Source organism: Nostoc sp. JL23 (assembly GCF_017115065.1).
Lineage (GTDB): Bacteria > Cyanobacteriota > Cyanobacteriia > Cyanobacteriales > Nostocaceae > Nostoc > Nostoc punctiforme_A.
In genome coordinates this window covers 1-115,343 of the sequence record NZ_JABXKN010000135.1, presented here as the reverse complement: position 1 = coordinate 115,343, position 115,343 = coordinate 1, and the positions used below count along the sequence as shown (strand labels likewise).

90 protein-coding genes, 1 tRNA gene and 6 pseudogenes (1 of these 97 running past the window's edge) are annotated in these 115,343 nt (G+C 43.4%); 56 read left to right on the top strand and 41 right to left on the bottom strand.

Going from position 1 to position 115,343, the window contains the following annotated elements; translation table 11 throughout:
- On the bottom strand, window positions 1-2,070 hold the 5' portion of the coding sequence (locus tag HWQ42_RS29155) for a PAS domain S-box protein (RefSeq protein ID WP_292818037.1). Its footprint begins 561 nt before the window's first position; 2,070 of the gene's 2,631 nt are visible here — the first part of the coding sequence; its start codon is at window positions 2,068-2,070; the stop codon falls past the left edge of the window.
- A gap of 502 nt (window positions 2,071-2,572) precedes the next feature.
- Here HWQ42_RS29155 and HWQ42_RS29150 point away from each other — a divergent pair.
- Both HWQ42_RS29150 and HWQ42_RS29145 read left to right on the top strand, forming a co-directional pair.
- Window positions 2,573-8,407 (top strand): AAA family ATPase, encoded by a 5,835-nt coding sequence (locus tag HWQ42_RS29150; RefSeq protein ID WP_292818035.1) that lies wholly within the window; start codon window positions 2,573-2,575, stop codon window positions 8,405-8,407.
- Between the two features lie 253 nt (window positions 8,408-8,660).
- Window positions 8,661-8,771, top strand: a pseudogene (locus HWQ42_RS29145) (Uma2 family endonuclease); the annotation flags it as partial.
- Between the two features lie 259 nt (window positions 8,772-9,030).
- Here HWQ42_RS29145 and HWQ42_RS29140 read toward each other — a convergent pair.
- Window positions 9,031-9,651 (bottom strand): GNAT family protein, encoded by a 621-nt coding sequence (locus HWQ42_RS29140; protein ID WP_292818033.1) that lies wholly within the window; start codon window positions 9,649-9,651, stop codon window positions 9,031-9,033.
- A gap of 73 nt (window positions 9,652-9,724) precedes the next feature.
- Here HWQ42_RS29140 and ada point away from each other — a divergent pair, with 73 nt between their 5' ends.
- From ada to HWQ42_RS29125, 3 genes are all read left to right on the top strand, one after another.
- On the top strand, window positions 9,725-10,804 hold the full coding sequence (gene ada / locus HWQ42_RS29135; protein WP_292818031.1) for a bifunctional DNA-binding transcriptional regulator/O6-methylguanine-DNA methyltransferase Ada: 1,080 nt from the start codon (window positions 9,725-9,727) through the stop codon (window positions 10,802-10,804).
- Window positions 10,788-11,426, top strand: coding sequence for a DNA-3-methyladenine glycosylase 2 family protein (locus tag HWQ42_RS29130; protein WP_292818029.1), 639 nt, complete (start codon window positions 10,788-10,790; stop codon window positions 11,424-11,426). The genes ada and HWQ42_RS29130 overlap by 17 nt, the downstream gene beginning before the upstream one ends.
- Window positions 11,427-11,488: 62 nt before the next feature.
- Complete coding sequence (locus tag HWQ42_RS29125) at window positions 11,489-12,502, top strand: DMT family transporter (RefSeq protein ID WP_292818027.1); 1,014 nt, start codon at window positions 11,489-11,491, stop codon at window positions 12,500-12,502.
- 177 nt (window positions 12,503-12,679) lie between these two features.
- On the opposite strand, the gene dapF is transcribed toward HWQ42_RS29125, so the two are convergent.
- Window positions 12,680-13,519, bottom strand: a complete 840-nt coding sequence (dapF, locus tag HWQ42_RS29120; RefSeq protein WP_292818025.1) for a diaminopimelate epimerase — start codon at window positions 13,517-13,519, stop codon at window positions 12,680-12,682.
- A 69-nt stretch (window positions 13,520-13,588) separates the two neighbouring features.
- Between dapF and HWQ42_RS29115 the strand changes: the two genes are divergently transcribed.
- Window positions 13,589-13,807 carry an RNA chaperone Hfq gene (locus HWQ42_RS29115; RefSeq protein WP_292741129.1) on the top strand — a complete coding sequence of 73 codons (219 nt, stop codon included), beginning with the start codon at window positions 13,589-13,591 and terminating at the stop codon, window positions 13,805-13,807.
- 143 nt (window positions 13,808-13,950) lie between these two features.
- On the opposite strand, the gene HWQ42_RS29110 is transcribed toward HWQ42_RS29115, so the two are convergent.
- The 5 genes from HWQ42_RS29110 to HWQ42_RS29090 all read right to left on the bottom strand — a co-directional run bounded on the left by HWQ42_RS29110 (window position 13,951) and on the right by HWQ42_RS29090 (window position 22,188).
- Window positions 13,951-15,654: a diguanylate cyclase gene (locus tag HWQ42_RS29110; protein WP_292818023.1), complete on the bottom strand. Its 1,704-nt coding sequence runs from the start codon at window positions 15,652-15,654 to the stop codon at window positions 13,951-13,953.
- A gap of 684 nt (window positions 15,655-16,338) precedes the next feature.
- Complete coding sequence (locus HWQ42_RS29105; protein WP_292818021.1) at window positions 16,339-18,678, bottom strand: cation:proton antiporter; 2,340 nt, start codon at window positions 18,676-18,678, stop codon at window positions 16,339-16,341.
- A 432-nt stretch (window positions 18,679-19,110) separates the two neighbouring features.
- Window positions 19,111-20,088: an SDR family NAD(P)-dependent oxidoreductase gene (locus HWQ42_RS29100; protein ID WP_292818019.1), complete on the bottom strand. Its 978-nt coding sequence runs from the start codon at window positions 20,086-20,088 to the stop codon at window positions 19,111-19,113.
- Between the two features lie 174 nt (window positions 20,089-20,262).
- Window positions 20,263-21,374 (bottom strand): IS630 family transposase gene (locus HWQ42_RS29095; protein ID WP_292818017.1). Its coding sequence is split into 2 segments (ribosomal slippage): window positions 20,263-20,870 and window positions 20,870-21,374, totalling 1,113 coding nucleotides; the frame shifts between segments, so codons are not numbered across the junction.
- A 49-nt stretch (window positions 21,375-21,423) separates the two neighbouring features.
- Window positions 21,424-22,188, bottom strand: coding sequence for a hypothetical protein (locus tag HWQ42_RS29090; protein ID WP_292818014.1), 765 nt, complete (start codon window positions 22,186-22,188; stop codon window positions 21,424-21,426).
- An 809-nt stretch (window positions 22,189-22,997) separates the two neighbouring features.
- Here HWQ42_RS29090 and HWQ42_RS29085 point away from each other — a divergent pair.
- Window positions 22,998-25,583, top strand: a complete 2,586-nt coding sequence (locus HWQ42_RS29085) for an adenylate/guanylate cyclase domain-containing protein (protein WP_292818012.1) — start codon at window positions 22,998-23,000, stop codon at window positions 25,581-25,583.
- Between the two features lie 359 nt (window positions 25,584-25,942).
- Here the strand turns inward: HWQ42_RS29085 and HWQ42_RS29080 are convergent, their stop codons facing one another.
- The 3 genes from HWQ42_RS29080 to HWQ42_RS29070 form a co-directional block, all read right to left on the bottom strand.
- Complete coding sequence (locus HWQ42_RS29080) at window positions 25,943-27,025, bottom strand: response regulator (RefSeq protein ID WP_292818010.1); 1,083 nt, start codon at window positions 27,023-27,025, stop codon at window positions 25,943-25,945.
- A gap of 1,379 nt (window positions 27,026-28,404) precedes the next feature.
- Window positions 28,405-28,896 carry a hypothetical protein gene (locus tag HWQ42_RS29075; protein ID WP_292741144.1) on the bottom strand — a complete coding sequence of 164 codons (492 nt, stop codon included), beginning with the start codon at window positions 28,894-28,896 and terminating at the stop codon, window positions 28,405-28,407.
- Window positions 28,897-29,296: 400 nt separating this feature from the next.
- Window positions 29,297-29,608, bottom strand: coding sequence for a pentapeptide repeat-containing protein (locus HWQ42_RS29070; RefSeq protein WP_292818008.1), 312 nt, complete (start codon window positions 29,606-29,608; stop codon window positions 29,297-29,299).
- 437 nt (window positions 29,609-30,045) lie between these two features.
- On the opposite strand from HWQ42_RS29070, the gene HWQ42_RS29065 reads away from it, so the two are divergent.
- The 5 genes from HWQ42_RS29065 to HWQ42_RS29045 all read left to right on the top strand — a co-directional run bounded on the left by HWQ42_RS29065 (window position 30,046) and on the right by HWQ42_RS29045 (window position 37,202).
- Window positions 30,046-30,696, top strand: coding sequence for a hypothetical protein (locus HWQ42_RS29065; RefSeq protein WP_292818006.1), 651 nt, complete (start codon window positions 30,046-30,048; stop codon window positions 30,694-30,696).
- Between the two features lie 1,644 nt (window positions 30,697-32,340).
- Window positions 32,341-33,570 carry a sedoheptulose 7-phosphate cyclase gene (locus tag HWQ42_RS29060; RefSeq protein ID WP_292818004.1) on the top strand — a complete coding sequence of 410 codons (1,230 nt, stop codon included), beginning with the start codon at window positions 32,341-32,343 and terminating at the stop codon, window positions 33,568-33,570.
- A gap of 4 nt (window positions 33,571-33,574) precedes the next feature.
- Window positions 33,575-34,408, top strand: a complete 834-nt coding sequence (locus tag HWQ42_RS29055) for an O-methyltransferase (RefSeq protein WP_292818003.1) — start codon at window positions 33,575-33,577, stop codon at window positions 34,406-34,408.
- A 59-nt stretch (window positions 34,409-34,467) separates the two neighbouring features.
- Entirely contained in the window at window positions 34,468-35,865 is a 1,398-nt protein-coding gene (locus HWQ42_RS29050) for an ATP-grasp domain-containing protein (RefSeq protein ID WP_292818002.1), read from the top strand.
- A gap of 290 nt (window positions 35,866-36,155) precedes the next feature.
- Window positions 36,156-37,202, top strand: coding sequence for a D-alanine--D-alanine ligase (locus tag HWQ42_RS29045; protein ID WP_292818000.1), 1,047 nt, complete (start codon window positions 36,156-36,158; stop codon window positions 37,200-37,202).
- Between the two features lie 321 nt (window positions 37,203-37,523).
- On the opposite strand, the gene HWQ42_RS29040 is transcribed toward HWQ42_RS29045, so the two are convergent.
- The gene (locus tag HWQ42_RS29040) at window positions 37,524-38,000 is read right to left on the bottom strand and encodes a hypothetical protein (protein ID WP_292817998.1); all 477 of its coding nucleotides are present in this window, start codon (window positions 37,998-38,000) and stop codon (window positions 37,524-37,526) included.
- Window positions 38,001-38,414: 414 nt separating this feature from the next.
- Window positions 38,415-40,250 (bottom strand): threonine--tRNA ligase, encoded by a 1,836-nt coding sequence (thrS, locus tag HWQ42_RS29035; RefSeq protein WP_292818096.1) that lies wholly within the window; start codon window positions 40,248-40,250, stop codon window positions 38,415-38,417.
- Between the two features lie 607 nt (window positions 40,251-40,857).
- On the opposite strand from thrS, the gene HWQ42_RS29030 reads away from it, so the two are divergent.
- The 5 genes and pseudogenes from HWQ42_RS29030 (at window position 40,858) to HWQ42_RS29010 (ending at window position 43,442) form a co-directional block, all read left to right on the top strand.
- Complete coding sequence (locus HWQ42_RS29030) at window positions 40,858-41,175, top strand: DUF2605 domain-containing protein (protein WP_292817996.1); 318 nt, start codon at window positions 40,858-40,860, stop codon at window positions 41,173-41,175.
- A 310-nt stretch (window positions 41,176-41,485) separates the two neighbouring features.
- Entirely contained in the window at window positions 41,486-41,815 is a 330-nt protein-coding gene (locus tag HWQ42_RS29025; protein ID WP_104905415.1) for a DUF2973 domain-containing protein, read from the top strand.
- A 205-nt stretch (window positions 41,816-42,020) separates the two neighbouring features.
- Window positions 42,021-42,264 (top strand): annotated as a pseudogene (locus HWQ42_RS29020) (hypothetical protein).
- A gap of 84 nt (window positions 42,265-42,348) precedes the next feature.
- Window positions 42,349-42,762: a RusA family crossover junction endodeoxyribonuclease gene (locus HWQ42_RS29015; RefSeq protein WP_292817994.1), complete on the top strand. Its 414-nt coding sequence runs from the start codon at window positions 42,349-42,351 to the stop codon at window positions 42,760-42,762.
- Window positions 42,762-43,442: a hypothetical protein gene (locus HWQ42_RS29010; RefSeq protein WP_292817992.1), complete on the top strand. Its 681-nt coding sequence runs from the start codon at window positions 42,762-42,764 to the stop codon at window positions 43,440-43,442. Before HWQ42_RS29015 ends, HWQ42_RS29010 begins: the two co-directional genes overlap by 1 nt.
- Before the next feature lie 142 nt (window positions 43,443-43,584).
- Here the strand turns inward: HWQ42_RS29010 and HWQ42_RS29005 are convergent, their stop codons facing one another.
- On the bottom strand, window positions 43,585-45,876 hold the full coding sequence (locus HWQ42_RS29005) for an amylo-alpha-1,6-glucosidase (RefSeq protein WP_292817991.1): 2,292 nt from the start codon (window positions 45,874-45,876) through the stop codon (window positions 43,585-43,587).
- A gap of 1,307 nt (window positions 45,877-47,183) precedes the next feature.
- On the opposite strand from HWQ42_RS29005, the gene HWQ42_RS29000 reads away from it, so the two are divergent.
- The 3 genes from HWQ42_RS29000 (at window position 47,184) to trpE (ending at window position 51,544) form a co-directional block, all read left to right on the top strand.
- Window positions 47,184-49,193 carry a DICT sensory domain-containing protein gene (locus HWQ42_RS29000; RefSeq protein WP_292817988.1) on the top strand — a complete coding sequence of 670 codons (2,010 nt, stop codon included), beginning with the start codon at window positions 47,184-47,186 and terminating at the stop codon, window positions 49,191-49,193.
- A gap of 254 nt (window positions 49,194-49,447) precedes the next feature.
- A complete protein-coding gene (locus HWQ42_RS28995; protein WP_292740001.1) occupies window positions 49,448-49,870 on the top strand; it encodes a photosystem I reaction center subunit II PsaD in 423 nt (140 codons plus the stop codon).
- A gap of 144 nt (window positions 49,871-50,014) precedes the next feature.
- Entirely contained in the window at window positions 50,015-51,544 is a 1,530-nt protein-coding gene (trpE, locus tag HWQ42_RS28990; RefSeq protein ID WP_292817986.1) for an anthranilate synthase component I, read from the top strand.
- 105 nt (window positions 51,545-51,649) lie between these two features.
- On the opposite strand, the gene HWQ42_RS28985 is transcribed toward trpE, so the two are convergent.
- The 3 genes from HWQ42_RS28985 to HWQ42_RS28975 all read right to left on the bottom strand — a co-directional run bounded on the left by HWQ42_RS28985 (window position 51,650) and on the right by HWQ42_RS28975 (window position 52,555).
- Complete coding sequence (locus tag HWQ42_RS28985) at window positions 51,650-51,913, bottom strand: hypothetical protein (protein WP_292817984.1); 264 nt, start codon at window positions 51,911-51,913, stop codon at window positions 51,650-51,652.
- A 120-nt stretch (window positions 51,914-52,033) separates the two neighbouring features.
- On the bottom strand, window positions 52,034-52,273 hold the full coding sequence (locus HWQ42_RS28980; RefSeq protein ID WP_292817982.1) for a hypothetical protein: 240 nt from the start codon (window positions 52,271-52,273) through the stop codon (window positions 52,034-52,036).
- A gap of 69 nt (window positions 52,274-52,342) precedes the next feature.
- The gene (locus tag HWQ42_RS28975) at window positions 52,343-52,555 is read right to left on the bottom strand and encodes a chlorophyll a/b-binding protein (protein WP_292739995.1); all 213 of its coding nucleotides are present in this window, start codon (window positions 52,553-52,555) and stop codon (window positions 52,343-52,345) included.
- Window positions 52,556-53,160: 605 nt separating this feature from the next.
- Here HWQ42_RS28975 and HWQ42_RS28970 point away from each other — a divergent pair.
- Entirely contained in the window at window positions 53,161-54,123 is a 963-nt protein-coding gene (locus HWQ42_RS28970; protein WP_292739993.1) for an orange carotenoid protein N-terminal domain-containing protein, read from the top strand.
- A 323-nt stretch (window positions 54,124-54,446) separates the two neighbouring features.
- On the top strand, window positions 54,447-55,139 hold the full coding sequence (locus tag HWQ42_RS28965; protein ID WP_292817980.1) for a hypothetical protein: 693 nt from the start codon (window positions 54,447-54,449) through the stop codon (window positions 55,137-55,139).
- Window positions 55,140-55,555: 416 nt separating this feature from the next.
- Here HWQ42_RS28965 and HWQ42_RS28960 read toward each other — a convergent pair whose 3' ends face one another.
- From HWQ42_RS28960 to HWQ42_RS28945, 4 genes are all read right to left on the bottom strand, one after another.
- Window positions 55,556-56,011: a nuclear transport factor 2 family protein gene (locus HWQ42_RS28960; protein ID WP_292817978.1), complete on the bottom strand. Its 456-nt coding sequence runs from the start codon at window positions 56,009-56,011 to the stop codon at window positions 55,556-55,558.
- Window positions 56,012-56,149: 138 nt separating this feature from the next.
- Entirely contained in the window at window positions 56,150-58,186 is a 2,037-nt protein-coding gene (locus HWQ42_RS28955; protein ID WP_292817976.1) for a Piwi domain-containing protein, read from the bottom strand.
- 230 nt (window positions 58,187-58,416) lie between these two features.
- Window positions 58,417-59,238 carry a PD-(D/E)XK nuclease family protein gene (locus HWQ42_RS28950; RefSeq protein ID WP_292817973.1) on the bottom strand — a complete coding sequence of 274 codons (822 nt, stop codon included), beginning with the start codon at window positions 59,236-59,238 and terminating at the stop codon, window positions 58,417-58,419.
- 37 nt (window positions 59,239-59,275) lie between these two features.
- Window positions 59,276-59,479, bottom strand: coding sequence for a hypothetical protein (locus tag HWQ42_RS28945; RefSeq protein ID WP_292817971.1), 204 nt, complete (start codon window positions 59,477-59,479; stop codon window positions 59,276-59,278).
- Between the two features lie 80 nt (window positions 59,480-59,559).
- On the opposite strand from HWQ42_RS28945, the gene HWQ42_RS28940 reads away from it, so the two are divergent.
- The 4 genes from HWQ42_RS28940 to HWQ42_RS28925 all read left to right on the top strand — a co-directional run bounded on the left by HWQ42_RS28940 (window position 59,560) and on the right by HWQ42_RS28925 (window position 62,082).
- Entirely contained in the window at window positions 59,560-60,012 is a 453-nt protein-coding gene (locus HWQ42_RS28940; RefSeq protein ID WP_292817969.1) for a helix-turn-helix transcriptional regulator, read from the top strand.
- 8 nt (window positions 60,013-60,020) lie between these two features.
- Complete coding sequence (locus HWQ42_RS28935; protein ID WP_292817967.1) at window positions 60,021-60,704, top strand: ImmA/IrrE family metallo-endopeptidase; 684 nt, start codon at window positions 60,021-60,023, stop codon at window positions 60,702-60,704.
- 121 nt (window positions 60,705-60,825) lie between these two features.
- The gene (locus HWQ42_RS28930; RefSeq protein ID WP_292817965.1) at window positions 60,826-61,413 is read left to right on the top strand and encodes a Uma2 family endonuclease; all 588 of its coding nucleotides are present in this window, start codon (window positions 60,826-60,828) and stop codon (window positions 61,411-61,413) included.
- Window positions 61,414-61,494: 81 nt separating this feature from the next.
- Window positions 61,495-62,082 carry a Uma2 family endonuclease gene (locus tag HWQ42_RS28925; protein ID WP_292817963.1) on the top strand — a complete coding sequence of 196 codons (588 nt, stop codon included), beginning with the start codon at window positions 61,495-61,497 and terminating at the stop codon, window positions 62,080-62,082.
- A gap of 2 nt (window positions 62,083-62,084) precedes the next feature.
- Here the strand turns inward: HWQ42_RS28925 and HWQ42_RS28920 are convergent, their stop codons facing one another.
- The 3 genes from HWQ42_RS28920 to HWQ42_RS28910 all read right to left on the bottom strand — a co-directional run bounded on the left by HWQ42_RS28920 (window position 62,085) and on the right by HWQ42_RS28910 (window position 65,615).
- Complete coding sequence (locus HWQ42_RS28920) at window positions 62,085-64,019, bottom strand: type I restriction enzyme HsdR N-terminal domain-containing protein (RefSeq protein WP_292817961.1); 1,935 nt, start codon at window positions 64,017-64,019, stop codon at window positions 62,085-62,087.
- Window positions 64,020-64,573: 554 nt separating this feature from the next.
- Window positions 64,574-64,978 (bottom strand): biopolymer transporter ExbD, encoded by a 405-nt coding sequence (locus tag HWQ42_RS28915; protein WP_094352241.1) that lies wholly within the window; start codon window positions 64,976-64,978, stop codon window positions 64,574-64,576.
- Window positions 64,962-65,615 carry a MotA/TolQ/ExbB proton channel family protein gene (locus HWQ42_RS28910; RefSeq protein ID WP_292817959.1) on the bottom strand — a complete coding sequence of 218 codons (654 nt, stop codon included), beginning with the start codon at window positions 65,613-65,615 and terminating at the stop codon, window positions 64,962-64,964. Before HWQ42_RS28910 ends, HWQ42_RS28915 begins: the two co-directional genes overlap by 17 nt.
- 342 nt (window positions 65,616-65,957) lie before the next feature.
- Between HWQ42_RS28910 and HWQ42_RS28905 the strand changes: the two genes are divergently transcribed.
- The 3 genes from HWQ42_RS28905 to HWQ42_RS28895 all read left to right on the top strand — a co-directional run bounded on the left by HWQ42_RS28905 (window position 65,958) and on the right by HWQ42_RS28895 (window position 69,323).
- Window positions 65,958-67,424 (top strand): energy transducer TonB, encoded by a 1,467-nt coding sequence (locus tag HWQ42_RS28905; protein WP_292817957.1) that lies wholly within the window; start codon window positions 65,958-65,960, stop codon window positions 67,422-67,424.
- Between the two features lie 602 nt (window positions 67,425-68,026).
- Window positions 68,027-68,272: a hypothetical protein gene (locus HWQ42_RS28900; RefSeq protein ID WP_094352238.1), complete on the top strand. Its 246-nt coding sequence runs from the start codon at window positions 68,027-68,029 to the stop codon at window positions 68,270-68,272.
- 10 nt (window positions 68,273-68,282) lie between these two features.
- A complete protein-coding gene (locus HWQ42_RS28895; protein WP_292817955.1) occupies window positions 68,283-69,323 on the top strand; it encodes a hypothetical protein in 1,041 nt (346 codons plus the stop codon).
- 121 nt (window positions 69,324-69,444) lie between these two features.
- Here the strand turns inward: HWQ42_RS28895 and ilvA are convergent, their stop codons facing one another.
- Window positions 69,445-70,956 (bottom strand): threonine ammonia-lyase, biosynthetic, encoded by a 1,512-nt coding sequence (gene ilvA / locus HWQ42_RS28890; protein WP_292817953.1) that lies wholly within the window; start codon window positions 70,954-70,956, stop codon window positions 69,445-69,447.
- Between the two features lie 392 nt (window positions 70,957-71,348).
- On the opposite strand from ilvA, the gene HWQ42_RS28885 reads away from it, so the two are divergent.
- From HWQ42_RS28885 to HWQ42_RS28850, 8 genes are all read left to right on the top strand, one after another.
- Window positions 71,349-71,660 carry an RNA-binding protein gene (locus HWQ42_RS28885; protein WP_094352235.1) on the top strand — a complete coding sequence of 104 codons (312 nt, stop codon included), beginning with the start codon at window positions 71,349-71,351 and terminating at the stop codon, window positions 71,658-71,660.
- A 335-nt stretch (window positions 71,661-71,995) separates the two neighbouring features.
- The gene (locus HWQ42_RS28880; RefSeq protein ID WP_292739965.1) at window positions 71,996-72,514 is read left to right on the top strand and encodes a hypothetical protein; all 519 of its coding nucleotides are present in this window, start codon (window positions 71,996-71,998) and stop codon (window positions 72,512-72,514) included.
- A 160-nt stretch (window positions 72,515-72,674) separates the two neighbouring features.
- Window positions 72,675-73,682, top strand: coding sequence for an aldo/keto reductase (locus HWQ42_RS28875; protein ID WP_292817949.1), 1,008 nt, complete (start codon window positions 72,675-72,677; stop codon window positions 73,680-73,682).
- 521 nt (window positions 73,683-74,203) lie between these two features.
- A complete protein-coding gene (locus HWQ42_RS28870) occupies window positions 74,204-74,341 on the top strand; it encodes a hypothetical protein (RefSeq protein WP_292817947.1) in 138 nt (45 codons plus the stop codon).
- Window positions 74,334-74,588 (top strand): type II toxin-antitoxin system ParD family antitoxin, encoded by a 255-nt coding sequence (locus HWQ42_RS28865; protein WP_292817945.1) that lies wholly within the window; start codon window positions 74,334-74,336, stop codon window positions 74,586-74,588. The genes HWQ42_RS28870 and HWQ42_RS28865 overlap by 8 nt, the downstream gene beginning before the upstream one ends.
- On the top strand, window positions 74,588-74,881 hold the full coding sequence (locus HWQ42_RS28860; RefSeq protein WP_292739960.1) for a type II toxin-antitoxin system RelE/ParE family toxin: 294 nt from the start codon (window positions 74,588-74,590) through the stop codon (window positions 74,879-74,881). The genes HWQ42_RS28865 and HWQ42_RS28860 overlap by 1 nt, the downstream gene beginning before the upstream one ends.
- A 175-nt stretch (window positions 74,882-75,056) precedes the next feature.
- A complete protein-coding gene (locus HWQ42_RS28855) occupies window positions 75,057-75,356 on the top strand; it encodes a hypothetical protein (RefSeq protein WP_094352227.1) in 300 nt (99 codons plus the stop codon).
- Window positions 75,356-75,790 (top strand): PIN domain-containing protein, encoded by a 435-nt coding sequence (locus HWQ42_RS28850; RefSeq protein WP_292817942.1) that lies wholly within the window; start codon window positions 75,356-75,358, stop codon window positions 75,788-75,790. The genes HWQ42_RS28855 and HWQ42_RS28850 overlap by 1 nt, the downstream gene beginning before the upstream one ends.
- Before the next feature lie 73 nt (window positions 75,791-75,863).
- On the opposite strand, the gene HWQ42_RS28845 is transcribed toward HWQ42_RS28850, so the two are convergent.
- Both HWQ42_RS28845 and HWQ42_RS28840 read right to left on the bottom strand, forming a co-directional pair.
- Window positions 75,864-76,610 carry a Uma2 family endonuclease gene (locus tag HWQ42_RS28845; RefSeq protein WP_292817940.1) on the bottom strand — a complete coding sequence of 249 codons (747 nt, stop codon included), beginning with the start codon at window positions 76,608-76,610 and terminating at the stop codon, window positions 75,864-75,866.
- Between the two features lie 64 nt (window positions 76,611-76,674).
- Entirely contained in the window at window positions 76,675-77,901 is a 1,227-nt protein-coding gene (locus HWQ42_RS28840) for a hypothetical protein (RefSeq protein ID WP_292817938.1), read from the bottom strand.
- A 359-nt stretch (window positions 77,902-78,260) separates the two neighbouring features.
- Here HWQ42_RS28840 and HWQ42_RS28835 point away from each other — a divergent pair, with 359 nt between their 5' ends.
- The 3 genes from HWQ42_RS28835 (at window position 78,261) to HWQ42_RS28825 (ending at window position 80,636) form a co-directional block, all read left to right on the top strand.
- The gene (locus HWQ42_RS28835; protein WP_292817936.1) at window positions 78,261-78,851 is read left to right on the top strand and encodes a chromophore lyase CpcT/CpeT; all 591 of its coding nucleotides are present in this window, start codon (window positions 78,261-78,263) and stop codon (window positions 78,849-78,851) included.
- A gap of 242 nt (window positions 78,852-79,093) precedes the next feature.
- Window positions 79,094-79,164, top strand: a tRNA-Cys gene (locus tag HWQ42_RS28830).
- Between the two features lie 233 nt (window positions 79,165-79,397).
- The gene (locus tag HWQ42_RS28825; protein ID WP_292817934.1) at window positions 79,398-80,636 is read left to right on the top strand and encodes a tyrosine-type recombinase/integrase; all 1,239 of its coding nucleotides are present in this window, start codon (window positions 79,398-79,400) and stop codon (window positions 80,634-80,636) included.
- A gap of 44 nt (window positions 80,637-80,680) precedes the next feature.
- Here the strand turns inward: HWQ42_RS28825 and HWQ42_RS28820 are convergent, their stop codons facing one another.
- The 14 genes and pseudogenes from HWQ42_RS28820 to HWQ42_RS28755 form a co-directional block, all read right to left on the bottom strand.
- Complete coding sequence (locus tag HWQ42_RS28820) at window positions 80,681-81,346, bottom strand: IS4 family transposase (RefSeq protein ID WP_292817932.1); 666 nt, start codon at window positions 81,344-81,346, stop codon at window positions 80,681-80,683.
- Window positions 81,347-81,720: 374 nt separating this feature from the next.
- Complete coding sequence (locus HWQ42_RS28815; protein WP_292817930.1) at window positions 81,721-82,716, bottom strand: zinc-dependent alcohol dehydrogenase family protein; 996 nt, start codon at window positions 82,714-82,716, stop codon at window positions 81,721-81,723.
- The gene (locus tag HWQ42_RS28810) at window positions 82,713-83,420 is read right to left on the bottom strand and encodes a type 1 glutamine amidotransferase domain-containing protein (protein ID WP_292817928.1); all 708 of its coding nucleotides are present in this window, start codon (window positions 83,418-83,420) and stop codon (window positions 82,713-82,715) included. The genes HWQ42_RS28815 and HWQ42_RS28810 overlap by 4 nt, the downstream gene beginning before the upstream one ends.
- Before the next feature lie 14 nt (window positions 83,421-83,434).
- Window positions 83,435-84,280 carry an aldo/keto reductase gene (locus HWQ42_RS28805; RefSeq protein WP_292817926.1) on the bottom strand — a complete coding sequence of 282 codons (846 nt, stop codon included), beginning with the start codon at window positions 84,278-84,280 and terminating at the stop codon, window positions 83,435-83,437.
- Window positions 84,281-84,293: 13 nt separating this feature from the next.
- Window positions 84,294-84,857: pseudogene (locus HWQ42_RS28800) on the bottom strand (type 1 glutamine amidotransferase domain-containing protein).
- Window positions 84,858-85,158: 301 nt separating this feature from the next.
- A complete protein-coding gene (locus tag HWQ42_RS28795) occupies window positions 85,159-85,830 on the bottom strand; it encodes a BON domain-containing protein (protein WP_292817923.1) in 672 nt (223 codons plus the stop codon).
- A gap of 74 nt (window positions 85,831-85,904) precedes the next feature.
- On the bottom strand, window positions 85,905-87,104 hold the full coding sequence (locus HWQ42_RS28790) for an alcohol dehydrogenase catalytic domain-containing protein (protein WP_292817921.1): 1,200 nt from the start codon (window positions 87,102-87,104) through the stop codon (window positions 85,905-85,907).
- Window positions 87,105-87,149: 45 nt separating this feature from the next.
- On the bottom strand, window positions 87,150-87,731 hold the full coding sequence (gene dps, locus HWQ42_RS28785) for a DNA starvation/stationary phase protection protein Dps (protein WP_292817918.1): 582 nt from the start codon (window positions 87,729-87,731) through the stop codon (window positions 87,150-87,152).
- Between the two features lie 271 nt (window positions 87,732-88,002).
- Window positions 88,003-89,640, bottom strand: coding sequence for a cyclic nucleotide-binding domain-containing thioredoxin-disulfide reductase (locus tag HWQ42_RS28780; protein WP_292817916.1), 1,638 nt, complete (start codon window positions 89,638-89,640; stop codon window positions 88,003-88,005).
- 230 nt (window positions 89,641-89,870) lie between these two features.
- Window positions 89,871-90,266 carry a response regulator gene (locus tag HWQ42_RS28775; protein ID WP_292817914.1) on the bottom strand — a complete coding sequence of 132 codons (396 nt, stop codon included), beginning with the start codon at window positions 90,264-90,266 and terminating at the stop codon, window positions 89,871-89,873.
- 29 nt (window positions 90,267-90,295) lie between these two features.
- A complete protein-coding gene (gene fdhA, locus HWQ42_RS28770) occupies window positions 90,296-91,492 on the bottom strand; it encodes a formaldehyde dehydrogenase, glutathione-independent (protein ID WP_292817912.1) in 1,197 nt (398 codons plus the stop codon).
- Between the two features lie 98 nt (window positions 91,493-91,590).
- Window positions 91,591-91,839: pseudogene (locus tag HWQ42_RS28765) on the bottom strand (LuxR C-terminal-related transcriptional regulator); the annotation flags it as partial.
- 124 nt (window positions 91,840-91,963) lie between these two features.
- Window positions 91,964-92,170, bottom strand: a complete 207-nt coding sequence (locus HWQ42_RS28760) for a hypothetical protein (RefSeq protein ID WP_292817910.1) — start codon at window positions 92,168-92,170, stop codon at window positions 91,964-91,966.
- 81 nt (window positions 92,171-92,251) lie between these two features.
- Window positions 92,252-92,455, bottom strand: a complete 204-nt coding sequence (locus HWQ42_RS28755; RefSeq protein ID WP_292817908.1) for a hypothetical protein — start codon at window positions 92,453-92,455, stop codon at window positions 92,252-92,254.
- A gap of 215 nt (window positions 92,456-92,670) precedes the next feature.
- Between HWQ42_RS28755 and HWQ42_RS28750 the strand changes: the two genes are divergently transcribed.
- The 16 genes and pseudogenes from HWQ42_RS28750 (at window position 92,671) to clpB (ending at window position 115,191) form a co-directional block, all read left to right on the top strand.
- The gene (locus HWQ42_RS28750; RefSeq protein ID WP_292817906.1) at window positions 92,671-94,617 is read left to right on the top strand and encodes a response regulator; all 1,947 of its coding nucleotides are present in this window, start codon (window positions 92,671-92,673) and stop codon (window positions 94,615-94,617) included.
- A 75-nt stretch (window positions 94,618-94,692) separates the two neighbouring features.
- The gene (locus HWQ42_RS28745; RefSeq protein WP_292817904.1) at window positions 94,693-97,935 is read left to right on the top strand and encodes a PAS domain S-box protein; all 3,243 of its coding nucleotides are present in this window, start codon (window positions 94,693-94,695) and stop codon (window positions 97,933-97,935) included.
- Between the two features lie 208 nt (window positions 97,936-98,143).
- Complete coding sequence (locus tag HWQ42_RS28740; protein ID WP_292739929.1) at window positions 98,144-98,527, top strand: response regulator; 384 nt, start codon at window positions 98,144-98,146, stop codon at window positions 98,525-98,527.
- 710 nt (window positions 98,528-99,237) lie between these two features.
- Window positions 99,238-99,639 carry a response regulator gene (locus tag HWQ42_RS28735; protein WP_292817902.1) on the top strand — a complete coding sequence of 134 codons (402 nt, stop codon included), beginning with the start codon at window positions 99,238-99,240 and terminating at the stop codon, window positions 99,637-99,639.
- Window positions 99,640-99,821: 182 nt separating this feature from the next.
- Window positions 99,822-99,941: pseudogene (locus HWQ42_RS35660) on the top strand (ATP-binding protein); the annotation flags it as partial.
- A gap of 484 nt (window positions 99,942-100,425) precedes the next feature.
- Window positions 100,426-100,701: a hypothetical protein gene (locus HWQ42_RS28730; protein WP_292817900.1), complete on the top strand. Its 276-nt coding sequence runs from the start codon at window positions 100,426-100,428 to the stop codon at window positions 100,699-100,701.
- A gap of 754 nt (window positions 100,702-101,455) precedes the next feature.
- On the top strand, window positions 101,456-104,065 hold the full coding sequence (locus HWQ42_RS28725; RefSeq protein ID WP_292817898.1) for a PAS domain-containing hybrid sensor histidine kinase/response regulator: 2,610 nt from the start codon (window positions 101,456-101,458) through the stop codon (window positions 104,063-104,065).
- Window positions 104,066-104,610: 545 nt separating this feature from the next.
- The gene (locus HWQ42_RS28720) at window positions 104,611-105,081 is read left to right on the top strand and encodes an Hsp20/alpha crystallin family protein (RefSeq protein ID WP_292817895.1); all 471 of its coding nucleotides are present in this window, start codon (window positions 104,611-104,613) and stop codon (window positions 105,079-105,081) included.
- 45 nt (window positions 105,082-105,126) lie between these two features.
- Window positions 105,127-105,669 carry a DsbA family protein gene (locus HWQ42_RS28715; RefSeq protein ID WP_292817893.1) on the top strand — a complete coding sequence of 181 codons (543 nt, stop codon included), beginning with the start codon at window positions 105,127-105,129 and terminating at the stop codon, window positions 105,667-105,669.
- Window positions 105,670-105,925: 256 nt separating this feature from the next.
- Window positions 105,926-107,815: a molecular chaperone DnaK gene (dnaK, locus tag HWQ42_RS28710; protein ID WP_292817891.1), complete on the top strand. Its 1,890-nt coding sequence runs from the start codon at window positions 105,926-105,928 to the stop codon at window positions 107,813-107,815.
- 184 nt (window positions 107,816-107,999) lie between these two features.
- Entirely contained in the window at window positions 108,000-108,773 is a 774-nt protein-coding gene (locus HWQ42_RS28705; protein ID WP_292817889.1) for a ChaB family protein, read from the top strand.
- A gap of 99 nt (window positions 108,774-108,872) precedes the next feature.
- Window positions 108,873-109,709, top strand: a complete 837-nt coding sequence (locus HWQ42_RS28700) for a YfdX family protein (RefSeq protein WP_292817887.1) — start codon at window positions 108,873-108,875, stop codon at window positions 109,707-109,709.
- Window positions 109,710-109,922: 213 nt separating this feature from the next.
- Window positions 109,923-110,897, top strand: coding sequence for a YfdX family protein (locus HWQ42_RS28695; protein ID WP_292817885.1), 975 nt, complete (start codon window positions 109,923-109,925; stop codon window positions 110,895-110,897).
- 92 nt (window positions 110,898-110,989) lie between these two features.
- Window positions 110,990-111,994, top strand: a complete 1,005-nt coding sequence (locus HWQ42_RS28690) for a J domain-containing protein (RefSeq protein WP_292817883.1) — start codon at window positions 110,990-110,992, stop codon at window positions 111,992-111,994.
- Complete coding sequence (locus HWQ42_RS28685) at window positions 111,991-112,299, top strand: chaperone modulator CbpM (RefSeq protein WP_292817881.1); 309 nt, start codon at window positions 111,991-111,993, stop codon at window positions 112,297-112,299. The genes HWQ42_RS28690 and HWQ42_RS28685 overlap by 4 nt, the downstream gene beginning before the upstream one ends.
- Before the next feature lie 270 nt (window positions 112,300-112,569).
- Window positions 112,570-115,191, top strand: a pseudogene (gene clpB, locus HWQ42_RS28680) (ATP-dependent chaperone ClpB).
- The last annotated feature ends 152 nt before the right edge of the window (window positions 115,192-115,343 follow it).

The following is a 115,343-nucleotide window of genomic DNA, read 5'->3' as shown; positions in this document are numbered from 1 at the left end:
CATCCGCTCGATGATTGAGCGAGATATTGGAATTGGGGATTGGGCATTGGGGATGGGGCATGGGGCATGGGAAAGAGGCAGGGTAGAGGGGATGGGGGGCAGAGGGGAAAGACTTGCTGTAATTGCTCCCCTGCCCCCCTGCACCTGCCCCTGATTTAACAAATTCTTTAACACCATCAAGTTACCCATCACCGAAGTTCGTAAATCGTGGGCAACTGTGTGCAAAACTACATCTTTGACACGATGCAATTTTTCAACTTCTTGCATTTTCTGCTGTAACTGTGCTGTCCGTTCTTGGACTTGATGTTCTAAATTAGTGTTGAGTTCTGCTAGCTTTTGGCATATCTGGCTTTGTTGAATCGCGATCGCTAGCTGTTCTGACATCTGCTGTAACAAATCAATTTCTATTGGCTGCCAATGACGCGCCCCTGAGCATTGATTGGCAATTAATGCACCAAATAATTCATTATTTAACATAATTGGTACAGCCAAAGTTGCCCTTGTTTGGAATTTTTGAAAGTGCGCTTTTACTTTAGGAGATAATGTTACTTGTGTTATATCATCAACGACACCCACAACATTATCTTTTAGTAAGTTTCTTAATTCTTGTAGATAAGCTTCATCATTAGTAGACCAACCGGAGACTGATGGATACTTAGGATCTCCTGATTCGGCAAGAGTTTTGACTCCTAAATTAGCATTATTTAAACCAATAAAAACCCGATCTGCTTGCAGAAAGTGCCTGACTTCCGTCACGGTGGTTTGAAGAATTTCCTCTAAGTTAAGGGAAGACCGAATTCGTACTAGGGTTTCTGCCAACAAGCGATCGCGTTGGGCACAAAAGCGTAATTGTGCTTCTACCTGTTTGCGTTCTGTAATGTCGTGATGCACTGCTAAAATGGCAGGAATACCATTCAAATCAATAACTTCGGCTGACAACAGCGTTGTAATTATCTCGCCAGATTTTTGCCGGAAATCAATTTCTAAGTTACGAGCAACTCCCGTGCTTTGCAACTCTTGCACTAAGTTTAAGCGATCGCGATCGTTTACCCAAAGATTTAACTCAAACGAAGTTTTACCAATTGCTTCATCTCGCCCATAACCGGAAAGATTCACAAAACTGTCGTTAACTTCGATAAAGCGTCCTTCTTGCAGCGTGCTAATGGTAATTGAATCGGGGCTACAACTAAAAGCTTTAGCAAATTTTTGGGCAAGATTTTGTAAGGCGATTTCTCCTTGTTTACGATCTGTGATATCTCGGACAATTGCTAGTACTTCATCTGCGCCACTCACTACCAACCGCGCCTCATAATCTCTGATTCCCAAAGGCGTTGTTAGCTGATATTCACAAGTTTGTAAAGTTCCAGAATCTAAAGTTTTAGCGATCGCTACTTGGCTAATGGCTGCAACATCACTCGGCAATAACTCTTGCAGATTTTTTCCAACTATTTCTTCTCTCGATAGAGTGATATTTGCACCCTCACTTTTCAAATCTAGATACTCGCCATCGCGGCTGATGCGAAACATCAAATCGGGGATAGCATCCAAAATTGCTTTATACCGTGCCTCACTCTCTTGCAGTTTTTCTTGGGCTTGTTTTCGGTCTGTAATATCCATAATCAAGCCATGCCAAAGACAATCGCCTGCTGCTTGTAATTCGGGTTGCGAAGTACCTTGAATCCATTTAAGTTTGCCACTAGGCGTAACAATCCGGCCTTCCCAATGCCAAGGTGTAAGAGTATTGCGACAAACAGCAATAGATTCTGTAAAAGCTTTTATATCCTGTGGATGAATCAGTTTACATAACACCTGAAAGTCTGCCTGTACAGCTTCTGGTTCTAATTCATACAAATATTTACAACTAGAACTAATATAAGGGACAAATATAGAACCATCCTGCCGTTGCAGAATTTGGAAAATCATCCCTGGTAAATTGGCAGCAACTGTTTCCAACAGAGGGATCTTCTCTGGTTGAAAATCTGGTTTATGCCGTGATTTTACAATTTCATCCACTCTTAGACCCTTTGATATATAAGCAATTGGCATAATATTCAAGGTAATCATAGCCATTGTAAAAGTTTTTTAGCTGTCGGCGAGATCACTAACAGCAAAAAAGTGGCTCTACTTTCAGAGTAGTTCTGGATGCTGCGATCGCATTCACCCAATCGGGTGAACCATTTGTCAAAGAGCAAATCAGTTAAGGAGTGCTGAGTGGCTTTGAGGCAAAAGTTTAAATCCTCTTCTGAACACTAAGTACAGTTTTGCATAAATTCGTAGCTTTTTTAAATGCAAAGAAATACAAAGAGAATGTACAGATGTAGCAGTGCTACATTTTTAGGAGGTTTATGGATAATAATTAATTTCTGGGAAGGTCTAATAGGTGATTAATTAATAAAATTTTGTAGTCAGCTAATCGTCAATAGCATCTCCGTGTCTTTGCGTAAGAATATCTGCACATCAGATCATTCTCATATCCTTGAAAAACAAACCCTGATTTTGGGAACAATAACTATATATGTACTGATAAAAGTCAAACTTTTGAACAGCAGTGTTGATTATCGAGAGCATAACTATGACAACAGCAATTCATGAAGTTTATAGCATGAGCGGCTATAAATTAATAGAAACAATCTACCAAGGTTCCAAAACTGTAGTTTATCGAGCCATCCGACTGGTGGATGAACAACCTGTTGTCATTAAAATACTGCAAGTAGAATCCCCTACCTTTAACGAACTCTTGCAGTTTCGTAACCAATATACTATTGCCAAAAATTTAAATATTTCTAGTATCGTTCATCCCTATAGTCTGGAACCATATCGCAATAGTTATGCTTTCGTAATGGAAGATTTTGGGGGAATTTCTCTGAGAGAATATACCAAAACTCAATCACTAGAACTTGGGGAATTTCTCACAATCGCCCTGCAACTTAGTCAGATTCTCCATGAACTCCACCAAGAACGGGTAATTCACAAAGATATCAAACCGACTAATATTCTGATTAACCCACAAACTAAACAAGTAAAACTCATCGATTTTAGCATTGCTTGTTTGCTCTCCAAAGAACACCAAACTATGACTAGTCCCAAGGTTTTAGAAGGAACTTTGGCTTATTTATCTCCCGAACAAACTGGACGCATGAACCGGGCAATAGACTACCGTAGTGACTTTTATTCTTTGGGTGTGACATTTTTTGAACTACTAACAGAACAATTACCCTTTGAGTCAGAAGATTCGATGGAGTTGGTACATTGTCATATTGCTAAACAGCCACCAATATTAAGAGGTAAGGGGGAAGAAATCCCCAAAGTGGTTTCAGATATTGTCATAAAATTGATGGCGAAAAATGCTGAAGACCGTTATCAAAATGCTTTAGGATTACAACACGATTTAGAAAATTGTCTCTGGCAACTGAACGAAACGGGTAAGATTAAATACTTCCAAATTGGACAACGGGATATTTGCGATCGCTTCATTATCCCAGAAAAATTATACGGGCGAGAAACAGCCGTCCAACAACTATTAGAAGCTTTTGAGAGGGTTTCTCTAGGAAAGCGTGAAATCGTGTTAATTGCTGGTTGTTCCGGTATTGGTAAAACTGCGGTGGTGAATGAAGTTCATAAACCAATCGTTCGGCAACGCGGTTATTTTATCAAAGGTAAATTTGACCAGTTTAACCGGAATATTCCCTTATCTGCCTTTGTGCAATCCTTGCGTGATTTAATAGTGCAGTTATTAACAGAAACCGATCAACAACTGCAACAATGGAAAAAAAATATCCTGGCAGCATTAAGAGACGATGCACAGATTATCATTGAAGTGATTCCCGAATTAGAAAAAATTATCGGTAAACAACCGCCGACACCAGAATTATCAGCAGAAGCGGCGCAAAATAGATTTAATTTATTATTGCAAAGCTTTATTCAAGTTTTTACTACAAAAGAACATCCCTTAGTTATTTTTCTAGATGATTTGCAATGGGCAGATTTAGCTTCTTTAAAATTGCTCCAATTACTAATGAATGAGTCAGAGTGTGGATATTTATTACTAATTGGTGCTTATAGAGATAACGAAGTATTACCAGCCCATCCGTTAATGTCAACTTTAGATGAGGTAAGAAAAATAGGCACGACTATTAACTTGATGACTCTGCAACCTTTAAGTCAATTAAAATTGAATCAGTTAGTCAGCGATACATTAGGCTGCAAAGAAGAATTAGCATTACCCATTTCACAATTAGTATTTAAAAAAACTCATGGCAATCCATTTTTTGCAACACAATTTATTAAAGCTTTGCACCAAGATGGATTGATTATCTTCAACTTTGCAGAAGGCTGTTGGCAATGTGATATTGCAAAAATAAATCAGCAATCTCTGACAGATAATGTTTTGGAATTCATGGCATTTCAATTAAGGAGGCTGCCAGAATCAACTCAACAGGCTCTAAAGTTAGCTGCTTGCATCGGTAATCAATTTGATTTAGCAACATTGGCGATCGTTTCTGAACAGGTGGAAACCGAAACAGCAGCTTGTTTATGGAATGGGTTACAAGAAGGTTTGATTTTGCCCCAAAGTGAAGTTTATAAATTTTATGTTGGGCAAGAAGAAGAAATATTTACTCAACAAACTTCCCAAAATACTGGATACAAATTCTTACACGATCGCGTTCAACAAGCGGCCTACTCGCTGATTCCAGACGACCAAAAGCAAGCCACCCATTACAAAATTGGGATGTTATTGTTACGCAATTCCTCAGATTCGGAACGAGAAGAACGACTATTTGAAATAGTCACTCATTTGAACGCGGGTAGTTCCTTAATCACTGAACCTTCAGAGCGGCAAGAACTGGCACAATTAAATCTGAGCGCAGGACGGAGAGCAAAATCTGCAACTGCATATACAGTAGCCGTGGAGTATCTTAGCACGGGAATTAGTTTGCTGTCCCATTCTTGCTGGGAAAGCCACTATGACTTGACCCTGGCGCTGTATATCGAGGTAACTGAAGCCACTTATCTCAACGCCGATTTTGAGCAGATGGAGCAATGGGTGACAATTGTGTTGCAACACGCTAAGACCTTGCTCGACAGCATTCCCATCTACGTCACCAGAATGATAGCAGCAAGATCGCAAGGTCTTCCATTGAAAACGCTGAATATTGGTTTGCAGGTGTTGCAACTGTTGGGTATTGAGTTTCCTCAACAACCAACTCCGGCAGATATTGGACAGGCAGCCCAAGCAACTATGCGGTTATGGGAAGGACGTTCCTCTCTGGATTTGCTCAATTTATCCACTATGAGCGATGCTCACTGCTTGGCAGCTATGAGTATCATGAGCAAAATGATTCCGGCTGCCTATCTTGCAACACCAGCCTTAATGCCCCTACTGATATTCAAACAAGTAGAATTTTCGATTAAATATGGTAATTGTCCTGTTTCTGTCTATGCTTATGCCGACTACGGCATCATCCTCTGTGGTGTGCTTGGTAATCTGGAAGCTGGTTATGAATTTGGGCAATTGGCGTTAAACCTGCTGGAACAGTTGCAGTCCAAAATCTTTAAATGCAGAACCTACTTTATTGTCTACAACTTTATTCGTCATTGGAAAGATCCGCTGCGTAAACAACTTGTGCATCTACAAGAGGGCTACCAGAATGGACTGGAAACCGGAGATATCGACAGTACAGCATTGGATGCCCAAGCTTACTGTCACTATGCTTATTTTGCAGGGCGAGAATTAACTGGGTTGGTGAATGAGATGGCAGCCTATCGCCAAAGCATCCATTCACTCAAGCAAGAATCGCCGCTGCAATATCTGGAGATTGCTTATCAAGCTGTACTCAACTTGCTAGGACATAGCCAATCTCCCGATCGCTTAACGGGAACGATTTATCATGCAGAACAACGATTATCCCTGAATCAGGCAACCCAAGACCGAACGGGATTATTTTATTGGCAAGTTAATCAAACGATTCTCTGGTATTTGTTTGGGCAGTATCAAGAAGCTGCCCAACAGTCTGCCCAAGCGAAGCAATACTTAGATGCTGGTATCGCCCAATTTAGTGTTGCTCTGTATTTTTTCTACGATTCTTTGATTCATCTGGCAGTTTACAAAGCTGCAACTGAGTCAGAACAGCAACAGATTCTTGCCCAAGTCGAGGCTAATCAAGAGAAGATGCAAAGATGGGCAGCATTCGCTCCCTGTAACCATCAACACCGTTGGGATTTGGTGGAAGCCGAACGGTATGCTATTAGCGATGTCTACGACGGGCTACGCCTACGCGCCCTAGCAATGGACTTTTACGATCGCGCGATCGCTAAAGCCAAGGAAAACGGCTTCCTCCAAGACGAAGCCCTCGCCAACGAACTCGCAGCCAAATTCTACCTTAACTGGGGCAAAGAAAAAGTCGCCCAAGTTTATATGCAGACAGCTTACTCTGGCTACGCCCGCTGGGGAGCCAAAGCCAAGACAGATGACTTAGAAAAACGTTACCCGGAATTGCTGTGTCCAATTTTGCAACAGACAGTACAAACAGTAAATCTGTTAGAAGCCTTAGCAACAATTGCTAACCCAGTCAGCTCATTTACTAGTACCGCGACTTCTTCCGGCGGCAACATCAACAACATACTTGACTTGAGCGCTATCCTCAAAGCGTCGCAAACTCTTTCTGCAACAATTCAACTTGATGAATTTTTACAGCAACTTACCCAAATCATTCTCGAAAATGCTGGTGCTGATAAATGTGCCCTGCTTTTACCTGAAGATGGAAAATGGCAAATACGCGCAATTACTACCCTTGATAGCACTAGCTTAAAATTAGAACCGCTCGAAAATAATCCTAATGTTCCGACTGCGCTGATTCAGTATGTGAAAAATACAGCGAGTGTGGTTGTGATTGACGATCTCAAAACTAATTTACCGATAATTGATGATTATTTAATTCAGCATCAACCCAAGAGTATGATGTGTTTACCGATACTCAATCAAGGGCGTTTAGTAGGAATTTTATACTTAGAAAATCATTTGACGAGTGGGGTATTTACCAGCGATCGCATTTTAGTATTGAATTTCCTTTGTACTCAAGCGGCAATTTCTCTAGAAAATGCTCGGCTTTACGCGAATCTTCAGCAAAGCGAAGCCCGTTTCCAGAAAGTTGCCGATAATGTTCCTGGAGCTATTTATCAACTCCATGTGACAGCAGATAATTTGGCTTCTATGCCCTATATTAGTTCTGGCTGCTATAACCTTTACGAAGTGACAGCAGAGGAAATAATTGCCGGCAAAGAAAACCCTCGTTCTCTAGAACATCCCGATGATATTGCTGGTATCGAGCAAGCAATGATGGAATCTGCCCAAAATCTGACACCGTTTGTTCACGAATGGCAAATCATCACACCATCAGGAACCGTGAAATGGGTGCAAGCGGCATCTCGTCCAGAGCGACAAGTGGATGGTGCAATTGTTTGGGATGGTTTAATTTTAGACATTAGCGATCGCAAAGCTGCCGAAGCTATCGTTCAGCAAAAATCTCAACAACTAGAACAAGCAATTGAAGACTTACAAAAAGCCCAATTACAAATTGTCCAAAGCGAAAAAATGTCAGCCCTGGGGAATTTAGTTGCAGGTGTCGCCCACGAAATCAATAACCCAATTGGCTTTATCGCTGGAAATGTCAACGAAGCGAAGTTGGGATTAGAAGATATCATTGAACACTTGCAATTGTACCGTTCTGGCGCATCTACAACAGAAATTGAACAACATGCCCAAGAGATTGAGATTGATTATCTCTTGGAAGACGTACCCAAAATGATTAAATCTATGAATGTCGGGTGCGATCGCATTAAAAATATCAGCACTAGCTTGCGGACTTTTTCGCGCGCAGATAAGGATTACAAAGTTCCCTTTAACATCCATGAAGGTATTGATAGCACTATTTTAATTTTGAAACATCGCCTCAAGGCTAATGAAGAACATCCGGCAATTGAAGTCATTACTAACTACGGCAATATTCCCCAAGTAGAATGCTTTCCTGGGCAACTCAATCAGGTATTTATGAATTTAATTGCAAATGCCATTGATGCTTTAGAAGAATCAAATCAAGGATACAGTTTTCAAGAAATTGAAGATAATATTAACCGCATCACTATTACCACATCAATGCATAATAATTCTCACGTTAAGATTCAAATAGCTGACAACGGCATTGGGATGAATGATGATGTTAAAAAACGTATCTTTGAGCATTTGTTTACTACTAAACTTGTCGGTAAAGGTACAGGATTAGGATTAGCGATCGCTCGACAAATTATAGTTGAAAAACATGAAGGTACTTTGGTAGTAAATTCTACTTTAGGACAAGGTTCGGAGTTTGAAATAACACTACCAATCGGTAATTGGCCAAATAATTCGTAATTCGTAATTCGTAATTAATATTATATTTGCATAATTACTTATGATTCCCACAGTAATTGTACCCTACATGCCAAATGCTCTCTACGTTCGCACAGCGTGTCGCAGACAGAAGCTGCGTGTAGATTACTTCTTTGCGGAGTACACAGGCTCGTTAACAAGGCAGTGGAAAGTACAGAGCAAGCAGTGATTGCAACTACGAATTACTTTGACAGACTACTAGAATAGATATATTGCTTCCACCCAAACTGATAACATGAATACTACCAACGTCAGTTTACCTCCTACCCTCGAATTAAATATCGACTTGACTGACGAGCAATTTTTCCAGCTTTGTCAAAATAATCGAGACTTAAAGTTTGAGCAACACCGCAGGCACCGCACTTCATATCGTTTAGCCTTAGTTGCAGTAAACCGAGCCGACTTTGATCGCAACAATCAGATAGAAAGTAGTTTCTCGATACAGCTAATCTATTCTCATTTAGAACATGAATAGATTTACCAACATGGAGAAATTAACGATGGGTTTTTAGGAGTGGATAGTTTCTGTATTATGGGAAGGCTCGGTCTTTTTTATCAAGAAAGGCAGGAGGATGTTTGGCGAACCCTCAATCGAGCCACAGAGGTTAGGAGGAAAACCCACCATTTTTTGCGGCACTAGCCAGTATTTCATATTCAGGTTGTAAAACGGACATAATAATCAGGGAATCATAACCATTTTCTGATTTTAGACATTCGCGTAGCTTTCCTTCGACAACAAAACCAGCACCTTTGTAGACAGCCTGAGCGCGATGATTTTGCTCTTTAACATCCAACCATAACCGATGTGCTTTGTATGTCTCAAACACCAATTTTTTAATTATTTCAACAGTGTCTTTGCCATAGCCTTGCCCTTTTTGTGTGATGACAATGCGACGAAACTCAATACTCTGATTTAAATTAAGCAGTCCAGCCAAAATAACGTAACCAATTTTTATTTCTGTTTGCACAATCAGATGAACAATATCAGAATCAGCGATCGCTTGAAGATGCTGTTGATATGACCAAGGAATGATGTACTGTCGATTATCGTCATCATACTCGGCTTGCAGAACATAATCGAGATCAGCTTTTTGTGTTTTGCGTAGACTTAAACTGTGCATGATCTCACTCAACGACGTATTATCATCACTTTGTTCATTATTGTGAACGGTTATGTTTATTTTAGGTGAATATTCACCAGCATCATGCTGATCTTTGCGGATCATTTAGTTGTCATTGATAGTGGGGTGCTAAAAACAAATGAATTCCTTAATAAAAAATATATTGAAGGAGGCATCAATGCAATTACAACAAACACCAGTCTTGGAAGAAGCACTCTGGCAAGCAGTTCTCAATCGAGACTCCACTTTTGAAGGTAAGTTTTTCTATGGTGTTCGTTCTACAGGCATTTATTGCCGACCGATTTGCCCTAGTCGCAGACCAAATCGCAATCAAGTTTGTTTTTTCCAGTCGGTACAAGAGGCTGAAATTGCAGGTTTTCGAGCTTGTAAGCGCTGTAAGCCACAATCTGAAATAGTTTCAAATACAGCCAAAGTCTTAGCAGTATGTCGATATATTGAAGCACAAGTTGACCATATCCCAACCCTCTCGGAATTATGTTTTCAGGTGGAAATGAGTCCCAGTTATCTACAAAGAATATTTAAGCAAATAATTGGCGTATCCCCCTTTCAATATGCAGATGCGCTGCGTAGCCAACGATTGAAGCAGCGTTTACAGTCGGGGGAAGAAATTGCTCATGCAGTTTACGATACAGGTTATGGTTCAAGTAGCCAACTCTATGAGAAAGCACCTAAGCAACTGGGAATGACACCAAAGACTTACCAACAAGCTGGAAAGACAATTAGCATTGTTTATGCGATCGCTCCATGTTCACTAGGATATTTGCTTGTGGCAACAACAGAGAAGGGTATCTGCGCCGTAAAATTAGGTGATGAAGCAGACAAACTTGAAGACATTTTGAACCAAGAATTTCATCAAGCGCAGATTGTGCGTGATGACCACACACACAAAGACTGGATACAAGCAATCCTTGACTTTATTGCGGGAGATGCAACCCATCTCGATTTACCACTTGATATCCGTGGGACAGCATTTCAGAAACAGGTTTGGCAAGCATTACAAAAAATTCCATACAGCGAAACGCGCACATACGCCGATATCGCCCGTAATCTTGCCAAACCCCAAGCAGTCCGCGCGGTGGGTAATGCTTGTGGCGCTAATCCGATCGCGCTGATTGTACCATGTCACCGTGTACTACGGAGTGATGGCAGTCTTGGTGGTTATCACTGGGGAATTGAGCGCAAACAAAAACTGCTTACACAAGAATCGAAATTTCTCAAAGATGACTCAAACACCTGAACTAGAATCGCTGACTGAAGAAAGTCTGACCCGTGGTTTAATGGTGCTTGCCAAACTTGATAGCGATTTGGCTTGGATTTTAGAAACACTGGGGCCTCCACCAATGTGGTCAAGAGAAGCGGGTTTTGCAACGCTGTTGTGCATAATTCTGGAACAGCAAGTTTCCGTAGCGGCTGCAAGGGCTGTATTTACGCGACTATGTGCGGCTGTTGTAACTTTAACGCCAGAAAACTTTCTGATATTAGATGATGCTCAATTAAGAGCGATTGGATTCAGTCGGCAAAAGATTTTATACTGTCGTGGGTTGGCGAATGCTATTGCAACTGGTCAGCTTGACCTCAGCAAGCTTCAAACAATGGACGAAAATACGATCAGAACTGAGTTAAAGCGTCTCAAAGGCATCGGAGACTGGACAGTTGATATTTATTTGCTCATGGCCCTGCAACATCCTGATGTCTTTCCTAAAGGCGATTTAGCGATCGCGATCGCTCTACAAAAACTCAAAAACTTGGCAACGCGTCCAACACCACTGCAATTAGAAGCCATGACACAGCACTGGCGACCGTGGCGAGCAGTTGCGGCAAGACTTCTATGGCATTATTACTTGAGTAATCCCAAATAATTACTACTTCTCCCTTGGCGCACTTGGCGCACTTGGCGGTTCGTATAATAAATATAAACTAAATGGCAGAAAATCAATTAAGCCTAACACCAGAAAATGATAAAACTTCAAAAATCCTGCCGATAATCATAGTAATAATTGCATTATTAGCTTTATCTTCAACAGCAATATTTATTAAAATTGCTGTTAGAGAAATGAGCGCTGTAGCTACATTATTTAATCGTTTATGGATAGCGACTATTATCTTTGGATTATGGAGTGGAATTAACCAAGTACGGACTCAAATTACAGAAGATAAACCTGTATTAGCACAGCAGCCTTATCCAATCATAGAGATAGCGCTTTTAATAGCAGTGGGTTTAGTTCATGTATTAGGTCGATTATCTTGGACTTGGGCACTAACTCAGACTGGTGCTGCTAATGCTAATGCTTTAGGTAGTCTCAATCCGCTATTTACTACTTTAGGAGGATGGCTATTTTTTAATCAAATTTTTGGGCGCAAATTTATTATCGGTCTGATCTTAGCCATAATCGGTGCGATCGCTGTTGGATTTGAAGATTTATTGCGTTCTAATAATAATATTACAGGTGATGCTGTTGCCCTAATATCATCAATATTTTATGCAGCAAACTTTTTACTTATTGAGCAGATCAGCAATAGGTTTTCAATTATCACCATCCTCGTGTGGCGCTGTGCGATCGCAACTTCATTGATGATACCTGTAGTGCTAATTTTAGAAAAACAAGTTTTTCCAGTTACTTTGTCGGGGTGGTTAGTAGTCTTTGCCCTAGCAGCTATTTGCGAAGCTTTGGGTCATGGGCTAATTGTATACAGCCTCAAAAACTTTTCATCAGGATTTATCTCTTTACTTTTACTACTCAATCCGGTGATTGTTGCTATTCTTGCTTGGATACTTTTCTCGGAAAACTTGAGTATTTTTAACTTGTTAGGTTTGGCTCTAATTTTAGGGGGTATATATCTAGCAATTTCTAATAAAGAAGCTGTGCAATCTAAAGTTAATACCCATATCCAATCTCCAGCAGAAACAGATTCATCCGCCAGTTCCCCAAAATAATATCAATTTGAAAAAATAATGCAATAAATAGACCATATTGTAGAGACGCGATTCATCGCGTCTTTACCCAAGGATGTGTTGCAATATTATTAAATAGCTACAAGAAACGATGGCACAGCCCGCCACAGACACCGCTGTTATGGCACTACTACTTGAGTAATGCCAATAGTAAGTCGGTTACAGTTTTCCAATGAATACTCGTTCAGCCGGGCCTGTCATATAAACTCGTTGGTCGATTTCTGACCATTCAATTTGCAAGGGGCCACCTGGTAATTCTACAGTTGCAGTGCGATCGCATTTTCCAGTTAACACACCAGCTATCAAGGAAGCACAAGCACCAGTCCCGCAAGCTAAGGTAATCCCAGCACCCCGTTCCCACACCCGCATTTTCAAATAATCACGGCGCACCACTTGAATAAATTCAGTATTTATGCGTTGGGGAAAAACTGGGTGATGCTCAAATTTTGGGCCGATGGTTTCTAACTCAATTGCTGCTACATCTTCTACAAAGGTAATGCAGTGAGGATTTCCCATATTTACACAGGTGACTTCCCAGGTTTTATCCGCCACCTCCAACGGCTGAGAAATTACTTTTTCTTGGGCGGGTGCAAGATTAGTCGGAATTTCGCCAGCGAGTAACTTGGGTAAACCCATGTCTACTTTAACTTGACCATCAGATAAGAGTTGGGGAGTCATTACACCACCCAAAGTATGAATGCGATATGAGTCTTGATTGCGGGATTCGCCTTCTAAGTCTGCCAAAAAGCCAGCTAAACAGCGAATGCCATTGCCACACATTTCTGGTTCTGAACCATCAGAATTAAAAATCCGCATGGTGTAGTCAGTGCCATTTTCTCCGGGGAGGGCAAAAATGACACCATCAGCACCGATACCAAAATGGCGATCGCACAACTTGATGGCTTGCTCTGGAGTCACTACAGGCACAGATGACGAGCGATTGTCAATCAAAATAAAGTCGTTGCCTAGACCATGATACTTAGTAAATTCGATTGCCATTTCTTCAAGGATGAATTATCAAGGATTAGTTACTCTTTATTTTGCCTTGTAGGTTCATCTTTACTAAAAATGCTTACCGAATTTGACACCACTTTACCCAGTATTAGACAAGTCCAAAACCTGATTAAACAAACAACGCCAGTAGAGTTAAAGCTGGTGACTCAGGATGTACTCACAGGAAAGGTTTTATGGCAAGATCCACAGTGTATCTGTATTGCTGATGAAAACAGTCAGCAAACCACCGTTTGGAAACAAGCGATCGCCTACATCAAGCCGCAAGTGAGTTAGGAGTGAGACAGAAACATCACAGTAGCAGGGGGAATACTTCTTCTACCCTGCCGCAAAACGAAGTGGAGCAAGGGTCTCAATCCCCCTGCTCCCACTCTCCCTGCCCCTCCCTATTTTTGAACCCCTATTCTTTGTCACTGGACTTAGAGTTTTGCAGCACAAACCCACCGATTGCGTCCTTGTTCTTTAGCTTTATACAAAGCTTTGTCGGCTGCATTAATTAAGTCTTGAGGTGAACTTTTATCTGTTGGTTTTTGAATCGCAACACCTAAACTGACGGTCACAAAATATTGAAAATTATTCTTTTTCTTATGGGGAATCTTTAATTCTTGAATAGATTTTTGAATCAACTTAGTTACTTTAATCGCACCTGATTCGTTCGTATTTGGCAAAATGACAATAAATTCTTCACCACCATAACGAGCTAGTAGATCGGTAGGACGCTTTAATACAGATTGTGCTGCATGAGCAACTTGTATTAAGCATTCATCCCCAGCTAAATGTCCATAAGAATCGTTATAATCCTTGAAATAGTCAATATCAAATATAATTAAAGATAAATAATTATCGCTTAGTTTTAGTCGATTCCATTCTTGTTCTAAACATTGATCGAAACAATGACGGTTGGCGATTTGGGTTAGAGCATCTAGCTTACTAAGTTTTTCTAAATGTTCTAAAGCTACATTAAACTGAGCAGCTAACTGGTGGATAAATTGAATTTCCGACTTTTTCCACTCGCGTGAACAATAGCACTGATGAACACATAGTAATCCCCATAAAGTTTTTCCTTTCATTAGAGGTGCAATAATTTGTGCCTTGATTTGAAATTGCTCTAACAATTGAATGTGGCAATCTTTTAGACCAGCTTGATAAATATCTGATAATACCTGTATACGCCCTTGGTGATAAGCAACTGCATATTTTTCACCAAAACAATTATCCTTTACCTTGATGGCGATCGTAGAATCGTAGTCAGGTAATACATTCTCGGAGACAAATTCTCCAGAGGTATAGTTAGATTCCGGGTCAAATCGAAAGATACTGACGCGATCGCTACGGAGAGCCTTACGAATTTCTCGTGCAGTAGTCTTAAACAAGGTGTCTAGATTCAGAGATTCACGAATTTCAGCAACTAAATGAAATAGAATCTCCTGCTGCTGATTTGCTTTATACAGTTCTGCTGCTTTTTGTTCTGCTTGAGCTAAAAATTCTGCTTGTTTAACTGCAAATCCTAACTGCGTTGCAATCTGAGACAGAAACTGAATTTCTAATTGTTTCCATTCATGTGGCTGTGAATGCTGATAAGCTGCAAGCACTCCCCACAGGTTTTTTCCCACAAATATTGGTGCAGTTGCATAAGCTCGAATATGGAACTGTTCTAAAATTTCTAAATGGCATTGAGACAAGCCTGCTGCGTAGACATCTGAAGCAATTAAAGTTTCATTATTACGATACCTTCCACCTTGATTTTCTTGTAGATAAGAGTCATTCCAAACTGTATTTTTTCCTAATGTCTCTACATCATCCCATCCAGTCTCTGCAAACTCAAAGTCACTGACAAATTCTCCACCCCAGTTTTCATAGAAACGATAAACGGCAATTCGCTCGACGCGGAGTAACTTGCAAGTTTCTTTAGTGGCTGTACGAAAAATTGTTTCTAACTCAAGAGAAGCTCGGATTTTGCTAATAACTCGGTAAAGCGCCCTTTCTTGCTCTTCTAACTGCTGAATTTGAACTTGTTTATCATGCAGTTGAGTTTCTAAATTACTAACACTAGACTGTCCTAAAATCTTACAGAGTAGATTAGCAGATACTCTCGTAATAATACGTAAACTTGTGTACAACATTATAAGTATAATTTCAGTAATATTGTAAAGATGAAAATAGACAGCTACAACGATGTAAAAACATAATTTTTCGTAGTTTATAACCATTATCGCGTAAGAAAGTTTTGTGGTCGCTTTTCTTCATCTGACTTTTGCCATTAAGTCTTAAAAAGCTTGCTCACAAAGAATTTTGGATAACGCACAGTATTACAATACAGTAACGATCGCGATCGCCAAAGTATCTGACAACTTAAAATATGAGATTAAAAAGTATTGTAAAGACAGAATAAATTTGTAAAAAGTAAAGCTCAATTCTTAGGTACATTCAGTTATCAAACAAGGTCATCAAATTCAGTCGACCAAAAACTTCTGCGATTGACAAAGATCAAGCAGATGACCCTATTAATTACTTTGCTGCAAAAGAGAATCAAAATTTAGAGTTGTTCAAGCCAAGAGATCGCCAGTCTCCAAGATTGATTTGTCCCATTTTCCCGCACCCAATACTTCTCGATTAAGGGAAAAGAGGAAAAACCTTTATTTAATATTGTGTCCGGCTAAAAGCTTATCATTTAGACCGCAGGGGGAAAGGGCTTTGCCGATTTTTGCACAGATGCGGTAATCATAAGTGATTAACTGGACTTGATATCACTACCATCCCAAAGGCGCGATCGCTAAATTGAACCGCTTACTTGCGCCAGTCAATTATCAATCAGTCACACTATCGGCAGGTAAAAACTCTTTGAGGGCTTCTGCCTCAGCAGCTTTCACCACTGGGATAGAAAGGGGTACTGAACTGGCGATCGCAAATAACTGTTGTAGTTGACTCAGACCTGTCAAGTTACCACATAACAATACTTGGTCGCCGACTCGCAAATCCATACCGCTATCAGGGTAGCGGATAAACTTGCCATCTCGCCGGATCGCCTGTACTTGGACTCCAAATTGCTTGCTGATATCTAAATCTGCAAGGGTTTTACCTAGTGTTGACGCATCTGGATTGACTGTAACCCACTGACAAGCACTATTTTCTCCGGGAACAGCCGCTTGTCCCTTAGCGAATTCTGCCAAAGCCGCCAGTTCTTCATCAGCTCCCACTACCAACAAGCGATCGCCTTCTGCCAATTTGGTTTGATTGTTGGGATAATCAATTTCATCGCCGTTAGCGCGGCGAATTGCCATCAAACTCACTCCTGTTAAATAGCGCATATCCGCCTCTTCTATACTCATGCCAATTAAGGGCGAATCAGCTGGTAAAGGATACCAGCGCTGATTTAAATCGCGGGTAGCTTGGCGCAAATCACGAGCAACTTCAGTTGCAGAACGCTCTGGGCGCAAATCTAAGTAATGATCGTTGCGGATTTGCTGCATTTCTCGTTGGACGACAGCTGAGGACAACAAGCCTAAGCCAGTTAATAAATAGGTTGCCATTTCTAAGCTGGCTTCAAACTCTGGTTGTACAACTTCCCTTGCTCCCAATTGATACAGCACCTCAATATTTTTATCCTGGGTAGCACGGACAACCAAATCTAATTCTGGGCGCAATTCCAAGGCGCGTTTCAAGCAAAGACGAGTACTCATGGGGTCTGGGAGTGCGATCGCCATTCCTTTGGCATGATTCACCCCGGCAGTTTCCAGAACGTGTAAACTGACGCAATTACCATAAACATAAGACACCCCAGCCTCACGTAACTGCTGAATTCTACTCTCTGATTGGTCGATTACCACCACGGGTAAGTCATGTTGCTGCAACAACTTCACCAAATTCTTGCCGACTCGCCCATAGCCACAAACTACTACATGGTCTTTGAAGGGCAAATCTTCCGATACATCCCGCGCCTCATCTTCTTCTAAGTACGGTTTCAACCAAGGCATTGATTCGGCAAAGTTAAATAAAAATGGCACTAACCGCAGTACAAAGGGAGTAAGCATGAGAGTGACTGCGGTAGTTCCCAAAATTAATAAATATATTTGTCGGGACACCAGCCCCAAAGACTGCCCTTCACTAGCGAGAACAAAGGAAAATTCCCCAATTTGCGCCAATCCCAAACCAGCAATTATGGCTGTTTTCAAAGGATAGCGGAACAGTTTCACTAGGGGCGTGATAATCAAAAATTTACCTACGAAAACTATTGCCACTAATCCCAAAATTAATTCCAGGTTGTTCCACAAAAACACCGGGTCAATTAACATCCCAATAGCAGCAAAAAATAAACTGGCAAAGATATCTCGCAGTGGTTCGACATAAGTCAGGGTTTGATCGGCGTACTCCACCTCAGAAATCATCAAACCTGCGACAAATGCGCCCATCTCAATGGACAGCCCCAAATGCTCTGTCAACAGGGCAATGCCTAAACACAGGGCTACAACCCCTAATAAAAATAGTTCTTTACTTTCGGTACGGGCTAGCAGTTGCAACAAAGGCGGTATCAGCCAAATCCCCGCAGCTACAGCCCCAGCAGCAAATAAAGCAATCGAAGCTAGCGCTGTTAGAACGGCGATGCCAATAGTTTCTGCTGGTTGATTAAGGGCTGGTAAGACTGCTAACATTAGTCCTAGTGCCAAGTCCTGTACAACTAAAATCCCTAGCATTACTTGCCCGTGAGGCGTTTCTGTTTCGTTGCGCTCCATCAAACATTTGAGGACAACCGCTGTGGAAGACAGCGACAGAATACACCCCAAAAACATCCCCTTAGCAGGTAAAGCTCCCCAAGCTCCGCTTAACCCGCATACTAAAACTGTCACCAAAATCGTCAAAGCAATCTGGAGTCCACCTCCACCAAGAGCGATCGCTTTTACCTTCTTGAGTTCCGCAAAGGAAAATTCCACACCCAAGGCGAATAGCAAAAAGGCGACCCCGAACTGTGCCAGAGTCTCTACTTGAATCAGTTCTTTAATCAATCCCAGCCCAGTTGGCCCAATAACTATCCCGCCAATGAGATACCCCAGCAGCACGGGTTGTTGCAAAAGTGCCGCCAATAGTCCGCCACAGGCTGCAACGCCTAGAACTAAAACTAAATCAACAATTAACCGAAAATCTTCTTGCACCAGTTTTAAAAGAACTATTAAGACCTATTAATTCAGGATACAAAGTTTTATATATCCCAGGATAGTTTGTTTAGATATTGGGCATTGGGTATAGGGCATTGGGCATTGGGCATTGGGCATTGGGCATGGGGCATGGGGCATTGGGCTAGAAGAGATGTATTTTATAATGCAACAATGAGTCTTTGATATTCGCGGACGAGTCTTTAATACTCGTGAATGAGTCTTTGATACTCGCGGACGAGTCTTTAATACTCGTGAATGAGTCTTTGATACTCGCGGACGAGTCTTTGATACTTGTGAATGAGTCTTTGATACTCGCGGACGAGTCTTTAATACTCGTGAACAACTATAAAAACTCTACTTACTCCAATGCCCCATGCCCCATGCCTCATGCCCAATGCCCTATGTCCAATTCCCTATGTCCAATGCCCATTAGATTTTAGGTGAACCGAGGGCATTCAATAATAGCAGCGACCACGGCAGTTTAATATCAGGTATAAGCCATGAGTACTTTCTCAGTAGAGGCAATGCAGCCGGCAGCACAAAACGCAGAGAGCGTAATGATGCAGGCTGCTCGCCATTTTCATCTACAAGATTATATTTCTTAGCCAGTTCGGCAACAATCTGCACACGTCCTGTATGGCGGATTATATTTGGCTCACTAGCAAGTGCAGCGATCGCTCTTCCAGTAAATAAGGGAGTTTCCCAGTTGTAGCGATCGCTCAAGAATGAGTTTTTCTGGCCAGTACCATTGGTTTGATTCATCTCAGAAGCAAAACGCGAAAAAAGCTCAGTACCAACAATACCCGGCCAAATTGAAACAGAAGTGACATTATGGGGTTTGAGTTCAACAGCCATGTTAGCAGCAAGGCGATCGCAAGCTGCTTTGCCAACACCATAAACTGTATTAAAGAGATAAAACATACTACCCCACGAGGAAATGGTGCAAATGAGTCCAGAGTTACGCTTAGTCATCATTCGGGCTGCAAAAACACTCGCAACATAGTGGCTCCGAAGACCAACATTGTTACTAGCATCCCAAAGACTTGGTTCAGAATCCCAAAAAGGCTGTCCCTGAGCGTCTTTTAACGCCTGAACTCCTGAGTAAGCATTATTTACCAGTAGGTCGAGTTGTCCATTTTGCTCATCTTGAATGCGATCGAAAAGCAAACGCACCTGCTCATCGTCGCTGTGGTCTACTTGGACAGGAATGCATACACCTCCGGCTTCCTCAATGGCTGATTTCGTTTCAGCAAGACTACCTGAAACCCCCTCACTGGAAGAGTTATTGAGGCTGCGGCCCGTGACGTATACAGTTGCACCTGCTTCACTAAGTCCAATGGCAATTCCCCTACCAATTCCCCGCGTAGCACCTGTTACTAAAGCCACTTTACCTTCAAGATGTTTCATGAGCGCTCATTTCTAATCTTTTAGCGTTAAATATTGATTATTACAATATTCTTTTGTCGCTGTGACTGAAACAACTTCTACTTCGATCGGTTTTTCTTTAGTTCCATCGATCAGAAACTCACTAGCTCCTTCACGAGGTTTTTTCGGATTTCCCCAATCATAGGTATAGGAATCCTATTTGATTTTTGAATAAGCTCCGTACATTTGTAGAGTGTCAAAACCAAAGGTTGTGTGTCTAATAAACCACTCAAACATCCACTTTAAATGAGAAAATGTTGGAACCAAAGCGCAAAAACGTCTAACCCATGTTTTTGCTTGTAACCAAATATCTTCAATTGGATTTTGTATTGGGCAATTAGGGGCAAAGCGAACACAATGTATTTTCCATTGCTCGGTTGGCAAACTTTGATTAACAGAGTCTAAAAAACCTCGAATTTCTTTGGAACGGTGGTAACTAGCACCATCCCAAAAAATTAGTAATTGCTGGTCGGGAGAGTCAGCTAGCAAGTATTGTAGGTAGTCAATAGTATTTTTTGAGTTTCCCGCATCATAAGCTTTGAGAACTAATTTTCCATCAAGATAGTCAACTGCCCCATAGTATGTCTGCTTATCTCGTTCATTAATGACTCTCACCGCTATTTCTTGGTCACTTTTTCCCCATACGTAGCCGCTTAAATCTCCCCACATTAAATGACACTCATCAATTAGCAGCACTCTTAATTTTCCTGTTTCGATTGACTCCCGGTGAGTTGCCAGCAATGTTTCAATCTCTTTTTTTTTACGGCAACAGCATTCTCGTCGGCTTTGGGGTTCAGCTTTGTAGTTTTTTTCCAACTGATAGATGCTGCATCAAACAAATCGTAGTAACTTTGTTTTGACTCATAAACCACATCATACTCAAAGGCCAATTTGTACTCCAGTTCTCCAAGCTCCCAACAGTCCTTAGTTTGCAACCAACTCAACACCTCTTCTCGCTGTTCGGCATTCAGGTAGCTCTTTCTTCCTTTGTGGTTCAAGCGCAGTCCCGAAATTCCATATTCCTCGTAGGCTTGCTTCCAACCTGTTATGGAGCCTCTAGACACATCTAGAATTGTTTGAATTTCATCATACAAATAGCCTTGATAAACCAGTTTGACTGCCAACGCTTTCCTGACCTCACGCACATCTGGATGCAGAGCTATAAAATCTTGTAGTTCGGCGATCGCATGAAATTTTATTCCCTCTGTTGACTGTTGGTGCGATACTTCCAGTGCAAGTGTGGCAGTTTGTAAATGCTGACTTATCATTGTCCTTTATTAGACTTTCATTTCCCTACGTATTATCTTGTAGTCTTGTTCAAAAATCAAATAGGAGTCCTATATAACCTAAACCTGTCCAAGGGTAATGTTCTTGATTAGCAACTGCATAAGAAGTTGTATATATCTCTTGCAAAATCGGATAACTAGCAGGAATCGGTATATTAAAAACATTACAACTAGAATCATTAATTTCTGGATCAACACATGGTCTACTTAAATTTTCAGCTTTTACCCACATTTCGACAAAATGCGTCTTATTTGAGTACCTATTTAAAATTAAGCCTAAATACTGCTGTAACCTCAGAGAAAGCATAATATTACCGGGAATATTTATACCGATCCCCTTACAATTTTGACAAAATTCCTTAACTTGAGGAACGGCTGTTAACCAAGTCCGTGCTTCTATGCTTTTTTTGGTACCTACTTTCCAATCCTCAGTTGGGTTTTTGACATATTTCCAACTCGCCATCAAATATTCAATTTTGCCATTATTTTCTCTCCACTTTATTTGAACATTAGTTTTTGATAATAACCAAAGATTTTTGACTACTTTATCTTCACTCGGTCTTTTTGCATCTTCAATCGCTGCATCTAACTGCCTTTTTAGAGCGTTATAACTTTCTGGTTTATTTTTCTCCAGATACTCATTGACATTTGGGTTGGTTTCTGATTGCGCCAATAAATCCTTTTTGAGGTTTGATGTACTCTGTATGGGAATTTCTGTAGCTAGTAAACTGGAATATCCGACTGCCAAGAATGCACCTGTCAAGCCTAAAAATACTTGAGCCTTTAATTTTTTCATTAAAATAATCCTGTGGATTTCCAGCAATAGGGTGAATGTTCCAGCCCATGTAAATATGGGTTCAACTCGAAGATTGAATCTGATTTTATATTTATGTTTGGCTGAAATAATATTGTGCTTAATATTTTTAATTAACTTTATCTGTATAAAAATCAATATCTATGAGCTAGTACTACTCTCTCAAGAATAAATTGATGGATAAGCAAGTTCGTAGTAAGGACTTTAGTCCTTATTTTTTCAGCACTAAAGTGCTTATTACAAACCCTCAAAACTAAGTTGGCAAATTAGTAGTCTGCCACAGGCATCACAACAGAATAATAGAGTGGTTTATTACCGCCGAACTGAACTTGTATTTTTTACTCAGCACTTTCTTTTTCAGAGTGACATATCTGCGAAAGGAAGCGATCGCAGTTAAGCTATATTTTTTAAGTATTTTCACTTAGATAAATGAGTTATTTTAAAACAAATCGACTACACTCTACGGACATAGCAATGCTCATTAGTCTGTCCCTGCAAAATCTTACGAGGCAACATTAGCAATCTCTCGCCTGCGGAAAACATTGTTTTCTCGTTTATATGAGGGGTCTAACCCTCTATTTATCATCTGTATCCACCAATAGGAAGGGGTTTTGGTCAAGCCATGCTTGTTGGTAATCAGCTTGAGCGTTTATTCACAGGATGACGCTGGCTAAACAAGCGATTAAACTATGGATAATGTCGAGCAATTGTTGCTTTTAACACCACTTACATAAATTTAATCTCATCGTTAAATCCAAAACCTTATTCTGTTATATAAAAAAATACCAGTTATGTCAGCGTATCAAGGAAGTTGTGGGGAGACCACCGATTTGATTATTGGTGTTCACAACCAAGAAAACCTCGAATTACCAGCAAATTCTGCTCCTGTGGGTGCTCTTGCCACAAGACAAGGAACTTTTTCTACGTTTCTTGCTCCCTTGACTCAGGATACTTTTAAACAGGTCGTTAAGGATGTCGAGCAAAAATTACAGATTGTTCATCAAACCCTATCAATGCTTGATTCTCATGGGTTTGAAACCATTCTGCAAGAAATGTTGCATTCGATTACCTTGAAAACCGGGGAATTGTTGGGAGCAGACCGGACGACGATATTTTTATTGGATGAAGAAAAACAAGAACTTTGGTCAATTCTAGCTGAGGGTGAGGGCGGTCGCTCTTTAGAAATTCGCATCCCTGCTAATAAAGGTATTGGTGGTGAAGTTGCCACTTTTAAAGAAGTTATTAATATTCCCTTTGATTTTTATAACGATCCGCGATCGCATTTTGCCCAAGAGCAAGAAAAAAGAACTGGCTATCGCACCTACACCATGTTAGCTTTGCCACTCTTAAATGAACATGGGCAATTAGTTGCAGTAGTGCAATTACTAAATAAATTAAAATCTGGAAATAATCACGATGCTCTACTTGCAGAGCGCATTGATACCAGAGGTTTTACCTGTGCTGACGAACAATTATTTCAAGAATTTGCCCCTTCGATTCGCCTGATTTTAGAGTCCTCGCGCTCTTTTTATGTAGCTACTCAAAAACAAAGAGCAGTGGCGGCGCTGATGAAGGCGATCAAGTCACTTTCTCAAAGTAGTCTCGACTTAGAAGACACCCTCAAACGGGTGATGGATGAAGCCAAAGAACTGATGAATGCCGATCGCAGTACACTATGGTTAATAGACCGCGATCGTCATGAATTGTGGACGAAAATTACTCAAGATGATGGTTCAACGAAAGAGTTACGAGTCCCCGTAGGTAAAGGCTTTGCTGGAATAGTAGCGGCTTCTGGCAAGAAGCTGAATATTGGCTTTGATTTGTACTACGATCCTGACTCAGAAACAGCCCAAAAACTAGACCAGCAAAATGGCTATCGCACCTGTAGCTTACTTTGTATGCCAGTATTTAACGGCGATGAACAACTAATTGGCGTTACCCAACTCGTAAATAAAAAGAAATCTGGTGATTTTCCCCCTTATAATCCAGCTGATTGGCCGAAAGCTCCCGACTGCTTCCAAGCTAGCTTTGACCGCAACGATGAAGAGTTCATGGAAGCTTTTAATATTCAAGCCGGAGTAGCGCTGCAAAATGCCCAGTTGTTTGCCACAGTCAAGCAACAAGAACAAATGCAACGGGACATTCTGCGTAGTCTTTCCAATGGAGTGGTTTCCACTGATAAAACTGGATTAATTATCGCCGCCAATGAAAGCGCCAAGCGTTTGCTAGGACTTGAGCCAGAAGACCGTTTAGAAGGTAAATTAGTTACTGATGTCATTGGCATCAAAGAAGGTGACTTTAGCAAGTGGTATCAGGATGCTTTACATGCAGTTGATTTAAAAGGTCGTCAGCAATATTACCCTGATCGCACACTTCTGGGCACTGGTACAGAACAGCATAGTATTAATTTATCGATTAACACCATTGCCGATGCTAGCGACCAAGAGCAAGTCCGTGGGGCGCTGGTGGTGATGGAAGACATCAGTGATGAAAAGCGGCTCAAGAGTACAATGTACCGCTACATGACCCAGGAATTAGCCGAAGAATTGCTGAAATTAGATGATGCTAAACTAGGAGGCGATCGCAAAGAAGTTTCGATTTTATTTTCGGATATTCGCGGCTACACCACATTAACAGAAAACTTGGAAGCAGAAGAAGTGGTAAGTATGCTCAATGAATATTTTGAATCAATGGTGGAGGCAGTCTTTAAACATAAAGGCACTCTTGACAAATACATCGGCGATGCCATCATGGCTGTATTTGGTTCTCCTCTACCATTAGAAGAACACGCTTGGATGGCAGTACAAACATCCTTAGAAATGCGCGATCGCCTACACGAATTTAATCAACGTCGCCATGTAGATGATAAACCCAGAATTAAAATCGGCATTGGTATCAACTCAGATACCGTGATTAGTGGGAATATTGGCTCTAGTAAGCGGATGGAATTTACTGCTATTGGCGATGGCGTTAATCTTGGCTCTCGATTAGAAAGTGTTAGTAAACAGTATGGTTGCGATATTATTATTAGCCATAACACTTTTAAACCATGCCAAGATAATATTTGGGCTAGGGAACTAGATTACATTCGTGTCAAGGGTAGAAACGAACCAGTAGCCATATACGAATTACTGGGTTTGCGTTCCAATCCAATTGAAAACGAAAAATTGCAAGTGATTGAGCACTATCATAAAGGGCGTGAGTATTACCTCCAGCGGCAGTTTTCTCGTGCCAGGGCTGAATTTGCTAATGTTTTGGCAGCAGACAGCCAGGATAAAGCTGCTATGTTGCATCTGTTACGTTGTCAGCATTGGTTACAATCACCCCCAACAGAATCAGATTGGGATGAAGGAGTCTGGACATTTCAGGAAAAATAACCCCAGCAACTTTTCGGTTAGCGCTTGTAACTAATACCAGTTTGAAAAAAGATGTACATTAACTGACTATTTGTCACTGTTAACAACTTGTGTAGCAGATTTCAATTTTGTGAGGTACACAAGCTAAGTCTGTTACCCAAGTATAAAGCTTGTTTTACTCCTGAATTCTGTTAGCGCATCAGGGTGTAGCCCATTCTGTATTCTGCTGTATTAATCCGCCTCTATAAGAGAATAACTAATTAATTTTAACTCATTCAGACAATATTATATAACTATAATGATAGTAAAGCAGATAATATTCAACCTTAAATCTCTAAAATAATAGGCTGTTTAAATTAAGTAATTTTTTTATTAGGAAATTAAACAATATGTTGAAAAATGACTTTTAGTAAATCTCCTTGTTTTAAAGGCTTAGTTAAATAGCCTGATGCTCTGACTATCTTAGCTTTAGCTCTATCTATAAATCCTACTTTTTCTGACACCATAATCACAGGTGTATTTTTAAAATGTGAGTGTTTACGCAGCAAAGAGCAGAGTTCATATCCATCGAGATTAGGCATTGATATATCCAGCAAAATTATGTCGGGTTTTATCCGGATAATCTGCATTAAAGCTTTTAAAGAATCAGTGACTCCGATAACGGAAAAGGTTTGCTCATCTAAATAACTTTTAATAGCATTCAATACCGTAGGACTGTCATCAATACACAAGATTGTGTAGATTTTTCTGTCAGCAGACGGTTGGATGATTTGCTGACCCCTGTGTTCATTAGTATTAATCGAGTAGGCTGATGGCTTATGTCCGTTTATTTTAGGCAACTTTGGCGTAGTTTTGGCTTTAGATTGTAGCTCATTTATTTGGAAAAATTGTGAGGTATGTGATTGATAACTTGATGATGTTTGACGATAAACCGCTTCATTTTGGGGCGTTAAATATCGTTCAACTAATAAACGTAGATTTAGATAACAAAACTTTGGCATATCATCCAGAAAACTCTCAGGAATAAATTCATAACTTCCCTCCTCTAAATTCAGAAAGGACTCTAGAACTTCTAGTGCCAATTGCTCTATCAGCATTGCTGCTTGAGAAGAACTAATATATTTCTGATTGACTAACCAACAAATCGCCAGATAATCTGGGTTCGGTATTGCCTGATTTTCAATACCAGTTTCAAATATCGCCCGCAACTGGTCTTTGATTCCGTCAGGGAGAGTAGAAATTTGCTGACTCAAGCGTTGCAAATTTCTGTAAAGCGGCTCAAACATTTTCTCTGAGTAGCAGGCATAAATTAGTTTCCCCTCATCTACATATATTGACCAAGAGCCTGATGTGCTAAACACCTGTAAACAACCAGTAACCGACTTACCAGTGATTTTTTTCAACAAAGTTAAGGGCTGGAGCTTTTGAAAAAATCTGTATCTACTAATCGGAAGTGTCTTCATTGGGATAGCTTTGGAATAAAATTAACATTTGCAGGCAAAATTGGTGAATTACCTTTTCGGAATTCACCGTGACTTTGTTGAAAGCACTTTTCAGATAAATATAGCGGTCATATTAGAGTTAGTACAGAGATTCCACACCCCCCAACTCTTAATTCACCAATCTCTGTTAAGCTATAATCCACAACTTACAACTAAACCAATTCATGCTACTGACCAATAGCAAAATTGCCCGACTAGTTGCCAGGATATAGTATTTCAAAAATTAGATTGGTTTTCTGTATCTTTAGCTAATCTAGCCAATCTAACAGTAACTCAAGTGCCACACAAAGACCATTGGCTCTCGCCCATCAGTCACAAAAGTATCATTGTTATCCGTATTTTGCAGCCTAAAATTATAGATACTTTAGTTCTCTTGCAAAAGTTTTTTGTTCCTAATCCTAAAGTCTGGAGCGACCAAAATCTACTTTCATATAAATTTAAATGTTTCTCCATCAAGGCTTTTAGGCATTAAGTCCGCGCTGAGGAAGTATGTTTTTATATCCGTGACGAAAGTCGTCGCGTACTTTTTCAAGAAGTTTATTCTTGAGGGTAACTTCACAAGAGAAAAAGTATTATTAAAAACTAAGCATTCCAAAAGTTCAATATCTTACTTAAGTTTGTGATTGTAGAGCAACTCTTAGTCTTGGGATTCGGCAAAATTATCACTTGCACAAGAGAATGGTAAACCTCTGGACAAGAAGGAGTTTGCTGATAATTGCCGCCATGATGGTTTGTGGTGAGATGCACAGGCGACCAAATCAGCAGAAGGGAATCTCTTCATAAGTACTGGAAACGGATTCTAATGTTGTGTGGGGCTAAATAGCCACCCTGCACAAATTGGAGTGACAAATTCAAGAACTTACAGGGAAATTCTTGATTAGTAGTATATACCTGCAAAATAGCTATTTTCAGCTAGATGGTAGATAACAAGCAACATACTCACTAAAACTTAGGTTACTATAATTTTCAAAAAAAGTTAGCAGAAATATATAAACTTCATGATAAATCAGTAAAGTAAACATGAAAACTAATTGATATCATCTTCCAGAAAATTGTTATAAATATTTATTTGTTTAGATGTCCGGGAAAGCTAAAAATCTACAGTAAAAAATAGTTATATGTCTGCTTATTGAATTACATTTACAAAAAACTAAATCATTGTTATGGTAGCAATTTACCCAAAAAATCCCAAGTTTTAAAAATCGTAGGCGTAGCCTGTTATAAATATCGCATTCATTAACCGATAAAATATATGTAGCAAAAAGACGCAAAGAAATTCTTTGCGTCTTTGGCGTGAGATTTATAAGTGGAAATTCTCACCGTTATACTTCTCCATCTACTTAAAATTGCTCCCGCCAGCACCAGTTTAAAAGTGTACCACCAGCTACCAGCTTCACTACTTCTAGTACCCAATAACTACCGTGTAGTAAATTCATTGTAGATGGAATAGCAGCAGCAGCTTCAAATAGGTTGAGTTGAACTCCTATAGCGCACATCTGCGGAGTTAAGAAATAGGTATCAAGCACAGCTATAGTTAGCAGCAGCACAGATAAAACAATACTGCCAATACTCCAATGATATCTGGTTTTGCTCAAAGCTAGTGCCCCAGTCAAGACTACAGCAGCTGATAATAATTCCATCCGATTGAAGTTCCAAAAAATCGTATAGCCTGCTGTCGTAAAACCAGCTTGGCTCATCATCCCAGAAAGATAAAGGCTAGGCATAATTACCCAGTCTAAAACTAGACTAGCACTGAGCCAAAAGCCCAAGGTTAATACGATCGCGGTTTGCCAAATTGGTCGTTTGAATTCTAGGTTAGAAATAGCAGTCATAAAATAATTGCGTGTGTTGTATTTCTTTAGTTTCTAACTTCACCAGCAATTTGACAACTAATATCAACTAACCTTTACAAAGCGATCGCTCTTATATTCTGAAGTCAATACCAAGATTTTTTAAACTAAGTTAAGAAATCTTAAGATTTTATAAAAAGTAATTTAAATAGATTTTGTCTGCTTAGAAATAATCAATTTTTTTCTATCGAAATTAACTTGTCAAGCAATATCGGATGTGAAAGCAGACACTTGAGTTATTTTGTACCTCATATACTTGAAAACTGCTGTATGAAAATTATTATTTGATTAGCTTCCTATTGGCTGATAGAGTAACCCAGAATATTCATCCATGAATTATCTCTGGCCCGACGATAATCCTACCATCACCAACAATAGTATTTTAAAACAAGGCATTGTTAATGTAACCGAAATCACTAAGGTAAGACCCTTTGAGGTTGGCATTTTCAAATGTGGCACCAATTATGTCAGCATCAGTCACATTAGCACCCTCTAAATTAGTACCAATGAACCTAGCCAGGCTCAGTCTGGCATAACTGAGATTAGCCCCACTTAAATTAGCATCACTCAAATTAGCTGCCAATAGATTAGCTCGACTTAAGTTAGCCCCGCTCAGATTAGCTCCACTCAAGTCAGCCTCTTCCAAATTAATCCCACTAAAATCTCTTTCTCCAGCAGCATAACGCTTGAGCAACTCTTTAGCATCGATAACTAAGCTAGATTATGCACATTTAAGATAGTAAGCTTCATCAAAACCTAAAAAATTAAGACACAAATAACTTGAATATTTTTTTGCTGTATGAAATAATCTAAACTTGTTGCTTTTGTTTTATTAACCTTATCTTAATTCTAGACCCTTGTAAATCAAGTGCTTGACATTTAACTTCTTAACCAGACTATCGCTTAAGTTCAAAATAATACTCTTTGCTGCCCAACCAATACTGAAATATGTTTAGTAAATATCTGGGCTGATGCCTAAATGTATGCATATCAGTCAAACGCCCCATTTGTCCTTACGAGTAATCTTTACACGAGCAGAAAAATCATACTTTCATAGCAGATATTTCAGTTATCCAACAACAACACTTAAAAATCTGCAAGAAGTGTCCTAGATAATCAAGGTAGAAACCCATGACAAACTTAGTTCTTCAAAAATCAAGCTATATTCATCAAATCAAAATTTTATTATTAACATTTTTAATAACAATCATTCCATTTTCTTTAATTTCAATATTCCTGCAATTAAAAGCTAAAGTACCTACAGAAGATTTGACAAGAGATCCATCTGCCATTATGAGTATGCCTTTTTATCTGGGATTTTTCTCAAATATTGGTATATTGCTTTGGTGTTCTTCGGCATCAATCTGTCTCTTTAGTTACATAATACTTAAAAAAGATATTAGATCTAAAGAATATTCATCATTCTTTTTGTTTTCTGGGCTAATAACCTGTTTGTTACTCTTTGATGACTTTTTCTTAATTCATGATAGTGTTTTTCCTGATTATTTAAATATTAATGAAAGCGTATTTTACGTAATATACATTGCAATCGCCTCAACGTTTTTTCTTAAATTCAAAACAATTCTAAAGAAAACTGAATTTCTAATTTTGTTATCTGCCATTTTCTTTTTTGGATTATCAATTGTTTGTGACAATATATTTCCTGACATCCATATTGCCATAGAAGACACGTTTAAGCTACTAGGAATTAGTACTTGGTTTACATATTTTACAAGGATATGCCTACAACGCGTAAGCAGACTTATAAGTTTATCACGCTAAAATTTTCATCAATTATTATATGTTTATTTTTTGAATTTATAAATATTAAGATTGTTTAAATTACTTTTTAAATAAATTTTGCCTGTTAGAAATACTCAACTTTTTATATTGTAAAGTCACTAAGCGATCGCACTCACAGATTTCCTCCTTTGACTGCTATCTAGCACAACAGTAACGTTGTCAGATTTTAACGCAGATATGATATAAAAACAGCGTGTCTTCCATGATTTCTTAGACTACACCAGTTGCGATCGCATATCGTAGCAATATTTTGCTATCTATGGGAATTAGTGTGCTTTTGAGTTCATCTGGGTAAATCGCGATCTTTTAGCCGTGAATCATGCCCGCAAAAGTGAAACATTGTATGTACGTGTATCTAGAACCGACAAAGGGACGGATTTCGGGCAACGTAACGCATAATTAAATTCACCAGATGTTTCTTAGATATAGCTTCTGTCTAGAATATCTTGTTGTATAAAATATCTATCTTTAGACATATTTTTTTAGATATCTGGTTATCCAGTACCCTTCGTATGGTGGATTGACTTAAATATATTTACAAATGTTATGATTTATATTATTGTAATGTTATGATTTGTGTTGAACTTTTCAGTTACCAACTAGTAATATATTTGCTGGTTGGTAAGTGAAAAGGCTTAATTTAGGAGTAAGTGAGCTATTTAGGCAAACTTAGAAACCTTTAAGACACACAACCGTTCCTTAAAAAAGTTAAATTTTTGTTACTAGTAACTCAGATATATTTAAATTCTGAAGTTTCAGGAGTTACTGAGGTAAGTATGTTAAATACTGAGCATTAAAATGACTAACAAAGGAGGTATCATACTGGTTTCCTGTATAGAATGCAGTGAGTCATCTTTGTTTTGAGCCATTTTATGGTTTGAGACTAATGCAAAAAACAGCGAGATGAGGATTAATCATGCCTGTAATATCAAATGTCAGCGTGGAGATAGACAGTGATAAACAATATGAGTAGTTTACTAAGATATGAGTTTTACAAAGTCTAACGATCACAAAGTTGTTAAAGACAAACATATTGGAGTTAATAAAAATTCAGGAAACTTCAGTTAAAATTCCTAAAATTCCACTGTTATTCTGAAGCCAAGAAAATATAGCGAGTTTAGTAATATAAGGTTTGAGACTAATGCTAATAAACAGCCAACTAACGATTAATCAGGGTTCTAATCTCAAATTGAAGCTTGGAGATCAACTATATAATCAGTTATCTCGATTAGAATTTTTACGGAATCGTACAGTTGGAAAGCCACTATATTTAAATATAGTGGAATCAATCTGAATTCAGATGAATTTCCCAAAATTAAAGTCAATAATCCCCAGAAGAGGCAGGCAAGTATTATGCCAATATATTGCTAGTGGGGCTAATTGACTTGTTTGAGGTTATGCCGAATTAAAGGTTAACCCATCTACAGAATTTACTCAAATGAATGGTGTTGTTTCATAACATTGCCAGTCAGCAATAGGCGCTAGCTTTTAATTGAAAGCTAACTTTGTCCTGTCTTTTACCTGAAAGGGTAAAAAGCATAGTTGCTTGCTGACATTCATTAGGGTAAATCGCAATTATTACCGAAATTTCACAATCTTTATAATTGGAATAAGGGCAACACAATGAATAAGGTTCAAGCATCATTTGAAGCTACTGAAGCTGCGTTTCACGTGCAAGGTTACGAAAAAATCGATTTTAGTCTTGTCTATGTGAACGGTGCATTTGATATTGAAAACAGAGAAATTGCAGATAGCTATGCAAAATTTGGTCGCTGTCTGACTGTAATTGATGCCAATGTCCATGAACTTTATGGCGATCGGATCAGGTCATATTTTAGACACTATGACATTGAACTGACAGTATTTCCGATCATCATTACAGAGCCAGCTAAAACCCTGGCAACGTTTGAAAAAATTGTTGATACTTTTTCGGATTTTGGCTTAGTTCGTAAAGAACCAGTCTTAGTCGTCGGTGGTGGTCTAGTTACTGATGTGGCTGGGTTTGCTTGCGCTTCTTACCGTCGCAAGAGCAACTATATCCGCATTCCTACCACATTGATTGGTTTGATTGATGCAGGTGTAGCGATTAAGGTAGCAGTTAATCATCGCAAGCTGAAAAATCGCTTGGGAGCATATCATGCACCTTTGAAAGTAATCCTGGATTTCTCATTCTTGAAAACCTTGCCAACGGCTCAAGTTCGTAATGGGATGGCAGAGTTAGTGAAAATTGCGGTAGTTTCTAACTCTGAAGTCTTTGAACTGCTATACGAATATGGCGAAGAACTGCTTTCCACTCACTTTGGACACGTAAATGCGACACCGGAAATTAAAGAGATTGCTCATAAAGTCAACTACGAGGCAATCAAAACCATGTTGGAGTTAGAAACTCCTAACTTGCATGAACTAGACCTTGATCGCGTCATTGCCTACGGTCACACTTGGAGTCCTACCTTAGAATTAGCACCTCAGATACCCCTATATCATGGTCATGCAGTCAATATAGATATGGCTTTGTCTGCAACCATTGCAGCACAACGCGGCTACATTCCAACAGAAGAACGCTATCGCATCCTAGACTTGATGAGTCGTATCGGTTTATCACTCGATCATCCTCTATTAGATGGAGATTTGCTCTGGGATGCTACCCAGTCTATAAGCTTGACACGAGATGGAAAGCTACGTGCAGCTATGCCTTGTCCGATTGGTGAGTGCTTCTTTGCCAACGATCTGACTCGTGAAGAACTTGATGCTGCCCTAGCTGAACACAAACGTCTTTGTGCTAAATACCCTCGTGGCGGAAAAGGTGTTGACGCATACATTGAAAGTCAAGAAGGCAAGCTAGTAGGGGTGTGAAAATATGACGAGTGTTTTAGGACGAGAAACAGCTAGACCGATAACGCCACATAGCATCTTAGTAGCCCAGCTACAGCAAACCCTCAAATTGGCAGAAGAGAACAACATTCCCGTAGAGATATTAGATTCTTTGCGGCAGGGAGTTCAATTAGCGGCGGGTTTAGATCCCTACTTGGATGATTACACCACGCCCGAATCGAGCGCATTGACAGCATTGGCGCAAAAAACAAGCATTGAAGACTGGAGTAAGCGTTTCAGCGATGGTGAAACAGTGCGCCAACTAGAGCAGGAAATGCTCTCAGGACATCTGGAAGGACAGACATTGAAAATGTTTGTTCATATCACCAAGGCAAAGCGCATTCTAGAAGTAGGAATGTTCACCGGGTATTCAGCCTTGGCAATGGCAGAAGCATTACCAAGTGATGGGCAACTTATCGGTTGCGAAGTAGATCCTTATGTTGCTGAATTTGCTCAAGCTTGCTTTAGTGAGTCTCCCCACGGTGACAAAATTGTTGTCGAGGTAGCACCTGCTTTAGAGACACTCCACAAGCTGGCTGCGAGAAATGAAGTATTCGATCTAATCTTCATTGATGCCGATAAAAAAGAGTATGTAGATTACTTCCAGATCATTTTGGATGGTAACTTACTGACTCCCGACGGTTTAATCTGTGTGGATAACACTTTGTTGCAGGGACAAGTTTACCTACCACCCGAACAACGCACCGCCAACGGTGAAGCGATCGCTCAGTTCAACCGTATTGTCGCTGCCGATCCTCGTGTAGAACAAGTTCTGTTACCCATCCGAGATGGTGTAACCCTAATTAGACGCGTGGTGTAGCGAAGTTTGTAGAGGCGTTGTATTGCAACGTCTCTACAATAAACACAAAGGAAAAACTTATGGCACAATCAATTTCTTTATCTCTGCCTCAATCTCCAACATCATCAACGGGTATTAAGGTAAAGCTAGTAGCTCTATTCAAGACTCTCGGTACTCTGACATTATTATTAATAGCCTTGCCGTTCAATGCTTTGATAGTATTGATATCTTTGCTGTGGGGCATTGTGAGTTCGCCGTTTACGAAAAAAGCTATCGTAGCTGCTCATCCTCAGACTATCTTGGTAAGTGGAGCCAAGATGACTAAAGCATTGCAACTTGCTCGCTCCTTCCATGCCGCAGGACACAGAGTTATTTTGATTGAAGGTAACAAATACTGGTTGTCTGGTCATAGATTCTCAAAAGCGGTAAGTCGTTTTTATACGGTTCCGGCTCCACAAGAAGATCCAGAAGGCTATATCCAGGCGCTAGTAGAAATTGTCAAGCGAGAAAAAGTTGACGTTTATGTACCTGTATGCAGTCCTGTAGCTAGCTATTATGACTCTTTAGCAAAGCCTCTACTATCAGAATACTGCGAAGTTTTCCACTTTGATCCAGATATAACCAAAATGTTGGATGATAAATTTGCCTTTACCGATCGGGCGCGATCGCTTGGTTTATCTGTCCCCAAATCCTTTAAAATCACCGATCCTCAACAAGTTATCAATTTCGATTTTAGTCAAGAAACCCGCAAATATATTCTTAAAAGTATTGATTACGACTCCGTTCGCCGCTTAAATTTAACCAAACTTCCCTGCGACACCCCAGAAGAGACAGCAGCCTTTGTCAACAGTTTACCCATCAGTGCAGAAAAACCTTGGATTATGCAAGAGTTTATCCCTGGTAAGGAATTATGCACACATAGTACAGTGCGGAATGGAGAATTAAGATTGCATTGCTGTTCAAACTCTTCTGCGTTTCAAATCAACTACGAAAACGTCGAAAATCCCCAAATCCGTGAATGGGTGCAACACTTCGTCAAGAGTTTGGCATTGACTGGGCAAGTTTCTTTCGACTTTATCCAAGCCCAAGACGGTACAGTTTATGCCATTGAATGCAATCCCCGTACCCATTCGGCAATTACAATGTTTTACAATCACCCAGGTGTTGCAGATGCCTATCTTGGCAAAACTCCCCTAGCTGCACCTCTGGAACCCCTAGCAAGTAGCAAGCCGACTTACTTCCTATATCATGAAATCTGGCGACTAACTGGTATTCGTTCTTGGAAACAATTGCAAACATCGGTTAATACTCTAGTGCGGGGCACTGATGCTATTTACAGTCTTGATGACCCTATACCATTTTTGACTTTGCATCATTGGCAGATTCCCTTACTTTTGCTGAAGAATCTGCAACAACTCAAAGGATGGGTAAAAATAGACTTCAATATTGGCAAACTGGTGGAATTAGGTGGCGATTAAATAATTTGTAATTAAAGAAGAATTCAGTACATCATAGCCGCCTCGTCGCTTGCCTACGGTGTATACACAAGTCCTTTTGACCCCCTCTAACTCCCACTTGGCAAGGGGGAGAACCGGATTGGATTATTTCCCCCCAATGCATCGGGGGGATTAAGGGGGGTAAATCCAGGGTTTGGGCTTCATTACCAACATGTATGTACACCGTAGCCTCGCTTGCGGGGAGGGGTTTTTATAGCCCACTCAACCGAGAATCGCTATATAAATTTTAACAATACATAGGAAGATGAATCATGCCAGTACTTCGTATCCTTCATTTAGTTGGATCTGCATACAATGATTTTTACTGTGATTTGTCACGCCTTTATGCCCAAGACTGTCTCGCGGCAACGGCAGATCGATCGCACTATGACTTTCAAATTGCATACATCACACCCGATCGCCAATGGCGATTTCCTCACTCACTTAGCCCGGAAGATATTGCTGACACCAAACCGATGGCTGTGTTTGAAGCCATAGAGTTTCTAACAGCGCAAAACATTGACCTTGTGTTACCGCAAATGTTTTGTATTCCTGGAATGACTCACTATCGCGCCCTATTCGACCTGCTGAAGATCCCTTATGTAGGCAATACTCCAGATATTATGGCGATCGCAGCGCACAAAGGCAGAGCTAAAGCAATTGTTGAAGCCGCAGGGGTAAAAGTGCCTCGTGGAGAACTGCTTCGCCAAGGAGACGTTCCGACAATTACACCTCCAGCGATCGTTAAACCCGTAAGTTCCGATAACTCTTTAGGGATGGCTTTAGTTAAAGATGTTACTGAATATGACGCTGCCTTGAAGCAAGCATTTGAATATGCTTCGGAGGTAATTGTAGAAGAATTCATCGAACTCGGTCGAGAAGTCAGATGCGGCATCATTGTCAAAGACGGGGAACTAGTGGGTTTACCCCTTGAAGAATATCTGTTAGACCCCCACTCCAAACCCATCCGCAACCATGCTGATAAACTCCAACAAACGGACGATGGTAACTTGCGTTTCGCCGCTAAAGATAATATCAAGTCTTGGATTGTAGACCCTAACGACCCGATTACCCAAAAGGTTCAGCAAGTAGCAAAGAAGTGTCATCAGGCTTTGGGTTGTCGTCACTACAGTTTATTTGACTTCCGCATCGACCCAAAGGGGCAACCTTGGTTTTTAGAAGCTGGGTTATATTGTTCTTTTGCCCCCAAAAGTGTAATTTCCTCTATGGCAAAAGCAGCGGGAATTCCTCTAAATGAGTTATTAATCACGGCTATCAATGAAACGTTGGACAGTAATAAAGAGGTGTTGCAAAATTAATCGTGAATTTCTCGGCATAGGTTTTCCTGCTTGTAATTAATTTTGTTTATCTAATTACTTAGTGGTTGAGACTGCGATCGCTTAACTATTTGCTCTAACGTTTGTAATAAAAATCTGACCTTTCACGTCATATAGAAAAGCTAACGCTAAACCTGAGCAATGAGCAAATTTCATTACTAGGGAATGGAAGCGAGGTTTTCTAGATAAAAGTGAAAAGTCAGATATTGGAATGAGTGGAAAAAGAGATTGTATTTGTCTTACCGCCAAGTAGAATCAATGCTCAGTTCACCTGGAACTAAGCTTAATAAATGGGCGGAGGAATTAACCACGACCCCAGTCGCGATCGCGCTCATAACGACGGTTATTGTCATAAATGTTGCGAAGGTTATTATCGCGTTCATAGCGACGATTGTTATCGCGTTCATAACGACGGTTATTGTCGCGGTCATAGCGGCGATTATTGTCACGGTCATAGCGGCGATTGTTATCGCGGTCATAGCGGCGATTATTGTCGCGGTCATAGCGGCGATTATTATCGCGTTCATAACGACGGTTATTATCGCGGTCATAACGGCGATTGTCACGAATGTTACGCAGGTCATTCTGACGGTCATAGTCATCATTTCTATGGTGACGACTCTGAAGTTCATAGTTACCATCATCATTGCGTTGATAACTATGGCTATCTAACTCAGCAAGATAAGATGCTGGTGTATTAGCATCAACTTTTGGAGAAATAGCCAAAGCTGATGCAGATGCTATCAAACCAGCCAGCAAAATAGAGGTAAAGCGGTTCATAATGTTAGTCAAAAATTATTGACATTAATTTATGCAAGTCCAGTCTGTTTAGGAAGAGCAGATTCCACAAGTCTTTAAATCAATCCTAACAGTCTTGAATAAATCAGAAAGTTTTCTGGGGTGCGGTGATTGAGAAAAGTTTTGTTGTCTGCGATACTTTCTGACCTTCCAAATCCCATGAAAAGTTAAAATTAACATGAGTATTTGAACTGGATAAATCCACCTTTGAACTCCGTTAACGAGTCTTTAATACTTGTGAATTCACCTCATAACTTTGGCAACGACAAACTTAGGGTTTCAGCCTGCAAGTAGAACGCGATCGCACCCTTACCAAAACCTACCAGCTAGCTAATGCTCCAATCTACGAAAATAAACGCACACCAATTATAATTAGTGTGCGTCTGCGGTTAGATTTTAGAAATTATCGAACTTAGCGATCGCATCCTTCATCTTATCTACCACCTCATCGACAGGGATAACTCCCAATTCCCCAGAGGCGCGGGTACGGATACTCAAGGTGTTGGTTTCCACTTCCTTGGCTCCTACCACTGCCATCACGGGTATTTTTTCTTTCTCTGCATTGCGAATCTGTTTACCCAAGCGATCGCCACTGGTATCAACTTCTGCACGGATGCCCAAGGCTCTCATTTTCGCCACCACATCTTTCGCAAAGTCTAGCTGCGTATCACCCACTGGCAGTAATCTAGCTTGCACTGGCGCTAACCACAAAGGGAAATCCCCTGCATATTCTTCAATTAAGATCCCAATCAACCTTTCCAGCGAACCAAAAGGCGCACGGTGAATCATCACTGGACGTTTGCGAACCCCATCTTCAGCGACGTATTCCAACTCAAAGCGTTCTGGCAAATTGTAATCAACCTGCACAGTTCCCAATTGCCACTCCCGTTCTAAGGCATCACTAAAGATAAAGTCAAGTTTGGGCCCATAAAAAGCCGCTTCTCCAATCCCTTCAAAGTGTTCCATCCCCAAGGTTTCAACTGCCCGGCGAATCGCACCTTCGGCTTTATCCCAAACCTCATCAGAACCGATGTACTTATCACTAGCAGGATCGCGGAAACTGAGTCTAGCTTTAAAGTTCTTCAGTTGCAGCTTATTGAACACCGACAAAATCAAATCCACCACACTGAGGAATTCGCTATCTAGCTGTTCTGGGGTAACGAACAGGTGAGAATCATCCACAGTAAAACCGCGCACCCGTGTTAAACCGCCCAATTCGCCTGATTGTTCATAACGGTAAACAGTACCAAATTCCGCCAAGCGCATCGGTAGTTCGCGATAAGAGCGCAACTCACTCTTATATATTTGGATATGGAAAGGGCAATTCATTGGCTTCATAACAAAGCCCTGTTCCTGTGCAGCCGATTCCTCATCGTCTGCCATCAAGGGGAACATATCTTCTTTATATTTCTGCCAATGTCCAGAGGTTTTAAATAAATCTACTCTGGCAATGTGAGGTGTGACTACAGATAAATAACCCCGTTTTATCTGTTCTTGCTTCAGGAAGTCTTCTAAAGTACTCCGTAACAGAGTGCCTTTGGGTGTCCACAAAGGTAAACCTGGCCCTACTAAATCAGAGAATATAAATAATCCCAGTTCCTTACCCAGTTTCCGATGATCTCGCCGTAGCGCTTCTTCTTTGCGTCGCTTATATTCAGCGAGTTGTTCTGGGCTTTCCCAAGCGGTGGCGTAGATGCGTTGTAATTGGGCTTTAGTTTCATCCCCACGCCAATAAGCGCCAGCAACGCTTTCTAGTTCAATTGCTTTCGGGTTTAATTCACTGGTATTTTCCAGATGAGGTCCCGCGCACAAATCCCACCATTCATTACCCAGGTGGTAAATTGTGATTGGTTCGTTTTTGATATCTGCCAGAATTTCTAGCTTGTAAGGTTCCTTAATTTCCTGAATCCGGCGTTCGGCTTCTTCACGGCTGACTTCTTCCCGAATTACTGCCAGTTTGCGATTGATAATCTTCGCCATCTCTTTCTTGATGGTTTTGAGATCGTTTTCGCTAAATGGTTCTGGATTGTCGAAGTCATAGTAAAAACCGTTTTCTATCCAAGGGCCGATTGTAACTTGTGCCTTGGGAAACAGCTTTTGTACTGCCATTGCCATTACATGGGAAGCAGTGTGGCGAATCTTTTTTAAGTTCTCCGATTCGCTGGTACGCGGTAAATAGATTTTTTCAACTTGTTCTGACTGTTGTGATTGATTTGATGAATTTGGCGACATTGGCTGCTGAACCGTTGGCGAGGTGATTACAAAAGGTGATTTATCTGAATCTGTAGGCTTATTCAACTATAACGACTTTGGTTAAGTAGTCATTTGTCATTTGTCATTGGTCATTGGTGCATACCCTATCCCTTGCAATCCCATGAGTAGTTCAACAAAGTTCACTGTAAACTTGCTTTGACCGTGGGCAGAAAAATTTTTTCTTTCATCGGAGTAATTCAAACTATGTTACAGAGTGGGCGTGCTTTCTCTTGGACTAATGGCTAATGACTCTGCGTAGCGATTTGATTCTCAGTCCTGAATTTTGACTCCTGAATTCTTCTTCAATCCAAAGATAAAGATAAATTTTTGATTTGTTACCTGAGTCTCGAATTCAGGATCACCCGCGATCGCTAAATTATCTTATGAATTGCCACTTGATGTCATATATACCTATAGATGCCTGTCCAAAGGCACTGTACAAACCAGATATCAAGACTATATAATAAATTTTGTGCCCTTTGTTACAAATTTTTACATCTGGGAATTATGAGAAAAATCAGATAAATGTTAAGAAACGTAAATAACGTTAATATTAGTAAGCAAGTTTGAAATATCCCTTTCATTTATGCCAGACTCAAATTTACCAGGGACTGAGTTGTTCAAAACGGTTTTAGATCCGCTGCTAGAAGATTTTCAGCATTGGTTTACGCGATCGCGCCATTTACTCGAAACTGAGGAACTATCATTTATGAGTCACCAAGAGCAATCTGACTTGCTCTTGCGGGTCAAGCAAGCGCAAGATGAACTAAGTACGGCAAAGATGCTATTCAATGCAACTGATAAACAAGTCGGAATTGATATGGCAACGTTAATGCCTTGGCATGAATTAGTAACAGAATGCTGGAATGTCGCAATGCGCTTTCGTCAAGGACGTGAAGTCTAAGCGCTAAATTTCAGCAGACTACTTAGCGATGTCTCAAGACTAGCCAAGGAAGCGTCTACGCAAGATGGCAAATCATCAATCGTTAAAGAAATAGTAAAAAATTCTTAAGAATTTCTTAACATTATCTGGATTAACAAAATAATGTATCCTATGCTACCGTAAGTGGAATAACGGTTGACAAATAGCTCCATATAAATGTAAGCGCATGAAGAGTGCGTAGAATACTCGTCTTAACTGTCAGTCACAGTATCGGCGAAACAAAGCGTTACAAAATAAAGTTTAAAAAATTCCTGTCCTGGAGGAAAATCCAATGTTACATCTGCTTTACATTCTTGCTTTTACAATCCTTGCATTTATAGCTGTTGGCAACTTAATTCGTAACCTGATTATGTTCAGTTTTGATCGGGAACGAACTTACCCGACGAATTCCTCGCCAATGAATAATCAAGGTAACTATGGTTATTATTCGTCAAAGAAACAGTTTGTACCCCATCCAGAGTTATTAGATAGCGCTGGAAACTTAATTAAAGAGCCACTTTTGGTAATGCGTTCAATTAACGTTGAAGATGCGCGTCAACATCTTGATGCACTTTACGAAGCATCCCCAGGACATAAAAGAGAAAATTCCGAAGAAGCGTAAAAAAGTTAGGAGTTAACAGTTAGGAGTTTGGATGTAAATGATTGTTGTTTTTACATCCTTAATTTTTTTTAGTATAAATTTATTACCATGCTTAAATTTGGGGCGATCGCGTCGGTAGGCTGGTAAGTTAACATTGTGTTGTCCACTTGGCGCAGGTTTAAGTTGCTATGAGTGACAAAGAAGCCGTTATTGAGTTGGTACAACAATCACAATTCGCATTCCCGAAGATGTGATTGAGGATTTGAAGCGAGTAGCACCATTGTTAGGGTTTTCTGGTTATCAGCCATTATGTTCGTGCTTACATCGGACAAGGACTTCGAGCTGATCTTGAGCGACTTGAAGGAGATACTGTTTCTACGTTGATTGCCAGCCTAAAACGGCATGGTGTGAGTGATGAGATAATTCGTGAAGCACTCAGCGAAGCTACTGGGCGACACAGCAACAGTTAGTAATGGCAGTATCACGAGTTATCTACTTGTGTTTGAGGTTACTAGCATAAAATAATAACCTGCGATCTATTATTTAAAAGTGTATTGACCAGATTTGAGTTCATAGTAGATGGGCCACCAGTATCACAACAGGCTCGTAAGCGCGGTAAGGGCAATCGGCTTCAAGATTGGAAAAAGACAGTGAGACAAGAGGCTGAAAAATATTGGTCTTCGGAACAAAAAACAGCTGCTGGGTTGGTTATGCTCCAGATAACCTATTTCTATGATTCCGATCAAATAGATGTAGACAATATAGTGAAGCCTATTCAAGATGCAATTAAAGGATTAGCCTACGTCGATGATAATCAAGTAAGCGATCTCCTAGTTAGAAAGAGGAATTTGTCAGGTAACTTTAGAATAGAAAATATGACCTCGACATTGGCAGAAGGCTTTGCCTGTGGCAATGAGTTCTTACATATTGTCGTAATTAATGCTCCTAACCAGGAGGTAATTATTTGATGGAAACTTCAACCGCAAACTTAGAAAGAGAGCGATTGCTGAAACTAGCAGAGGAGTATCGTGAAAAAGGTTACGAAGTTTTTTTTCATCCAAATCCAGAAGACTTGCCTGGCTTCCTTAATAACTATCGCCCTGACATGATAGTACGTCGGGGAGAAGAAAATGTAGTTATTGAAGTTAAGTCACGCTCCTCACTTAACTCTTCTTCTAATCAATACTTAGGTAATTTAGCTCAAGCGGTAGAAAAACATCCCGGTTGGAGATTTGAATTAGTAATGACCAACCCGGAGGATACAACGTATTCTCTGAAAGCAGAGGCTTCTCTTCAAGAGCATGAAATAGAATCACAGTTGCAAGCAGCAAGGCAACTTACAACGCAACATCCAGAATTAGCTCTCCTATATTGCTGGTCTTTAGTAGAAGCAACTTTGAGACTTATTGCCCAAAAGGAAGAGCTAAGTTTACAAAGATTTGATCCACGCTACTTAGTAAAGGAATTAGCAACTGAAGGTGTAATTTCAAAATCTGAGTATCAGTTACTAATGAATGCACTCCCATTACGCAATTCTATTGCTCATGGCTTCAAAACTACACAAGTTACGCAAAATACTGTATTTGAATTGATCGAGCTCACAGAACAGCTATTGAGAACTCTACACACTGGCGATGAAGCAGGCTAACACTGTATCGGTTGGAGCAGATGGTAAGACAAACCTAATCGTGAATTTCAGGTCATGCTGCCGAGCGATGTCTACGACGGGCTACACCTACGCACCAACCATAAAATAGGGAGTGGTGAATTTCCTACTCCCTACTCCCTTCCTAAGCTTCGATAACTACCCGTAAATTACCCCGTTTTTTCGCAACGCGACAAGCAGTCGTAGTCCCAGAACGCTCGAATTCCAAATCGAGGATGGTGGGGCCGACTCGCAAATTATGAAATGACAGGCGATTAATCGATTCTGGCAAAGCGGGGTCGATTATTCGCAAGCAGTTATTTTGAGCATCAGGCACCAAGTTAACCATCATTTGCAGTAGTTGAAAAACACTACCCGTAGCCCAAGCTTGGGGAGTGCAAGCAACCGGATACTGTACAGGAGCATTATCACCGTTTCGTTCGTAGCCGCAAAAAAGTTCGGGAGGACGTTGATAGGGTTGCTGCTGAGTCATATCGAATAAACCTTGGAATATTTCTAAGGCTTGATCGATAAGACCGAGCGATCGCAATCCCATTGCAATCAGAGCATTATCATGGGGCCAAACCGAACCAATGTGATAACCCATCGGATTATAAGCGGGTGACAAACTACTTAGAGTCCGAATGCCCCAACCATTAAACATATCTGGTGCCCGCAACCGTTCTGCTACACTATGAGCTTTTTCGTCTGTGAAGAGTCCCAAATGCAGACAATGACCAGGATTTGAGGTAATACTGTCTACTGGCTTACCTTCTCCATCCAAAGCCAGGGCGCAGAAATCTTGGTCTTCCACCCAAAAATCTCGATTAAACCGAACCTTAAGATTTCTGGCTTCTTCTTGCCAACGATCTGCCAAATCAAGCCGCTTCTTCATCCTAGCTATTTCTGCTAGACGCATTTTTGCAGCATAGACGTAAGCTTGTACCTCACAGAGGGCAATTGGCCCGTTGGCTAATTCTCCCTTACGGTCTACAATACAGTCGCCAGAATCTTTCCAACCTTGGTTAGCAAGACCGCGTTTCGATGTACGGAAGTAGCTGAGGTAAGTGGTTTCTTTGGTATTGCGATCGATCCACTCCATTGCAGCTAGAGCATTGGGCCAAAGTTGCTCTAGGAGTTCTCCATCGTGAGTCCAAGCATAATGTTCGGCATAGAGCAGCAGCCACAAGGGAGTGGCATCAACAGTACCGTAGTAAGGTGTATGGGGAATTTCTTGACAACGAGCCATTTCTCCCAAACGTAACTCGTGCAAAATCTTACCCGGTTCTTCTTCGCGCCATTCGTCGTCAATCTTGCCTTGGTATGTCGCAAGTAATATCAGAGTTTCCTTAGCGATTTGCGAGTTTAACATCAGGCTTTGAGAAGCTGTAATCAGCGAATCTCGCCCAAATAATGTCGAAAACCAAGGTACCCCAGCGGAAACAGTCTTATGCTTACCAAAAGACTGGCGCAACAAATACATATCTTGTTCAGCCCGCTCAATCACTCGATTGAAGGTACTCTTATCTGAGCTAATGCGGGTAATTTGTTGTACCCAGTTTTGCTCCTCCATCCACTCAGCAGCTTTCGCTTGTCCTAATGTCGTGGCGGCGCTCACGGTTGAGCTGGACTGGTTGTTTCTCAACATATTCACTCGGTAGCCCAGCTTTTGAGTTTCGTGAGAAGCCAACTCTAGCTGCCAAACCGCAGTGTAACCCTTGAAATAGTCTGGTTGCCGATGTTGGAATAGAATCCGGGATTCCATCACTGAGCCATCCAGACCTTGATAGGCCAGTGTTAAGGATTCTTCTCTAGAGGCAGATGGCTCTTTAGGTACTGGTGCAACGCCATCGACAGGAGAAAATGTTCCTTCCTCAGTCATCGGTTCTACTAGGCGTAAAAGCCGACCTCGTTTTTCTCTGTCATAGCCCCGGACTTCAAATAAATCAACAAAATCCGCATCAAAGCTGATGGTTAGTTCAAAATTGACAGTAGTTGTGCTGTAGTTAGATACTTCTATTTCTTCAAATAGTGCCCCATTCAGCACGATTTCTCGGCGAATTCCGATAGTCTCGGCTTTTAGACGTTCGTCGATTCTGGGGGTAGTACACAAAACTGAGAGTGAAAAGCCTTTCTCAGCAGTACTACTGAGGAGTACAGGCGATCGCCCTTCAATTTGTAACTCCAAGCGATTGAGAAATCTCGTATCACAACAAAACAGTCCCATACTGGGATTGCCTTCGTTGAGGGAACAGCCAGAAATATTCCCGATAGTATCTGTCACAAAAAATAAATCATCATCTTTAACCGTTAGTGTCGGTTGCGATCTTTCTGCCACAACACAAGGCCACTCCGGGATCGGTAATTGTTCAGCAGGAATAAAAGTTTTTCCATCCAGAAAAATTTTTTCTGGGGTCATTAGCGTATCCGGTGTCATTAGCCAAAGTTCCGTGTACAGGTCTATATTTGTGTGGTCTTTTGAGTAGAAATCTCTTACCCAAGAGGCAGAGAGAAAGAAGAAATACCCTTTTGCTTTGAGACAGAGCAACTAAATTTATTTAGATCGAAAAAAGAAAGATTTGTGTCGAGACACGTAGTGCAAACAAAGAACAGCGTATCGTAGAGAGACACAAGATTCGGATTCAGGTCAGTTATCTGGCGCTGCTTTTACAGTGCTTTCAAGTAATTGATACACTAAGCTCCCCACTCCATACTCCCCGTCTCAGTCGTAGTCTAAATATCTGAAAATCGCTGTAAGTATTGGGTTTTCCTTTTAACCCCATCTCTTTGCTTTTTGTTCATCCTCACAATTTCCGAAAAAAAGACGCTCTTTAAAACTCGTTTGAGCTATTCTAACCAAAATAATCCTGATATATTGCTGACAAAATAGCAGCGCTTATATCTATATAAACAAATCTTGTTGAAGGATGCAGAAGGACGTTCAGCGAGCGCTCAATCGAGCCGCGGCAGGCGACAGGTAAGACTGCCCTGTCTACGACACGCTGCGCGAACAGCAAGAACTGTCTTTCTTTGATAAATTTATATTTTATAAGTGTGAGGTCAAGAGTGAAAACTGAAGATTTTGAGATATTTGAGATAATTTATTAGTCGTTGAACTTTCAAAGACACAAGATATATAGTATACTCAGCAAAAACTTGAAACTGCACAGTTATTTGTTGAACATAGATAAAATTTATTTAGTATACGATTTTGTTTTAAATAATCTTTGATATTTGATTAGACTAATTTATGATAATTAATTGATTAAGTTTAATAACTAATTATAGATTAAGTTATGTAAATATCGCAGTCACGATTTTTGGCTAAGAAAATTTATTTAGCGAGCAGAAATCAAGGTCGGCAAAGTAGCGATGTCTACGACAGGCTATTTTACCGACGTATAGACTGTAAATCGATCATCCGTGGTTCTTAGCGAACACAGTAGTTAAAACCATACAAGGATAAATGTTTTAGTACTTACTCCTGAAAGATTTTACCTTTGCAAGCAAAAGCATCAGTTGTCGAGAATGTATGTATATTGGGCGTAATAGGTTGTCAATCAACAAATCAAGTGTACCCACGCCCCTTAGTTAGTAACAAAGTGTTGCGACTGCTTTGGCGAAAAGCGCTTTTTAGCGTTCTTTACATATTGCAGCTGTCTATTTAACTTGAGAGTCCCTTGGAATTTGTACAATGCAGCTGTGACGTGGATCTGATCGAGGTTGAGCGTTTAACAATAATTCATGAGCATTTCGACTTCTGTGCTGAGTGATCTGCTAAAGTCCTTACCCTACTTGCGGCCCCAGCTATATTTTAAGGCTTCACTAACGGCGCTCTCCCACGCGATGGAAGATCAAGTTTTGGCTGCGACTTTAGCTAAACCCCTTGTAATTGCTAGTTTCCAGCGAGAGCGATTCTACCGCCAAGAAGCTCATCGCTACCAGCGACTTGCTTTGCGAAGTAATCAAATATACGTATTATCTGCTCCAGAAACGGATTTCACCAACAGTTCGGAACACTACGAAAAAGTGGCTTTTGAGCCAACGGATGGCTTAAGTCAGGAGTGGCATTTAGTAGTGATAGCTGACAATTATGCTACTTGTCTGGTTTGCCGAGAAAACCTTGGTTCTCTTGCCAAAAACAAGCAACTACCGGAACTAAGCCCTAATCTGGATATAGACACAGCTCGAAGATTTGAGGGAATTTGGACATCGGAAAGAGGGGCTAGCCTCAAAGCAGCCGAATTACTGTTAGATAGGGTTTTGGTTTACAGACCAGAACTGACAAATAAAATTCAAGAGGCACGTCAGAGGTTTGGCATTGGGGAGCCGCGAAACTACTCTGGAGCCGAACAGGTAAACGAGTATGCCTGTGATATTGATACAGATCCCTTTGTGCAGCGCTTAGTAACTTATTTGCAAGCTAGTCAGTACAAATTGCACAAAGCTTACCGTTCTATTGCTGCCCAGGCACGAAAAGAACGATTAGTCAACTCAATTAGTACTGCCATTCGGCGATCGCTCGATCCTCACGAAGTTCTCCAGGTGGCTGCACAAGAATTAGGACAACACCTAGAAGCTTGTCGCTGTTTAATTTACCGCGCTCAAGCCACAGATAGCCAAGCCATAATTGAACACGAGTTTTTGAATCCCGGTGTTTTATCTGTTTGCGGTCAAACCTGGGAGTTAGAGAACAATTCCCTATTTCGGGACATCGTGGAACAAGGCGAAGGTGTTTGTGTGAGCGATACGCTGAGTGACCCCCGTGTTACCAAGTCGCCAGGACTTTCCACGATCGCCAAAAAGTTTGCCATTCGTTCTTGGCTGATGGAACCAGTATTCTATCAGGGGCGATTATTGGGGATTGTGGAGTTACATTACTGCCGGATGCCACCCCATGAGTGCCAACCTGGGGAATTGGATTTGGTAGAAGCGATCGCTACCCAAGTAGGAGCAGCCCTCATTCAAGCGGAAGCTTACGCTAACCTAGAAGAACTTAACCAGCAGCTAGAAGCCCTAGACCGCACCCGCAGCAACCTCATAGCCATCACCGGACACGAACTACGTACTCCCCTATCCACAATTCAAGTGTGCCTAGAAAGTCTCGCTACCGAGCCGGATATGCCTTTGGAGTTGCAACAGGTGATGCTCAACACCGCTCTTTCCGACTCAGAGCGGATGCGAAAACTGGTACAAGATTTTCTTACACTTTCCAACTTGGAAAGCGGCCGGGTGGAATGGCATCCAGAATCCCTCACCTTACAAGAATGTGTGGATTTAGCACTCAGCCGAAATCGCACGCGTTCCTCAATGGAAAAGCCGCCTCAAATCAAGACTCAAATTGCCGAAAACCTACCTTTAGTAAGAGCTGACGGTGATTGGCTAGTCGAGGTACTGGCAAAACTCATGGACAATGCTTTGAAATTTACGCCGCCCCAAGGAGAAATCACGATTAAAGCGATTTACAACAGCCGTCAAATGGTCGAGGTGACTGTAGCTGACACTGGACGCGGCATTGAACCAAATCGTTTAGAAGTAGTTTTTGACCGCTTCTATCAAGAAGAAGGAGCGCTGCGCCGCACCACTGGCGGGACTGGACTTGGTTTAGCAATTTGCCGTCAAATTGTTAATGGCTGGGGTGGGCAAATTTGGGCAGAGTCAACTGGTAAAGACCAGGGTAGCCAGTTTCACTTCACCATCCCGATTGTTCAGAATAGCCAAGAGGAAAAGCGGACAAAAGTCAAGAGTAAATAGGCATTGGGCATGGGGCATTGAAAAGAGGCAGAGGGGCAGGGGAGCAGAGGAGAAATAATAACTCCTAACTCAGCACGGGCTAAACGCCCCGCTACCGCTAACAGCACTCCTGAAGGGCATGGGGCATTAATTTTTAACAAATGACAAAGAACCAAGGACAAATGACTAAAAACTGTTACAGTCTATGACGCGATCGCAATATGATCCTGGTTGCGATGTTAGGATTGCCTAAAAACGTTGAGAGAATAGACTTTATGGCAGAAACACTCTCTGGACAAACCCCGCTATTTGCTGGCAGCACTGGTGGCTTGCTTACAAAAGCAGCAGTAGAAGAAAAGTACGCTATCACTTGGACTAGCCCGAAAGAGCAAGTATTTGAATTGCCTACAGGTGGTGCTGCTATTATGCGGAAAGGTGAAAACCTGCTGTATATAGCTCGTAAAGAATATGGCATCTTTTTGGGCGGTCAGCAACTTCGTAAACTCAAAATCACAGATTACAAAGTTTACCGGATTTTACCCAACGGAGAAACTACCTTACTTCACCCAGCTGATGGTGTCTTCCCCGAAAAAGTAAATGAAGGTCGTGATAAAGTGCGTTTTCTCCCACGCCGGATTGGGCAAAATCCCAGCCCATCACAGATTAAGTTTAGTGGTAAAACTACCTATGATGAATAGGGACTAAGACTGGGGACTGGAGAAGAAGCAAGAGAGCAGGGAGCAAGGGAGAAAAGTTTTTCCCCTCTGCCCCCTGCTCCCCGCCCCTGTGCATCTTTTCAATGCCCCATGCCCCATTCCCCATGCCCCATCCCTAAGCAATTTATGGTATTCCCCGATTTCTCCGAATTTTCTCAACTAGCTCTACAAGGCAACTTCGTCCCGGTATATCAAGAATGGGTGGCAGATTTAGATACGCCCGTATCTGCTTGGTATAAAGTCTGTGCGGGTCAGCCTTATAGCTTTTTGTTGGAATCCATCGAAGGTGGGGAAAAGCTGGGACGCTATAGTTTAGTGGGCTGCGATCCGGTGTGGGTTTTGGAAGCAAGGGGCGATCGCACGACTCAGAAAAACCGCGATGGTTCGCAGGTGGTTTTTAGTGGCGATCCTTTTACAGCTTTAGCCGAATGTTTAGCACCTTATCACCCAGTGAAATTACCACAGCTACCGCCAGGAATTGGCGGTTTATTTGGGTTTTGGGGCTATGAGTTGATTAAGTGGATTGAGCCGCGTGTGCCAATTTATCCACCAGATGAGCGAAATATCCCTGATGGGTTGTGGATGCAGGTAGACCACTTGTTGATTTTTGACCAAGTGAAGCGGAAAATTTGGGCGCTCGCTTATGCTGATTTACGCGACCCGAATGTAGATTTGAAAGCAGCATATCAACAAGCTAGCGATCGCGTCACCCAAATGCTCGAAAAGCTATCTCTACCCCTATCGCCGGAAAAAACTCGATTGAAATGGAATCCGCCAGGGAGCAGGGGAGCAGGGGAGCAGGGGAGCAGAGGAGCAGAGGAGTATAAGAGTAATTTTACCCGCCCTGATTTTTGTGCCAGCGTTGAGAAGGCGAAAGATTATATTACAGCAGGTGATATTTTTCAAGTAGTAATTTCTCAGCGACTATCAACAACATACACAGGCGACCCTTTTGCCCTTTACCGGTCGCTACGTCAGATAAATCCTTCGCCTTACATGGCTTACTTTAACTTCCAAGATTGGCAAATTATCGGTTCCAGTCCTGAAGTGATGGTGAAAGCCGAAACCGATTCTGATGGTGGAGTGATAGCGACGGTACGCCCAATCGCTGGGACGCGTCCACGAGGTAAAACTACTCAGGAAGATGCAGCCTTCGCTGAAGATTTACTCCAAGACCCCAAGGAAATTGCCGAACACGTGATGCTTGTGGATTTAGGGCGGAATGATTTGGGGCGTGTTTGTCAAAGTGGTAGCGTCAAAGTCGATGAATTAATGGTGGTTGAACGCTACTCCCATGTAATGCACATTGTCAGCAATGTTGTGGGTAAATTAGCAGTTGGTAAAACAGCATGGGATTTACTGAAAGCTTCCTTCCCAGCAGGTACGGTAAGTGGCGCACCCAAGATTAGGGCGATGGAAATTATCCACGAGTTAGAGTCTAGTCGTCGGGGTGTTTATTCCGGTGTGTATGGGTATTACGATTTTGAAGGACAATTAAATACTGCGATCACAATTCGCACAATGGTAGTGCATGATAAGACAGTAAGCGTACAAGCCGGTGCAGGTTTGGTAGCTGATTCTGAGCCAGAGAAAGAATACGAAGAGACGCTGAATAAAGCTAGAGGTCTATTAGAGGCGATTCGTTGTTTGCGTTGAACTGGGGACTGAAGAAGGGAATAGGGTACAGGTTAGAGGGTACAGATTATTTCCTGTAACCTGTCACCTCTCCCCTAACCCCACTCCCGTTTACTGTTTGTATAGTTACTTTCCCATACAATTAATTGCACACTGGTTTTTGTTGCTTAATTGTAAAACCGGGCTTGATATAAGTACAGTAACAGTTCGATCTGCGGTATGAGCATCCAGACCAGATTTTAAAAGTTGATGTACCAATACCCTTCTATTTTGAATTACATAGGTTTTACTTTGAACAGCAAGATGTTTGGAAACGATTTGTGCTACTTCTAAGCCCACGTATCCACAATACCGTGATAAATTGGGAAGTTTTATAAATCCAATCAACATCAGACTTTTTCCAAAGCTAAACAGAGTTTTTTAAACTTATTGAAAATTTAAAAGAAGTCCTGGTATCCAAATCCAAGACCTCTGTTGAAGTTACTACAGACTAGAAATGAACAAACTTACTCATCCTAATTGGCTAAAGTAAATCGCCCAAATAATTCCAGTTACTCCAATCGCAATTAAAAGGTTAGTGAAAAATCTGCCGAACTCAATTTCTTCTCCCAGCCCTTTGTCGTCTTGACCGACAGTAAAAAACAGTGACCAGGCTTGATTTGCATTGATAGTCTCAAAGTTGTTGAAATCAGGTCTAAAAACAACGGTTCCAATTAAATCCTTTTTGGGATAATCAAAATCAGTTTTCATAAGTAAGTTTGCCTCTAAATTGCTTTGTTCGTCAAGTGAATAAAATTAAAAAATCTCAAAGTGTCTTATTTAAAGGCTGGTTAGCCATCCAATCAAACCATGTCCGGTAATAACTTCTACAGCTAGGAGTGAAACAAAAGCAATCATTGCCAAACGCCCATTGAGTTTTTCGGCATATTTGGTGAATCCTATCTGTGGAGTTTCATCAACATAAACTCTGGGTTCAATCGCAATTTTGTTGAGTTGACCGCGTTCGTTAATGGTAAAGCCTTTACTTGCCATTTTTACTCTTTGTTTTTGCTCTCCGTAAACGAATATTAACTATTGTAAATATTTTGTGCAACTACTTGACATAGAAATAAAAGTAGTAAGAACCGTACCAAGTAAGTAGGGTATTTTGGATTTGTACGAGAACTAGGCGTGTCTACAGTCGGCTCAATACTGTTTGCTTAAGGCAAGAGACGCGATTCTTGGAAGGGGATGCATACAAAAGTATCAATTGCATTAAATGAGACATCAGGAAAAGTTATTTTTTTATAAGCAGAAGTTATCAATATATAGCTGAGAAAGTATTGCTTATTTGTAACGAACTTGTTATGTTTCTTTACATAAAGATACAAAAACAGCATTAATGCGTTAAACCACCGTTAATCAAGGCTTTTTAAATGACTATGCAGTTGAGCCTGCAATGTGCTTTGCCAAGTATCTAAACTCAATGGCAACAGCATCACTATGCCTTTTTTAGAGCTATGTCTACAACAGGCTGTCTAGTGATGCCGAAACTACTGAGTGCCTTTATTAACGTTTCAACGCATTTCTCCTCGGTCTTTGCACATTTGATTTTTTACATTCGGTAGAACTGTAATTTTCTTTTTGGAATTTCTGCTATGTCTTTTACCATCCAGTCGGCTCAAAGTATTTTTCCCGGCACCCTAGTTGCTGACGTTGTTCCAACCGTCGTCGAATCATTCTCTAAGCTCAATGCTGAAGACCAACTAGCATTACTTTGGTTTGCTTATACCGAGATGGGTAGAAGTATTACAGTTGCGGCTCCTGGGGCAGCCAACATGATCCTTGCACAAGGCTTACTCGAACAAATTAAGCAGATGCCTTTTGAGGCTCAAACGCAAGTCATGTACGATTTGGCTAACCGTGCTGACACTCCTCTGTGCCGTTCTTATGCATCCTTCACCGTAAATATCAAGTTAGGCTTTTGGTATCAGTTAGGAGAATGGATGGCTCAGGGAATCGTTGCTCCCATCCCACCAGGTTACAAGCTTTCTTCTAAAGCTGCCGATGTGTTACAAGCTATCCGCAATGCAGATTCAGGCCAACAAATTACCATCCTACGCAATACCGTAATTAGCATGGGATTTGATCCGAATGCTCCTGGTAGTTACAAAAAAGTCTCAGAGCCGGTAGCTCCTCCTACTGCACCAGCATTTCGGACTAAAGTCACCATCGAGGGCGTCAACAATTCTACAGTACTTGGCTATATCAACAACATGAATGCCAATGACTTTGATGCTGCGGTTTCTCTGTTTCGTTCCGAAGGTGCTTTGCAACCTCCCTTTGAAAGACCAATTGTTGGTCAAGACGCAATCCGCGCTTATATGCGTGAAGAATGCCAAGGGTTGAAGATGCTCCCAGAGCGGGGCGTATCTGAGCCTGTGGAAGATGGCTATACCCAAGTTAAAGTTACAGGCAAAGTCCAAACCCCTTGGTTCGGTGCTAGTGTGGGCATGAATATTGCATGGCGCTTTTTGCTAGATCCCCAAGGCAAAATCTTCTTTGTAGCGATTGACTTGTTGGCTTCTCCTAAAGAACTGCTGAACCTAGTACGTAAATAAAGAGCTAGATTCGTTGCTGCTTAAGCGTGGATGAGTGAAGAAGCAATTGCCACCTCACCACGCTTAAGCAAAAGAAACTTTGCAGGATAAGGGCTTCTTTAGTATCTTTGTCCTGCGATCGCTATTGAAAACAAACGCTTCCATCAACATATTTTAGTTTTTAAAGTCTCAAAATATACGAAATTAGAACAAGTAGTATTGACTTCCAGAACCTTTCTCGCTCAAGAACATCTCAACTATTCTTTACTTGTTTATATTTAAATAACAATATATCTTTGGATAGAGTAATAATTTATTCATCTACCAAGGGTAATAGATTATCAATGACTTTTTTCAATTCCTCGGAGCCGCTCGTGCGTGAAAAACAGCAAGAGCTAGATTTTCAAGATATTCAAGGTCTAGTCTGTCTCAACTACCAAATTGGAAATTTCATCCTCTTTTCAAAGTTTTATACTCGCGTCGATCAAGCATTTATTCTCTGGGGACTAATTTCATCTGGAATTTTCGTAACCGCTCAGTTTCTACCCATTAGCTGGAGTAGCCAAGCAATTTTGTGGTCAGTGCTTACCTTATTAGGTGCAGTTGGTATGGTAACTTTAACTTGGTTTTGGGCAACTGTAGAACAGCTACGCTGGGTTATTTATAGCTGGGCGATTTTAATCTTAATGGGTTTAATCTTGACCGATCTGAGCATTTTTTTGGGATGGGGAGAGGTGTTAATCCGTTTGTGTCCACTGTGGTTAGGATTAAGTGCCATCGGCTACCTTTGCACCGGGGTAGGAATGCGTTCACGCACATTTATTTTGATGGGGTTTATTCATTTGCTGGGAATTTTAGTTTTGCCATACTGCGGTGTCATGCAGTTTCTCTCAACGGGGCTAATTATGACCGTTAGTTTACTGTTACTAGCAGAATTACAATGGGATATGCAATCTTCAAGTGATTACAGCCAATTAACACCACAACAAAAGCAGTTTAACCAAGCACAGTCGCAACGGCGACAAATGACTAACTAAAGTTATAAAGAATTAAAATCTTACTTTAGACAAGTTTGTATAAACAATATAGCTATATCTCTTGACTAGGTAGCATTTATACTTGAGAGAGAGAGTTTTTCACCCAACTGTTAGCTATTCTAGTTGATGAAAACAGACAGCACTGTATGGGTGTTATGCCGCTGTGGCCCAATATCAGACATCGAAGGAGAGCGATCGCAGATGTTTGAACAGTGTAAATAAATAAAAATCCTTGACGGTGTGGAGTTTTTGTCGCTTCCTCCACTTTATTATCACTTAGGGAAGGTTAAATTCTTCATCAGAGCGGTCTGAGGTGATAGGCGTCTTGCGTTTTTTACATTACAAGTTAGTTTTGAAACTGCAATATCCTTGATTCAAAATAAATTAAAGATATTGGAGTTTCACGGCTAATGTAACTATCTGTTAATTGGCGTTTGTGTGTCAAAATATTCACGCCAACGACTAATTTGATTATCCCTAAAATCTACAACAATTACGTCATCAGCTTTATTACGACGACCTGTCGCCTTTTCTGTATCTTCATAGTACCATTCTACTGCTGCCTGATTTGCTCCAATGATAATCCGCTGGATGTCTATTTTGACATCTGAATACTCTTGTTTAAAATTGGCAAGTCCTTCTCGAATTCTTTCTTGCCCCCGCCAGCATTGACCAGGTACGATTAGTTCTCCATCAATCGTAAACAATTGTGCAAGAGTATCGACATCTTGAGCAACCCATGAATCTTTAGCTTTTTCTATTAATATCTGGATATCTTGTTGGTTCATAGACTGACTGGCAAATAAAGGTGTGCTAAAAGTTAAGCTAACAAATATAGTTCCTAACACTAGCCATTGAGATAACCAAAGCATCTAGATTTTTCTACCCTCTAAAGTATCAAGCTATAGAGCATTAGTAAAATTTAACCAGAAGTTGTTTGCATTGCGATCGCTCCTCCGAAAAGTCAGATTTTGATTGGATGCAGAATGTCTGTAGCGTTGATGTTAATTTTACAGCCAAAACTGGCGATCGCCTTCCACTGTACCTGGAGCAATTCCTTGTAAGCGCCGATAAGCTATTTTGTCAGAACCGTATAATGGAACGGGTAAGCGAGGTTCTTTCAACGCCCCGTGATGTAGCAATGTTAGTTTAAGTGTAGCTTCTATTAAACTTTCAATTGATACTTGCTGTTCATGTTCAGCATCGGGAATAACCTTTAAACGCAAAGGATAAGGTAAACCCATTTTCTCAGACTTAACTTCAGTAGTGACTAAAATTACTTCATACGGGGATAAGCGAAGAGCTAGCCCTTTAGTTGGTGCTGTCACTACAGACTGCTGAAATTTATATAGTCGTGGAATCTGAGATTTTACACACTCTACCAAAATAAACTTTGAACCAATAACTTTTGCTCTTTCTCTTAAATTTTTTATTTCATCACCACAAAAACGTCCATCACGGTAAATTAGTACTGTTTTTTGTCTTAATTCAGCAGATGGTAGAAACCTCTCTAGTGTTCTTTTATCAATTGTTTCCCCCTCGGTTAAAGCATCTTCCAGTCGGTAACGAATAAACTCCCCTCGCTTGTCATAGAGACGCACACTCGCACAGACATTTCTACTTCCAATTCCTTTCTTTTTAGAAATTCGGGAAACATCAAAGCCAATGAAGTAATCAGCTATTTCTAAAGGTTCAGCTAAAATAAAGGGTAAATTTCCTAATTTTGCGAGAATTCCTGGAATTACCTGATGAAGGATATTTCCATAATTACTGGTATTTTTTAATGTCTCTTCATAAATTACTTGACTAGCAATTTCTCGCCGGAGTAAGCGTGAAGAAATAAATGAATAAAAGCTACCATCATCAGTATTATCAGCATGGCGATCGCTCTGAGGTAAAAATGTCAAAACAATGTCAGTAGGAATTGCCATTAAATCATTAATAGCTTGCTCAACTTTTTCTCTATCATCAGACACACTTGAGCTACTTACTGATACACCAACTCGATGAACAATTATGCTTTCAAACCCATAGTATTTTAGGCGTTTCTGAACTTCCCTAATAAAAGGATCTGCTTTCAAATCACAAAGTTTCAAAGCTGTAATACGAATCGGTGTTGCTTTATCTTCATATTGAGCTTGACGACGATAAACGCCTCCTTGTGATAGTCCTTTAAGGACATCTCCTCTCCTACTAATAAAATTTTGAACAGATTTTTCCTTTCCAAATAGAAGTTGAGTATCTTCAAGCTTAAATTTTAGTGGCAAGAATAATTCAGAGCAATTACCGCTCTTTCTACTATTAATACAGGTTTCCGATAACACAAATCCATAAATACTTAAAGCTAGCGCAGCTTCTTTTTTGTATGAAGCCAAACTATTTTGCCGCTCTTGATAAGGAATCTTAGCTTCTTTGAGTAAATCCCCATAGTTTACATCAAATTTTTTGGCAGTATCCTCTGTGATACAGGGAATAAGAGCGGCCATTGCATAAGGATATCGTTTTTTATTCTTACCAAATTGCACAAGTACAACAGGTTGATCTCTCGGTGCTTCACGAATAGCGATTTCACTGGTTGATGCAGGCTTATAGTTGAGTAATTCTTCTTCACGCTCACCAATAGTTCCTTCAATATCTACAATAGTAGCTGAACTATTCTTTTCAATATCTCGAACATTTAAACCAATTAATAAATCTCTTGGATTTTGTCTATAAGGATGATTCTCGTAAAAATCAGACAATTTTCCTTTGAATACAAAAGAACTGCGAATGGTTATAGCAATAGCTGGGTGTGAAATATTTTTAATTTCAATTGCTTCTGCCCAAAATTTTGCTTCTCGTCTAACTTCAATTTTGTTAAATGGAATACTAAAATATGAAAATGGTCGTCTAATTTTTAATATTCTTATAGCTAGTTCAGAAAGAATATCAGCAGATATCTGTGGTTGGCTTACCCACTGAATTGAATAATAGCGATCGCCAATATCTTTTTTCAATTCCTCTTGAATTTCTGTTAACGCTTTTCGCAATTCATCTAAAGTTGGCATTGGTTGATCCGGTTTAGCTAAAACCCAGAAATTACCATCTGCAAAAATGACTATAATATCAGGAAATTTCTGACTGAAGCGCCAACTTAAACGATTTCCTATTTCAGTATCTACTCTGGGAGTCAGTCGAAAGCAGATTAAGTTAGGTTGAGGAATATTTAGTAAAAATATTTCTGCCAAAAATATTGGTGATATATTAGTTTTTAAGGGGGATTGAAGCACACCAGCAGTCATGTAGAAACCTCTGATATAGTAAATTCACAAATTGAGTTAAACGGACAGTAGCGACAACTTACACCCGGATTTTGGGGAAATATTTGACTGAAATCAGCAGAATTGTTACGATAGCGTCTCAATTCTTCTTGATGTCGTTGAGCTATTAGAGCAAGTTCTATCTGAAAAGCCTTAAGAGTGTTAGGTGTTGCGCTGATAGGTTCTGACCACTTACCAGTTTCTAAGTTATAAAAAGACGCTACTGCTTTTTGCTGGGGGTATCGGTAACTAGCAGCTAGTAAATAAATGTACCCTTGTCGCCGATCAAAATCAGAGTGGCCAGTTTTGAAATCTAAAATGTGCAAAGTATCATCTTCTTCGGCAAAAATGCAGTCAATCGCAGCAAAGAAGTTAAAAGATTGATTACCCTGTTTAATCAGAATTGGTTCTGGAAAACCCTCATCACCTCGGCTAAGTTGAATAATTTTCTTCTCAGCAAGAATTGGATTTTGCTGGTAGTTTGTCAGTATCTGAAGTACTCGCTGCTGAACCAAATCTGACTCTTTCCGCAATTCCAGAATCTCTATCATTTGTTCTATAGCGTCTTCCTGATGTAACATCGGGGAGTTTTCATGAAACTCATAAACTCCCTTTTGTGCTAGTAATCCAATTCGCACAGGAGTGCTATCACTTGCCAAGATTACTGCAACCGCAGGTTCTCGCGATCGCGCTTTTGTAAAGCCTCGTTTCATGTCACAGTGTAAGTGTTCTTTCCCTATGGGTGGAGAATACTGCAACCATAGGTTGTAACTGGCAAATGGTAGCCAATTTTGGCTCATTGATGTCAAACCCCAGAATTTAGCAGAGAAAAAAATCTTACTTGGTTAGGATTTCGTAGATTGCTGTATATACATCAATCTCGGTGGCGATTTCCAAGGTATGTAAGCCTTCTAGCATCTGTTCCGCAGCCTTTATGAGTTGTGGATTGCGGCTTGATTTTTGAATTTCTTCAAGCAGAACTGCTAGAGGTCTACCGACGGAAAAACATAATTGTTCAGAAGTTACAGCTTGTTGTTTCATAAAATTGAGTACTCCTGTTCTAGGTATGTATAATTTAAATCTCAAAAAAACTGATAATTTGCGATCGCACAGGTTATGCGATGAGTTATACTGAGATTATTGCACATAATGACCATGTTGACCAACTTAATCAACTTTGTCAAGATAGCTCAGGAAATTTTGGGAACACTGAAGTGAGTAGAACTTTTGGCCATATTATTCGTACAGCCCGCAAGGAAAAGGAACTCAGTCAGCGTGAAATGGCTAAATTGATAGGTGTAGATTACACCTACCTATCCAAACTAGAGAACGATCATGCTGGGTATCCTCCTAGTGAGGATGTCATTCATAAATTAGCCCTTCACCTAAATTTGAATGAAGAAGAGCTAAGGCACCTTGCTGGTCGAATTACACCTGATGACACAAAAGTTTTTGAGGATTTGGTCAAGAAGTATAAGCAAATGCCTGCTTTATTACGCCGAATGAGGGATGAGCCTGACTTCGCTCACAAATTACTGAGGGAAACAACAAAATCAGAAGGTGAGGAGAAGTAGAGTTAACGGTGAGCAAACAGCATTCCTTTATTTCCAAAGATCAATCAGAATTAAAAGTTATTAAGCCGTATCGCTTCATTCCCAAACATGACATTGAGCGTCGAGCCACAGACGTTCTCATGTATGTGCAAGCAAAGCGCCGACTTCCTCTAAAATGGCCAATTGATGCTGGTTATATGGCGGAAGCTCTAGGATTGGATATGGATTGTGGGGAAATACCTGCTGATGAGTATGGAGCGATCGCAGCTATGATTTTACCCACCGAGCGTAAGATTATAATGAATGAAAATCATCGTGCCCTACCTCAAGGATTTGAAGAGTCATCAATCGCTCATGAAATTGGACACTGGGTACTTCATATAGATCGAAACGAGGTTTCTAGATTTTCAGAACTCCAAGAAATGGGTATTGAAAAAACTGTAGAACCATTTTTATGCCGGAGCGTTAGTACTCAGCAAGGAATTGAATGGCAAGCTCAGTATTTTGCAAGTTGCTTTCTCATGCCACTTTTTAAACTAGAAGAAGTACAAAGAGGACGTGATTTAACTAATTGGAATCATCTTTATGCAATGAGAGAAGAGCTTGGTATCACAATATCTAATTTAACTAACCGCTTACAAAGCCTTGGCTGGATTTACATTCCCAAGGGTTCCAAGCAAATATATCTCGGTAAAGCTGCACCAAATGGGTAGACAAATTTATTTAATAGGTAAAGTGCGATCGCACTTCATTATCTCATCATGCGATGTCTACGACGGGCTACGCCTACGCACCCCACACAGCACTTAGAAAGTAAGATGCTCACAATAGCCTATGAACGCTACGACAACCACTTTCTCTTCTACACTCAAATTGAAAATTGACTTGACTGATGAGCAATTTTTCCAAATGTGTCAGAAAAATAGTAATTATAGATTTGAGCGCACAGCATCAGGGGAAATATTAATTATGCCACCTACAGGTAGTGACACTGGCAGACGTAATGTTAAAATCACCACTCAATTAGATATTTGGAACTCTGAGACTAATTTAGGCGAAGTTTTTGACTCTTCAACTGGCTTCACCCTACCTAATGGTGCAGAACGTTCTCCTGATGCTTCTTGGGTGAAAATTGAGCGGTGGAATGCTTTAACCCCAGAACAACAAGAAAAATTTGCCCCGATTTGTCCTGATTTTGTAGTAGAGTTGCGTTCTCGTACTGATTCCTTGAAAGAATTGCAAGAGAAAATGCAGGAGTATATCGAAAATGGCACTCAATTAGGCTGGTTAATTGACCGGAAAAACAAGCGAGTGGAAATTTATCGTCCAGGTAAAGATGTAGAGATATTAGACAATCCTACTAGTTTATCTGGAGAAAATGTACTTCCTGGATTTGTATTAAATTTACAGCAGATTATGTAGCTTTCTTGATTAAGAAGCACTGAGAACGAAATAAAATTTACCACACCACTAAACTAGAAAGTAAGATGTCGTGATAAGTCTATGAACGCTACTACAGTTGCCTTACCTTCTACACTCAAATTGAAAATTGACTTGACTGATGAGCAATTTTTCCAGATGTGTCAGAAAAACCGCGATTATCGATTTGAGCGCACAGCATCAGGGGAATTATTAATTATGCCACCTACAGGTAGTGATACTGGCAACCGTAACTTTGATATGGTTGTTGAATTAGGAATCTGGAATAAACAAACTAAATTAGGCAAAGGTTTTGACTCTTCAACTGGTTTCACTCTATCTAATGGTGCAGAACGTTCTCCTGATGTTTCTTGGGTGAAAATTGAGCGATGGAATGCTTTAACTCCAGAACAACAAGAAAAATTTGCCCCAATTTGTCCTGATTTTGTAGTAGAGTTGCGTTCTCGTACTGATTCCTTGAAAGAATTGCAAGAGAAAATGCAGGAGTATATCGAAAATGGCACTCAATTAGGCTGGTTAATTGACCGGAAAAACAAGCGAGTGGAAATTTATCGTCCAGGTAAAGATGTAGAGATATTAGACAATCCTGCTAGTTTATCTGGAGAAAATGTACTTCCTGGGTTTGTGTTGGATTTACAGCAGATTATGTAGTTTTATTGATTAGGATAGATATAACGCATTTCAAAGCGACTTTGTTCCCAAAGTGGTATTAAAGCCTGTTTAGCAGCATTTAACTGAGCTTGTGAAAAAGAGATTTTTCCATTTTCTATAATCCAAATAAATATGCGAGTGATTAAATCTGCCTTGAAACTATTCTCGTATTCACTATTATTTATTCTTACTACTTGCCGATCTAAGCAATCTATAGCATATTTAAAAGTCAAGTTTTTCCAGTCTGCGGAATTGCTATAATTTTTTTCTGGCGTATTTTTCCACTCAACTCTCCGTAAATTTCCGAAAATATAATCTATGCCTATTATGGAAGAATCCGTATTACGCACTAAATTTGTATAGGCTTGGTAATATGGTTTCAATAGTGAAGCTGCAATATTTTCCACATAGATATGTAACCAAGATTGGATATCACGAAGATAAGGTACTAAATCTCTAATATTATCAACTTCTTTAATCGGCGCACTTTCACTTCTATAATTTGTTATTTTTGCTAGCAATTCAGATTCAGATAATTGAGATTTGTTTGAGTAGTATTTAATCACTTGAGGAATATATTTATCTAATAACCACTGTTTGGTATATTTAGCTGTCCAAGTTCCTCGTACTCCAATATCTTGCTGCCATAAGCTAAATTTAGCTGTTTCAATAGATTGTAAATTAATATCATTTAGTTCGTAGAGTATGTTAACTTGATTGCTAGGTAATAAAGATAAATCTCTGTCAAACTTGGGGAAGATAAATGCATGATCGCGAATTCCTCGACTCACTCGAATTGATATATTTTCTCTATGGAATATGTGCCATTCTGACTTGCCTTTCTTATAATCAAATTCCTTAGTGAACTGCTGCATCAACTTCCATAATTCTTGTCTTACAGAAAAAAGGATAAAACCACGAACTTCTGAAAAGTTTACGAATTCAAAATCCCATGTTTCTAGAGCATTCTCAAATTCGATTATTGAGTTTTTATATCTTTGGCAAACTTCATCGATACACAAACACAAGTCTGTTGCTTCTAACTTTGATAAAATAACTGTTATTTGACCCAAATATACTGTAAAATTATTTTTATCTAATTCTTTCAAAAAACGACGACAACCCCAATTTGGATGGGTATGTAATCCTGTCATTAATTGACCTAAAATATCTTGATGATTTAAGTGAATTTTTAAACCTTTAAAAAGAATACTACTGAATTCTATTTGACAATTACCTTCTCCAAAAGCTTGGGGTAAATTACAGGCGATCGCTACTTTTGGTTTAACAACGACTAAGTGGCAGCCTTCTCGTGTTATAGAAGGCTCAAAATCACATTTTTCTAAAAAATACTGTAAATCTGGATCACGTGTGATTAATTTTTCTATTAAGTTGCATTTAGTATATGTCAAAATATCGATTGTATTTTTATCGATGTTTTTAACTAAATCAAAATTGAGTTTATTATAAAATTTTGAGGCAAAATCGTTATTTTTTAAAGTATCTATATTTGTATCAAATACTAATTCTTCTCGATTGTAATGTAGACGCTGAAAAACCTTGATATTATATCCATTAGTGACAATAAAAAATAGTGTTTTAAAATGATTACTATAAAATCTAGCTTGCTCAATAGCCTCATTTAACTTGGTTTGTTGCGGTTCTATAGCTTCTACAAAAATCAGTGATGTATCTGTATTTTGTTTTTTAACATCATCTGTTGCAAAATAAATCTGAGCAATTTCTGGATTCTTGGCGTAAGTTTCTGATTGATAGGTTTTTAAAGAGTATTCGCGATGACATATCTCTGGATAGCAGAGATAGTGAAACATTGGCAAAATCAACCTTTTTTTTACATCATCTTCATTTTGTAAAACACGATGGTCAAAACCTTGTATCCATGTAATGAATTTTTTAATTGACTCTGCAATAGTCATCAGATAATCTACCTGCTTGTATAAATTTGCTATGCCTTATTTTGTTCGTGTAATTAGCAATTTATCAAGTCAGTTTGGATTATGTCGTGATTGTAGATACTAGAATGGAAGCATTCGGCTGAAACTTAACCTTGGAACAACCTACACATTGAAGAAGAAGTCAGATAGTCAGAATGGGCTAAACGCCCCGCTACCGCTAACAGGAGTCAGAATGAAGACGCTGGTTCTGGCTCCTGAATTCTGTTTTGATAAAAGTTACTGCCTTTAGAATTAAACATCTGGTGAAAATCAGGTAGGCAAAATTAATTAATTGTGTATAACAAGGATTTTGGGTAACACATAATAGATTGCTGGAGATATCTATTAGATAAGAAGGAGTTAAGAGCCAGAATATAGAATTTTCCTGACTCTTTGAACTTCATTATGCCTAATAAGCTAATCGTCATTTAAATTGCATCATTTTCATGGTAAGAAAAGCTGCAAACCCTCTCCCTTGCTCCCTGCCCCCCTGCAATCTCAATGTGCAAATTAAATGCTTAACAGCTTATATCTATTTATTCTCTTTGGGTAGCGATCGCTAATTTAGCTCCCGGAACCTGACGTACCCGATCCATCACCGCCACTACCCGACCATAATCAACTTTTTCATCAGCATTAATAATCACTAACACTTCTGGGTTAGAACCAACTAAAGTCCGCACTTGCGCTGTTAAATCATCAACTGCAATTGGTTTACGGTTCAGGCTTACCTGTTCTTTTTCATCTACCGTAATGGTAATTTTAGTGGGAACTTGCTGTTGTTTCGCTGTGGCGGCCTTCGGTAAATTTACTGGCAAACCTTCTGAACGGGTTAAAAACAGAGTTGACATAATGAAAAATGTCAAAATCGCAAAAATCACGTCAATCATCGGCACGATGTTGATCTGTAGCGGAAGCTCTGGTTCATCTGGTAGACGCATACGTTTTTTCTCCTCGTTCATAGCGACGGCGGTAAAGTAATTCTAGCTGTCCACCATACTCCTGAATTAGTGCAATTTGCCGTTGGTACAATCCCCGGAAGGTATTGGCAAACATGAGTATGAATATAGCAACGATCAATCCTGATGCAGTTGATACCAGGGCTTCACTAATCCCAGCCGTAACATTTGTCGTTTTGCTACCTCCCACATCACCAAGATTTAGGGAAGCAAAGGAGGCTATCAATCCTAATACTGTGCCGAGAAGACCCAACAGTGGAGCAAGACTAATGATTGTCTCGAAAAGGTTTTGGAAACGTTTGAGTACAGGTATCTCAGCTTGCGATTCACTTTCTAAGGCCAAACGGAATTCCTCTGGATTTGGCTCTTCTAATTCTAAAGCCGCCAGAAAAATCCGAGCGAGTGGCAAATCTGCGTTTTTCTGAAGTTTATCCATTGCACCGACAAGATTATCGAGACGGTAGAGATTCAAAACATCTCGCACTACACGGCTTTGACGCTTATTAATCCGTACCCAAAACCTGACCCGCTCGATGATCAGTGCCACACCCAATACCGAAAACGCCAACAGGGGCCACATGACCACACCGCCTGCTGCAAACAAATTTTGAATTCCCATGTAGTGCCTCTATAACCTCATCCACAATACAAAATTAGACTACCAGAATCTAGAGAAAAGCTGAAACTTATTCTCAACAAAATATAAAATATAATGAGAATTTTTTCAAATGGAACGTTCATAATTTTTATTTACTCGTTCGTTTGTTTTACATAAATTAATTTAATTTAATTACAATAAAAGTTAATTTTGTCCAAAAATCATGATATTGGTGGTTTAAAAATATGTTTATGCTAGTCCGGGGTTCCGTAAAGCTATCCCAAATAATTTGAATTGTTTACTTGATATTTGTAACCTTGCATTCTAAGATAGCTTAATTAGTGAGAATAGGTAGCAATAGCTATGAGCTTTTCCGGCATTACTGTCGAGCAACGTTCCAAAGAAGTTGAGGCTCTCAAGTCTTTTCTGACTTACAGTCTAATAGGTTCACTGGCGCTGCATATCGGCGTACTGTCTTCTGGCATAAGTAATTATTTGACGAGAGTACCCACAGGAGAAGAAGAACCTATAGAGGTTGCGATCGTGGATTCTCCAACTGCAGAACCAGAAAAACCAATTGCAGAGATTCCAGAAGAAATAAAAAAAGAACCAGAAATTGTCCAAAAACAGCCTATAGAAACTCCACCAGTAGAAAAATTTGAACAGATTACAGCAGTCCCTCAGAAGCCACAGCCGATAAATACGCCGCCAAAAGCAATTCCTATCAAGCCAGAAGTTGCTGTGAAATCTGCACCTATTCCAAGATCGCTACCAGAAGTACCTGTGAAATCTGCACCCATTCCCCAATCAGCTCCGTCTGAAGATTCCAAAGCAAGTTCGGCAGGTGGCGGTGGTGGTGGCGGTGGCGGTGGCTCTGGTGTTGGTTTAGGCTCAGGTAGTGGTATTGCTGTAGGTACAAGCAGTGGTACTGGGCCTGGTGGAGGTACTGGTACTGGCACTGGCGGTGGCATTGGTAGTGGAACTGGCACTGGCACTGGCAGTGGAATTGGTAGCGGCACTGGCAGTGGAATTGGTAGTGGCACTGGCAGTGGAATTGGTAGCGGCACTGGCAGTGGAATTGGTAGCGGAGTAGGAAACCGTCCGACAGTAGCAACAGGGCCAACACCTCCAAAAACTAACAGTTCAGGTAATGGTAATGGTCGTGCAGCTTGCCGCGAATGTAATGCCAAGTATCCAGAAGCCGCAAGACGGCGAGGAGTTGAAGGCAGAGTAGAAGTAGCTGTAGATACTGATGCAGAAGGCAATGTTACTAATGTGCGGATTGCTCGCTCTAGTGGAAACCGCGACTTGGATGAAGAAACCAAGAGACAAGCGCGTGACTGGAAATTAAAACCCGCACAAGGTGGTAGACAAGGGGTATCGATCGCCACTGAATTTGCTCTACAAGGTTCACGGCGATATCGCCAAGTTCAAGAACGGAAAACACAAAGACAAGCACAAGAAAGAGAGAGAACCCAGCAGACAACGGCTGCTAACTCCACAGAGGCAGCTCCAAGACGTAGGCGCAGAGAGTTGACACCCCCATCAAGCCCAGCAATATCTGGATTTAGTCGGCGACTGGAACCTCAAAGAGCAGAAAGTCCTGCTAGAAACTCATCACCTGAAGCTAGAACAACCCGTACTCAAGGAAGTACAAGAGAGTCTTTACGCCGCATTCAGCCAGCGACTACCGATTCATCACAAAAGCCAGAAGCAACCACAAATCGGCGGCGGCGAAGAGATAACGCTAGCCAGAATAAATTGCGAGACTCTTTGCGCCGTTTACGCCAACAACCTCAATCGCAACCTGCTACTCCCAGTCAGCAGTAGTCTGTCAAGTTGAAATTCATGGGTTAATAATCAGCGCTTGAGCGCTTAACAAAGGACTAAAGTCCTGACTACGAATTTATTGACCCCGTGAAGTTGACTTGACATACTACTAGTAGAGGGATCAAACTTATTGGAATCATACTTTGATTAACAACGATCGCCGCCTCCTGTTTTTAGGAGGCGGTTGTTCTTTAGACAGAAATGGCTTCATTAAGCATTACCCATCTAGTATGAGGAAGAGGGGTTAGGAGTGCGGTAATTTTATGATGGGCTATTAGAGACACTGGCGATCGCTTGATTTGCCAATGAATAGTAATGGAAGTAAATCATCCTGCACTTTCTCCTACCAACTTTTATGAGCGGGGCAATGTAAATCGCCTGCGCTTAGAGAATGGTAGTAGTGTTTGCTCATCACCAATTATATGCTGATAGATATAGGCAATAGCTAACTCTCAAGTTGCTCATCTGCACTTTATGTCTAGATGTCAAATTCACTGATTTGAATAAAACTTCTACATAAACACACACTGATGCGGTTTGATTTGCTTGAATAGCTATATTGATAGGACATTGATAACGTCGGCAATTCACAATTCCTGATTATGGCAAGTAAATTCATTGATGTTAGAGAATATACTGTCAGGGCGCACAAAAGACAGATTCATACTCGTGTTTTCCAGTTTGTCTGTAAAGAGTGTAACGATCTGACAAAACGGGAGACTTTCGGCCCTCGACCTTTATATTGTGAGAGATGTCGCCCTCCCCAAGCGCCTAAGAAATCCCAGCCAGCATCTCACAAGGCAAAACCCAGAGCAATGTCTTATAAAAGTGACATCGATTTAAATTGATTAAAGCCCTATGACTCAAAATGGACAATTAGAACCGCCTCCGGGAACCTTTCTCTCACCATTGTTGGAATTACGAGACTATTATGCTCGCCTTACAGAAGAGTATGAACGCCTCTTTGTGCAGGCGCGATCGCAGCTGGATCATGTAGAAGCGTTGTTGTCTCACTGGTCTTTTTCTGATGCCAACAAGCAGATATCAAGATTAACTGCGACTGATGAAACCTCAAATCTTTCTGGGGAAAATTCTCTGCGGTTTTTATCACCCCTTGATGACATCGGCGAAATCAACTTGGTGGAGTCTGTACAGTCAGAACGAAAAGACTCAGAGCGAGTTGAGATAAATAATTCTTTTTCTGCTACTGTTGATACAAAAGAGAGCCAATCTCTAACGACATCAACAGATTCAAAGAGCGCCCCAGAGAACAACGATAGTTCAACGAAGGTAGTGGAAATTCCGATGCTACCTCAGTATCAGCACGCTATCTCGCGAATGGAAGCTATAAAACAGCTATTGCAAGAACAGATAGGTACTGTTTGTCATATCGATTTTATCGTGCGATCGCTTTATGGAGAGTTAGATTCCCATCTATTCAAAGTAGTTAAAGGTAGAGTGCAATCTTCCCTCACCCAAGGTAGAGAAAGGAATTACTGGGTAACTATTCCCGATGAGCCAGGTTGTTATACTCTGGATTTAAGTTTGGTAGCCCCAAATAATCGCAATGGTGCTTCTAGGAATATCAAGAACAAAAACAAGAAGCCTTTCGTTCCCCCGACAAAAACAGTACCGATGCTCAAAGCCTTTGAGGGTCAATTCTTAATTGATGCCCTCACCTCTCTGTTACAACAAAATCCAGGTAAAGTTTTCAGCGTGGCTGAAGTCATCGCCGGAATTTATGGAGAACTAGATTCTCAGCAAATTAGAGAGATCAAAAATAAGGTGCTGAATGAACTATCTAGAGGCTATCGGACAGGCAGATTCGCTAGGGTTCCTAATCAAATCGGCTTCTATACTTGGGACTCAAATCTGATATTGAAGGGGAGTTCTCGTTAAATTGGGCATTGGGCATTGGGCATGGGGCATGGGGCATGGGGCATGGGGCATTGTTTACTGCCCCTCTGCTCCCCTGCCCCTCTGCTCCTCTGCTCCCCTGCCTCTCTGCCTCTCTCCCCACCTATCCCAAAAACAGCTTGTACGCCGGATTCTTATTCTCATCCCAATAGCGATAGCCCAGACGATCGACAAAAGCTTGCCACTCTTCCATCTCGTGGGGGGGAACCTGGATACCGACAACGATTCGTCCGTAGTCTGAGCCGTTGTTGCGGTAGTGAAAAAGACTAATATTCCAGGCAGGATTCATGGAAGTCACAAACTTCATCAATGCGCCGGGACGTTCGGGAAACTCAAAACGGTAGAGTAATTCATTGTTAGCCAGGGGAGAGTGCCCACCCACCATGTGCCGCAGATGTAGTTTAGTTAGTTCGTCGTCTGTTAAATCAAGGGTTTCAAATCCATGAGCTTCAAAGGTTTCTACCATCTTGATAGCATCGGCACGGTTTTGAATTTGCACACCGACAAAAATATGGGCTGTTTTTTCGTCGGCAATACGATAATTAAACTCGGTCAGATTACGGTTGCCAATACATTCACAAAACTGGCGAATACTTCCCCGTTGCTCTGGAATTGTGACTGCAAAGATCGCTTCGCGGCGTTCGCCGAACTCTGCTCGTTCTGCCACAAAGCGGAGGCGATCAAAATTCATGTTTGCACCACAGGCGACAGCAATTAAGGTTTGTCCCTCGATTTGTTCTCGTTCGGCGTAGGCTTTGGCAGCTGCGATCGCTAATGCACCGGCTGGTTCTAAAATAGATCGCGTATCCTCAAACACGTCTTTAATCGCAGCACACGTATCGTCTGTATCCACCAAAATAATTTCATCTACATACTGCTGACATAAACGGAAGGTTTCTTCACCGACTTCCCGCACCGCTACGCCATCAGCAAATAACCCCACTTGGGACAAGCGCACCCGATGCCCGGCTTTAAGCGATTGAGACATGGCATCAGCATCAACTGGTTCAACACCAATAATCTTGATTTCGGGACGCAATCGTTTCACATAAGCCCCAATCCCAGAAATTAATCCGCCGCCTCCAATTGCCACAAAAATTGCATGGATGGGTTGCTGATGTTGCCGCAAAATTTCCATCCCGATTGTCCCCTGTCCAGCAATTACATGGGGATCGTCAAAGGGATGAATAAAAGTCAATCCTTTTTCTACTTCTAATTCACGCGCATAACTATAAGCATCGTCGTAAGTATTTCCATATAACACCACTACTCCGCCCCTCATTCTCACCGCATCCACCTTGACTTGGGGTGTGGTTACTGGCATGACGATAATCGCTTTGGTTCCCAAGCGTTGGGCTGCAAGGGCGACTCCTTGAGCATGGTTCCCCGCAGACGCTGCAATTACACCCTTTGCCAATATATCTGGTGGCAGTTGCACCATCTTGTTATAAGCACCCCGCAGTTTAAAGGAAAATACTGACTGCATATCCTCACGTTTCAACAGGAGTTGATTATTCAGCCGCGCAGACAAATTTGGAGCATACTCCAGTGGTGTTTCCTGGGCAACATCATATACACGGGCAGTGAGAATTTGGATGAGGTAGTCGCAAAACATGGGCGTCAAGGTGTTAGCAAATGCTGGATGGAAATTAATTCTACGTTACAAGCGATCGCACTGGTTTTATTGAATTGTTTTCTCTCGAATTTTTGATTGAACAAAATTTAAAAATTACCTAATTAATATTCTTTGAAGAGAGATAAGTTCAATTATGGAAATTTTTTGATGACTGCAAATTTCATGCGATCGCTGGTAAGTTAATTTTAAACAAGTTTTGCCAACTATTTGAGTATATTAAGTATACTGCTGCTTAAGAACATAACTTCTCAATTTATGTTAAAGTATGCGTGGAAGATGAAATTCGGCTGTACAGTTTGTTTTTATATATACTTGTATTACAGACCTCTCCGGATCTAAATCTCTACATCCTCTGATTCTGGAGACATTCTATGTCAATTTACGTCGGCAATCTATCTTATGAGGTTAAAGAAGATGACCTCCGCCAAGTCTTTGCAGAATATGGAACTGTAAAAAACGTTCAATTGCCTATCGACCGAGAAACAGGTCGGATGAGAGGTTTCGGCTTTGTGGAATTGGAATCAGACGAACAAGAACAAGCAGCAATTGATGCCCTTGATAATGCTGAATGGATGGGTCGAAGCTTAAAAGTTAATAAAGCCAAGCCCAAGACAGACGGCGGTTCCTCTGGTGGTAGACGAGGAGGCTATGGTGGCGGTGGCGGTGGTGGTGGCCGCTATTAAGGTCTAAAACCAAAAATTTAACTCTAAGGTCTTAAGGGCAGACAAGGAGTCTGCCTTTTTTGCGTTTTGGTTGACCGAAGTAAATGCAGTTCCGATAAAACAAGTTTCAAAAGCCTTGGATAAAAGAATGACTGGGGACTGGTATTTTGATTCAGCAATGGCTCAACCTTAGCTATTCGCTAACAGCACTCAGCAATGGCTCAACCTTAGCTATCCGCTAACAGCACTTTCAAATCAGAGAGCAGGATGCAGGAGGTTTTAGGAAATAATTCTTATGAAGCCATGCGTTAGGGTAGCTTCCCGCAGGTATCGTTTTTGTAATAGGTGTAGCAACCATGAACCCAGAAGCTAAACATATTGTTAACGAACTAAGGCATAAGTTTTACTCTAACTTTGCTGCTACTATGAACATGCCAGTACTTATAACTGGTACATCTTATAGTAGTAATTCACCGATCGCATCTTGGATGGATCGTAAGCAGAGACTCAACTATATAAATGTATACGCCTATACAGCACCCGATAAATTTGTTCCATTTCGCCCATTCATTCTGCGAGTGGCTATTAACAAGAGTGCTGGTAGAGTGACGACGATTAGAAAAGGACAAATCTGCCGAGGTCTGAATTTGGTGTGGGATTTCGAGTTAACTGTATTACCAAAAGAAATCTTAGACTTTCTTCCCTGGATAGTTAACTTAGTTGAGGCCCATGATAAAGGTTCGCCCTTGTTGCTAGAATCACCACCCCATTCATTTGAATTAAACGTGTCAGAGGTCAAGTTATTTAATAACGCCTGGACTGAAAAAGCTTGGCTCTTGGCAAATCCGACCATATTCCCTACTCGAAATATATAATTTTTTTAATTTTCATAAATAAATTTAGTTTCTCTCAAACCCTTTTGGCAGAGAGAAAAACTATTTTTTACAAGCTCCTGCTTCCTGCCTTTCTCCGATGAATGATTGAGGACTGCTATATATGCCTGATAATTAATAAGGCAATCTACAAACAGCAAAGATGCAGACTCTCCAAAAACTCTCTCTCCCAAGCATGGGCTGCGGCACTTGGGCCTGGGGCAACCAACTGCTTTGGGGATATGACGAAAGTATGGATGAGCAGTTGCAGGCCGTCTTTAACCTTTGTGTCAGCAACGGTGTAACTTTATTTGATACAGGCGATTCTTACGGAACGGGGAGATTGAATGGCCGGAGTGAGTTACTTCTGGGACGATTCAACCGAGAATATGTAGGTTCAGGCAAAGACAATATTTGTATTGCGACTAAGCTGGCTGCTTACCCGTGGAGATGGACACGTCAATCAATGGTAAGGGCTTGTCAATCATCTGCCCAACGCTTGGGAAAAAATGTTGATTTAGTACAGATGCACTGGTCAACAGCAAACTATGCTCCTTGGCAAGAGGAAGGACTATTAGATGGTCTTGCCGATTTGTATGAGCAAAGATTGGTCAAGGGAGTAGGATTATCCAATTATGGACCGAAACGGCTTCAGCGAGTGCAGAAGAAATTCGCCGAACGAGGCGTTCCGATTACAACTCTGCAAGTTCAATACTCTCTGTTGTCTACATATCCTGTCACCCAACTCAAGCTCAAAGACCTTTGTGATGAGTTGGGAATTAAATTGATTGCCTACAGCCCTCTCGCTTTGGGAATATTAACAGGAAAATACTCTGAGCAAGGCCCTTTGCCTAAAGGCATTCGAGGTCTGTTATTTAAACAAATATTATCAGGAATGCGTAGAGATGAAGCGGCTTCTGCTGGCAAATCGCTTTTGGAATGTTTGCGAGAGGTGGCACAGTTCAGAAACAAAACTATGTCACAGGTAGCAATTAATTGGTGTATTTGTAAAGGAACTATTCCCATCCCTGGAGCAAAGAGCGTCGAACAAGCCAAGGAGAACCTTGGGGCGTTGGGTTGGCAATTAGACGCTGGTGAGATTGCAGAGTTGGATAGGGCGGCGGCAAATTCAGACAAAAAAATGGTACAAAATATCTTTCAAACTAAGTAAAATTTTAACGTTGCTGAATTTGCCCTACTAAAGCCTAATTCTGGTTAAGTGAAATCCACAAATTTGGTGTTGAATGTCACGATAGATTCAGCAATATCCACTAAAAATATGATGTTTGTAACGAAAATCGTAGTGGTGGTAACTAAATTCGTAACATTGTAACGAAAATAATCATGTTTGTAACGAAAATCGTAGCGTTAGTAACTACACTCATTATTTTAGTAACAAACTCGTAATATTGTAACGAAAATAATCATGTTTGTAACAAAAATCGTAGTGGTGATAACTAAACTCGTTATTTTAGTAACTTAAAGCGTGATGTTAGTGGCGATGTTTAGTAACGGCAACTAGTTTCAATTCAAAAAACCTAGATATCACACGCAATATATTGAGAAAGTAATGCTGAACTGTGCAAAATCCGTAACGCTGAGTAAAATATGGGTTTTTTAACTTAGTTGCGGAATTTAGAACAAAAATGGTGTGTTAAGAAGTAAATAGGATGCACATAGTCAAGGCAGTATATGATACTTGAAACTGCGGCGATCGCTATTTTCTCATCAACCAACGTGCGATCGTTAAACGTTTCCGCAAAGACAACGCCTAACAATCTTGATAACATGGAAAAAATAGTTCAACCTCACTCCCAAGGTTATGAGTAACATTAATATTTCCTTACCTGGGTCGATGAAAGTCTTTATTGAGGAACAAGTGGCTGAAGGTGGCTACAGTTCAGTTAGCGAATATCTACAAGAGTTGATCGTTCAAGACCAAAAACGCAAGATGCAAGAAAAGATAGAAGAACTTTTAATTGCAGGACTTGAAAGTGGAGAGACGATAGAAGTTAATGATGAATGGTGGCAGCAAAAACGCACACATCTGATCGACCTGATGCATCAAGAGAACTAATGACAAAGCAGATAGTCATTACACCCAAAGCAAGTTTAGATATTGATGAGTATTTTGCTTACATTGCCCAAGAAAACCCCGAAACGGCTCTTTTATTTTTTGACTCTGTAAGAGAAACTTTTGCACAGTTAGCAAGAACGCCTGGAATGGGTAGCCGTTATCCTCTGGATAATCTTAGTTTACAAGGTTTACGTAAATGGGCTGTTAAAGGATTTAAAAAGTATCTAATTTTTTACTTTGAGGGAGATGAAACCATTGAAGTTGTGGGATTCTCTATGCTGGGCAAGATATAGAAAGGATTTTAGAATAGGAATAATATTGATTAGCGATCGCTTGTATGATTGCGTTGGTGGAGCGATGTCTACGACGGGCTGCGCCTACGCTTTTCTCTCATCAACACAAATGCGTAAGCGTAGCCCGTCGTAGACATCGCCTTTTACAATTGGAGTATTAATTGTATTTACGTCTATGAACTTTCCTCCCCAAATCCAACAAAAGATTGAAAAATGGGCAAGCAGTCAGGGAATTTCGGCTGAACAGTTTGTTTTGCAAGCTATTGCAGAAAAAATTGACACGCTGAGTCAACAAGTTACTGAAGAACATACTCAACAAAACTCTGAGATGACCAATGTACTGCCTCTTAACCAACCAAATATTTATCGAAAAGAAGGGATTTTAGTTGTAGAGGCAGAATTACCAGAAACCTTTGATGTTAATGTTTTTATAGATGAGTTGAGAGAAGAACGCATTCAGGATCAAATAACTTAATGAAAGTCTTGTTTGATACTTGTGTCTTAGTTCCTGCATTCATTGTCAATCACCCGCAACATTCTGTTTGCTTTTCCAAGATTAAAGCTGCAAAATCTGGGCAAATCCAAGGGTTTATCTCAACTCACAGTTTAGCTGAAACATATTCTGTCATCACACGCTTACCTATTCAGCCGCGTATTAGTCCCCAACAAGCTGAGATGATTATTGTAGATATGTCACAGTATTTAGAGGGAGTTCCACTGCTTTTCAATGACTATCAGGCTGCAATCGCTCAAATGGCAACCTTAAATCTTCCAGGTGGCGGTATTTTTGATGCTTTAATTGCTCAAGCTGCTTTAAAAGCAGAGGTAGACACTCTGTTAACCCTGAATCCAAATCACTTTACTCGTTTGGGAAATGCAATCGCTCACATTGTACAAGTCCCCGATTAAATGCGTAGACGCTTCTTTGGCTTGTCGTCAGGCGCTTTTCTCTCATCAACACAAATGCTATATCTTCTGAGTTCTACGTTTCTATCTCAGATACATTCAAACCTGTTAACCTAGCTACCTGTTCTACTGTCATCCCAGACTCAAGTAAGTTGCGTGCAGTTTGTAATAACTGCGATTCTGCCTTGTCTGCCCTTTGGCGTTCCTTTTCTTCAGGAGTTGGCAGCAATTCTCCTGTCAAATTTGCCCAGCGTAACCAAATAGCATCAATACCTTTATAACTTCCCTGCCACAACTGCAATGCTAACCCTAAAGATTGGCTCACTAACTGATTTTGAGCATTGAATGCAATAGGTTGATAAGCTCCTTTTGCAATAGAAAAACCAGCCAAATCATTAGGGTTAAAAGGGTCATACCAGAAATATTCTGGCACACGCATTTGATTTTGATAAATTAGCTTTTTCTGATTTTTATCTGCTTGGGCTGTGCTGTCAGAAAGCAACTCAATGACTACATCTGGTGCTTTCTCCTCTTCCCAAACCACCCAACTGCGACGTTCTCCTTTCGGGACTCCCAACACAGCAAAAAAGTCTGGCCCTTTAAAGTCTTTGTTACGCACTTGGGCCAGACTGTAATAAACAAACATATTACCGCCGATAAACCCATCCTCTCGTTCTTCCAACCAAGGTATCAAAGCATCTATCAGCAAATCCATCTGGGCTTTGTGTCGTGCGCTTTCCATCGGGATACCGTCATCGTATGGTAATTCTGCTTGAGTGGGTGGGAGTTGAATATCTGGTGCAGCTAGGGTAGTTTCGGACATAGCTTTTCACCTTGTGGGTAGGCGTGACGGGTATTTTTATGTTAAGCGATCGCAGAAATTTCAGTTAATTTGCTTTCGACAGTTTTGCAATTTGCCCACTAAAGTATGCTTCTTGATGTTTGAGTTGTTGCGCCAGTTTTAACCCTTGTTGAAAAGCTGTTAATGCTTGAGGGAATTCTTTGCGTTCTAAATGCAATTGCCCAATTTGGTCATAACCTTGCATCATTCCGTAAAAATTGGCAGCTTGCGCCTGTATCTGCACCAGAATTTCGCTAGCTTGCAAAGCCTCTTCTGTTTGTCCTTGGGAACGATACAGCGCAATTAACTTCTGCAAAGCATCACCAGCCCGAACGTACTCCTTTAATTGCCAAGCAGTGGTATAAGCTTCTTGATAATTATTAAAAGCTTTTATCAGTAAGTTAGGATCTTTCTTGGCTAGAGATTCGTAATCTGAAGCGATCGCTAGCTTTAATTCTGGTATTTCCGTAAGCTTATTTTCATTAACATAAATTTCTGCTAGTTTGTTAAGTACATTCAATGACTGCTGTGGTTGGCTTGTCTGCTCGTAAATATAAGCCAGTTGTTGCAGATATGTTACCTCGTTTACACGATCGCCAAGAGAAGTAGCGAAACTCAACAATTCCTCGTAGATTGGCGCAGCTTTGCGATAATCAAACCAACTCAAATGCAGTTCTCCAAGTGTTTTGAGGGTTTCTAATAGCGCTGTTTGGTCTTGTTGTTGTCGCACTACTAGCAAAACTTGGTTGTAAGCTTCTATAGCCAGTTTAGACGAGCGCAGATTTTTGTAAGCTTCACCTAGCGCTCGCCACAATTCTAGATCGATTGGGGCAGTTTTTTTCTGAGATTGCGCCTGTTTTTGAATCGCTTGCAATCTTTCCGTAATATATTGTACTTCTTGTCCGTCGTTTAGCTTCCAAGCGATCGCCCCAACTCGTGATAATGCTTGCACCTCTGCTAATGAACCTAAAAAGCGCCGCAAACGCAGTTCTCGGTTCCAAATTTCAAAGGCCGCAATCGGTTCACCTGCTTGCAGTTTCGCTGCCGCTTCTTGATTTAACGCATCTAACGCTGGTTCTAACTTTTGCCGTTCTTGGGGAGTTAACGGCTGTTTATCCTTGGGCGATCGGGGTGACAGTGGATCGGGTGTGGTAATCTCTAGAGGGTTGGGAGGAAATTTATCAGGTGGTTTTGGCGGTTTACTCTCTGCCAGTGTTAAGGAATTGCTAAAGAGTATAGTGGCAGTAGCGATCGCAATTAAGTGCCTGAGCATGAGTACTTTACTTTGCCTTGAGTGATTTGCATGAGATAATTAGCAATTATCCCCATGCCTATTATTGACTAACTATTCTCCAGCTTTTCTCCAGCTTGACAAGAAAAGCTTACCTCAGAGCTATGTGGCTTCAGGATACACTAAGTGCGGATTTTGCCAAAATAAATACCTAACGAATTTTAGTTGTTAAGTACACGATGTCAGCAGTTTAACTTGTACTGAAGCAGCCTAATTTTCTCCAGTCAAAGCATCCATCGTAGATATAATTTAAAAATTGCGATCGCAACCGGGATTTTTGAGTCTAGGGAGTGTCAAAATAATCCTAGATCATATTTAAGCAACTAGTCGATCGTTTTGTAATGACTCATTCTACTGATATCGCCACCTTAGCCCGCTGGATGGCAGCTGACTTTAGCAATCAAGAACAAGCTTTTGAAAATCCACCTTTTTATGCCCATATCCGCGTGTGTATCCGTCCTCTTCCCTTAGAGTTGTTCTCAGGGGTAAGTTTGTTTCTCGAACAAGCTTATGATTTTATGCTCAATCAACCCTACCGGATGCGGGTAATGAAGTTGATTCCGGCAGAAAACCACATTGCGATTGAACACTACACAGTTAAAGAAGAAGAAAAATTTTACGGTGCATCCCGTGAACCCGAACGCCTCAAAGAGTTGTCTGTTGACCAATTGGAAAAAATGTCAGGCTGCAACATGATTGTAGAGTGGACAGGGAAGAGTTTCAAAGGCAAAGTTGAACCTGGTAAAGCCTGCATAGTGGTTCGTGACGGCAAAAATACTTATCTGGATAACGAATTTGAGATTGACGCTAAAGAATTTTTCAGCCTCGACAGGGGAAGGGATTTAGACACCGATGAACGTCTCTGGGGTTCTATCGCCGGCCCATTTCACTTTCTGCGTTGGGGTAGTTTTGCCGACGAAGTAAAGGTGTAACAAGTGAAAAGTGAGGAGTTACAACCCAAAACTCTCTTTAATTTGCTAAGAGTTGTCTGTGGTTTGGTCAACTTGTAATCGTAACTTTTAGCGATCGCCCAAAGACTACCAAAAACATCCAGTTAACCTACTATCTCTACCTCAGAATCCTATGCTATCATGGTTTAACTAGCGCCCTATGGCTACTAAATGGCTACTAAGACACCTTAGCAACATTAAAGTAGTTCAGGGTATCTTGCTGTGGCGGCATAGCCAAGTGGTAAGGCAGAGGTCTGCAAAACCTCCATCCCCGGTTCAAATCCGGGTGCCGCCTTCAAAGAAATATAAGCATTACAGGGCTTTTAAGCCCTTTTTTAATAGTAGCTGTAGGGCTTGTTTCCAGATCCTTCCAATATTTTTGGGGTAATTTTGGGTAGTTTGGGTAAAGAACTGGGGTAAAACTGGGGTAAATATGTAAGGTAAAGGTGTTTACCCCAATACACATTTCTGGGGTAAAACTGGGGTAAAGTGGAAAAGTAAAAATGTTTACCCCAGTTAATTAAGCTTATGGAGCCTAAAAAATCTCAAAGTATTGCCAGTCGGGGTTCGGTGCAGATAAAGAACTCTAACGGCAGTCTCCAATTAGTTTTTTCTCATCCTATTATTACGCCCACTGGAGAGCTAAAAACCAAACGTTTCTATCTTTCAACAAGGCACGAGGATACACCTTTTGGAAGACATCAAGCATCGGCTTTGGCGACAAAAATCCAGAGAGATATTGACTATGGAGAGTTTGATGCCAGTTTAGTTAAGTACAAACCAGCAGCATCATTAAGCACCGTTACCCCAATTACCCCAATTACCCCTTCACTTAACCCCCAACCAGACTTGGGAGAATTATGGGAAAAATACGCTGAGTTTAAAAAACCACAGGTTAGTCCTTCTACTTATGCGGTTGACTACCGCAAGTATCGCAATCACATTGCTAAGTTACCAACTAAAACTTTAGATGATGCGATCGCCATTCGAGACTATTTAGTTGCACATCTCAGTGCTAATGCAGCTAAACGTACTTTGACAAATATAAATGCTTGCTGTGATTGGGCACTCAAGAGTCAGCTAATTGAATCAAATCCCTTCCCAAGTATGGCAAAAGATATTCAAATACCGAAGTCAGAATCGGCAGAATATGAAATTAATCCCTTTACTAAGGAAGAACGGGATAGCATAATTCAAGCGTTCGAGGAGAGTAAGCTCTACAGCTACTATGCTCCTTTAGTAAAATTATTATTTTTTACTGGATGCAGACCATCCGAAGCGATCGCTCTACAATGGAAGCATATCAGTGATAAATACATTACCTTTGAGCAAGCAATTACCATCAGTACTAAAGGGTTAGCTCTGAAAGATGGATTAAAAACCCAAAGCCAAAGACGTTTTCCGATTAATAATCAGCAACGTGAAATTTTAAACTCTATCAAACCTGAGAACTCTAACCCAGATGATTTTATCTTTAAAAGCAAGAAAGGTGGCATAGTAGACTTTGGAGATTTTCTCAATCATGCCTGGAAAGGTTACAAAAATCATCGTGGTACACATATAGATGGAATCGTAACTCAACTTGTAAAACAGGGTGTAGTCAGCGAATATCGCAAACCTTACCAATGCAGGCACACTTTTATTACTCTTTGCCTTGAAGCTGATATTGATGCGAAGGATGTAGGAAGGTGGGTTGGTAACTCTCCAGAAATTATTTACAAGCATTACGCAGGTAATAAACGTAACCTACAGGTGCCAGAACTATAAATTTGTTGAATTAAAATATAGGCAGGGTTAGCGCGTCTCAAACCCTATTGACAGGGGGATTTAGCGTAAGCGCAAAAAGCTCTATCTCCTAAAAGAATATCTCCATGATTAAGAAACTGATATAGCTGACGAGCTAATTTAATATCATGAGTGTTCAGAACATCGATACATCGAGCAATCGCGGCTCCCGTCGCTAAACTGAATATTACACCGATTTTCGCAATTGGGAATCCACACCCAAGCTTTTGGCTACTAGGTTGGGGATATGCTTTCTGGTTTTCGGCAGTATCAGGCATTGATACCGTAGACCCATCTATTACTTTCACATTTCGACCACACCATAAATATTCTGTTGTCACTTTTGCTTCTAAATTATCTGCCGCTTTTTTAAAAAGCTTTTCTAATAATTTTTCTGGTAATCTAGAGCGTGCTTGGCAATAAGCACTTGTATCGGTAGAGGGAATTTCTACTATTTGTTCTGCCAAATGAGCAATTATTTTACTGACTGCATTGTGGCAACTTTTATCAGAATCTAAAACTTGAGATAAAAATGCCCACAGAGTTACTATAGGGTCAAATAATCGCTTCTTATATCTAATTTTTAGTTCCACAATGGCTTGCTCAATTACAGATTCTGGTAATAGCTCTTTAAAAGGCAATCCTAAACTTTGATTAAATTTATCCTTGAGGATTTGTACTCGGAGTGTCACAGTAGTAGTAGTTATATTTGCTTGCTCGTCTCTTATGAAAGTATTTCATGAACGAGTAAGCTTTTTCTACTTAGCACAAATTTACATAACCTCTACATCTTATCACTGTCTCTGTACACCGAGCGCTATGCGCGATGAACTTTATCGGCGTAGTTTACCGCCGTAGGCATCGCTTCCATGAAACTGCATCAAAGACAATTGCCTGAGCCATCCCAACACTAATAAAAATAGCTTTTAAAGCTGTAGTCTTTATTCCACATAGCTTAGAGCTTTTCTTAGTGCCATTCGTTGAAATAGCTTTTCGACAGGCGTTTGCTGTTCAGCGACAGACTGTGCGACAGATGCAGTGGACACAGACATATTGGTTTCCTCTTCTACTGAGATACCGTGACGACGATCTTGCCGAACTGCTGGTTCGATTCCAGATAGCGGTGCGCCTCAATAATCTGGTCGAGGGTGAAGGTCTTTGCAATGATCGGCTTCAGCGTTGCGGCTTCAATGCCTCGCCTGATGAAGGCTTGTGCCAGTGCCAGTCGTTGCGGGTCGCTGGTCAGCTCAAACAGCACGTAGCCGCGCAGGCTCAGACTCTTTAGCATCGCCGCACCCGATGGAAACGGAGTTGCCTGACCGCTGAGGTTGCCGTAGATGAAGAGGATGCCTTGACGGCTCATTGCCTGTGCCAGCGTTTCGATTCCAGGTCCCGCGACGGGGTCGAAGACAATGCGTGCTCCCTTTCCATAAGTGATCCGCATGACCTCCGCGACAAGATCCTGCTCCTGGGTGACGATGACATGGGCGGCTCCGGCTTTCTGTAGTGCTTCTGCTTTCGTGCTTGTGCGGGTGGTCGCGATCGCAAGGGCACCCACACTGTTAGCAATCTGGATCGCCGCCAAACCGACACTGCTCGATGCTGCCGTAATCACCACGGCATCCCCGCTAGCCAACCTACCAATATCAATCAGCGCACCATAGGCAGTGAGATATTGCATCCAGACTGCCGCTGCCTCGACCGCGCTGAGTCCTGCGGGACGCTTCAGCACTGCCGCAGCGGGCACGATCGCTTGCTCGGCATAAACCCCATACTGGTTCATGGAAAAAGCCGGAATCACGCTGACAGCTTCGCCGACCTCAAAGCCCTGTACATTGCTGCCCAACGCCTCAACAATACCGGAGGCTTCATAGCCGAGACGAGCAGGCAGATGCGGTTCTTCCAGGTAGATTCCCGATCGAAACATCGCTTCTGCTCGGTTGAGACCGATCGCCTCGACGCGGATGCGGATCTCGTCAGGGCCGGGCGCACCGACTTCGAGATCTTCGATTTGGAGGACTTCAGGACCTCCGATCTGATGGAAACGAACAACCCGTGTCATGATGTGGCTCGTGGAGCGAATGTGGCTGTACTCAGTTGTTGCAACAGTAGTTTTGCTGCGGGTTCGGACGACGCGGGATTCTGTCCGGTAATCAAATTGCCATCACTCACTGCATAGGGCTGCCAGTCATTGGTCTTGGAATACTTGCCGCCATTCTTTTTCAATTCGTCTTCCACCAGGAACGGCACGACATTGGTCAGCTCAACCGCTGCTTCTTCTGTATTGGCAAAGCCCGTCACGGACTTGTCTTGCACGAGAGGAGAGCCATCGGCAGCTTTGGTATGGCGCAATGCACCGGGAGCATGACACACGGCAGCTACAGGCTTGCCAGCGGCATAGAAAGCTTTAATTAACGCGATCGAATTGGCATCCTCAGCCAGATCCCACAATGGACCGTGACCACCAGGATAGAACACCGCATCATAATCGTCGGCAGAGACACTGGATAGCGTTAGGGTACTGGCTAAAACGGTTTGAGCATCGGTATCCTGTTTGAAGCGGAGGGTCGCTTCAGTTTGGGCATCTGGAGCATCGCTTTTGGGGTCGAGTGGTGGTTGTCCACCTTTGGGAGATGCCAGAGTAATTTCTGCGCCTGCGTCTTTGAAGACGTAGTAAGGGGCGGCAAACTCCTCTAACCAAAACCCGGTTTTTCTACCCGTGTTGCCGAGTGTATTATGGGAAGTCAAAACCATCAATATTTTCATGTCATTCCTCGTATTTATCTCATTGCTAGTGCCATCCTATGGCGAGGTGGCGGAAAGGCGCGATCGAGTTCCGCCAAATCTGCACTTGTAAGTGTTAGATCCAACGCCGCGCGATTCTCCCGAACGTGCGCTGGATTGCTGGCTTTGGGAATGGCGATCACCTCCTGATGCAGTAGCCATGCGAGAGCGACTTGGGTCGACGTAACACCGTGACGTGCGGCGATCGCTTTGATCTGAGGATTGTGCAACATTCCCCCTGGTTCACGCGGGGAGTGTTCGATCGGCGAGTACGCCATGATGGCAATGTCGCGCTTCTGGCACCAGGGCAGCAGATCCCACTCAATGCCACGCTGCATCAAGTTGTACAGCACCTGATTGACGATAATCCCGTCGCCACCAGGCAAGGAAATAGCCTCCTCCATGTCATCGAGATCGAAATTGCTAACACCATAATCCCAAATCTTCCCTGCTTGTTTGAGCCACTGAAATCCTGCCAGCGTCTCTGCCAGCGGTACTGACCCACGCCAGTGGAGGAGATAGAGGTCGAGGTAATCGGTCTTGAGCCGCCTCAGGCTGCGATCGCACGCCTCGATCACGCTCCGCCGGGTGGCGTTGTGCGGATAGACCTTACTGATGAGGGAGACTTCATCGCGGCGTTTGGCGATCGCCTCACCGACCACCTCTTCCGCACCACCATCCCCATACATCTCTGCCGTGTCAATCAGCGTCATCCCCAGATCGAGTCCAAGACGAAGTGCTGCAATTTCTGCTTGTCGCTGACTACGATCCTCTCCCATTCCCCAGGTTCCCTGTCCCAACGCAGGCACTAATCTTCCCGATGGCAATCGCACTAGTTTCATCTTTGGAACTCTCCTATACTGGCTGCGCCTGTCCCGCGTGGCTGAACAGCCCAATCATTTCCCGGTTGAACGCTGAAATGTCGTCGGGCATACGACTCGTTACAAGGTTGCCGTCCACCACGACCTCCTGATCCACCCACTCCGCGCCTGCATTCCGCAGATCCGTCTTGAGCGAGGGCCACGCAGCGATCCGCCGCCCGCGTGCAGCACCAGTCTCAATGATCGTCCAGGGTCCGTGGCAGATGGATGCCACTGGTTTGCCAGCGTCGAAGAAGGACTTGACGAACTCAACTGCCTTTTCCTGCATCCGGAGCGTGTCAGGATTGATCACACCACCCGGTAGTAGCAATGCGTCGAAGTCTTGAGATTGTGCCTGGTCGAGCACAACATCGACCTAGAACTCGTCACCCCAGTCCGTAAAGTTCCAACCGCGAACGCGAACGCTCTGGGGCGACACGATGCGAGTCTCCGCGCCAGCCTGATCGAGGGCTTTCCGAGGCTCGGTCATCTCGACCTGCTCAAAGCCGTCCGCGATTAGGATCGCGACCTTCAGTCCTTTAAGATTCTCATTCGCCATGTTCCTATCTCCTTTCGATATGGGTTTGTATGGAGTGGGCGATCGCCTCCAGTGCGCCCAGCGGCTCGAAGGCTAGTAACTCCTATGCCTGAGCGAAGTGCAAGCCAGAGGGGCGCGCCAGAGTTTTGCGGACGCTGACAAGCAACTAACGCTATTTGCCCTGATCAGGGGGTTTAGGGCGAGATTGTAAGGCACTTGCCAAGAATAAATCAGCCCAGCCGTTACTTTCGCCTTGAGGGCGAAAGCGCCTAAATCTCTCGGTTTTGCCAAAAATATTATTGATACGGCTGGGCTGATTTATTTATTGGATCTCCCTAATCCGGTTTTCTACCGAAGTGACCCCTGGCGCTGACCACGCCGATCGCTCTGCCTCTTGTCGCTCTGCCCAGGAGCGTACCGTCCCCTTCAGGATGACCTTGCTCCCCTCCACCTCGACCGTAATCCGCTGTGCATCAGTTTCGGCACTCCGCACCAACGCCTGCTCAATCTTCTGCTTGAGTTCTGATGGGGTCACACGGGGTTTGACGGTGATTAAGTTGGTGACTCCCTTGACACCCAACAGGCGACGAACCACTCGCTCAGCGTCTATTTTCTGGTACTGCCACTCGACCTCACCCTTAAGCGTGACCCAGCCCTTGGAAACTGTGACGTCGAGCTTATCGATGGACAAGTCGGCATCCCACTCCAGCGCATGAATGGCGGCTGCGGCGATGTCGGCATCGGTGCGTTCGGCGGAGCTAGGTAGCCGCACCTCAATCTCGTTAGCCACAGCCAGCACGCCACGGACGCGGTGGGCGATCTCCTCAGCCGCCCATTTATTGGTGTAGGAGTTGACCCAGCCTGTGAGTGTGACGATGCCGTCTTTGACAGCCACGCCGATCTCGGTGGACTGAACGCGAGGATTCCACTTCAGCTCATGTAGCACATCCTTCTGGATGTGGTCGTCGGTTCGAGTTGTGGTTGCGGTTGCCATGATTGTTTCTCCTTACGGTCAAACTTCATTGAATGGCTGCGGTGACTGCTTCTTTGGTTACGCCTCATCCTGCTCTATGCGGCTTTCTTCGTGCTGCCGTGCGGGTCGATGACGAACTTCTTCGGCGAGCCATCGCTAAATATCCGGTAAGCCTCCGGTGCTTGGTCGAGCGAGATGATCTCGGTGTTCGCGACTTCGCTCAAGTAAGGCATCCGGTCCCACAGGATCGCCATCATCAGTTGGCGGTTGTATTTCATGATCGGAGCTTGTCCTGCCGTCAGCGACGGCGACTTGATCCACGCCTTGCTGAAGGCAAGGGGGAGCAGACCTTGCTTGGCCATGTCGGTCTTGGCTTCAGGATCGGCATCGGTGTATATGCCGGGGATGCCCATCGCGCCCCCCGCCCGGACCACTTCAAACAGGGTGTTAAGTATCGCTTCTGAATGCTCTTCTCCGTCTTCCCGTCCGTAGCCATGCGCCTCAAGACCCACGCAGTCCACTCCGGAATCGACTTCCCTCTCTCCCAAGATTGCTTCGATCTGGTCGGCAACTGGCGTATCTTTCCTCGTGTCTACGGTTTCGTAGCCCGCTTTCTTCACCTGGTCTAACCGCTCCTGGTTTCTGTCGCCCACAATGATGCAGGACGCGCCCAAGAAGCGAGCACTGGCAGCGGCACAGCGACCCACTGGACCTGCGCCAGCGATGTAGACCGTCGATCCCGACCCGACCCTTGCCTCTATGCAGCCGTGAAAGCCGGTCGGCAAGATGTCTGAGAGCAGCGTCAGATCCCTGATCTTTGACATTGCTTGGTCTTTGTCGGGGAACTTTAAGAGGTTCCAGTCGGCGTAGGGAACCATGAGGTATTCGGATTGCCCGCCCTGCCAGCCGCCGAGGTTGAAGCCGTAAGCTCCGCAGTCTACTTCGGGGTTGACGTTCATGCAGACGTCGGTGTGACGCTCCTTGCAGTTGCGGCAGCGTCCACAGGAGACGTTAAATGGAACAGAACAAAGATCGCCAACATGAATAAACTGCACGTCCCGACCCACTTCGATCACCTCGCCAGTCATCTCATGTCCCAATTGCATTCCTACAGGAGCCGCAAACCGACCGTGATAGATGTGCTGATCGCTGCCGCAGATGTTTGTTGTTACGATCTTGAGAATCGCTCCGTGATCGGCTTTGTTGCCACGAGGATCGATGAGTTTTGGGAAATCAAGATTTTTAACCTCGACTTTCCGAGGCCCCATGTAGACAACTCCACGATTGCTTGCCATGACTGGTTTCTCCTTTTCTTTTGTAATTGTTTGATTTGTGAGGGTTCATCGAAGAGCTTTAGCTTCCTTTGCACCAGCTTTTACGGCATGGGATTGGGTGTTTGCGGTAGCCGCTCCTGAAGTATTGGTTGCAGTTTGCAGATGCGCTTCCAGGAACCATAAGCGCTTGTCGATCGTCCGCGATATCTCAATGTAGAGGTCATTGGTATTCATCTCATTGAGCTCGTTGGTTTTCTGAATCCCATCCCGTAGGGATTTAGCATAAATGGCGAAGCGATCGGCGAGAGCCGTAACATGATCCATCCCCTCTACCAGGTCAAACGGATACTCGGGTAACTCCGACTGCTGGGCAGCAATGCGGGCGGTTCCCAGAGCGTAGCCTCCTAATGCAGTGATGCGTTCTGCCACCAGATCGATAAATTCTTCCACTTCCGCTGCGATTTCATCGAATAGTTCATGCAATTGGTAGAAGTCTTTCCCTTTGACATTCCAGTGAGCTTGTTTAACTTGAGTTTTCAGATCTAGCGTTGAAGCCAGGGTTTGATTGAGCAACTCAATCAGTTGAGTCCGCAACATTTCAGGAATATCGATGCGAGTGGAGTAAAAGTATTGCGAATCACGACTCATCAGTTTGTCTCCTTATCTAGACTCCGCTGTTTAAAATCCAGTGACAGTGAGGGTTTTGTAAGTCGCCGAGGCAATGTTCCCCCTAAGTGCTGGACTCTGTTGACACCCTAGAGGGAGAATCTAAGGGTTTTCTGAGGAAATTATGGTGAATTCACGAAGGGTATGTTCCTTACTTGGCTGCATCTTGGCGATTGCGTTCTAAAAGGCTCTTTTGGTGATCGCCACTATCTGATGTCCCATAGCCTCAGTTTAGGCTTTATGATTGTCCCATTTAGCTAGAAGCCAGGTACTCATGAACGAACTGCACTGCCATTGCCCCTTCTCCGACGGCAGAAGCCACCCGCTTGATGGAACCCAGCCGCACGTCTCCCGCTGCAAAAATGCCGGGAAGACTGGTCTCCAGCAGAAAGGGTTGGCGACGCAGCGTCCACTCACCTGACTCCATCACTCGCAGACCTGTCTTGACAAACCCGTTGCGATCGCACTGAATGGCATCTGGCAACCATTTCGTATGCGGCACAGCACCGATAAAGACAAAGACTGCCAAACATTTAATCGTGTCAGCTTGTCCGGTTTGACTGCAAAACACCTCAACGGCTTCGAGCCACTTGTTGCCGTAGATTTTGCAGATTTCGGTGTAGCATTGCACTTCGATGTTGGGCGTTTGCTCAATCCGCTGCACCAGGTAATGAGACATGGTTTTTCTCAGATCACCGCCCCGAATTAGCAAAAAGACTTTTCGAGTCTGTTCGGAGAGGAAAACTGCCGCCTGACCCGCAGAATTGCCGCCACCCACGACGACCACCTGGGCACCCCGGCACAGCAGAGCTTCCACGGCTGTCGCTGCGTAATAAACGCCGGAGCCTTCAAAGCGATCGCAGCCCTCAACGGCAAGCTTGCGATAGGACGCACCCGCGCAGATTAGAATGCATTTAGCAGAGATTTCTTCGCCGCTCTCTAGTCGCAGCGCGTAGTACCCAGTTTCACGGCTCAGTTGAACTACTTCCGCTGGTGCCGTTAATATAGCCCCAAATTTCTCAGCCTGGATCACGGCTCGATTTGCCAGATCGCTGCCGGAAAGACCCGTTGGAAAGCCCATGTAATTCTCGATTTTGGAACTGGTGCCCGCCTGCCCACCCGGACCCATTTTGTCCAATACGAGGGTTTTCAAGCCCTCCGATGCGCCGTAAATCGCTGCCGCCAACCCCGCCGGACCCGCCCCCACGACTACCAAATCATAGATGGTGTGTTCGATCGGTTTTTTAATGCCGAGGCAGTCAGCCAACTCAGCCATCGAAGGATTTTTCAGTAGCTTATCGTTGCCGCAAATCACAACTGGGGTTTCATCTTCACTGATCCTGAACTGTGTCAGCAGTGTGTCAACTTGAGGATCGTTTTCCAGATCGATCCAGGTAAAGGGAACCTTATTTTTCGCCAGAAACTCGCGAATTCGATGAGTTTCAGGGGAATAGCGTGAACCGACTACCCTGACGGCTACGAAGCCGGATTCCTCAAGCAACTGACGGCGCATCAGAAATGCCCGGAGTAAGACATCACTCAGTCGTGGCATTTCATTCAAAATCCGTCGTAGATCGTCTGCTGCAATCTCATACACCTCACAGTTGGAGTGGGCGATCGCCCTAACAACAGCCGGTCTACCTGTCAAAATATCCACATCCCCCGTAAACTCCCCCGGCTCGTGGATTGTGACGATCTGGTCGTGACCAGAGGAACGATCGACGATCGCAACTTCGCCACGCTTGATCACGAAGAATTGGTAATCCGGTGTGCCTTCCGCAAACAGTGTCTCGCCTGCCTGAAATGCTTTAAGTTTGGCGAATTTGCCCAATGCCGCGATCTGTTCATCGTCGAGTTTAGGAAACGCGATCGGGTGATGCTCTAATGCCATGATTGAAATCCTCGTTCTTGATCACGATACAATTGACGACACCTTTCCCCACTTGCCGCCAAACACAAACTCCCGCTGCGGCTTACGCTGTCTCGGTGTCAGATCTCGCTCTCTAAGCGACTCCGGCAACTGAGTTGGATCTCCCAAATACCCAATCGCCAGCGCCGTCCATGCCTTAAAATCTACTTCTCCTCAATTCAGTTAATGATTTCAAAACAACAAGTTCAAAATTACAGGCATTGCCTATCGGCTTTAACGCCAGCCACCATCCATAGCAACTCATCTATATCAAAGGGTTTGGTGATAAATGCTTGATATCCTGCTGCTAACGCCTGATGTTGAGTTTCTTGAGCAACATCGGTACTGAGTGCAATTGCCGGAATGTGTCCTCCCTGCGTTGGACATAATTTCCGTATCCTGCAAATTAAGGAGATGCCATCTTCCTCAGGCAACCGAACCTCACTGATCAGCAGATCTGGTTTGGCTGCCAATAACGTGAATGCCTCACAGGCTAAGCAGGCTCTGATCACCTCCATTCCCGCCTCCATCAGAACAAACGACAGTAACATCAGATTATCTTCGTCATTCTCGACGACTAGAACCCGGAAACCATTGAGAGCATCCATAGCAAGATTCCTCCCTTGCTCCAAGCGGCTTACTTCAAGCTGCCGTGGGGGTCAATCACAAATTTTTTGGCGGCTCCTTTGTCAAACGCTTGGTAGCCCTGGGGAGCCTCGTCTAGGGGAATCACCTGAACGTTGACAGCCTTAGCGATCTGGATCTTGTCGTTGAGAATTGCCATCATCAAGCCACGGTTGTATTTTTTGACAGGGGTTTGACCTGTGTAGAACGAAAGGCTCTTTGCCCAACCCAACCCGAAGCGCATGGTCAGATTACCGAGCTTCGCTGCCTCGTCCTCTGCTCCCGGATCTTCGGTTACGTACAATCCAGGAATACCCACCGCTCCGCCAGCGCGAGTGACTTCCATCATGGTGTTTAATACGATCGCGGGTACACCTTTCTTCGGGTCGTAGTCTTTGCCGTGCCCGTGCGCCTCAAAGCCGACGCAATCGACTGCACAATCGACCTCCGGCACACCGAGAATTTGTTCGATTTGTTCGGCGATCAAGGCATCTTTGGAGATATCAACCGTTTCACAGCCGATACTTCTAGCATGAGCTAAGCGATCTGGGTTGCCTGCTCCAACAATCACGACAGCCGCGCCCAATAGTTGTGCTGATGCGGCGGCTGCCAGACCAACCGGACCTGCACCAGCAATGTATACCGTTGAGCCACTTGTGACTCCTGCGGTCACACAACCGTGATAACCCGTGGGCAAGATGTCAGTCAGGCAGGTCAGATCCGGGATCTTTTCCATTGCTTGAGCCTTGTTTGGGAATTTCAGGAGATTGAAATCGGCGTAGGGAACCATGACATACTCTGCTTGACCGCCAATCCATCCGCCCATATCAACGTATCCATAGGCACCACCGGGGCGATCCGGGTTCACGTTCAGGCACACATCGGTATGACGTTCTTCGCAGTTGCGGCAGCGTCCACACGCCACGTTAAATGGCACAGAAACCAGATCCCCTTGCTGAATAAATTGAACATCGCTCCCACATTCGATCACCTCACCCGTGATCTCATGACCCAGCACTATGCCGATTGGCGCTGTAGTACGTCCTCTTACCATATGCTGGTCGCTGCCACAAATATTGGTGGAAACAATCTTGAGAATGACGCCGTGATTGCATTTGTTGCCGCGCGGATCAACGAGTTTGGGAAAGTCGATAGTTTGCACCTCGACCTTCCCAGAACCCAAATAAACCACTCCACGATTGCTTGACATGATTTGTTTATCCTGATTTCAGACAATGCAAAATTAAAAATGGGAACCCCAGGCTGGCAGCCACTTTTAATTTTTAATTTTTAATTCATTCTTGTTTGTTAGTGGACAAGACCCGCACGCAGTGCTCGAATTGCTGCCTGAGTGCGGTCATGAACGCAGAGTTTCTTCAAAATATTGCGAACATGACTTTTCACCGTACCCGTAGTGATGTAAAGCTTCTGGGCGATCGCCAGGTTGTTGAGACCGTCAATAATCAGTTGCAACACCTCTCGCTCCCGTTCAGTTAACGGCTCAACGTTAATGATTTGCTTGTACTCTGGCTCGATCGCTCGAATGGCGATCGTCTTAGCAGAATGGTTGATGATGCCCTCAGAATGAAAGGGTTGAGATTGCTGAAGTAGCCCAGCAACTTCTTGAGCAACATCAATGAACGCACCGTTCAAAGCAAAGTTGCAGTCTGATTGAGGCAGTCTAGAAAACGACTGAATCATGACGTTTATATTTTGTTGTGTTGTTCAGGAGATGTTTTTCATCGGTGGTTTCAAGCAACCTATCTGGTTGGTTTTGCAATGCAATTGAAACGACCTTCCAGATGAAGAGAGAGCCAAAATCAATTGGAGTCGCAGATTTTAACTGCTCGAAATCATCTTGTTGGCTTAATAATGAAGGTAATGTCATAGAAGTATCCTCAGTGATGATTGACACCCTAGAGGCGAAATCTAAGGGCTTTCTGAGGAAATTGTGTTTCAAGTCGCTCCATTACGGGTATTCAGGAATGCGTTGTCTAACACAGATTTGGAACGGCAGGGTTGCTGTAGGCGCTTGGGGAATCCATTCAGGCAATTCTCCATTTGGGTGTGATGGATTGACTGGAATCCGCTCACTGAACGCCGCAATATCGATTTCGATGCCGAATTGGGCGTTTGGCTCGGCAAAATAGCCTTCTGGAAGCGACTGGTTCAAGCTGTCTGAAAGATAGGTTGACCACGCATTGTGAAAGCTATGCCAGTGCCGTCTAGTGCTCAAGGGCGGTCGAAAGTGATCGAGGAGTGCCATGTGACTTAATTTTTTAAGTTTTTTGCGAGGAAGGCAATAAAAAGTAACTAATTACAACGGAACGTAAGCGGCTTCGGGTCACTTCTGTAATACTAGATTCTATTGCCTGAAGGAGGGATCGTATGAAGCTCCTGATCGTTGAAGATGATCGAGATACGGCTGCTGCCCTGACGGCTTCCCTGGTAGCGCAGCAGTTTACGGTCGATACAGCGATTGAGGGACGAGCAGCTTTGGCGCTGGCTGAGGCGACTGAGTATGACCTGATTGTGCTGGATGTGATGCTGCCGAGAGTAGATGGCATTAGTCTCTGTCGCCAATTGCGATCGCACAATCAGCAGGTGCCCATTTTGTTACTGACCGCAAAGGATGATCTAGAAGATCGAGTCGCGGGCTTTGAGGCAGGGGCGGATGACTATGTGACCAAACCCTACGAGCGATCGGAACTGCTTGCCCGGATTCGGGCGTTGTTGCGAAGGAGCAGCACGGCATTAACCGAAGTTTTTTGCTGGGGCAGTTTGCAGCTTGACCCCAACCATTGTGATGTGACGTGTCAAGGCAAACCCCTGCATCTCACACCCAAAGAATACAAACTGCTGGAGCTATTTTTGCGACACCCGCGCCGGATTTTTGACCGCCGGACGCTGCTTGATCGCGTCTGGTCAATTGACGAATACCCAGGTGAAGAAGCGGTGACCACTCAAATTCGTGGATTGCGGCGAAAACTCCAGAAGGCAGGGTTGAATCCCGATCCGATCGAAACACTATACGGATTGGGATATCGGCTGCGATCGGTGCCGGAGGAGGATGAGGGGGATGGGGGAGATAGGGAAAATGGGGGAGATCAGGAAGCAACATCTTCCTCACCTTCCTCACCTTCCTCACCCCCGTCATCTTCCTCACCTTCCTCACCGCTCTTACCTCCCTTATCTCCCACCGAGGCAGAAGCGGAAGCAGTAGCAGCGATTCAGCAGATGTGGCTGGAATTTCAGGAGCGGTTGCAGGGGCAATTGGCAGTGCTGGAAGAAGCAATTTCCCACCTTTCCACTTACACCCTCGCCTCCGATCAGCGGCAGCACGCCCATACCGTCGCCCATCGACTAATCGGCTCTTTGGGAGGATTTGGTTTGCCACAGGCGGCAGAGATTGCTCGTCAGATCGAACACGCCCTGAGAAAGCCAACGGCTCTGGTTCAATCTGAAGCAGCAGCTCAGCTAGAATCATTGCTTCAGCAACTCCGGCGAGCCATCCAGCAATCGCCCACCTACACCCCTACACCCCACACCCTTCAGGTCTTGCTGATCGACGATGACACCGACTTGATTGAACGAATGCAGTCAGATGCTCCACACTGGGGGATTCACCTGGAAACCGCCACTGACCTCACCACTGCCCGCCAACGGCTTCAGCATTTCACACCCGCTGCGATCGCGCTCGATCTCACCTTTCCCAACACGACTGAAACGGGCTTGACCCTGCTGGCACAACTGAAGCGCCAGTTTCCCACCCTGCCAGTGCTGATGCTGACTGGACAGGGCGATTTGACGATACGCGTGGAAGCCACTCGTCTGGGAGCCAACGCCTTTCTGCAAAAGCCTGCCACGCCCGCTGAAGTGTTTCAAGTGATCGCCCAACTGCTCAACCGGATTGACACCATGACTGCCAAACTGCTGATTGTGGATGACGATCTGGACTTATTGAGCCTGCTGCAAGCTAACCTGCAACCCTGGGGCTTTCAGGTGACGACGCTGGCAGACCCCAGCCAGTTCTGGCAGTTCCTGGAAGCCACGACTCCCGACTTGCTATTGCTGGATGTCTCGATGCCGGGATTCAGTGGGATTGAATTGTGTCAGGTGGTGCGTAATGATCCGCGCTGGAGTCAGCTACCCGTGTTGTTCCTGTCCGCTCATTCTGATGCCGATACCCTGCATCGGGCACTGGCAGTAGGGGCGGATGATTATGTCTTGAAGCCGATCGTCGAAGCTGATTTAATTCAGCGAATATTGAAGCGATTGGGACGACTCTCGGATTCCCATTCACGGAGCTACCATGTCCACACAAGTTCTGAATGAGAGTAAAACTGTCCGTCAATGCCATCCTGGAGGCAGTGCCCACCCTACAGTTTCCTTCACCCGACGGAAAACGCCATGATTCAATTCCATATACAACAGCGGCTGATCAACGTAGGGTTAGGATTGGCGATCGCCCTCATCCTCCTCACAGGCATTGCTGCCTATTTCCATCTCACCTGGCTGATGGGCAGCGCCTATGGCATCAGCTTTGCCCTGTTGGTAGCAGTCTATCTCTTGGGACGACGAGCAGATCAGGATTGCAGACCGACTGAAGCCACCCTCCGCGAGAGCGAAGAACGCTTCTGCAGTTACTTTGAACTCGGACTGATCGGCATGGCGATCACCTCGCCGACCAAAGGCTCTCTGGAGGTCAACGATGATATCTGCCAGATATTGGGGTACGAACGGCATGAATTGTTGCAAATGAACTGGGCAGAGATCACCCATCCAGATGATCTCGCTGCCGATGTGGCTCAGTTCAATCGGGTCGTAGCGGGGGAAATTGACGCCTATTCGTTAGACAAACGGTGGATTTGTAAAGACGGCAGAGTGATTGATAGCACTATTTCAGTGAAATGCGTGCGTCGTGAGGATGGTTCAGTTGATTATTTCGTGGCGCTGTTGCAGGACATCACCGAAGCGAAGCGCGTCGAAGTCGTTCGCAAACAAACAGCAGCAGCCTTACGCGAATCCGCCGAACAGCTCGAACGACAATCGCGCCTGTTCGAGACGACGCTTTCAGCCCTCACCGACAATATCTTCACCTTTGACAAGGGCAAGCGATTCAGATATGTGAATCTGAGTCTAGAAAGATTATGGGGAATCACGCGGGATGAAGCTGTCGGGAAAACCCTGTCCGAACTGGACTACCCGCCCGATTTAGTTGAGCTTTTGGAGGCGCAAATCCAGCAGGTTTTCGACACGCAGCAAGCTGCTACTGGCGAAGTCCCCTACACTAGCCCGCTTGGCGTCAGCGGCTACTATGAATACATCTTCAGTCCGGTCATCGCTGACGGCAGTGTGGAATTAGTGACCGGGTGGGCCCGTGACATCAGCGATCGCAAGCGCGTCGAAGCCGAACGCAAACAGGCAATGGAGGCACTACAGGAGAGCGGACGGCGCTTCAAGGCGGTCTTCAATCAACAGTTTCAGTTCATGGCAATTCTCAGCCCCGACGGCAGGGTCATCGAACCCAACAACACCTGCTTAAGGGGAACCGGCGTTCTACGTGAGCAAGTGGTCGGGCGTCCATTCTGGGAGGCATCGTGGTTCAATCAACTCCCACTGATGCAGGAACGCTGGCGGCAGGGCATTGCCGAGGTTGCTAGCGGCGGCGGTCCCATTACCGGGGAAGTAGACTATCACACGGCGGACGGGGATTTACAGTATGCCACCTATGCCATCACCGGGCTGAAGGATGACACGGATCAGGTCGTCGAGATCATTGTGGAAGGAGAAGGGGTCGAATTCACCCAGCGGAAACGGGCGGAAATTGAATTACGCGCCAGCGAAGAACGATATCGCAGTCTATTTGAGTCCATTGACGAAGGCTTTTGCCTGTGCGAAATGCAGTTTGACGCAAACAGCAAGCCAGTGGATTACCGCTTTTTAGAAATCAATCCGATGTTTGAGCAACAATCCGGGCTTCAGAATGCGACGGGCAAAACAGTGCGTGAACTGGTGCCAAATCTTGAAGAATATTGGTTTGAGACTTATGGCAACGTGGTTTTAACAGGTGAAACGGTGCGCTTTGTGAACCATTCGGACGTGATGAATCGTTGGTTCGATGTTTGCGCCTTTCGCGTCGGTGGGCAGGAAAGCCAAACCTTTGCCATCCTGTTTACCAATATCACCGATCGCAAAGGCACTGAACTTGCCCTCCAACGAAGTGATACCAAATTCCGAGCCGTGTTTGACCAAATGTATCAGTTTCTCGGCTTGCTCACCCCCGATGGACAGATGATCGAAGTGAATCAGAATCCGCTCACCTTTGCTCAGGTTAAATGGGAGTCTGTGATTGGCAAACCGCTGTGGGAATTTCCCTCCTGGCAGGCAACTGCCGAACTTCAGGCGTTTATCCAAACGGCAGTGGCTGAGGCTGCCACCGGGCAGTTTTTCCGCCAGGACGTGATTGTTCCCGCCTCCACTGGCGAACTCCACACCTTCGATTTTTCCCTCAAACCGATCTACGGCGACGACGCGGATCATGTCACCTGGCTGCTTGCAGAAGGGCGCGACATTACTCCCATCGTGCGCCTGCAAACTGCCCTGCGGCAGGAACAAGAGCGATCGCTCCACCTGATCAACAGCAGCGTCGATGGCATCGTTGCTTTTGATACCCACGGCTGTTGCACACTTTGGAATCCTGCAATGGAGCAACTTACCGGACTCCCGCAAGAAGCTGTCGTGGGCACCTGCGGCACAGATGTGTTTTCTGCCTTGCTAGACGCTAAAACATTGCAGCGCTTTCATCCCGGACGGGATGAAAGCGCTGAAGATTTTGATTTTCACTTTACCCACCCTGCGACCGGGCAACGCCAATGGATCGAAGCCCGCTATTCGCCCCTCCACGATGGCGCCGATACCCCCAACGGCGGACTAATGATGGTGCGCGATGTCACCAAGCAGCGCGAGTTGGAGCGGATGAAGCGCGAATTCATTTCCATTATCAGCCACGAAATTCGTACCCCCCTCTCCTCCATTCGCGGTGCCCTGGGACTCATCGCAGAAGGTATTCTCGACAACGACCCCGCAGCGGCGAAAGAGATGCTGGGCATTGCTAACAACAACATTGAGCGACTGGTGCGCCTGGTCAATGACATTCTGGCACTGAACCGACTGGAATCAGGGCAGGTAGACCTAAAACGACAGTGGTGCGATCCAACGGTGTTGGTGCAACAAGCGTTCTCGAACGTGCGAGCTTTGGCAGAGGCGAAGCAGATTACCCTACAGTCATCCGTTTCAGAGATTCAGGTTTGGGCAGACTTCGACTGGTTGATCCAAGTGTTAGTGAATTTAATCAACAATGCCGTTAAATTCTCTCTTGCTGGCACTATCATCTCTGTGGCTGCGGAACCCCAACCTCAACAGGTTTTCTTTAGGGTGATAGATCAGGGACGGGGCATCCCAACCGAGAAGCTAGACACCATCTTTGGACGGTTTCAGCAGGTCGATGCGTCTGATTCTCGCCAAAAGGGCGGTACGGGCTTGGGGCTGTCGATCTGTCGGCTGATTGTGCAACAGCACGGTGGGCGCATCTGGGCAGAGAGCAAATTAGGACAGGGCAGTACCTTTTACTTCACGCTGCCAACTCCGTAGCGTTCATACCAGAAGCCCGGAGAGTGAGCGGGGTCATTGCCAAACCATTTGACCCACTGACGTTGCATTGGGCGCTGCTACTCTAGGTTGGGATTTAGAGCTTCAGTACGCCAGCAGCTTGGGATTGTTTCCAATACAAACTGTGTCCAAAAGACATATTATTACAAAAAGGGAGTATTTCTACGTGTAGGGAATATTTCTAAATGTTATGTCTTCTTCCGATGCCAATCGACGCATTCTTTTGATTGATGATGAACCTGACCTGTGCCGCATCGTCAAGGTCACGCTTGAACGACTCAAGGGTTGGGAAATCCTTACCGCTGACTCTATACAGGCAGGACTGACACAGGCAGAAGGTAAGCAGCCCGACGTGATTTTGCTTGATTTAACGTTGGATGGAAATGGACTAACTCTGCTGCAAACTTTGAAAAACAATCTGGCGACGCAGGCAATTCCGGTCATCTTGTTCACTGCAACCAATCCGTCTGAGGATTCGCTAGACTTCAACCCCGCTGACATTGCCGGAATTATCCTGAAGCCTTTCAGTGTCTTGCTGCTTGCCGATCAGATTATTGAGCAATTGGGGTGGTGATGCTAATCGCTCAGAATTTCCTCAGAATTTCCTTAAATTATTGATCTTTCATAGATTGTTAGTCTTCAATGACTTAGGGTCTTTTATTCCGAGAGACATGGCATAGTGTGATTTTACCCCCTGCATGACCAAATTTTGAACCATAGCGTGAGCAAAAGTTGTCACTTAAAGGATAAGATGGCCGTTTTTAAAGGATAAAGTGGCCGCCCTAATCAAGCTGGAATGCTTATTTTTCCGTTGAACACAATCTGCGGCGATCGCATTCAAATCTCTTAAACACTCTTCCCTACTCAGTTCTGCTTTGCGGTCACTTTATGGGTTCTTGGCAACTTTTGGTGATGATGAAAGGTTACGCGCTTTAAGGCAGAAGGCAGGAGACAGAGGGCAGAAGGGTTTTAAGATTTTGCCTGTCGTCGTAGAACTTGTGACAAAGATCCAGATCCAACCTGAAGACTTTTATTGTGATATAGAGATTCTGTAACCCTTATACCACAGGGCTTTCTGTAATTTTCTTCTTTCTTCCTTCTGCCCTCTGCCCTCAGCATAGATGCCTAAATCAGCCCACTATTGATCACCAAAAGCTGACAAGAACCACTTTATGCTTTAATTTCGGCCACTTTATTATTTAAGTTACAGTAGTACAGAGTGAAGTATTTCGTGACCGTTTGGTCAAATTATCGTTCAAATCACACATAGTCCAGTTACAGACGATGACGGCAATCTCTGCATCAAAGCGCATCTTGTTAATTGACGACGAACCCGATTTACAACGGGTGGTGCAAACCTGCCTGGAAAAATTAACCCAATGGACAGTCATTATCGCCGCATCGGGAGAAGAAGGACTACTCAAGGCGATCGCTGAACAACCGGATGGGATCGTGCTGGACATTATGATGCCAGACATGGATGGCTATATGTTTCTGGACGCACTGTGGGCTAAACCGGAAACGCAGTCTATACCAGTGGTGTTTTTGACCGCACAGGCTGAATTGCCCAAACCCCAGCAATATGAAGCACGAGGGGTTAAAGGAACGATTGCCAAACCGTTTGAACCGCTCACGTTGCATCAGGCGATCGCCGCTGCTCTGGGTTGGAATCTGGACACTCAGTAAGCCTTGCCTACAGAAAACTCTTTACTTTATCCTGGCAGATTACTGACTAAAACTAAAGGCTGTAAATTAACTGACTGTATCGTGCACCCAGTCGTGTCTTTAGCGACGTTCTTCCCCTATGGGGGATATTTTTGGGTAGTGAGCGAAGACCACGACCATGACAATCGCACCGAACTACGGTGCGTCATACTGGAGGGGCTGGACTAGGATTAGCCATTGCACAGGCGATCGTACAAGCTCATCAAGGCACGATCCAAGTACAGAGTGAGCTAGTGGTCTGTCAATTTGCTATTTGTGGATAAAGACGGTTGAGACGGATACGGGCATCCGCTGTTGTGAACCGATTATTGAGGAGACTGGGTATTGGGGAGCCAGTCGCGTGCAAAGAGAAGTGCGGTCTTTGGGAGACACTGCGTTGCGGAGGTTCCCTCCGTTGTAGCAAGCGTCGTCTTTGCCCCTTCGGGTTCGGAAGTTTCAACTCGACGGGAACCGCCAAGACTTGAACTTCCTCACCAAGTGGAGCAACTTCGGAGGGTTTCTCCCGTTGAGCGAACTGGCGTGACTAAGAAAGGTTAAAGAGAAGTTATTTGTTTTTCCCCTTACAATTTTGCCTTGTCCCAATCCCCAATCATCATAATTTCCTCAGAAAGCCCTTATATTTCTTCTTTATAGTGTCAACAGAGTTCAGCACTGGCATGATAGCAACGCTGTTTCAGCGACTGACAAAACCCAGTCTAATGCAGAATTCTAAACACTCAAGTATAGATCATCAGGAGACTTAAAATTATGGCACTCGTTCGTTGGGAACCTTTCCGAGAAGTTGAAAGTTTGCAGCGGCAGTTAAACCGCTTGCTTGATGAAATAGCACCGACAGGTCGTAGAGGAGAGGAAGGCATTGGCTTTATTCCCTCTGCTGAGATAGAAGAAACCCCTGATGCAGGTAGAAGTTCCCGGTGTAGACCCCAAAGACCTAGATGTGCAGGTGTGAATGAGCAAAAGATCTGGCGTGATTCGCAAATGAGTGGCGCAATCAGTCAATACGTCTCTAGGCCAGCGTTCTGACCTCTGATTACTTGAGATGAATTGGGTTTACGCAGCAGTGATTAGAAGTAGGCCAAGAGCCTACAACGCTTACACATTCTACCTTTGCAGGTTTACGTCACTCATTTGCTAATTGCGCCAGATCTTTTGCTCATTCACACCTTACCTACTTTCTAGTAGACCGAAAAGTTTTGCGATCGCTCTGTAATGAATGCCTGTTCCAGTAAAATTTTGCTTAATATCTGTAATTTTAAATACTAGTGTCGAGAAGCGCTCTTGGACTTAGAATATAAGTAAAGCTAATGAATATGCTAAGAGCATAAGAGCAAATCTCATCCCAGAACATGGTTATGCTCATACTTCAGAGAATTTTGTCAAGGAGTTGCGTGAAAATTGAGCTAGAGGAATATCTGGTTTAGCCATGACTGCAACTACCCCAGTTCTAACTGATAGTAAAACCTTGAATGAAGTAGTTAACTGTTTAACTGAAAACATTCCAATTCAGGCTCAAGGTAAGTGTGAACAAAGGAATGTAATAGACCGTAACTATGGAGTAGCCTGCGAAATTTATTTACCGTCCGGCTGATTTTGGTCGTTTCGCCACTATTTATATAAATTAAACTTATATTTTTCTCTCGAAATCGGCTGTTGTACATTCTTGAATAAACGGTATCACAGACTACTATTTTTTAGCGATCGCAAAACTTTTCGGTCTACTGACTTTACTTGGGCTGCTACGATCTGGACAGAAGATTTAAGAGTGGGAGGGAGAAGCATGAGTTTGCTGATTTCAGACGACATTCTCTGGATTAGCTGGTCGGACTGCTTACTGGCGACATTTACTCCCACAGCAGAGGCTTTGACCGAACTACAGACGCTGAGAGGTTGGTTTTTTGTTAGTTGTACCAGTTTGCTGCTGTATGGGTTAATTTGGCGCCGTGTTCGGCAACTTCAACAAAAACATCAGTTACTTCAAAATATCATTAACTCTATAAGTGATGCCATTTTTGTGAAGGATCTCCAGGGTCGTTATGTAGTGGTGAACAAAATGGCAGCTCAATCGTTAGGGCATCCTACGATGGATATTTTAGGGAAAGTTGTCGAACAATTTCTATCTCCTGAAGAGGCTCAACGAATTCGTTCACTTGAACAAACCATTTTGCAGACAGGACAATCGGAGGAGGTTGAAGAATTACTGACCATCAATGGAGAAGCGCGGTGGTTTTCGACGACTAAAAGCTTGTGTTTGGACGAGCGATCGCGACCTGTGGGGATCGTGGGCATTGCCAGGGACATCACAGAACGCAAGCAAGCCGAGGCAGAACGGCGGCGATCAGAACAGCTACGCATTGAGTTGAAGCTCTTGGAGAATATCCTTGAAATCATCCTGGCAGGCTATTGGGACTGGGACATTCTCGGTAAGCGGCTGTATTATAGCCTCGCCTGGAAGCGGATGCTTGGCTATGACGATCACGAGTTACCAGATATCCCAGAAACCTGGCAACAACTCATTTTTGCAGAAGATTTGCCCCGCATAATGGACTGCTTTGATCAACATATCCAAAGCCGAGGACAAATTCCTCTTTCTAACGAGGTGAGATACCAACACAAAAACGGTTCTACTATTTGGGTAATCTGTTCGGGGCGTGTGATTGAGTGGGATGAGAATGGTAATCCACTCCGAATCATGGGTTGTCACATTGACATTACCCAACGTAAGCAAGTTGAGGAAGCTCTACGGGAGAACGAGCGTCGCTTCAAGGCAGTCTTCAACCAGCAATTCCAGTTCATGGCAATCCTGAAACCAGACGGGACGGTGATTGACGTCAACGATACTTGCTTAAGGGTGACGGGCGTTTCTGCTGAACGGGTGCTGGGCGTTCGGTTCTGGGAAACGCCCTGGTTTAATCAGATCCCCTTAATGCAAGAACGGTTGCAGCAAAGCATTGCTGAGGTTGTCAGCGGCAGCGGTTCGGTGAGGGGAGAAGTCGAGTATTCGATGGCAGACGGGACGACGCAATTTGCCACTTATGCCATTACAGGACTCAAGGATGATAGAGATCAGGTAGTAGAGATCATTGTTGAAGGAGAAGGGGTAGACTTCACGCAGCGTAAACAAGCGGAAGAACAACTGCGACAGACCAATGAGCAGTTAGCACATGTCAACGCTAAACTCGCTCGTGCAACCCGACTGAAAGACGAATTTCTGGCAAACATGAGCCATGAGTTGCGGACTCCTCTTACCTCAATCCTGGGTATGTCAGATATGCTCAGGCAAGAGATATATGGGTCGCTAAATGAAAAACAGCACCAATACCTTGAGGTAATTTCCCAAAGTGGAAACCATTTGCTGACGCTGATTAATGACATTCTCGATCTGGCAAAAATTGAGTCTGGCAAGATGGAATTACAGATTCTACCCACTTCGATCGAGGCACTGTGCAATTCCAGTTTGAACTTTATCAAGCAAGTTGCCTATCAAAAAGCAATCAAACTGGAAACTCGTATTCCCACCAACATTGGTCAGATTGATGCGGATGAACTACGAATGCGGCAAGCATTGATCAATCTACTAAGCAATGCCATCAAATTTACACCGGAAAAAGGACAGGTTGTTTTAGAGGTGAGCCGCGAATTTTCTACAGATAGACTTCACCAACATACTCAACAACTCATTCAATTTAGCGTCATTGATACAGGCATTGGGATTGCTCCAGAACATCTGCCAAAACTGTTTCAATCCTTCGTACAAATTGACAGCAGCCTTAATCGTAAATACAGCGGTACGGGTTTAGGTTTAGCGCTGGTCAAGCAAATTGCTGAGTTGCATCAAGGAACTGTTAGTGTCGTCAGTACGGTTGGTCAAGGAAGCCGATTTACCATTACACTGCCAAGTCAAAATTGCTCTGACTTCACGCAGATGCAAGCTATGCAACTGGAACGAACGTTGCCATCAGAACAGCCCTTGCAACTTCAGGATTCCACGGTTACTGGTTTATTGCCAGCCCAACCTCTGATTCTGTTAGCAGAAGATAACCCAGCAAATATTGACACATTCTCAGCTTATCTCACCAGTTGTGGTTTTCGTTTAATTGTCGCAACAAATGGGCAGGAAGCAATCAATTTAGCCCAACAACAGCCCGACCTGATTTTAATGGACATTCAAATGCCGGGAATGGATGGTTTGGAAGCGATCCGTCAGATTCGAGCCGATTGCACCCTGACGAATGTGCCAATCATTGCGGTGACAGCTTTAGCTATGGCAGGCGATCGCGACAAATGTTTGGCGGCAGGCGCAACAGAGTACCTTGCCAAACCCGTCTCTCTCAAACAACTTAAGACCATGATTCAACAGTTACTTACTATGTCGAAGCCAGCTCAATAGGGGCGAGACGCGATCGCATAAATTGAGTTTTTCTTTGCGCTGATCTTCTCGTGATTCCTAGTCATTAATCTAAAACTATTGAGAATCAGACTGTGAGAAAACCTACGCTATTTAGTAGAGAACTGACCGTGAAAATTCAGGCAGCCGTCGGCTGCCTCTAACTCCCCCCTCGTAATGATTCTCATTTTCATACAGAGTGAGATTTCATTTCCTCAAAGCTTTATGTAGTTTGAGTCTTGGTGTATTTCATCCTGATTCAGGCTCGTCAATATTTAGATGCGTTTGCCCTGAGGGTTTCCCCCGTTGAGCGAACTGGCGTGACTAAGAAAGGTTAAAGGGAAGTTATTTGTTTTTCCCCTTACAATTTTGCCTTGTCCCAATCCCCAATCATCATAATTTCCTCAGAAAGCCCTTATATTTCTTCTTTATAGTGTCAACAGAGTTCAGCACTGGCATGATAGCAACGCTGTTTCAGCGACTGACAAAACCCAGTCTAATGCAGAATTCTAAACACTCAAGTATAGATCATCAGGAGACTTAAAATTATGGCACTCGTTCGTTGGGAACCTTTCCGAGAAGTTGAAAGTTTGCAGCGGCAGTTAAACCGCTTGCTTGATGAAATAGCACCGACAGGTCGTAGAGGAGAGGAAGGCATTGCCTTTATTCCCTCTGCTGAGATAGAAGAAACCCCTGATGGAGTTCATCTCAAGGTAGAAGTTCCCGGTGTAGACCCCAAAGACCTGGATGTGCAGGTATCGCCAGAGGCAGTATCTATTTCCGGTGAGCGCAAGTCAGAAATCAAAACGGAAGAAAGAGGCATCACCCGCACCGAATTCCGCTATGGCAGGTTTCAGCGCGTAATTCCGTTGCCTACCCGTGTCCAGCACGATCAGGTGCAAGCAGAATACAAAGATGGCATTCTCAAGCTGAGGCTGCCCAAGGCTGAAGAAGATAAGAACAAGGTTGTGAAAGTAAACTTAGGTGACGGGCACAGGGGCAATGGGCAAGGGCAGTGACGCAATGATTCCCAAAGCACTCCCTTAAGAGCAGGAGCTAACAACATGATAACAACAGCAACGGGCGAACTTAGCCTCCCAGTTAGCGATCGCGACCATATCCGAGGTCCAAAAAACGCACCCGTCACCCTCGTGGAATACGGCGACTATGAGTGTCCCTATTGCGGTCGTGCCCATTTCATCGTCAAAGAACTCCAGCAGTTGACCGGGGATCTCATGCGCTTTGTCTACCGCCACTTCCCGTTAACTAGCGTGCATCCCCACGCCGAGCAGGCAGCAGAAGCAGCAGAAGCCGCTGGGGCGCGAGGTAAGTTCTGGGAGATGCACAACCATCTCTTTGAACATCAACAGGCGCTCGATCGCAAACATCTAATAGAATATGCCGCTAACCTCGGTCTTGATGTGCCTCAGTTTAGTCACGAACTCGCTGAGCACGCCCACATAGCCAGGATACGCGAAGACTTACTCAGCGGAATCCAGAGCGGGGTCAACGGCACGCCGACTTTTTTCATCAACGGTGTGCGCCACGATGGCTCTTACGACCTCCGCTCATTGTTAGCCGCGATTCAAAACGCAGCCGAATCCTGAGTGCTAAGGAGCCAGAGGGCAGAAGGTTCAAGGATAGATTCTTCCCTCTGCCAAAAGGTCACAAGCCCACGCCAGTTTGCTCAAGTCGGGAAACCCTTACTTTCAGAAGCCGTTGTTAAATCCCCTAAATTTATTTATGGGGATTCCCCTTCTGCCCTCTGCCTCCTGCCCTCTGCCTTCTTAATACCATTTGTTCAACTTGTCCTGAATCCAGACTCTCAATTTTTTATCCCAATCTTTGAAGGAGGTGCTAACAATGGCAAAAATCGTTGGTATTGATTTAGGAACTACCAACTCCTGTATAGCCGTAATGGAAGGTGGACAACCCGTCGTTATTCCGAACACAGAAGGCGGTCGCACAACTCCGTCTGTGGTTGCTTACACCAAGAAGGGCGAAAAACTTGTCGGGCAAATTGCCAAGCGCCAGGGTGTAATGAACCCAGAAAACACCTTTTATTCCGTTAAGCGGTTCATCGGGCGCAGATATGATGAAGTCACCCAAGAGGCAAAACAAGTTACTTACAAGGTGGTACGTGACAGTAATGGCAACGTCAAGCTACACTGTCCCGCTCTGAACAAGGAATTTTCACCCGAAGAAATCTCGGCTGAGGTAGTCCGCAAGCTGATAGATGATGCCAGCACATATCTGGGGGAACCAGTGAGGCAAGCGGTAATTACCACCCCTGCCTATTTCAATGACTCTCAGCGGCAGGCTACCAAAGATGCTGGTAGAATTGCCGGGATTGAAGTTCTGCGAATTATCAACGAGCCAACGGCTGCTGCCCTCGCCTACGGACTTGACAAGAAAACTAACGAAACTATCTTGGTATTTGACTTAGGCGGTGGGACGTTTGATGTGTCTATCCTGGAAGTCGGCGATGGCGTGTTTGAAGTGAAAGCTACCAGTGGCGACACCCACTTGGGCGGTGATGACTTTGATAAGAGAATCGTAGACTGGTTAGCAACCGAATTCCAGCGTAACGAAGGCATCGACCTCCGTAAAGACAAACAAGCCCTGCAACGCCTCACCGAAGCAGCAGAAAAAGCCAAAATTGAACTGTCAGGCGCAACACAGACGAACATTAACTTACCTTTTCTTACTGCAACCCCGGAAGGCCCGAAACATCTAGATATAACCTTAACGCGGGTACAGTTCGAGCAAATGTGTGCCGACTTATTCGATCGCAGCCGCATTCCTGTCGAACAAGCTCTGCGCGATGCTAAACTGAGTCCCGCAGATATTGACGAAGTAATCCTAGTGGGTGGTGCAACTCGAATGCCGGCTGTCCAGCAACTGGTACGGCAGATAATAGGCAAAGACCCACACCAGGGTGTCAACCCGGATGAAGTCGTAGCAATGGGTGCAGCGATTCAGGCGGGTGTGCTTGGGGGTGAGGTAAAAGACGTACTGCTCCTAGATGTCACGCCGTTGTCGCTGGGTGTTGAAACTCTAGGTGGTGTGACGACCAAGATTATTCCGCGCAATACCACTGTCCCAGTGAAGAAGTCTGAGGTGTTCTCAACGGCGGCTGATGCACAAACAAACGTAGAAATCCATGTTCTGCAGGGCGAACGCGAAATGGCATCCGACAACAAGAGCCTGGGAACCTTCCGACTAGATGGGATTCCTCCAGCTCCCAGAGGTATGCCACAGATCGAAGTTATCTTTGACATTGATGCTAACGGGATTCTGTCAGCAACTGCCAGAGAAAAAGCCACAGGTAAAGAACAGTCCATTAGCATCACAGGTGCGTCTACCCTCGACAAATCTGAAGTTGAGCGGATGGTGAAAGAAGCCGATCGCAATGCGGAAGAAGACCGTAGGCGGCGCGAACAAATCGATACCAAAAACATGGCAGATTCTGTCGCCTATCAAGCCGAGAAACAACTTCAGGATTTGGGCGACAAAGTGCCACCAGCAGACAAGTCCCGCGTGGAAGGCTTAATTCGAGACTTGCGTCAGGCAATTGAGCAGAACAACATTGATCGCATGAAGTCTCTCACCAACGAAATTCAACAAGCCCTGATGCAAATCGGCACTGCGGTCTATTCACAAGCAGGTGCATCTCCAAACGGTGGTACTTCTACAGACCGTCAAGGCGGCAGTGAAGATGTCATCGATGCAGACTTTGTGGAACAAAAGTAACAAGACGCAGCGAGCAGTCCGTTGCTCTGGAAACCAGAGTTAAAGGAACTGCTTTAGCGAGCCTGCGTGCGTCATCCTCTGGATAACGCAGTGAAATTTCAAATACTCTCTTCCTATCCCCGCGTCCTTAAATCTGCGCCACATTTCGTGATGTTATCTAGTTTTTTAATTTGGAGTAATTTTTATGACTTCTACATCTGAAAAAACCGCCCTCAAAAGTGTCTCTGCTATCTTCAAAGATGAGAAGAAGATGCAAGAAGTGGTTGAGCGTCTAATTGATCGCGGCGTTCCCAAAAATCACATTTCGATGATTGGTCGCGACTTCCACGCCGAAACTCGCATCTCCGGATTTGTGACGAAACAAGATGTGATCTTGGATGGACTCGCCACCGGAGCGATTTTTGGATCGCTGTTTGGTTCTCTGTTGGCTTTACTTACGGGTGTGGGTGTGTTGTTCATTCCCTTTTTAGGAACCGTAGTAGCAGCAGGCCCTTTGGGAGCAGCATTATTAGGAGCGGCAGGCGGTGCTTTATATGGTTCCTTGGGAGCAGGCATTGGATCTGCCTTAATCGCAATGGGTATGCCGGAGGACAAAGCTACTATTTACGAAACACGCCTGAAAGCAGGTGAGTTTTTACTGGTCGCGGAAGTGCCACAAGAACAAGCAGACGAAGTTGTCTCACTGTTAGAAAGTGCGGGTGCGGAAGAAGTCGCTATCACTGACATGAAAATTCCCCATCAACCAAAAGGTGAACTGGCAGATAATGAGCAGATTTCACCAGAAATTAGAGCAAATCTGTCGGACGACGCGCAAAAAACTTTTGTTGATACCTACAATCGGTCGTTCAGAGAAGCCAATGGAAAAGATAATGCCTTGACGAAGGCTTGGGATCGGGTCAAACAGGTGTTCGATCGCGACGAAAAAGGCACTTATTCCAGGTCTAAGGTCAGATCGTAAATTTCCAGAGTTGCGATCGCCTACGGTGGGGCGTAGCTCATCGCGACAAAAAAGGCACTTATTCCAGTCACAAAACAACTTAACTAACCGGAGCAGATTATGAACTCTCAAACATTGAATCAGCCCGATACTCGTCTTCAGCAGGAAATTGATAAGGAGACGCAAAAGGCAACAGATGAGGCTGAAAGATGCCTAGATCGAGAAGCGGTTTCCGCCATCAAAGAAACTCGAAATGCAATTAATGCCATTGAGGAGGAAAATTCTAAAGCAGCGATCGCTGCTTTAGAACGCGCAACTGGAAAACTTGACATTCTGGTGGCAAGATACCCTCAACTGGGCTTGGTTCCCGTCATGACTCAGGTATCCATAATCGATGTTGCCCCTTTGGATCTTCATGTGATTGAACGAATTCGCACTCAACTTAAGAATGCTTTCAATAACGAAGATTTTCCGACTGCTCGTCAACTTTTGAACAACCTGATGAGCGAGATTCGCACAACAATCTTTAATCTGCCACTAGAAACGTATCCTGATGCTATGAGAGAGGCAGCCCGGTTGTTGAGCAAAGGAAAAACCGATGAAGCCAGAACACTTTTGCAAGTTGCTCTCTCAACCCTAGTGCTAACAGAGCAATCTCGACCAATTCCGCTGCTCAATGCTTACACCCTCTTAGTAGATGCAGTCGATCTAGCAGAGAGCGATCCAGAGCAAACGCTGAGGTTTTTGAAAGACGCTCGCACTCAACTTAAGTTGGCTCAAGACCTGGGCTACGCCATAAGTAATCCTGAGTATGCAGAACTTGAGCAGGCAATCCAAGATATCGAGCGGCAAGTTAGGGCAAACGAGAGAACCGCAGACCCATTGAGTCGGCTCCTGGAAAAATTCTCTAGTTTCTTCAAACGTATATCCGGAACCGCCCCCGCCCAACCAGCTTGATGAAGGTAGAAGGCAGGTGGTCACTGAGCGTAGCCGAAGTGAGGCAGGAGGCGAGAAGAGGATAGGGAGATAGGGAGCAGAGGAGATAGGGAGAATCAAGGGTAATTTTAGTCTTTTCTCCTCCGCTCCTTTGCCCCTCTGCTCCCCTGCCCCTCCGCCCCCTACCTTCTTCAATCCAGGTGCAAAACAAGTTTATAAACCAGGAGAATGATCGTGAACCAATATCACAGATTCTTTAGAAGGCTGCAAGTCCTGTTCGTGGGTATTCTTTTTTCCTCGCTTTTATTCATCGCTCCCGTTCATGCAGTTAGCTCTGCTGCGGTATCTCCTGAAAGATTGAATCAGCTTGATACTAGTCTTCAGCAGGAGATTGAAAAGGAGAGGCAACAGGCAACAGCTGAGGCTGAAAGTAAACTGGATCGAGAAGTGATCGCCGCAATCGAAGAAACTAAAAAAGCGATCGCTGCCATTGAGCGGGGAAAGACTCAAGAAGCAATTGCTGCCCTAGAACGAGCAACTGGAAAAATTGACATTCTAGTAGCACAATACCCTAAACTAGCTCTAATTCCGGTGGCGGCTCAGGTAGCGATAATCGATTTTGCCCCTCAGGATTTTAATTTGGTTGAGCGAATTCGCAATCAAGTAAAGGGTGTTGCAATTGCAGAAGATTTTCCGGCAGCTCGCGAACTGTTGAACAACCTGATAAGCGAGATTCGCACTGCAATCGTCAATCTGCCATTAGAGAGATATCCAGATGCTACCAAGCAGGCAGCTCGGTTGTTGAACGAAGGCAAAATTGATGAAGCCAAAGGCGTGCTGCAACTTGCGCTCTCAACTTTAGTGGTGACAGAACAAGCTCGACCCCTGCCGTTAGTCAAAGCCCATACCGATCTAGTGACTGCGGTTACTTTAGCAGAGAAGGATCGCGACGCAGCACAGAGGTTGCTAGAAGATGCTCGTACCCAACTCAAGTTAGCTCAAGAACTAGGATATGCCAGAGGTGATCGCGAGTATGCAGCATTTGACAAAGCAATTAAAAATCTAGAGCGGCAAGTTAAGGCACGTGAGAACACAGCAGGCGCATTTGCCAAGCTTCAAGAACAATTTTCTAGTTTCTTCAACCGAGTATCCGAAGTCGTCAAACCAGGTGATTCCTCAAATAGGGCAGAAGCCAGGAGACGCGATTAATCGCGTCTGTATAAGAGTGAGGAGTTTTATCTCCCCCTGCCCCCCACCCCCTCTGCCCACCCGTCCCATCGCGTTAATCTCAAGAGGTGCTGATGGTTGCAGCAACCGATTTCAAAGATTATTACCAAATTCTCGGTGTCAGTAAGAATGCTACTCCGGAGGATATCAAAAAAGCCTACCGGAAATTGGCACGGAAATATCACCCGGACTTAAATCCTAACGATAAGCAAGCCGAAGCGCGGTTCAAAGAAATTAACGAAGCTAATGAAGTGCTGTCCGACCCGGAAAAACGCCAGAAGTATGACCAGTATGGTCAGTACTGGCAACAGGCTGCGGCGGGTGCACCTCCACCCAGAGGGGCGGGTACACAAGGTTATGACTTTAGCCAGTATGGCAACTTTGATGATTTCATTGATGAATTGCTGGGAGGGTTAGGTCGCAGTGGCGGTCGTACAAGGCAGCGCGGAGCTAATTATCGCACAACAAGACCAGAAGGATTCCGGGACTACGTAGATTTTGGGTATGGAGAAGACCCCTCCAGCCGCTTCACTAATGTTCCCGCACAGGATACGGAAGCGGCGATCGCTCTCACTTTTTCTGAAGCGTTTCACGGTACACAGAAGCGGCTACAAATTGATGGAGAAACTATCACTGTTCGCATTCCGCCGGGAGTAAAATCGGGAAGCCGCATTCGAGTCAAAGGCAAAGGACAGATGAGTCCTTTTAGTCAGCAACGCGGCGATTTGTATCTGACAATTGAATTATTACCCCATCCTTTCTTCAAATTTGAGGGCGACAATCTTGCTTGCGAAGTACCTGTCAGCCCAGAGGAAGCTGTACTTGGCGCACAAATAGATGTTCCTACGCCTGATGGCAAGGTAACAATGAAGATTCCGGCCGGTGTGGATTCCGGCCAAGCACTGCGGCTACGTGGCAAGGGCTGGCGCGATCCAAAAGGCAATCGTACCGCTTTGATTGTGCGGTTAAAAATTCTGACACCCAAAGATTTGAGTCCCCAAGAAAGAGAGTGCTATGAAAAATTGCGACAAGTTAGCAGTTTTAATCCCCGTCAAGGCTTAGAAGAGGTGCGGTTATGAGTTTTAACCTGAGTTTGTCTTGCGTGGTGTGGACAGAAACAGGCGATCGCCTCTATAGTTTCGAGCAAGCCGCCTACCTCACCCAAACCTCGGTTTTATTGCTAGAACGATTTGCCCGCCTGGGATTAATTGAACCTGTAGGAACCATGCTGCGCCGACAGGATATGTTTCGCGTTGTGCAGATTCAAAGGTTGCACCGCGATCTGAACTTGAATTGGGTCGGAGCAGCAATGGTGCTAGATATGGTAACTGAAATTGCCCAACTCAAGGCGCAACTGCGTGCCTACCGTGCTGAATTACGTTAGCAAGAAAGGCAGAGGGCAGGAGGCAGAAGGCAGAAGGGAAAACTGAAGCCTGCACTCTGCCACGACCGTAGGGAGTAAGGGTTGAAGCCCCACTCCAAATCAGAGATTTTGGAGTCATGCAATCAGTGTAGGTCTGAAGCCTACACTGTATTGCAAAGCTTCTGCCCTCTGTTTTCTTCACCGCAGCTTTAGCGACGCAGGAGCGTCACTATGAATTACGAATTGGTTTGACTGCCTAAATAATTTATTTCTCAGCTAAGGGGCACGATTATGCAACCAACCAATCCTGAGCAATTTACCGAAAAAGCCTGGGAAGCCCTTGTTCGTAATCCCGAAATTGCCAAGCAGTTTCAGCATCAGCAGATTGAGAGCGAACATTTGATGCTAGCGCTACTGGAACAGGAAGGACTCGCCACTTCTATTTTCAACAAAGCCGGGGTAAATGTTCAAAAACTACACGAGCGCACTATCTACTTCATCAACCGTCAGCCCAAAGTATCGGGGGCTAGCAGTGGTTCGGTATACATCGGACACAGTTTAGAGACGCTGCTCGATCGCGCCGAACAATACCGCAAAGAGTTTGGTGATGAATATATTTCTATTGAACATTTAATACTAGCCTTTGCCAAAGACGATCGCTTTGGTAAAGGGGTGTTCCAAGAATTTGGACTGGATGAAAAAAAACTCCGCAACATTATTCAACAGATTCGAGGGAGTCAAAAAGTGACAGATCAAAACCCGGAAGTTAAATATGAAGCGCTAGAAAAATACGGACGCGATTTAACCCAATTGGCACATGAGGGCATACTCGACCCAGTGATTGGACGAGATGAAGAAATTCGCCGCACGATTCAAATCCTTTCTCGTCGGACTAAGAATAACCCCGTGCTGATTGGTGAACCCGGTGTCGGTAAAACGGCAATTGTAGAAGGATTAGCGCAGCGCATTGTCAGTGGTGATGTCCCGGAATCATTGCGCGATCGCAAACTAATAGCTTTAGACATGGGTGCGTTAATTGCCGGAGCCAAATACCGGGGAGAATTTGAAGAACGCCTGAAAGCTGTCTTAAAAGAAATCCAAGAAGCACAGGGACAAATCGTCTTGTTCATTGACGAAATTCACACTGTAGTTGGTGCGGGTGCAACGCAAGGATAGATGGATGCTAGCAACTTGCTCAAGCCGATGCTTGCTCGCGGCGAAGTGCGCTGTATTGGTGCCACTACGCTAGATGAATACCGCAAGTACATTGAAAAAGATGCGGCTTTGGAACGTCGTTTTCAGCAGGTGTATGTCGATCAGCCCAGTGTGGAAGATACCATCTCAATTCTGCGCGGTTTGAAAGAGCGCTACGAGTTACACCACGGCGTGAAGATTTCTGATAGTGCGTTAGTTGCGGCAGCTACTCTGTCTGCGAGATATATTAGCGATCGCTTCCTACCCGACAAAGCTATTGATTTGGTCGATGAAGCTGCGGCTAAACTAAAAATGGAAATTACTTCCAAACCAGAAGAATTAGACGAAATCGATCGCAAAATTCTGCAACTGGAAATGGAGCGGCTGTCACTGCAAAAAGAAACAGACAGTGCTTCCAGAGAGCGTTTAGAACGCATAGAGAGAGAACTTGCGGACTTAAAAGAACGGCAAGATGCCCTCAATGCTCAATGGCAAGCAGAGAAGCAAATCATCGATCGCATTCGCCAAATTAGACAAGAGATTGAGCGTGTTAATGTAGAAATTCAGCAAGCCGAACGCGATTACGACCTCAACCGGGCAGCAGAACTGAAATACAGCAAACTCACTGAGCTGCAACGACAACTAAAAGAAGCCGAAGCGCGACTAGCCCAAATCCAGACTAGCGGTAAATCTCTGTTGCGCGAAGAAGTCACCGAAGCTGACATTGCCGAAATTATCTCCAAGTGGACGGGTATTCCGGTGAGCAGACTGGTTGAATCGGAAATGCAAAAACTCTTGCATCTGGAAGAAGAGCTACATAAACGTGTGATTGGTCAGGACGAAGCTGTAAGAGCTGCTGCCGATGCAATTCAACGTTCCCGTGCTGGGTTGGCAGACCCGAATCGTCCCATTGCCAGCTTTATTTTCTTAGGCCCGACCGGGGTGGGAAAAACAGAACTGGCAAAAGCTTTAGCGGAATATCTGTTTGATACCGAAGATGCACTGGTGCGGATCGATATGTCCGAATACATGGAGAAACACGCTGTTGCCCGTCTCATCGGTGCGCCTCCAGGTTACGTGGGCTATGAAGAAGGCGGACAACTCACCGAAGCGATTCGCCGCCGACCTTATTCTGTAATTCTGTTTGACGAAATTGAGAAAGCTCATCCTGATGTATTCAACGTCCTGCTGCAAATCCTGGATGATGGTCGCCTAACTGATTCTCAGGGACGCGCAGTAGATTTTAAAAATACGATCGCGATTATGACCAGCAATATTGGTTCAATATACATTTTGGATGTGGCAGGAGACGATAGCAAGTACGAACAAATGCGCGATCGCGTCATGGAAGCAGTGCGAGAAAGTTTCCGCCCCGAATTTCTCAACCGCATTGATGAAATCATTATTTTCCACAGCTTGCGGAAGGACGAGTTGCGCGAAATTGTCAAACTACAAGTGCAGCGTTTAGAGGAGCGACTGCGCGAGCGTAAACTCTCGCTCAAAATCTCCGACCAGGCTTTCGATTGGATTGTTCAGGTCGGTTATGACCCAGTTTACGGTGCTCGTCCCCTGAAGCGGGCGATTCAGCGAGAACTAGAAACTCCGATTGCCAAAGCGATTCTACGCGGCGAGTTCCACGAAGGCGACACAATCTACGTCCATGTGGAATATGAACGACTGGTGTTGAAGCGCTTATCACCTGAACTGGTCAACGCTTAGAGGGGGCAGAGGAACACAAGGGAGAGACAACTCTTGGAAAGACTTGGGTTAATCGCGTCTCTCTTTCGAGATTTAACAACATATCAAAACATTTTTGATAAAAATATCCCATGCTTTCGTACCAAGTTCAGTTTGGGTAGCATAGCTAATCT

Coding starts and splice junctions, on each gene's coding strand:
- HWQ42_RS29150 (WP_292818035.1), top strand. CDS start 2,573: ATGACAACAGCAATTCATGAAGTTTATAGCATGAGCGGCTATAAATTA.
- HWQ42_RS29140 (WP_292818033.1), bottom strand. CDS start 9,651: ATGATCCGCAAAGATCAGCATGATGCTGGTGAATATTCACCTAAAATA.
- ada (WP_292818031.1), top strand. CDS start 9,725: ATGCAATTACAACAAACACCAGTCTTGGAAGAAGCACTCTGGCAAGCA.
- HWQ42_RS29130 (WP_292818029.1), top strand. CDS start 10,788: ATGACTCAAACACCTGAACTAGAATCGCTGACTGAAGAAAGTCTGACC.
- HWQ42_RS29125 (WP_292818027.1), top strand. CDS start 11,489: ATGGCAGAAAATCAATTAAGCCTAACACCAGAAAATGATAAAACTTCA.
- dapF (WP_292818025.1), bottom strand. CDS start 13,519: ATGGCAATCGAATTTACTAAGTATCATGGTCTAGGCAACGACTTTATT.
- HWQ42_RS29115 (WP_292741129.1), top strand. CDS start 13,589: ATGCTTACCGAATTTGACACCACTTTACCCAGTATTAGACAAGTCCAA.
- HWQ42_RS29110 (WP_292818023.1), bottom strand. CDS start 15,654: ATGTTGTACACAAGTTTACGTATTATTACGAGAGTATCTGCTAATCTA.
- HWQ42_RS29100 (WP_292818019.1), bottom strand. CDS start 20,088: ATGAAACATCTTGAAGGTAAAGTGGCTTTAGTAACAGGTGCTACGCGG.
- HWQ42_RS29090 (WP_292818014.1), bottom strand. CDS start 22,188: ATGAAAAAATTAAAGGCTCAAGTATTTTTAGGCTTGACAGGTGCATTC.
- HWQ42_RS29085 (WP_292818012.1), top strand. CDS start 22,998: ATGTCAGCGTATCAAGGAAGTTGTGGGGAGACCACCGATTTGATTATT.
- HWQ42_RS29080 (WP_292818010.1), bottom strand. CDS start 27,025: ATGAAGACACTTCCGATTAGTAGATACAGATTTTTTCAAAAGCTCCAG.
- HWQ42_RS29075 (WP_292741144.1), bottom strand. CDS start 28,896: ATGACTGCTATTTCTAACCTAGAATTCAAACGACCAATTTGGCAAACC.
- HWQ42_RS29065 (WP_292818006.1), top strand. CDS start 30,046: ATGACAAACTTAGTTCTTCAAAAATCAAGCTATATTCATCAAATCAAA.
- HWQ42_RS29060 (WP_292818004.1), top strand. CDS start 32,341: ATGAATAAGGTTCAAGCATCATTTGAAGCTACTGAAGCTGCGTTTCAC.
- HWQ42_RS29055 (WP_292818003.1), top strand. CDS start 33,575: ATGACGAGTGTTTTAGGACGAGAAACAGCTAGACCGATAACGCCACAT.
- HWQ42_RS29050 (WP_292818002.1), top strand. CDS start 34,468: ATGGCACAATCAATTTCTTTATCTCTGCCTCAATCTCCAACATCATCA.
- HWQ42_RS29045 (WP_292818000.1), top strand. CDS start 36,156: ATGCCAGTACTTCGTATCCTTCATTTAGTTGGATCTGCATACAATGAT.
- HWQ42_RS29040 (WP_292817998.1), bottom strand. CDS start 38,000: ATGAACCGCTTTACCTCTATTTTGCTGGCTGGTTTGATAGCATCTGCA.
- thrS (WP_292818096.1), bottom strand. CDS start 40,250: ATGTCGCCAAATTCATCAAATCAATCACAACAGTCAGAACAAGTTGAA.
- HWQ42_RS29030 (WP_292817996.1), top strand. CDS start 40,858: ATGCCAGACTCAAATTTACCAGGGACTGAGTTGTTCAAAACGGTTTTA.
- HWQ42_RS29025 (WP_104905415.1), top strand. CDS start 41,486: ATGTTACATCTGCTTTACATTCTTGCTTTTACAATCCTTGCATTTATA.
- HWQ42_RS29010 (WP_292817992.1), top strand. CDS start 42,762: ATGGAAACTTCAACCGCAAACTTAGAAAGAGAGCGATTGCTGAAACTA.
- HWQ42_RS29005 (WP_292817991.1), bottom strand. CDS start 45,876: ATGACACCGGATACGCTAATGACCCCAGAAAAAATTTTTCTGGATGGA.
- HWQ42_RS29000 (WP_292817988.1), top strand. CDS start 47,184: ATGAGCATTTCGACTTCTGTGCTGAGTGATCTGCTAAAGTCCTTACCC.
- HWQ42_RS28995 (WP_292740001.1), top strand. CDS start 49,448: ATGGCAGAAACACTCTCTGGACAAACCCCGCTATTTGCTGGCAGCACT.
- trpE (WP_292817986.1), top strand. CDS start 50,015: ATGGTATTCCCCGATTTCTCCGAATTTTCTCAACTAGCTCTACAAGGC.
- HWQ42_RS28985 (WP_292817984.1), bottom strand. CDS start 51,913: ATGTTGATTGGATTTATAAAACTTCCCAATTTATCACGGTATTGTGGA.
- HWQ42_RS28980 (WP_292817982.1), bottom strand. CDS start 52,273: ATGAAAACTGATTTTGATTATCCCAAAAAGGATTTAATTGGAACCGTT.
- HWQ42_RS28975 (WP_292739995.1), bottom strand. CDS start 52,555: ATGGCAAGTAAAGGCTTTACCATTAACGAACGCGGTCAACTCAACAAA.
- HWQ42_RS28970 (WP_292739993.1), top strand. CDS start 53,161: ATGTCTTTTACCATCCAGTCGGCTCAAAGTATTTTTCCCGGCACCCTA.
- HWQ42_RS28965 (WP_292817980.1), top strand. CDS start 54,447: ATGACTTTTTTCAATTCCTCGGAGCCGCTCGTGCGTGAAAAACAGCAA.
- HWQ42_RS28960 (WP_292817978.1), bottom strand. CDS start 56,011: ATGCTTTGGTTATCTCAATGGCTAGTGTTAGGAACTATATTTGTTAGC.
- HWQ42_RS28955 (WP_292817976.1), bottom strand. CDS start 58,186: ATGCCAACTTTAGATGAATTGCGAAAAGCGTTAACAGAAATTCAAGAG.
- HWQ42_RS28950 (WP_292817973.1), bottom strand. CDS start 59,238: ATGAGCCAAAATTGGCTACCATTTGCCAGTTACAACCTATGGTTGCAG.
- HWQ42_RS28945 (WP_292817971.1), bottom strand. CDS start 59,479: ATGAAACAACAAGCTGTAACTTCTGAACAATTATGTTTTTCCGTCGGT.
- HWQ42_RS28940 (WP_292817969.1), top strand. CDS start 59,560: ATGAGTTATACTGAGATTATTGCACATAATGACCATGTTGACCAACTT.
- HWQ42_RS28930 (WP_292817965.1), top strand. CDS start 60,826: ATGAACGCTACGACAACCACTTTCTCTTCTACACTCAAATTGAAAATT.
- HWQ42_RS28925 (WP_292817963.1), top strand. CDS start 61,495: ATGAACGCTACTACAGTTGCCTTACCTTCTACACTCAAATTGAAAATT.
- HWQ42_RS28920 (WP_292817961.1), bottom strand. CDS start 64,019: ATGACTATTGCAGAGTCAATTAAAAAATTCATTACATGGATACAAGGT.
- HWQ42_RS28915 (WP_094352241.1), bottom strand. CDS start 64,978: ATGCGTCTACCAGATGAACCAGAGCTTCCGCTACAGATCAACATCGTG.
- HWQ42_RS28910 (WP_292817959.1), bottom strand. CDS start 65,615: ATGGGAATTCAAAATTTGTTTGCAGCAGGCGGTGTGGTCATGTGGCCC.
- HWQ42_RS28905 (WP_292817957.1), top strand. CDS start 65,958: ATGAGCTTTTCCGGCATTACTGTCGAGCAACGTTCCAAAGAAGTTGAG.
- HWQ42_RS28900 (WP_094352238.1), top strand. CDS start 68,027: ATGGCAAGTAAATTCATTGATGTTAGAGAATATACTGTCAGGGCGCAC.
- HWQ42_RS28895 (WP_292817955.1), top strand. CDS start 68,283: ATGACTCAAAATGGACAATTAGAACCGCCTCCGGGAACCTTTCTCTCA.
- ilvA (WP_292817953.1), bottom strand. CDS start 70,956: ATGTTTTGCGACTACCTCATCCAAATTCTCACTGCCCGTGTATATGAT.
- HWQ42_RS28885 (WP_094352235.1), top strand. CDS start 71,349: ATGTCAATTTACGTCGGCAATCTATCTTATGAGGTTAAAGAAGATGAC.
- HWQ42_RS28880 (WP_292739965.1), top strand. CDS start 71,996: ATGAACCCAGAAGCTAAACATATTGTTAACGAACTAAGGCATAAGTTT.
- HWQ42_RS28875 (WP_292817949.1), top strand. CDS start 72,675: ATGCAGACTCTCCAAAAACTCTCTCTCCCAAGCATGGGCTGCGGCACT.
- HWQ42_RS28870 (WP_292817947.1), top strand. CDS start 74,204: ATGATACTTGAAACTGCGGCGATCGCTATTTTCTCATCAACCAACGTG.
- HWQ42_RS28865 (WP_292817945.1), top strand. CDS start 74,334: ATGAGTAACATTAATATTTCCTTACCTGGGTCGATGAAAGTCTTTATT.
- HWQ42_RS28860 (WP_292739960.1), top strand. CDS start 74,588: ATGACAAAGCAGATAGTCATTACACCCAAAGCAAGTTTAGATATTGAT.
- HWQ42_RS28855 (WP_094352227.1), top strand. CDS start 75,057: ATGAACTTTCCTCCCCAAATCCAACAAAAGATTGAAAAATGGGCAAGC.
- HWQ42_RS28850 (WP_292817942.1), top strand. CDS start 75,356: ATGAAAGTCTTGTTTGATACTTGTGTCTTAGTTCCTGCATTCATTGTC.
- HWQ42_RS28845 (WP_292817940.1), bottom strand. CDS start 76,610: ATGTCCGAAACTACCCTAGCTGCACCAGATATTCAACTCCCACCCACT.
- HWQ42_RS28840 (WP_292817938.1), bottom strand. CDS start 77,901: ATGCTCAGGCACTTAATTGCGATCGCTACTGCCACTATACTCTTTAGC.
- HWQ42_RS28835 (WP_292817936.1), top strand. CDS start 78,261: ATGACTCATTCTACTGATATCGCCACCTTAGCCCGCTGGATGGCAGCT.
- HWQ42_RS28825 (WP_292817934.1), top strand. CDS start 79,398: ATGGAGCCTAAAAAATCTCAAAGTATTGCCAGTCGGGGTTCGGTGCAG.
- HWQ42_RS28815 (WP_292817930.1), bottom strand. CDS start 82,716: ATGACACGGGTTGTTCGTTTCCATCAGATCGGAGGTCCTGAAGTCCTC.
- HWQ42_RS28810 (WP_292817928.1), bottom strand. CDS start 83,420: ATGAAAATATTGATGGTTTTGACTTCCCATAATACACTCGGCAACACG.
- HWQ42_RS28805 (WP_292817926.1), bottom strand. CDS start 84,280: ATGAAACTAGTGCGATTGCCATCGGGAAGATTAGTGCCTGCGTTGGGA.
- HWQ42_RS28795 (WP_292817923.1), bottom strand. CDS start 85,830: ATGGCAACCGCAACCACAACTCGAACCGACGACCACATCCAGAAGGAT.
- HWQ42_RS28790 (WP_292817921.1), bottom strand. CDS start 87,104: ATGGCAAGCAATCGTGGAGTTGTCTACATGGGGCCTCGGAAAGTCGAG.
- dps (WP_292817918.1), bottom strand. CDS start 87,731: ATGAGTCGTGATTCGCAATACTTTTACTCCACTCGCATCGATATTCCT.
- HWQ42_RS28780 (WP_292817916.1), bottom strand. CDS start 89,640: ATGGCATTAGAGCATCACCCGATCGCGTTTCCTAAACTCGACGATGAA.
- HWQ42_RS28775 (WP_292817914.1), bottom strand. CDS start 90,266: ATGGATGCTCTCAATGGTTTCCGGGTTCTAGTCGTCGAGAATGACGAA.
- fdhA (WP_292817912.1), bottom strand. CDS start 91,492: ATGTCAAGCAATCGTGGAGTGGTTTATTTGGGTTCTGGGAAGGTCGAG.
- HWQ42_RS28760 (WP_292817910.1), bottom strand. CDS start 92,170: ATGACATTACCTTCATTATTAAGCCAACAAGATGATTTCGAGCAGTTA.
- HWQ42_RS28750 (WP_292817906.1), top strand. CDS start 92,671: ATGAAGCTCCTGATCGTTGAAGATGATCGAGATACGGCTGCTGCCCTG.
- HWQ42_RS28745 (WP_292817904.1), top strand. CDS start 94,693: ATGATTCAATTCCATATACAACAGCGGCTGATCAACGTAGGGTTAGGA.
- HWQ42_RS28740 (WP_292739929.1), top strand. CDS start 98,144: ATGTCTTCTTCCGATGCCAATCGACGCATTCTTTTGATTGATGATGAA.
- HWQ42_RS28735 (WP_292817902.1), top strand. CDS start 99,238: ATGACGGCAATCTCTGCATCAAAGCGCATCTTGTTAATTGACGACGAA.
- HWQ42_RS28730 (WP_292817900.1), top strand. CDS start 100,426: ATGGCACTCGTTCGTTGGGAACCTTTCCGAGAAGTTGAAAGTTTGCAG.
- HWQ42_RS28725 (WP_292817898.1), top strand. CDS start 101,456: ATGAGTTTGCTGATTTCAGACGACATTCTCTGGATTAGCTGGTCGGAC.
- HWQ42_RS28720 (WP_292817895.1), top strand. CDS start 104,611: ATGGCACTCGTTCGTTGGGAACCTTTCCGAGAAGTTGAAAGTTTGCAG.
- HWQ42_RS28715 (WP_292817893.1), top strand. CDS start 105,127: ATGATAACAACAGCAACGGGCGAACTTAGCCTCCCAGTTAGCGATCGC.
- dnaK (WP_292817891.1), top strand. CDS start 105,926: ATGGCAAAAATCGTTGGTATTGATTTAGGAACTACCAACTCCTGTATA.
- HWQ42_RS28705 (WP_292817889.1), top strand. CDS start 108,000: ATGACTTCTACATCTGAAAAAACCGCCCTCAAAAGTGTCTCTGCTATC.
- HWQ42_RS28700 (WP_292817887.1), top strand. CDS start 108,873: ATGAACTCTCAAACATTGAATCAGCCCGATACTCGTCTTCAGCAGGAA.
- HWQ42_RS28690 (WP_292817883.1), top strand. CDS start 110,990: ATGGTTGCAGCAACCGATTTCAAAGATTATTACCAAATTCTCGGTGTC.
- HWQ42_RS28685 (WP_292817881.1), top strand. CDS start 111,991: ATGAGTTTTAACCTGAGTTTGTCTTGCGTGGTGTGGACAGAAACAGGC.